Consider the following 113,744-nt stretch of genomic DNA (forward strand, 5'->3'; position numbering starts at 1 on the left):
CTGTAACTCCGGCGCGGAAGCGAACGAAGCGGCGCTGAAGCTGGCGCGCAAATATGCGCACGATAAATTCGGCCCGCACAAGAGCGGCATCGTAGCCTTTAAAAATGCCTTCCATGGCCGCACGCTGTTTACCGTCAGTGCGGGTGGTCAGCCCTCATATTCTCAGGATTTTGCGCCGCTGCCGCCGGATATCCGTCATGCGGCGTATAACGATTTACACTCTGCCAGCGAGCTGATTGACGACACCACCTGTGCGGTGATTGTCGAGCCCATGCAGGGGGAAGGCGGCGTCATGCCCGCCCAGAAAGCGTTCCTGCAAGGGCTGCGCGAGCTGTGCGATCGGCATAACGCGGTCCTGATTTTTGACGAAGTCCAGACCGGCGTGGGCCGTACGGGTGAGCTGTACGCCTACATGCACTATGGCGTGACCCCGGATGTGCTCTCAACAGCTAAAGCGCTCGGCGGCGGCTTCCCGGTGGGGGCGATGCTGACCACCGATACATTCGCCAGCGTGATGACCGTGGGCACCCATGGCACCACTTACGGCGGTAACCCGCTGGCAACCGCTGTCGCCGGACAGGTGCTGGATATCATCAACACTCCTGAGGTGCTTAGCGGCGTGAAGCAGCGTCACCAGTGGTTTGTTGAGCGTCTTACCGCCATCAATAACCAGACCGGCATGTTCAAAGAGATCCGCGGTCTGGGGCTGTTGATAGGTTGTGAGCTTGCCCCTGAGTTTGCTGGCAAAGCGAAGCTGATTTCACAGGAAGCGGCAAAGCAGGGCGTGATGGTGTTGATTGCCGGCGCTAACGTGGTGCGGTTTGCCCCTGCGCTGATCGTCAGTGAGGAAGAGGTCAGAACCGGGTTAGATCGTTTTGCGCTGGCCTGCGAACAGGTGAAGTCCGGGGTGTCATCATGATGGTCATCCGTCCCGTTGCGCACGGCGATCTCGCCGGGCTTATGCAGCTTGCCGGTAAGACAGGGGGCGGGCTGACCTCGCTGCCTGCCGATGAAAAAACGCTGTCGGCGCGCATTGAGCGCGCCCTGCAAACCTGGCAGGGGACGTTGCCAAAAAGCGAACAGGGCTATGTGTTCGTGCTGGAAGAGACCGACACGGGAACCGTGGCGGGGATTTGCGCCATCGAGGTGGCCGTCGGGCTTAACGATCCGTGGTACAACTACCGCGTCGGCACGATGGTCCACGCCTCGAAAGAGCTGAACGTCTACAACGCGCTGCCGACGCTTTTTCTCTGTAATGACCATACCGGCGCCAGCGAACTCTGCACCCTGTTTCTCGATCCGGACTGGCGCAAAGAGGGTAACGGTTATCTGCTCTCCAAATCGCGCTTCATGTTTATGGCCGCCTTTCGCGACCGCTTCAACGAAAAAGTGGTCGCGGAGATGCGCGGCGTAATTGATGAGACGGGCTACTCGCCGTTCTGGGAGAGCCTGGGCGAACGCTTCTTCTCCATGGAATTTAGCCGGGCGGATTACCTGTGCGGTACCGGTCAGAAGGCGTTTATCGCCGAGTTAATGCCGAAGCATCCTATTTATACCCATTTCTTAACGCCGGAAGCGCAGGCGGTGATCGGCGAAGTTCACCCGCAAACCGCCCCGGCCCGTGCAGTGCTGGAGAAAGAGGGTTTTCGCTACCGCAATTACGTCGACATCTTTGACGGCGGTCCAACGCTGGAATGCGATATTGACCGCGTACGCGCCATCCGTAAAAGCCGCCTGGTTGAGGTTTCAGAAGGCCAGCCCGCGCCGGGCGAGTGGCCAGCCTGCCTGGTCTCGAACGAGAATTACGCCAACTTCCGCGCCATGCTGGTGCGAACCAACCCAACATGCGAGCGTCTGGTACTGACGGCTGCGCAACTGGATGCCCTGAAATGTAACGCTGGCGACACGGTTCGCCTGGTGCGGCTCTGCCCTGAGGAGAAAACAGCATGACTCTATGGATTAACGGTGACTGGGTAACGGGCGAAGGTGACGCGCGGACAAAAACTAACCCGGTCGGCCAGGAGGTACTCTGGTCGGGGAACGACGCCAGCGCCGGGCAGGTTGAGCAGGCCTGCCAGGCTGCACGCCGCGCGTTTCCGGCATGGGCGAAACGGCCATTCTCCGAGCGCCAGGCGCTGGTTGAGAAATTTGCTGCGCTGCTGGAGGCCAATAAAGTCGAGCTGACCCGCATCATTGCCTGCGAAACCAGCAAGCCGCGCTGGGAGGCAACAACCGAAGTGACGGCGATGATCAATAAAATCGGTATATCGGTGAAGGCGTACCACGCCCGCACCGGTGAACAGCATACCGGGATGCCGGACGGCGCCGCCACGCTGCGCCACCGTCCGCACGGGGTGTTGGCGGTGTTTGGCCCGTACAACTTCCCCGGGCATCTGCCGAACGGGCATATTGTGCCTGCGCTGCTGGCGGGAAATACCGTCATCTTCAAGCCGAGTGAGTTAACCCCCTTAACCGGAGAAGCAGTAGTAAAACTCTGGGAGCAGGCGGGGCTGCCGCCGGGCGTGCTGAATCTGGTGCAGGGCGGACGTGAAACCGGTCAGGCGCTGAGTGCGCTGAGCGACATTGACGGTCTGCTGTTTACCGGCAGTGCCGGAACGGGTTATCAGCTGCATCGTCAGCTGGCGGGGCAGCCGGAAAAAATTCTGGCGCTGGAGATGGGTGGCAACAACCCGCTGATTGTGGAAGATCCGGATGATATCGATGCTGCGGTCCACCTGACCATTCAGTCGGCATTCATTACCGCCGGACAGCGCTGCACCTGCGCCCGCCGCCTGCTGGTTAAACGCGGCGCGCAGGGGGATGCGTTTCTTAAGCGTCTGGTGGAGGTGAGCGGGCGTCTGGTTCCCGCGAAATGGGATACCGAGCCGCAGCCGTTTATCGGCGGGCTGATCTCCGGGCAGGCGGCGCTGAACGTGCTGAAAGCGTGGCAGGAGCACGTGGCGCGCGGGGCGAAAACCCTGCTGGAGCCGAAGCTGGTTCAGCCGGGCACATCGCTGCTGACGCCGGGGATTATTGAGATGAGTGCGACGAGCAACGTGCCGGATGAAGAGGTCTTTGGCCCGCTGCTGTGCGTCTGGCGCTATGACGATTTTGCATCGGCGATCGAGATGGCCAACAACACCCGCTACGGCCTGTCGAGCGGCCTGATATCCCCGCATCGCGAGAAATTCGACCAGCTGCTGCTGGAAGCGCGCGCCGGGATCGTGAACTGGAACAAACCGCTGACCGGCGCGGCGAGCACCGCGCCGTTTGGTGGCGTAGGGGCATCGGGCAACCATCGCGCCAGCGCCTGGTATGCCGCCGATTACTGCGCGTGGCCGATGGCAAGCCTGGAAACCCCGGCGCTGACGCTGCCGGAGACGTTGAATCCGGGGCTGGATTTTACAGAGGGTGACGCCCATGAAACCGCGTGAGGTTAACTTTGACGGACTGGTGGGGCTGACGCACCACTATGCCGGGCTGTCGTTCGGCAATGAAGCTTCGACGAAGCACCGTTTCCAGGTCTCGAACCCGAAGCTGGCGGCCAAGCAGGGGCTATTGAAAATGAAGGCGCTGTCCGATGCCGGTTTCCCGCAGGCGGTGATCCCGCCGCAGGAGCGGCCGAACGTGGCCGTGCTGCGCCAGCTGGGCTTCAGCGGTACGGATGAACAGGTGGTTGAAAAAGCCGGTACGCAGTCCCCACAGCTGCTTTCCGCGGCCAGTTCAGCCTCTTCAATGTGGGTAGCGAATGCCGCCACCGTCGCGCCGTCGGCGGATACGCTGGACGGCAAAGTGCATCTGACTGTCGCTAACCTGAACAACAAATTCCACCGCGCCAGCGAAGCGGAGACCACCGGGCGCGTGCTGCGCGCCATTTTTAATCATGATGCGCATTTTGAGGTGCATTCGGCGCTGCCGCAGGTCGCGATGTTTGGCGACGAAGGGGCGGCAAACCACAACCGTCTGGGTGGCGATTACGGCGATCCGGGTTTGCAGCTGTTTATCTATGGACGGGAAGAGGGCGGCCACGCCGCGCCGGTTCGTTATCCGGCGAGACAAACCTTAGCCGCAAGCCAGGCGGTTGCACGGCTGAACCAGGTTAATCCTACTCAGGTGATTTTTGCCCAGCAAAATCCGCAGGTGATCGACCAGGGCGTTTTTCATAACGACGTGATTGCCGTTTCCAACCGTCAGGTGCTGTTCTGCCACGAGCAGGCGTTTGCCCATCAGGAAAAGTTGCTGGCCACGCTGCGCGAACGCGTGCCGGGATTTATGCCGATTCAGGTGCCCACGCAGGCGGTAAGCGTGCAGGATGCGGTCGAAACGTATCTGTTCAACAGCCAGCTGCTGAGCCGGGATGACGGCAGCATGATGCTGGTGCTGCCGCAGGAGTCCCGCAACCATCAGGGCGTCTGGCGCTATCTCAGCGAACTGGTGCAGGCGGATAACCCGATTGATGAACTGCGCGTGTTTGATCTGCGGGAAAGTATGGCCAACGGCGGGGGACCGGCGTGCCTGCGACTGCGCGTGGTGTTAACGCCGGAGGAAATGCAGGCCGTGAATCCGGCGGTGATGATGAACGACACGCTGTTCAATACCCTCAATGACTGGGTGGACCGCTACTATCGTGACCGTCTGGTTCAGGCCGATCTGGTTGATCCGCAGCTGCTGCGCGAAGGCCGCGAGGCGCTGGATGCATTATCGACCATCCTGCAACTGGGAGCGGTTTATCCGTTCCAGCGCTAAGGAGACGATATGGAAAACTTTCTGGCGCTGACGCTGGCTGAAGAGACACCGGAGCGGCACGAGGGGGAAGGCCCCTCGTTCCACTGGCGATGGCTGGGGCCGGGCGTGCTTGAACTGACGCCGACGGGGCAATATAACCTGTCGCTGCTGCTTTCTACCGGCATTCACGGGAATGAAACCGCGCCCGTGGAGATTGTCGATCTGTTGCTGCGCGCGCTTTATCGCGCAGAGATCACGCTGCACTGCCGTCTGCTGGTGGCACTGGGAAATCCGCCTGCGCTGGCGCAAAACAAACGGTATCTCGTGAGCGACATCAACCGAATGTTTGGTGGCCGCTGGGCGCAATTTCCACAGAGTGATGAAACGACACGTGCGCAATGGCTGGAGAAGGTGGTCACGGCGTTTTTTGCCGGGGCGGGGGAGACGCGCTGGCACCTCGATCTGCATACCGCCATCCGCGCCTCGTACCACGTACGTTTTGGCGTGTTACCGCAGCGCCATCAGCCGTGGGATGAGGCGTTTCTGACCTGGCTTGGCGACGCGGGACTGGAAGCGCTGGTTTTCCACCAGACGCCGGGCGGCACGTTTACCCACTTCACCTGCGAGAATTTCGGCGCGCTGTCCTGCACGCTGGAGCTGGGAAAAGCGCTGCCGTTCGGGCAAAACGACCTGACGCGTTTTGCCCCTACGCATCAGGCGCTTCGGGCGTTGCTCGCAGGGGTTGCGCCGGAACCCACCCGGGAACCCGTCGTGCGCTATCGGGTCGTACAGCAGATCACGCGTCAAAGTGAAGCTTTCCAGCTTCATATGGCGCCCCATACGCTGAACTTCACGCCGTTTCGCCAGGGCGTCCTGCTGGCGGAAGATGGTGAGACGCGCTATGCGGTACAGAACCCCACGGAATATGTTTTATTTCCTAACCCGTCAGTCGCGTTTGGTTTACGAGCCGGGTTGATGCTGGAAAAAATGCCCTGATCGTCTCCCCTCGCGCAGACCGGAGGGGAAACGAAGAATTAATTTCTTAACGTTAAAAGCGCTCTGGAAGTGTTTGCGGAATATTCCTGGAGAATTGCTTTATTATTAAACGGCACTTCGCTATACTCCTCCACAATCTCTTTAAAATCATCCTGTTGAATATTTTTGTTTCATCCCTCCACGCTTTTTCCTTAATTTCTCCATAATTGGCGAAAACGTGTTTTTTATACTTTCATTGTTTTACCGTTGCTCTGACTAATTGACGATAAACCCCGTAAAGTTAATCTCGTCAACACGGCATAGCGCCGAAGAATAACTGAAAGTAAGGAAAGACATTATGCGTAAATTAACTGCACTGTTTGTTGCCTCTACCCTGGCTCTGGGCGCTACCAGCATGGCGTTCGCCGCCGATACCGCGACCACTACCGCCGCGCCGGCAGAAGGCAAAATGATGATGCATCATAAAGGCAAGCCGGGTATGCATCATGAGATGATGATGTTTAAAGATCTGAACCTGACCGATGCGCAGAAGCAGCAGATCCGCGACATCAGGAAAAGTCAGCGTGACCAGATGAAACGTCCTCCGCTGGAAGAGCGCCGCGCGATGCATGACATCATTGCCAGCGACAGCTTCGACAAAGCAAAAGCAGAAGCGCAGATCGACAAAATGGCCGAGCAGCATAAAGCGCGCATGCTGGCCCACATGGAAACCCAGAACAAGATTTACAACATTCTGACGCCGGAACAGAAAAAGCAATTTAATGCCAATTTTGAGAAGCGTCTGACAGAACGTGCAGCGCCGGAAGGTAAAATGCCTGCACCAGCCGAATAATCGGTTCACTCTCTTAAGACCGCCGGGCTCCTGTCTACACAAGCGAAAACGCTGTGGACAGGACCGGCGGTTTTTCTTTTGCCCCATGCCTAAGGTCTGGCCTTACCGTTGCCGATAATACGTCTGTGAAAATGCCCTGGCGCACGGTGCGTCCTTCAGGAGTGGTCATGGAATTCTTTGATATCCGTAAAATACCCGTCAGTCTCTGGCGTAACGGCGCGGGCGAGACGCGTGAGATTTGCTGTTTCCCTCCCGCGACGCGGGATTTTTCCTGGCGGGCCAGCATCGCCTCCATCGCCAGTAACGGCGAATTCTCCGCGTTTCCGGGCGTTGACCGGGTGATTACGCTGCTGGAAGGCGGCGAGGTGACGCTGGATGCGGGGAGGGCGTTTTGCCATACCCTGAAACACCATCAGCCTTACGGCTTTGCGGGCGATTTGTCGGTGAAAGCCGTGCTCACGGAGGGGCAGATGTCGATGGATTTCAATGTCATGACCCGACGGGAGCACTGCCAGGCAAAGGTGCGCGTTGCTACCCGGACGTTCACTACCTTCGCATCACGCGGTGGCGTGGCGTTCGTATTAAGCGGCGCCTGGCAACTGGGCGATAAATTACTGACCGCCGATCAGGGCGCCAGCTGGCAAGAGGGCAGCCATACCCTCCGTCTACTGGAAACGAAGGGGTCGCTGCTGTTCAGTGAAATTACCTAGCTGCCGGGTCATTGAGCATGACTATCTCATATTTACCGGTTAACAGCGGCTTACAGAGAATTTTGTAGCCATCCTGATCGAACCCGGCAGGTGTGCGCAGCAGGGCGGCAGCGTCATCCAGACTTTCAACCGCGCCAAGCCAGAGCCAGTTGCGGATGACGTGATAGTGCGTCATCGCATCGCGGGTCTCTTTCAACGCCACCGCGCCTTCCCACGGCCAGCAGTTGACGCTGATTGAGGCCAGGCCAGCCATAAACCGGGCATGATGTTCTTCAACGCTCTCTTTTCCACAGCACGCCCCGGCGCAGCGTTTCAACGCGGAGCGGAAACAGGCGCGACCGCGGGTAGTCGCTTCCAGCCCTAACAGGCCGTAACAAAGCTGTAATTCATCAGCAAGGGTTTGCAGAGTTTGCAGTGCGGCACGTTTGTTGGCAAACAGACCGTAAAGATTCGGTTCATGCGAAAAATCCACTTCCCGGGCATAAACGACCTGCGGTTTTCCCGCGTTAACCTGCAAGGAACACAGCTGGCGGTTGCGGCGCAGGCGTTTGTTAAACAGCGGCTGCTGTTCCTTGATGAGCCGGGCTTCGAGCAGAAGCGCGCCCAGTTCACCTGCCGTCTCGATCCAGGTGATCCGCCGGGACTGTCTGAGCATCGACGCTTCGTCCGGCGTACGCAGGTGCGACATCACCCGACTGCGGATATTTACGCTTTTGCCGATATAGAGCGGCATGGTGTCGCTGTCGCCGTGGAAGAAATAGACGCCAGGCTGTTTAGGCAGCGCCTCAAGCCAGGGGCGAAGATGCTCGGGATATTCGTAGATAGCCGCCGCTTCAAACTCAAGACGCGGGGCGGATTGACGCCTGCTCACATACTGCTCCATATACTGTTCAGGCATACAGTGTAGCAGGTGTTTGGTGGTTAAAAAAGAGCCGGGTGGCGGCTACGCCTTACCCGGCCTGCAAAACTGAGTTACCGTTTTGCTTTTACTTTTTCCAGAAATCATCAAACACCGTAATGGGTGGACGGCGTTTGTGCTCGGTTTTCAGATACCAGCCTTCAATAATTTTTGCGGTACCTTCGTCGAGCGTTTTGCCTTCCAGATAATCATCGATGTTGTCATAGGTCACACCCAGCGCGGCTTCATCCGGCAGGGAAGGGCGATCGTCTTCCAGGTCTGCCGTTGGCGCCTTCTTATACAGGTGCTCCGGGCAGCCCAACGCCGCCAGCAGTTGCTTACCCTGACGCTTGTTCAGGCGGAAGAGGGGGTTGATGTCCGTGCCGCCATCGCCGTATTTGGTGAAGAAACCGGTGATGGCTTCCGCGGCGTGATCGGTGCCGACGACGACCCCTTTGGTCATCCCTGCGATACTGTACTGCGCTTTCATGCGCTCACGGGCTTTCTCGTTGCCACGAACAAAATCGCTCAGTTCAATACCGGCTTCACGCAAGGCCTGCTCGCTTGCCAGTACCGAACCTTTGATGTTTACGGTAAGAACACGGTCCGGCTGAATAAAGGCGATCGCATCCTGACAGTCCTGCTCGTCGGCCTGCACGCCATACGGCAGACGTACGGCAATAAATTGCAGTGCGGTGTCACCGGTCTCGTCACGCAGCTCGGTGATGGCCATCTGGCTTAGTTTACCGGCCAGAGTGGAGTCCTGACCGCCGCTGATACCCAGTACCAGCGTCTTCAGGAAAGGGTGTGCGGACAGGTAAGCTTTCAAAAAATCAACGCTACGACGGATCTCTTCATTGGCATTAATCGCAGGTTTCGCGCCCAGCGCCTGAATAATTTCTTGTTGCAGAGCCATTACGCCCTCCCTATGCAGAACCAAACAGAAAGTGTGATCTGTTAAAACTAACCCTTTGTCGGGGAAACGACAAGGATCACAGTTTTGAGTGTACTGTTTTACAGCGATTTAGCAGCTTATCGTTGTTTTATTAGAATTTTCCGAAATTCGTCTGGCGTAACTCGCAAAGTTGAACAATAGTAATTTTTATCCCATGCTTAGTTAACACGCTGATAAACAAGAGGACGGAATATGAACAAGAACGTAGCAGGAATTTTAAGCGCAGCGGCGGTACTGACTATGCTGGCTGGGTGTACAGCTTACGATCGCACCACAGATCAGTTCACACAGCCAGTGGTAAAAGACGTCAAAAAAGGCATGACGCGTTCCCAGGTTGCAGCCATTGCCGGTAAACCTTCTTCAGAAGTCACTATGATCCACGCGCGTGGCACCTGCCAGACCTATATTCTGGGTCAACGTAATGGTAAGGCAGAAACCTACTTTGTCGCCCTGGATGATACCGGTCACGTGATCAATTCGGGCTACCAGACCTGCGCTGAATACGACACCGATCCACAGGCACCTAAGGCGCAGTAACCGCGCTTGCCTGAAAGTGTTAACAAACCGGCCTGATGGCCGGTTTTTTTATGCATACGTAAATCTTATTTCTTAGCGCGAAATATTTGCCTGAAATGTGAAGGTAGTCAACAAGCCAGGTCAATGAGAGACAATTTGAGTCTATCCAGAATTATCCCCTCCCTGTACCATTGCGTATACTCACTTCAACGACAAACAATGTTCAGCACACTGCCCGTCAGCCAGGATAGCGAGTCGAGTGATAGCGCGACGGCGGTCAGACCAATAAGAGGGAAATTATCATGGAAAAGAAACATATCTACTTGTTCTGCTCTGCGGGCATGTCCACTTCGCTGCTGGTTTCAAAAATGCGCGCGCAGGCCGAAAAATATGAAGTCCCTGTGGTGATTGAGGCGTTTCCGGAAACGCTGGCGGGCGAAAAGGGTCAGACAGCAGATGTAATTTTACTCGGGCCGCAAATCGCTTATATGCTGCCAGAAATTCAACGTTTGCTCCCTAATAAGCCGGTCGAAGTGATCGATTCCGTTTTATACGGCAAGATTGATGGTTTAGGTGTATTAAAAGCTGCTGTTGCGGCGATTAAAAAAGCTGCTAATTAATTTTTTATTTTTCCCGTCAAAGAGTTATTTCACACACAATACGCCGTAACGGTCGTTTCGGCATTTAAGGGTATTTTCCTATGAGTAAAGTCATCGCTTCACTTGAAAAGGTACTCCTTCCTTTTGCTGTTAAAATAGGAAAGCAGCCTCACGTTAATGCCATTAAGAACGGCTTTATTAAATTAATGCCGTTGACATTAGCCGGGGCAATGTTCGTTTTAATTAACAACGTTTTTCTCAGCTTTGGAGAAGGTTCCTTTTTTTATTCATTAGGAATTAGGTTAGATGCTTCTACTATTGAAACCCTTAATGGTTTAAAAGCCATTGGCGGCAACGTATACAACGGTACGTTGGGTATTATGTCGCTAATGGCGCCTTTCTTTATTGGAATGGCGCTGGCGGAAGAGCGTAAGGTGGATCCGCTGGCGGCAGGCTTACTGTCCATTGCCGCGTTTATGACCGTCACGCCGTACAGCGTGGGCGACGCTTACGCCGTGGGCGCCAACTGGCTGGGTGGGGCAAACATCATTTCCGGTATTATTATCGGACTGGTGGTGGCCGAAATGTTCACCTTTATTATTCGCCGCAACTGGGTTATCCGCTTGCCGGATAGCGTTCCGGCCTCCGTTTCTCGTTCATTTTCCGCGTTGATACCGGGCTTCATTATTCTCTCCATCATGGGGATTATTGCCTGGGCGCTCTCTCACTGGGGGACTAACTTCCACCAGATCATTATGGACTCTATCTCAACGCCGCTGGCGTCGATGGGTAGCGTGGTCGGTTGGGCGTATGTCATCTTTACCTCCCTGCTGTGGTTCTTCGGCGTGCATGGTTCACTGGCACTGGCGGCGCTGGACAGCGGTATTATGACCCCGTGGGCACTGGAAAACGTCGCGCTTTACCAGCAGTACGGCTCCGTCGATGCGGCGCTGGCGGCCGGTAAAACCTTCCATGTGTGGGCGAAGCCGATGCTTGACTCCTATATCTTCCTGGGCGGTACCGGGGCGACGCTGGGTCTGATCATCGCGGTCTTTATTGTCTCTCGCCGCGCCGACCATCGTCAGGTTGCGAAGCTGGCCCTGCCGTCAGGCATCTTCCAGATTAACGAGCCGATCCTGTTTGGTCTGCCAATTATCATGAACCCGGTGATGTTCATTCCATTCATCCTGGTTCAGCCGCTGCTGGCCGCGATTACGCTGACGGCGTATTACCTGGGCATTATCCCGCCGGTGACCAACATTGCGCCGTGGACGATGCCAGCTGGTCTGGGCGCGTTCTTCAACACCAACGGTAGCGTGGCCGCCTTCCTGCTGGCGATATTCAACCTCGGGATTGCAACCCTGCTCTACATGCCGTTCGTGGCGATTGCGAACAAGGCTGCAACGGTTATCGATGAAGAAGAGAGCGAAGAGGATATCGCCCTCGCACTGAAATTCTAAAATTGCACGGCGCGGGGCAGCCCGCGCCAGCGTAAAGGAGCTTAAAGATGTTAGATTTAGAGAGTATCGTTGCCGAAGAAACCGCAGTGAACGATCTGGAAGAGGTGGTGATGGGGCTCATCATCAATTCCGGGCAGGCGCGAAGCCTGGCGTATGCGGCGCTTAAGCAGGCTAAGCAGGGCGATTTTGTTGCCGCGAAAACCATGATGGAGCAGTCCCGTACGGCGTTAAACGAAGCGCATCTGGTGCAGACGAAACTCATCGAAAGCGACCAGGGCGAAGGAAAGATGAAAGTGAGTCTGGTGCTGGTACATGCGCAGGATCACCTGATGACCTCCATGCTGGCGCGCGAGATGGTAGCGGAGCTCATCGAGCTTCACGAGAAGATGCAGTAAGTCTGAACAGGCACCAGGAGGTCAGCACGATGGAAATCAAAACCGCACATGAGCAGCAGCTGTTTAATGGCAAGAATTTTCACGTGGTGATTTACAACAAAACGGAGAGCGCCAGCGGTCTGCACCAGCATGACTACTACGAGTTCACGATTGTTCTGACCGGCCGCTACTATCAGGAGATTAACGGTAAGCGCGTCCTGCTTGAGCGTGGCGATTTCGTCTTCCTGCCGATGGGGTCCTATCACCAGAGCTTTTATGAGTTTGGTGCGACGCGCATTCTTAACGTAGGGGTGAGCAGGCGTTTCTTCGAGAAGCACTATCTGCCGCTGGTTCCGTTCTGCTTTGTGGCGTCACAGGTGTATCGCGTTAAAAATGAGTTTATGACCTGGATTGAAACGGTTATCGCCTCGCTGAATTTCCGCGACAATGAATTTGATGAATTTATTGAAACCGTGACGTTCTACGTCATGAACCGTCTTCGCCATCACCGTGAAGAACAGCAGGTGGTGGATGATATTCCTCAGTGGCTGCGCAGTACCGTGGAGCTGATGCACGACAAAGGACAGTTCAGCGATAACGCCCTGGAAAACATGGTGGCGCTGTCGGGTAAATCGCAGGAATATTTAACGCGTGCCACGCAGCGCTATTACCGTAAAACGCCTGTTCAAATTATTAATGAAATCCGCATCAATTTTGCCAAAAAACAGCTGGAAATTACTAACTACTCTGTCACCGATATCGCTTACGAATCGGGTTACAGCAGCCCCAGCCTGTTTATTAAAACCTTTAAGAAAATGACTTCATTCACACCGAACAGTTACCGCAAAAATTTAACGGTAATTAATTAACTTTCGGCGGTTATCCGCCAGGAATATTGACGTAATGGCTTGCCCAAATAGCGGGAAGAGTACGCTATACCTTGCAGGCGATTACCCTGATAAGCTAAGGGAGAGTTTATGCAAAAGAAATTAAAAGTCGTAACCATTGGTGGCGGCAGCAGCTATACCCCGGAATTACTTGAAGGTTTCCTGAAACGTTATCATGAATTACCGGTCAGCGAATTATGGCTGGTAGATGTTGAAGAAGGTCAGGAGAAGCTAAATATTATTTTTGAACTGTGCAAACGCATGGTTGAAAAAGCAGGCGTGCCTTTAACCGTGCATAAAACGCTGGATCGCCGCCTGGCGCTGAAAGATGCTGACTTCGTGACCACCCAGCTGCGCGTCGGCCAGCTGAAGGCGCGTGAGCTGGACGAGCGTATTCCGCTGAGCCACGGTTATCTGGGCCAGGAAACCAACGGGGCAGGTGGCCTGTTTAAAGGTCTGCGTACGATTCCGGTCATTTTTGACATCATTAAAGACGTGGAGGAGATCTGCCCGAACGCGTGGGTGATTAACTTTACCAACCCGGCCGGGATGGTCACCGAGGCAGTCTATCGTCACACCGGTTTCAAACGCTTTATCGGCGTCTGCAATATTCCGATCGGCATGAAGATGTTCATCCGCGATGTGCTGGCGCTAACCGATAACGATGAATTGTCCATTGACCTGTTCGGCCTGAACCACATGGTCTTTATCAAAGATGTGATTGTGAACGGGCAATCGCGCTTTGCGGAACTGCTTGATGGCGTTGCCTCTGGTCGCCTGACCGCGGCCTCGGTGAAAAACATCTTCGATCTGCCGTTCAGCGAAGGGCTGATCCGCTCCCTGAATCTGCTGCCGTGCTCGTATCTGCTTTACTACTTCAAGCAGAAAGAGATGCTGGCGATTGAAATGGGCGAATACTACAAAGGTGGCGCACGCGCTCAGGTTGTACAGAAAGTAGAGAAGCAGCTTTTTGATTTGTATAAAGATCCGAACCTGAACGTCAAACCGAAAGAGCTTGAGCAGCGCGGTGGGGCATACTATTCAGATGCCGCGTGTGAAGTGATCAACGCCATTTACAATGACAAGCAGGCCGAGCACTATGTGAACGTTCCGCATCATGGGCACATCGACAATATCCCGGCAGACTGGGCCGTAGAGATGACCTGCATCCTTGGGCGCGAGGGTGCAAAACCGCATCCCCGCATTACCCACTTCGACGATAAGGTGATGGGCCTGATTCACACCATCAAAGGCTTTGAAGTGGCGGCGAGCAATGCGGCCCTGAGCGGCGAGCTGAATGACGTGCTGCTGGCGCTGAACCTGAGCCCGCTGGTGCATTCTGACCGTGACGCTGAAAAACTCGCGAGTGAGATGATCCTGGCGCATGAGAAATGGCTGCCAAACTTTGCTGCAACGGTTGAGAAACTGAAACTCACACACCGTTAAGAGGAGGCGCGATGGAAAACCTGCTGATCGTCAATGCCGATGATTTCGGCCTGTCAAAAGGGCAGAACTACGGCATTATCGAAGCCTGTCGCCGGGGCGTCGTGACCTCTACAACAGCGCTCATCAACGGTGAGGCGGTGGAACATGCGGCGCAGCTAAGCCGTGAGCTGCCCGAACTGGGCGTGGGCATGCACTTTGTGCTGACGCTTGGGTTGCCCCTTTCACCGATGCCGGGGCTGACGCGCGACGGACAACTGGGTAAATGGATTTGGGAAATGGCGGAGCAGGACGCTCTGCCGCTCGATGAGATTGCCCGCGAGCTGGATTGCCAGTTTAACCGCTTTGTGGATGTGTTTGGCCGCGAGCCCACCCATATCGACAGTCATCATCATGTGCATATGATCCCGGCGATTTTCCCGCTTGTGGCAGAATTTGCCAAACGTAAAGGCGTGGCGATGCGCGTGGATCGGGAGGTGCGCGGACTGCCGGACGTTGCGGTGACGTCAACGGAGGGGTTCAGCAGCGCATTTTATGGCGACGATATCGACGAAGCGCTGTTCCTGAAGGTGCTGGATGCCTCCGCCGCAAAAGGGGAGCGCTCGCTTGAGGTAATGGCGCATCCGGCGTTTGTCGATAACATCGTACGTAAGAGCGCCTACTGCTGGCCGCGTCTGGCGGAACTGGACGTGCTAACGTCGGCGTCGTTGACGTATGCGATTGCCGAGCGTGGGTTTCGTCTGGGGACGTTCAGGGATTTGTGAGCAAAATAAAGCCCGGGGACGGCTTCGCCTTACCGGGCCTACAACATCAGTCGAAATATAGGCCGGGTAAGCGTATCGCCACCCGGCTTTTTTTACGCCGGTATCTGGTCAATCTTGCTGCTGCGCGACCACACGCGGTGCGCGGCGAGCAGGTCAAACAGCCGGGTCATAAACGCATCGTCAATGTTATCACCTTCGACAATGCCTTCTTCCCCTTGATCCGGTACCTTCAGCAGCGATTTAAACTTCCGCGCATCGCCTGCGAGGGCGATTGGCTTCAGGTGCTTATAGGCTTCCAGCATATAATAGGCGGCATCACCGTTACCGAGCAGACTCTCAACGTCGCCGCACGGCATAATCACCGCATCAACCGTCAGGGACGGTGCCCCGGCAAAGGTCGCGGCAATCGGCAGGACGGAGCCATCATCGGCCGTCACTTCACCCATGCGTGAGTAAAGCAGTTTGGCATGTACGCCCTGAGTCTTGAGCGCCCTCATGATCCCCAGCACGTCGCTGGCGCGCGGTTTATCGTTCAGCAGGATAGCCACTACGCGGCCTTTGATCGTCCCGCCAGGTACCGCGTACAGGCTCAGGGACGGATCCTTCTTAAGCCCGTTCACGTCTTTAGGCGGTGCAGCATGGCATTGCTCGTCAGTCAGCGTAATGCCGAGATTATTCGCTACGCCCTGAGCAAGCTGGATATCAATATGCGCCAGATGGTCGACCACGCGCTCGCGAATGTAGGTACGCACCACTTTGCTCAGCTCGAAGCTGAAGCCGCCGATAATGTGCTGCTGTTCGATCGGGGTCTGGCTGTTCCAGAACAGGCGAGGCTGAGCGTAATATTCGCCGAATGACGGGCTGCGCTCGCGAATTTTTGTTCCGTCCACGCGCTCCTGATACGACTCGAATCCGCCACGTTTTGGCCCCGGCGGGGTTTCACGCGGCCAGTTATCGTTAATGGAGTTCGGCTCGTAGTTCGCCGGGTTGGTATCGATATCCTGGCGATGCATCCCGTCACGCTGGAAGTTATGGTACGGACAGGTCGGACGGTTGATTGGGAGCTCATGGAAGTTAGGTCCACCAAGACGGCTGATCTGCGTATCGGTGTAAGAGAACAGACGACCCTGCAGCAGCGGATCGTTGGTGAAGTCCAGCCCCGGCACAATATGGCCCGGGTGGAACGCTGCCTGCTCATTTTCCGCGAAGAAGTTATCCGGGTTGCGGTTAAGCACCATTTTACCCACCAGCTGAACCGGCACCAACTCTTCAGGAATAAGCTTGGTCGGGTCGAGCAGGTCGAAGTCGAATTTGAACTCGTCTTCTTCCGGGATCAGCTGTAACCCCAGCTCGTATTCCGGGAAATCACCGGCTTCAATGGATTCCCACAGTTCGCGACGGTGGAAGTCCGGATCGCGTCCGGTCAGCTTCTGCGCTTCATCCCACACCAGCGACGCTTTCCCTGCGACCGGTTTCCAGTGGAAACGCACAAACGTCGCTTTACCTTCAGCGTTAATCAGACGGAAGGTATGAATACCAAAGCCTTCCATGGTGCGATAGCTGCGCGGGATCCCCCGGTCAGACATCGCCCACATCACGTTGTGAAGGGTTTCCGGTTGCAAGGAGACGTAGTCCCAGAATGTGTCATGCGCACTTTGTCCCTGCGGTATGGCCCAGTGTGGTTCTGGTTTTACCGCATGGACAAAGTCAGGGAACTTATGCGCGTCCTGTATGAAGAAAACCGGGGTGTTATTCCCGACGAGGTCGAAAATGCCCTCTTCGGTATAGAATTTGGTGGCGAAGCCGCGGATATCACGCACCGTGTCGGCCGAACCCGCGCCGCCCTGTACGGTAGAGAAACGCACAAACACCGGTGTGATTTTGTTCGGATCGGAAAGGAAATCTGCTTTGGTGATCTCCTTCAGGCTCTTGTACGGCTGGAAATAGCCGTGCGCCGCGGAGCCGCGAGCGTGGACGATACGCTCAGGGATACGCTCATGGTCGAAATGGGTGATTTTTTCGCGCAGGATGAAATCTTCCAGCAGCGTCGGGCCGCGCGTTCCGGCGCGCAGGGAGTTCTGATCATCGGCAATGCGAACGCCCTGGTTCGTGGTCAGCGCATGGCCTTCACCGCCCTTGCGGTGAGGATCGAGCGATTTCAGCTTTTCGTTTTCCGTTTCCGGGGCTTTCATGCTGCCCGGGGCGGTAGGCTGTTCACCCGGTGCGGAAGGACCCGGTGATGGTTTGTGTGAGCCGTCGGCTGGGGCAAGTGAGTCCATTCCCGGTTGAGATTCTTCAGTCCCATGAATGGGTGACTGATGTGGTTTATCATTGTTCGACATTGCACGCTTCTCCTTTGTTCATTCCTAAAAACCCTATTAAGGATAGAACAATGTTAAGAATTAGCAGGCGAACTAAGCGTTTTCAGATATTGATTAGCGAAAGGAGCCATCTGCGATACGTCAGGCGCGACGGGCGGGGGGAGAATCGGCTATGATAGAAATTTCCTGCTTTAAGAATTTGCTTTAGTGAACCCGTCGCTTATGAAACCTCTTCGTCAACAAAACCGCCAGGTTATTAGCTATGTACCCCGCGTTGAGCCCGCGCCGCCAGACCATGCCCTGAAGGTGGATGGTTTTCGCGATGTCTGGATGCTGCGGGGTAAATACGTTGCCTTCGTGCTGATTGGCGAGCACTTCCGTCGCTCCCCTGCGTTTACGGTGCCGGAATCGGCGCAGCGATGGGCAATGCAGACCCGCCAGGATGAAGAGGTTGAAGAATAACAGCCATAAAAAAACCGCCCGATGGCGGTTTTTTTATTTCAGCAGTGATTAACGATGTGCCAGTTCGGCATCATCTTCACTGTCGAGAATCGTTTTGTCGGTCTGCTTCAGCCACTGGCTGGTCAGGGTACCGGCGGTCATTGAACCACTCACGTTCAACGCGGTACGACCCATATCGATCAGTGGTTCAACAGAGATCAGCAGGGCAACCAGCGTTACCGGCAGCCCCAGCGCAGGCAGAACGATCAGCGCAGCGAAGGTCGCGCCGCCGCCCACGCCCGCAACACCGGCGGAGCTAATGGTCACGATACCGACCAGCGTCGCAATCCAGACCGGATCCAGCGGGTTAATACCCACGGTTGGGGCAACCATCACGGCCAGCATCGCCGGGTAGAGACCCGCACAGCCGTTCTGCCCGATGGTGGCGCCAAAGGAGGCCGAGAAGCTGGCGATAGACTCGGGTACGCCCAGACGACGTGTCTGTGCTTCCACGTTCAGCGGAATCGATGCCGCGCTGGAACGGCTGGTGAAGGCGAAGGTCAGCACCGGCCAGACTTTGCGGAAATATTTCAGCGGGCCAACGCCGTTCACCGCCAGCAGGATGCCGTGCACAACAAACATGATGCCCAGACCGAGGTACGAGGCAATCACAAAGCTGCCAAGCTTGATGATGTCTTGCAGGTTAGAACCTGCCACGACTTTGGTCATCAGCGCCAGGACACCGTATGGCGTCAGCTGCATGACCAGACGCACCAGCTTCATTACCCAGCTTTGCAGGGTATCGATGGCAGTCAGAACCCGCTCGCCTTTCGGCGCATCGTCCTTCAGCAGCTTCAGCGCAGCCACGCCCAGGAACGCAGCGAAGATCACTACGCTGATAATGGAGGTTGGGCTTGCACCGGTCAGGTCAGCAAACGGGTTTTTCGGAATGAAGGAGAGCACCATCTGCGGAACGGTCAGATCGGCCACTTTACCCACGTAGTTGGTCTCAATCGCCGTCAGACGCGCGGTTTCAGCGCTACCCTGCACCAGACCTTCAGCAGTCAGGCCAAACAGATTGGTAACCAGCACACCCACCAGCGCCGCAATCAGCGTGGTGAAGAGCAGGGTGCCAATGGTCAGGAAACTGATTTTACCCAGTTGAGAAGCATTATGCAGCCGGGCTACGGCGCTCAGAATTGAGGCGAATACCAGCGGCATAACGATCATTTGCAGCAGCTGTACATAGCCGTTACCGACAATGTTGAACCACTGAATGGAATCTTTCAGTACCGGGCTGTCGGAGCCGTAAATAGCGTGTAAGGCCAGGCCAAACACCACGCCCATGACCAGACCAACCAGTACCTTTTTCGCCAGGCTCCACTGTTTGTGGCGAGCCTGGGCGAGAAGCAATAGCAATACGACGAACACAACAATGTTCGCGATGAGTGGAAAATTCATCCCCGTTCTCCTGATTTATTATACGGTCGGTTTTTACCGAACCTGTTGGCGCAAGGTTATCAGAAGTGTGATGTGGCGCTTATATCCATATGGAATGGTTTATGACAAAAGTGATTGTATTGCCGGTTTAATGCTCAATCTGGTGATTAATAAAACGATTGAACTGAAATTGCAGCGAGTTGATCATCTGCGATGACCAGCGCACTGCACCATTTTCGGGCAATGTCTGCGGCATCCAGACGGCATAGGCAAACAGCGCCATGCACAGAACGCGCTCCAGCTGGTTGCCTTTTTGCGGCACGAGGATTGGCAGGCGGAAACGCCAGCGGCAGGGCCAGAGCAGCGGAACGCCCGCTGGCGTCAGCATATCGGCGAGGATATGGCTTAAGTAGCCGAGCACCATGCCCTGAATGGCATCCGCCGGGACTATCCAACTCTCGGGAACCTTCAAATAGAAGAGTGTAAGCAGGCCAAATACGGCCAGCAGGCTGTGGGTAAACCCGCGATGACCAAAGGCTCTGGCGATGGGTTTTGAAATCCACTTCAGCCGCTGACCAAGGAATGATTTTGGATGGTCGATGTCCGGCAGCAGGCAGGTCAGCACGGCAGAAGGGACAATATGCCACCAGTCCCCCTGGGCCAGCACAGGGGTCAGTTCAGCGTTTTTAGCAAACACTGCACAGGCAAGTGAAAAAAGCAGGTGGCCTTCCGCCGTCATGATAAAACCCGGTAAACTGTCAATCCATACAGTATAGGGTTTTTATACAGTGTGTGAAAGAGGTGACGGTGTAACTCTTTGTCACAAACCGGCGGTTAGCGCGCCAGCCAGCCACCGTCTACGGCAAGGGTATGGCCGTTAACGTAATCCGACGCCGCCGAGGCCAGAAACACCACCGGACCCTGTAAATCCTCCGGAAGTCCCCAGCGGCCCGCCGGAATACGGTCGAGGATCGCCTGGCTGCGCTGCTCATCATCGCGAAGTTGTTGGGTGTTATTTGTCGCCATATAACCCGGCGCGATAGCGTTCACGTTAATACCTAGCGGCGCCCATTCGTTTGCCAGCAAGCGGGTGAGCCCGAGTACGCCGCTTTTCGAAGCCGTATAGGACGGCACCCGAATGCCGCCCTGGAAGGAGAGCATGGAGGCAATGTTAATAATCTTGCCGCCCTGACCCTGCACGATAAACTGTTTCGCTACTGCCTGAGAGAGGAAAAAGACCGATTTCAGATTGAGATCGATGACCTCGTCCCAGTCCTTCTCGCTAAATTCCAGCGCATCGCACCGACGAATGGTGCCGGCATTGTTAACCAGAATATCGATGCGGCCCATCTCTGTGATGGCGGTATCCACGACGCTCTGAATACTCTCATGCTTGCCGAGATCGGCGCGAATTGCGATAAAGCGCCGTCCCAGCGCCGTGACGCGCGCTGCCGTTTCGTCAGGAACCTTGCGGTTTACCCCCACGATATCGCATCCTGCCTGGGCGAGGGCAATGGCCATGCCTTGCCCCAGACCGGTATCGCACCCGGTCACCATCGCCACTTTTCCTGCCAGAGTAAAAACATCCAGTATCATACGCGCCTCAGAAGTCAGGTTATTGTCATTCTGCACGTAAGGATAGGAGTCTGGAATGAGAAAAGCAAATAAAGTAAAACGTTGTTTTAATTTTGTGATACAGGCAGCCGAAGCTGCCTGAAAGAGCGTTACTCTCCGCGCAGATGGCGGGCAGTCAATTCTTCAAGAGACGTCAGCCTGACATCCGCGAGGGCAAAGCGGGGATCGTGTCGGCCTTCTTCAGCCGGCACAACGATGGAGCGCATACGTGCGGCTTTGGACGCCACCATGCCGTTAACCGAATCTTCCAGCGCCACACAGGTAAGCGGATCCAGCCCCAGTTTCGCGGCGCAGTCCATATACACCTGCGGATGTGGCTTGCTGTAAGGAAGCTTTTCGGCCGAGGCCAGCGCGTCGAAGCTGTCGCGCAGCCCGAACATCGTCAGCACTTTTTCCAGCATATGCAGAGGTGAGGCAGAGGCAAGCCCCACTTTCAGCCCTTGCGCCTTGCACAGGGCGATAGCGTCGCGTACGCCCGGTAACAGAGGCTTATTCTCTTCTACAAGGGAGATAGCACGGTTGATAATGCGCGCCGTAACTTCGTCGCGATCCGGGCCAACCCATGGCTGGTGGGCATACCAAAGGTCAACCACCATATCGATGCGCAGCCCCAGGGTATCGGGAAGCTCATTACGACGACTGATATCGACGCCGAGGCTGGCCATCACGTCCAGTTCAGCCCGATCCCACAGGGGTTCGGAATCAATCAACAATCCATCCATGTCAAAAATAGCGGCAAGTATCTGGCGCGGTGTCGACATTACAACATCTCCTTATCTTGGGGGTAAGACGAACGGTGCTAAGCACAAGCAATTTAGCATATTGCATTCAAAGATCGGGCGAAAATGACCGACAGCAGGTAGACTTAGGCACAAATAACGCGTCTTTATGAAGAGGAACTAATGACGTATCAACAAGCTGGACGCATCGCAGTCTTAAAACGTATTGCTGGTTGGGTTATTTTCATTCCCGCCCTGATTTCAACGCTGATCTCCGTACTTAAATTTATGTACGATCACAGCGAAAAACAGCCGGGCATTAATGCCGTCATGCTTGATTTTGCCCACGTCATGATTGAGATGATGCGGTTTAACACCCCATTCCTGAACGTCTTCTGGTTCAACTCGCCCACCCCGGATTTTCACCACCAGCTGAATGTCGGGTTCTGGATAATCTATGCGTTGATCTTTATCGCGATGGCGTTGCAGGCCTCCGGCGCGCGCATGAGTCGCCAGACCCGCTTTTTACGCGAAGGGGTGGAAGATCAGCTGATACTTGAGAAGGCGAAAGGCCCTGACGGGATGAGCCGCGAGCAGATCGAATCGCGCATTGTCGTTCCGCGTCATACCATTTTTGTGCAGTTTTTCCCGCTCTACATCCTGCCGGTTATTATCATTGTGGCCGGGTATTTCTTCTTTACGCTGCTCGGCTTCCTGTAATGTCAAAGGGGGCGTATTGCCGCCCCCTCCCGCTATGCCGCCAGGATACGATCCAGCGCCCGCTGGGCATTCACCAGATGACTCCCGCCAAACAAAATCGCCCGGTTTAGCAAGGTGTACAGCTGATAAACCGGCTGACGTTCAAGGAAACCCGCAGGTAACGGCGAGACAGACTGATAGCCATCATAAATTTGCGGCGGCTGTTCAGGGTGCAACGGCAGCATCGCGAGGTCACATTCTCTGTCGCCCCAGTAGCAGGCCGGGTCAAATATATAGGGACCATCAGGCCCAAGCGCGCAGTTGTTCGACCATAAATCACCGTGCAGAAGGGAAGCCTGAGGCTGATGCGAAGCCAGACGCTGCTGAATGTGTTCAACAATCGCGTCGATGTTGCCGAACGCTAGTCCCTTTTCAGCGGCCAGCTCCAGCTGCCAGCCTATGCGCTGCTCGGCGAAAAAAGTCGACCAGCGGCGTTGCCACGCGTTTGGCTGTGGGGTGGTAGAGAGGTCGTTATCGAAATCGAGCCCAAACTGAGGTTGATCGCTCCACTGGTGCAAACGGGCGATCTGTTGGCCTAGAATAAAGGCGTTGTGCGCATCCAGAGGGCGCGCCGGAAGATAGTTCATCACCAGAAAGCTGTAGTCACGATCGCTGCCAACGGCTAAAACCTGTGGAACGTTGACTGTTTTACTGCGCGATAACAACTCAAGCTGATCGGCTTCGGCCGTAAAAATGGGGAGCAATTCGCGCTCATCACATTTTACGAAGAGATCGCGCCCGGCGTAACGTAAATGCCATGCGGCATGGATCTCTCCGCCTGGCAGTTCGTTACGCAGTTCAATTTCACCTTCACCCAGTTGCTCACTTAAAAGATGACTGATAGCCTGCCACATGATGTCTCTCCCATGTTGTCTGCCAGATCATAAAGTTAGCGCAAAACGGCTATAAAAAAACAGGAACTAACGCACAACTGAGCGGTTTAATTTTGTACAGGGCACTTATTGCTCTTTTTTATGCCAGTTTTCCCAGCTATCCACATCAATTTCCGTGGCTTTGTCAGTCACGCTTTCCACCAGGCTACTGGCCAGCGCCTTCACCTCCTCCTGACTCAGCGGGCTTATCAGGCCAAAGGCCAGCGAGCCGAGATCGTGAATATTGCCCTCATCGTCCGTCAGCGTGAGCAGAAAATTCGCCCGCGTGAAAGCGTTGTTGAGTTCATTCAGTTCGGTCAGCGATGCTTCATGAATATTGACGGTTACGACGTAGCGGGTGATATCACCACTGCTCATAATTCACCTCGTTGTTATCCTGAAAGTTTTCTTAGCATAGTCGATAAGCCATATTTGGCGACTTCCCCCTCCACGGGAAGGGGAAGCACGTTCAGCTTCTCGCCAGGTAATCGACAATTTTCTGAGTATCCGCAAGCGAACACAGACGGGTTCCCTGATTGATGGTGGCAGCGCTCCCTGCCGCGACGCCATAGCGTGCCATCTCCAGAAGCGAAGCGCCCTGCGCCAGCTTCAGCACCATCGCGCCAACCATACTGTCACCGGCACCCACGGTACTCTGACTTTTCATCGGCGGTGGAACAACCTGCACGCAGCCCGTCTTGTCGACGGCCAGCGCACCCTGAGGACCGAGAGAGACTACAACGCGATGCGCTTTGCCCGTGCGTACCAGCTCTTCTGCGGCAGTACGCACGTCATCAGGCTGGTTGAGCTCGCGATTGACAAGCGCACTGAGCTCTTTCTGGTTAGGTTTGACAAGTTCAAGTTGTCCGGGCTCTAACGCCGCCTTCAGGGCATCGCCTGAGCTATCGACAATGCAGCGGATGCCGCGCTGGAGCACCGCCTGAACCAGTGCCGTCAGCTTTTCTGTTTTGACGCCCGGCGGCAGGCTACCGCTGATCACCAGCAATGAGCCGCTTTCAATGGTCAGCACTTTCTCTTCCAGTTGACGAAACTCATCATCGCTCAACTTCGCCCCTGGCATCACAAAACGATATTGCTCGCCGCTGGATTCAACATGGACATGCAGGTTTTGCCGGGTCCAGTCTCTGGCGTCAACGGTATCTACGGCAACCTGTTCATCTGCCAGCAACGCAACCAGATGCTCACCCGTGGCGCCGCCAGCGGGGAAGATGGCGGTTGCTTTTCCGCCGAGATGGGTAATGGCACGCGCCACGTTAATGCCGCCGCCGCCCGGCTCAAACACCGGCGCGCTACAGCGCAGCTTACCTTCCGGATAGATTTGCGGCGTCATGGTCGCAGAGTCGAGGGAAGGGGAGAGCGTCAGCGTGTAAATCGAAGCCATCATGACCTCCTTTTATCATGGGTTATTTTAAGCCTGGCACCGTTTGGCAGGAAGGCAACGTAAATAACAGTATGATTTTAAAAATGAATGCTGACAAAAAACCTTGGCCGGGTATATACATTAAATCGCGTTTTGGGATGGTTCTTATTCAAAAAATGAAAGAAGAAATTATTGCTATGTTATTTGCGGCTTTTTATAATTTGTTACCTTTCTATGGTCGCCTTGTCATTGATCCGCAAGAAAGTTTCCGAGACCGTGACGGTCTCTTTTTATGTTGTACGGACTCCTAAAATAAATGAAGCTTTTGAAGACAGTACCCGCAGCACTGATGCTGGCGGGTGGCGTATTTGCGTCACTGAATGCAACCGCCGATGATACCGTTTTTACTGTCATGGACGATCCCTCCACTGCCAAAAAACCCTTTGAAGGTAACGTGAATGCCGGGTATCTGGCGCAATCCGGTAACACGAAAAGCTCCTCCATGACCGCAGACAGCACCCTGACCTGGTACGGCAACACCACGGCCTGGTCGCTGTGGGGCAATGCCAGCAACACGTCTGCTAACGATGAACGCTCCTCTGAGAAATACGCGGTAGGTGGGCGTAGCCGTTACAACATGACAGATTATGACTACCTGTTCGGGCAGGCGAGTTGGCTTACTGACCGCTACAACGGCTATCGCCAGCGCGATGTCATGACTGCGGGTTATGGTCGTCAGTTCCTGAATGGACCGGTGCACAGCCTCCGTTTTGAATTCGGTCCGGGTGTCCGTTACGACGAGTACACCAACGGCGAAGATGAAACCCAGCCGCTGGGTTATGCATCGGGCACCTACGCATGGCAAATGACTGACAACGCTAAATTCACCCAGGGTGTGTCGGTGTTTGGTGCTGAAGATACAACGCTGAACTCTGAAAGTGCGTTGAACGTGGCTATCAACGAACACTTTGGACTCAAGGTGGCGTACAACGTAACCTGGAACTCATCACCGCCTGATTCCGCGCCGGAACATACCGATCGCCGAACCACGATTTCTTTAGGTTATAAAATGTAATTTCTTCGGGCCGGGACTATTCTCGGCCTGTTTTTTATTTTTTGAAACTGTGCTTATTTATATTAAACGGCGTTTTGAAATAATAGGCATGCTTTCGTCTTCATAATTTCTCCATAATTAGGCGACCAGGCCTTATTCAGTTTATTTGACACGATTTGATAAATAATTTGACTAGGCAAAAGTGTGATCCAGATCTACACTTACGGCACAGGCAAAAAACTCGCCTCAGGCATTTCTGCATTAATTAAGTATGAGAACAGAATTATGAAAAAAATCAAAACCGCTACAGCAGCGATGGTGCTTTCCGCACTTTCATTTGGCGTATTTGCTGCTGATAATATGACGCAACCTGCCAGTGACGTTAACAGCCCAGTCGGGATCGCTAAAGCCTCTGATGTTGAAGCAGGCTCCAACATTGCCCCTGGCTCCCAGTCTACCGGCCAGTCAATGAATGATGCATTTGATGTACACAAGCTGGTGGCGGGTGAGTGGTCCTGATATTTCAATTGCCACATGTGATGGAATATATACGCTGTCCCAGCCTGGCGAAAACCGGATTATGACGTACCGGTTTTGGACCATAAATTATCGTAAAGATAGTTAAGATTTATTCAGTAAATTCACGGCACGTTTTCGCTGACATAATATTAGCCCCAGATCATCGCGGCCCAACGCAGCAGCAACATCGCGCCGCAAATAGCGATTAACACCACGACCATTTTCCAGTGCTTAACGGCAAATCTTTTTGTAGGCATAACCCAATCCTTGTCAGTTGATACCCTTAGTCTACCAAAGTCTGCGCCAGAAAGCGCTTTACCCGGGACAACAGGTTATGCCAGAACAGCGGTTCGGCTTAAAACCAGTGGAATCTGTCGGCCAGTATCAATACCAGACCAGCAGCGGAAAGTAGATTCAATATCACAACGGTTCTGCTCGATACATTCATGTGATACCCCTTCGATGTTTAAGGACCAGATCAAGAATAGCTCAGCACTTTCGGATTGCGAGCCCCCGTCAACAAAAGTTCATGACCGCAGACATAAGAATGAGCGGTTCAAATCGGTCGCGGGAAGGTGCATTCGCCCTGTTAATAGTGTTACCATTACGCTGCTTGCCGTAAATCCGCATTTATCTGAATCGGCAGGTGCATGATGACGAACCAATTTGACGATTGTTGGTCAGATGGTTTCGTAATCTACTGTTAAATCACGATTATTTTCTTTGTATATGCTCTTATGTGTGGGGCATCACTGCAAATAAGGATATAAAATGCCTGTAATTACTCTTCCTGATGGCAGCCAACGCCATTTCGACCACGCTGTAAGCCCAATGGATGTTGCACTGGATATCGGTCCTGGACTCGCAAAAGCAACCATTGCAGGCCGCGTAAACGGTGAACTGGTAGACGCGTCCGATCTGATTGAAAGCGATGCAACGCTTGCGATCATCACCGCGAAAGACGAAGAAGGTCTGGAGATCATTCGTCACTCCTGTGCGCACCTGTTAGGTCATGCTATTAAGCAGCTGTGGCCCAACACCAAAATGGCGATCGGCCCGGTTATCGACAACGGCTTCTACTACGACGTTGACCTTGACCACACCCTGACACAGGAAGATATCGACGCGCTCGAAAAACGTATGCATGAGCTCGCCGAAACGAACTATGACGTCATCAAGAAGAAAGTCAGCTGGCATGAAGCGCGTGAAACCTTCGTGAAGCGCGGCGAGAGCTATAAAGTCTCGATTCTTGATGAAAACATCGCTCATGATGACAAGCCTGGCTTGTACCATCACGAAGAATATGTCGACATGTGCCGTGGACCGCACGTGCCGAATATGCGCTTCTGTCATCACTTCAAACTGATGAAAATCGCAGGCGCCTACTGGCGTGGCGACAGCAACAATAAAATGTTGCAGCGTATCTATGGTACCGCATGGGCCGATAAGAAAGCCCTGAACGCGTACCTGCAACGCCTGGAAGAGGCGGCTAAGCGTGACCACCGTAAAATCGGTAAGCAGCTTGACCTGTATCATATGCAGGAAGAAGCGCCGGGGATGGTGTTCTGGCATAACGACGGCTGGACAATCTTCCGTGAACTGGAAACGTTCGTGCGCTCCAAGCTGAAAGAGTACCAGTATCAGGAAGTGAAAGGCCCGTTCATGATGGACCGTGTGCTGTGGGAAAAAACCGGCCACTGGGACAACTACAAAGATGCGATGTTCACCACTTCGTCTGAGAACCGTGAATACTGCATCAAGCCAATGAACTGTCCGGGCCACGTTCAGATCTTCAACCAGGGTCTGAAATCCTACCGCGATCTACCGCTGCGTATGGCGGAGTTCGGTAGCTGCCACCGTAACGAGCCATCAGGTGCGCTGCACGGTCTGATGCGTGTTCGTGGCTTTACTCAGGATGATGCGCATATCTTCTGTACTGAAGATCAGGTACGTGATGAAGTTAACGCCTGTATTCGTATGGTCTACGATATGTACAGCACCTTTGGCTTCGAGAAGATCGTGGTCAAACTCTCAACGCGTCCGGAAAAACGTATCGGTAGCGATGAGACATGGGATCGCGCAGAGGCGGATCTCGCCGTGGCGCTGGAAGAGAACGGTATTCCGTTCGAATACCAGCTGGGCGAGGGCGCATTCTACGGTCCAAAAATTGAATTTACCCTGTATGACTGCCTCGATCGCGCATGGCAGTGCGGAACGGTACAGCTGGACTTCTCCCTGCCGCAGCGTTTAAGCGCCTCTTATGTTGGTGAAGACAACGAGCGTCAGGTGCCGGTTATGATTCACCGTGCGATTCTCGGTTCACTGGAGCGCTTCATCGGCATCCTGACTGAAGAGTTCGCGGGCTTCTTCCCAACCTGGCTTGCGCCAGTGCAGGTAGTTGTGATGAACATTACCGATTCTCAGGCGGATTACGTTAAAGAATTGACGCAGAAACTACAAAATGCGGGCATTCGCGTAAAAGCAGACTTGAGAAATGAGAAGATTGGCTTTAAAATCCGCGAGCACACTTTACGTCGTGTCCCGTATATGTTGGTCTGTGGTGATAAAGAGGTGGAAGCAGGCAAAGTTGCCGTTCGCACCCGCCGTGGTAAAGACCTGGGGAGCCTGGACGTAAGTGAAGTGATTGAGAAGCTGCAACAAGAGATTCGCAGCCGCAGTCTTCAACAACTGGAGGAATAAGGTATTAAAGGCGGAAAACGAGTTCAAACGGCACGTCCGAATCGTATCAATGGCGAGATTCGCGCCCAGGAAGTTCGCTTAACAGATCTTGAAGGTGAACCACTGGGGATTGTGAGTCTGAGAGAAGCGATCGAAAAAGCTGAAGAAGCTGGAGTAGATTTAGTTGAAATCAGCCCTAACGCCGAACCGCCAGTTTGTCGTATTATGGACTACGGCAAGTTCCTTTATGAAAAGAGTAAATCTTCTAAGGAACAGAAGAAGAAGCAAAAAGTTATCCAGGTTAAGGAAATCAAATTCCGTCCTGGTACCGACGATGGCGATTATCAGGTAAAACTCCGCAGCCTGATTCGCTTTCTGGAAGATGGCGATAAGGCCAAGATCACGCTGCGTTTCCGCGGTCGTGAGATGGCCCACCAACAGATTGGTATGGAAGTGCTTAACCGCGTCCGTGAAGATCTGAGTGAACTGGCAGTAGTCGAATCCTTCCCAACGAAGATCGAAGGCCGCCAGATGATCATGGTGCTCGCTCCTAAGAAGAAACAGTAAGGCCTTCAAGCAGCAAAATCTGTGGAGCCTTCGGGCCCCATAGGTTTTGTTCGCCTATGTTTCGTTTATTTAACAATGCGAAGTGGAAGTTATTAAAATGCCAAAAATTAAGACCGTACGCGGTGCTGCTAAGCGCTTCAAAAAAACCGGTAAAGGTGGTTTTAAGCACAAGCACGCTAACCTGCGTCACATTCTGACTAAGAAAGCTACCAAGCGTAAACGTCACCTGCGTCCAAAAGCCATGGTTTCTAAAGGCGATCTGGGCCTGGTCATCGCGTGCCTGCCGTACGCATAAGTCGTTAACGTTTAACTTTTTTAACTTAGAATAGATACAGGAGAGCACACATGGCTCGCGTAAAACGTGGTGTAATTGCACGTGCACGTCACAAGAAAATTTTGAAACAAGCTAAAGGCTACTACGGTGCGCGTTCACGCGTATACCGCGTTGCCTTCCAGGCTGTTATCAAAGCAGGTCAGTACGCTTACCGTGACCGTCGTCAGCGTAAGCGTCAGTTCCGTCAACTGTGGATTGCGCGTATCAACGCAGCAGCACGTCAGAACGGTATTTCTTACAGCAAATTCATCAACGGCCTGAAAAAAGCCTCTGTTGAAATCGACCGTAAGATCCTGGCTGACATCGCAGTATTCGACAAAGTAGCGTTCACCGCTCTGGTCGAAAAAGCGAAAGCAGCACTGGCATAAGCCAGTTGAAAGAGGGGGCTTTGCTCCCTCTTTTCATATCGCCTTATCAGAAGATTGACATTTACCCGTCCAGGCTTTTCAATAAGGTCTTAACGGTTTTTACCCTACAAGGTAACGCAAGCATGAATGCTGCTATTTTCCGCTTCTTCTTTTACTTTAGCACCTGACTTCAGGAGGCTAGCGCGTGAAAGATGAAACGAAAAACAGCGCCAGATAAGCCTCCCGATGGAGGCTTTTTTTGTGCCTGAATTTGAGAGATTACGTCCAACAATTCGGTGTCTGCACCGACATAATGAGGAAAACCATGTCACATCTCGCAGAGCTGGTTGCCAGTGCAACGGCCGCCATTAACCAGGCCTCAGATGTTGCCGCGTTAGACAATGTCCGCGTCGAATATCTGGGCAAGAAAGGGCATCTGACCCTTCAGATGACTACCCTGCGTGAACTGCCAGCAGAGGAGCGCCCGGCAGCAGGTGCAGTGATTAACGAAGCCAAAGAGCAGGTACAACAGGCGCTGAACGCACGTAAAGCCGAGCTGGAAAGTGCAGTACTGAATGCGCGTCTGGCGGCAGAAACGATTGACGTTTCTCTGCCGGGTCGCCGTATCGAAAACGGCGGTCTGCATCCGGTTACCCGTACTATCGATCGTATTGAAAGTTTCTTCGGTGAGCTCGGCTTTACCGTGGCGACTGGCCCGGAAATTGAAGATGACTACCACAACTTCGATGCCCTTAACATTCCTGGCCATCATCCGGCACGCGCTGACCACGACACTTTCTGGTTTGACGCCACCCGTCTGCTGCGTACTCAGACATCTGGCGTTCAGATCCGTACCATGAAGGAGCAGGCTCCACCGATCCGCATCATCGCGCCGGGTCGCGTATACCGTAACGACTACGATCAGACCCACACCCCAATGTTCCACCAGATGGAAGGTCTGATTGTTGATAAAAACATCAGCTTCACCAACCTGAAAGGCACACTGCACGATTTCCTGAACAACTTCTTTGAGGAAGATTTGCAGGTTCGTTTCCGTCCGTCCTACTTCCCGTTCACAGAACCTTCTGCGGAAGTTGACGTGATGGGTAAAAACGGTAAATGGCTGGAAGTGCTGGGCTGCGGCATGGTGCATCCAAACGTACTGCGCAACGTAGGTATCGATCCGGAAGTTTACTCCGGCTTTGCGTTCGGTATGGGTATGGAGCGTCTTACCATGCTGCGCTACGGCGTAACCGACTTACGTGCGTTCTTCGAAAACGATCTGCGTTTCCTCAAACAGTTTAAATAAGGGCAGGAAAGAACAATGAAATTCAGTGAACTGTGGTTACGCGAATGGGTTAACACCACGCTGGACAGCGACGCGCTTTCTAACCAGATCACCATGGCGGGTCTGGAAGTTGATGGCGTGGATCCTGTTTCTGGCGCCTTTACCGGCGTCGTGGTAGGTGAAGTGGTTGAGTGTGGCCAGCACCCTAACGCCGACAAACTGCGCGTAACAAAAGTCAATGTGGGCGGTGACCGTCTGCTGGATATCGTCTGCGGTGCGCCAAACTGCCGACAGGGCCTGAAGGTAGCCGTGGCGACCGTCGGCGCGGTACTGCCGGGCGATTTCAAAATCAAAGCGGCTAAGCTGCGCGGTGAGCCGTCTGAAGGCATGCTGTGCTCCTTCTCCGAGCTGGGCATTTCCGACGATCACTCCGGGATTATCGAGCTGCCGCAGGATGCACCAGTGGGTACCGATATCCGCGAATACCTGAAGCTTGATGACAACACCATCGAAATCAGCGTGACGCCAAACCGTGCCGACTGCTTAGGCATCATCGGTGTGGCCCGCGACGTGGCCGTTCTGAACCAGACCGAACTGAACGAGCCGGAGATCGCTCCGGTTGAGGCAACCATCAGTGATGTGCTGCCGATTCAGGTTGACGCGCCTGAGGCCTGCCCGCGCTACCTCGGTCGCGTGGTGAAAGGCATCAACGTTAAAGCGCCAACCCCGCTGTGGATGAAAGAGAAACTGCGTCGCTGTGGTATCCGTTCTATCGACGCTGTGGTTGACGTGACCAACTATGTTCTGCTGGAGCTGGGCCAGCCAATGCACGCCTTCGATAAAGATCGTATCGAAGGGGGTATTATTGTGCGCATGGCGAAAGAGGGCGAAACCCTGGTTCTGCTGGACGGCAGCGAAGCGAAACTGAACGCCGACACTCTGGTAATTGCCGATCACAACAAAGCGCTGGCGATGGGCGGGATCTTCGGCGGCGAGCACTCTGGCGTCAACGACGAAACGCAAAACGTCCTGCTGGAATGCGCGTTCTTCAGCCCGCTCTCCATCACTGGCCGCGCACGCCGTCACGGTCTGCACACTGACGCTTCTCACCGCTATGAGCGTGGCGTGGATCCTGCGCTGCAATACAAAGCGATGGAGCGTGCGACTCGCCTGCTGATCGACATCTGCGGCGGCGAAGCGGGTCCGGTTATCGATGTGACCAACCAAGCGGCGCTGCCGAAGCGTGCGACCATTACTCTGCGCCGCAGCAAGCTGGATCGTCTGATTGGTCACCACGTTGCCGATGCGCAGGTGACCGACATTCTGACGCGTCTGGGCTGCGAAGTGACTGAAGGTCAGGATGAGTGGAAAGCCGTTGCGCCATCCTGGCGTTTCGACATGGAGATCGAAGAAGATCTGGTGGAAGAAGTGGCCCGCGTGTACGGCTACAACAATATCCCTGACGAGCCGGTGCAGGCGGGTCTGGTGATGGGCAGCCATCGCGAAGCCGATCTGTCACTGAAGCGTGTGAAAACCATGCTGAACGACAAAGGCTACCAGGAAGTGATCACCTACAGCTTCGTTGATCCTAAGCTGCAACAGCTGATCCACCCGGGTCAGGAAGCGCTGATCCTGCCAAGCCCGATCTCCAGCGAGATGTCAGCGATGCGTCTGTCCCTGTGGACGGGACTGCTGGGTACTATCGTTTATAACCAGAACCGTCAGCAGAACCGCGTGCGTATTTTCGAAAGCGGTTTGCGCTTTGTACCGGATACTCAGGCCAATTTAGGCATCCGTCAGGATCTCATGCTGGCCGGCGCCATCAGCGGTAACCGCTATGAAGAGCACTGGGACCTGGCAAAAGGGACGGTTGATTTCTACGATATGAAGGGCGATCTGGAAGCGATTCTCGATCTGACCGGTAAATTATCCGAAATTGAATTCCGCGCAGAAGCGATTCCAGCCCTGCATCCGGGCCAGAGTGCGGCGATCTATTTAGACGGCAAACGTGTTGGTTTTATTGGGGTTGTTCACCCGGAGCTGGAACGTAAGCTGGATCTGAATGGCCGTACCATCGTATTCGAGCTGGAGTGGAACCCGGTTGCAGACCGCGTCATTCCTCAGGCAAAGGACGTCTCACGCTTCCCGGCAAACCGCCGTGATATCGCGGTTGTGGTCGCTGAAAATGTGCCCGCAGCAGATATTTTGGCCGAATGTAAGAAAGTTGGCGTAAATCAGGTAGTTGGCGTAAACTTATTTGACGTGTACCGCGGCAAGGGCGTAGCAGAAGGTTTCAAGAGCCTCGCTATTAGCCTTATCCTTCAGGATACCAGCCGTACACTCGAAGAAGAGGAGATTGCCGCTACCGTCGCCAAATGTGTAGAGGCATTAAAAGAGCGATTCCAGGCATCATTGAGGGATTGAACCTATGGCGCTTACAAAAGCTGAAATGTCAGAATATCTGTTTGATAAGCTTGGGCTTAGCAAACGGGATGCCAAAGAGCTGGTAGAGCTGTTTTTCGAAGAGATCCGTCGTGCTCTGGAAAATGGTGAGCAGGTTAAACTCTCCGGCTTTGGCAATTTTGATTTGCGAGACAAAAACCAACGTCCGGGCCGTAACCCGAAGACGGGGGAAGATATTCCCATTACAGCCCGCCGCGTGGTGACCTTCAGACCCGGACAGAAGTTAAAAAGCCGTGTCGAAAACGCAACGCCCAAAGCAGAGTAATATGAACTAACTAAAAAGGCCGCTCACGCGGCCTTTTTTCTTTGCGCTATTTGCTAAACCCGCCGTAAAATCAATGATATCTCAACCGGATAACCTATCGTCTATGCTTGATCTTGCCCGTCTTCAGCACCGCTCCGATCTCCGCCGCCTGTGTCTGCTCGGGGTGCTGATGATTGTCGCCACCACCGTCAGCCTGTGTGCGGGCGATCGGTGGCTGGGACCGGAAAGCTGGTTTACGCCTGAGGGACAGCTCTTTGTCTGGCAGATCCGCCTGCCACGGACGCTGGCTGTGCTTTTAGTCGGCGCTGCGCTGGCGCTGTGCGGCACGATCATGCAGGCATTATTTGAAAACCCTCTGGCGGAACCCGGACTTCTCGGGGTGTCGAATGGCGCAGGCGTCGGGCTTATCGCCGCCGTGATGCTGGGGGGAGGCGAGCTCTCCGCCTGGGGGATTAGCCTCAGCGCTATCCTTGGCGCGCTGTTGATAACCCTTATCCTTCTGCGCTTTGCTCGTCGCCATTTATCCACCAGCCGGCTGCTGCTTGCCGGGGTAGCGTTGGGGATCATCTGTAGCGCGCTGATGACATGGGCCGTCTACTTCTCCACCTCTTTCGATCTGCGCCAGTTAATGTACTGGATGATGGGGGGATTTGGTGGCGTTGACTGGCGTCAGGGGTGGCTGATGGTGCTCCTGATCCCGGTCATCCTGTGGACGGCGTTCCAGGCGCAGCCGCTAAATATTCTCGCGCTGGGCGAAACGTCTGCTCGCCAGCTCGGGATGCCGATTGGCTTCTGGCGCAACGCGCTGGTTATCGCCATCGGCTGGATGGTGGGCGTAAGCGTGGCGCTGGCGGGGGCGATTGGCTTTATTGGGCTGGTGATCCCGCATATGCTGCGCCTGTGCGGTATTACGGACCACCGAACCCTGCTTCCTGCCTCGGCGGTTGCCGGGGCGGCAACGCTGCTGATTGCCGATATCATCGCCCGGCTTGCGCTGACGGCCGCTGAGTTGCCGATAGGCGTGGTGACCGCAACGCTGGGCGCACCGGTCTTTATCTGGCTACTATTAAAAGCTGGACGTTAAAACACAACCTGTAAGTCAACCTGAGGGAATGCTATGCAGTCTGATATTCTGAATACCGAAGTGACTACCATTGACGGCGAGAAAACCACGCTGGAAGGCTACAAGGGCAAGGTACTGCTCATCGTGAACGTGGCATCGAAATGTGGCCTTACACCGCAGTATGAACAGCTGGAAAACATTCATAAAGCCTGGGAAAAAGACGGCTTTACCGTACTCGGCTTCCCGTGCAACCAGTTCCTGGGCCAGGAGCCGGGCAGCGAAGAGGAGATTAAGACCTTTTGCAGCACAACCTATGGTGTGACGTTCCCGATGTTCAGCAAAATTGATGTGAACGGGGAAAATCGTCATCCGCTGTATGCCAAACTGGTGGCTGCGGCGCCGACCGCCGTTGCGCCTGAAGAGAGTGGTTTCTATGAGCGTATGGCGAGCAAAGGTCGCGCGCCGCTCTATCCGGACGATATTCTGTGGAACTTCGAAAAATTCCTGATTGGCCGTGACGGTCAGGTCGTGCAGCGTTTCTCGCCTGACATGACGCCTGAAGATCCTATCGTGATGGAATCAATCAAACTGGCGCTGGCGAAATAATGACGCTGCTTATGCAGCTCACAGGCGTTGCCGGGAAGGGACGTCTTGAGCCTGTTACCGCCGCAGTCAACGCAGGTGAAATCCTTCACCTGGTTGGGCCTAACGGCGCCGGAAAAAGCACGCTGCTGGCGCGCATGGCGGGGCTGACCCGCGGGGAAGGGGAGATTACCTTTCTCGGGCAATCGCTCGTCAACTGGCTACCCTCTACACTCGCCTCCCGTCGAAGCTATCTGGTTCAGCAGCAGGTTCCGCCCTTTGCAATGCCCGTCTGGCACTACCTGACGCTGCACCTGCCTGATAAAAATCAGGTAGCATTGCTCCATGACGTTGCTGCGGCGCTCGGGTTAGACGATAAGCTCACCCGACAGGCCAGCCAGCTTTCCGGTGGCGAATGGCAGCGCGTGCGTCTGGCCGCCGTCATCCTTCAGGTTCATCCGGTGGGAAATCCTCACGGGCGGTTGCTGCTGCTGGACGAGCCGATGAGCGGACTGGACGTTGCCCAGCAGGCAGCGCTGGATACTCTGCTCAGCGCGCTGTGTCGCAAGGGCATCGCCATTGTGATGAGCAGCCATGATTTAAACCATACGTTGCGCCACGCGCATCGGGTGTGGTTGCTGGCGCGTGGCAAACTGATTGCCAGCGGAACGCGCGACAGCGTGCTGACGGCCCCCAATCTTGCGAGTGCTTACCACATGTCGTTCCGGAGGCTGGATATTGAAGGCCACAAGATGCTCATTTCCACGACGCAGGAGTAACCTTTCTTGCACAGCCGCATAGATGCACGCTAAATTACCGAAAGAACAAAAAAAGCAGAGGATTCGTCTGAAATGCGATTCTGGTTTCTCCTTGTTGCGGCGCTATTTCTTGCAGGATGCAGCAGCCATCGTGCACCTCCGCCTAACCCACGGCTTTCTGACTCCATTACGGTCATTGCCAGCCTGAACGATCAGCTCAGCAACTGGCGCGGCACCCCTTATCGCTACGGCGGGATGAGCCGGGGCGGGGTGGATTGCTCGGGATTTGTGCTAATGACTTTCCGCGATAAATTTGACCTACAGCTTCCGCGTGAAACGCGTATGCAGGCGAAAATCGGCACTGAAATTGATAAAGACGAGCTCCTACCCGGCGATCTGGTCTTTTTTAAAACAGGTTCCGGTGAAAGCGGCCTTCATGTCGGCATTTATGACACCGATAATCAGTTCATTCATGCCTCGACCAGCCGCGGCGTGATGCGCTCCTCTCTCGATAATGTTTACTGGCGTAAAAATTTCTGGCAGGCCAGGCGTATTTAACCGCTGCATAAAGATGCAGTGCGGAGGGCCTGGCGGTGGAAATAGACGCCAGGCTTTTCTTGCGGGTGGATTAAAGTAAAATTTTTGCCCACTTATTTTTGTCAGCATGTGCCTGTTTTATCTAAAACTGGCTATTATTCATTAACCAGGATAAGATTATTTTAGATTCAGGGAAAAATCTGAAAATTAATACGGAAAGAATGAAATTAATCTTATTAAAATCAAGACAGTGGAATTGTGCCTGCAATTGCTCCAGGATGTTCTCTCTCATCTTTAATGCAGGACAAGGGCGATGATTATTACGCTAGATAATGCTTACCAGTCTGAACTTTTACTCCTTCCGGCGCGTGATAGTGCAGGTTTGCTTAAAGGTTTAGAGATTTTGGTTAACTTTACTGGCGTGGGTACGGACGTACGAATCCCGACTGAACTGGTTATCCCTCATCTTTCTCAGGAAGATGAATTAGTGCTGTTTCAGGAAAAACTGCAATTACTCGATACCTGTAAGCTATTTTTTATTCAGCATCAGTTAATTGCATGGATCAATATTACACCTGCAATTGTTGAGTTTTTATTAACTAATGAGAACGCTGTTTCAATCCTTGATCGTTATCCGTTTCTTGAGTTTACTGTTAATGAGAACTATCCAGGTTTAAATAACGGGAAAGACGATCTGACGCTTGCAAGAATGGCGATCCATTTCCCCTTAGTGCTGGCTAACTTTGGTGCAGGGGCTGCATCCCTTAAACCGGTTTATGATGGTCTGTTCAAACGGGTGATTCTGGATAAATACTTTATTCATCAGCGCGTCTCGGCGCTCTCTTTCGAGCCATTTATGCGCGCCATTCTCTGGCAGATCGCGCCGCATTGTCAGTCGGTCATGGTCTCGGGAATTGACGATCACGGCATCTTACAACGCGTGCTGCCCTTCAATTTTGGCGCAATGCAGGGAACCCTGTGGCCTGCCGTCCCGGCAGAACGCGTAACGACCCTCGTTCAGCAATAACCCCTTTCTTCGCCCGTGTTTACGTCAAGGGAAACCCTCTACACTTAAAGCAGGAGGACTTATGACCCTGTCTTTTACTGCTCACTGGCACGATGAATTACCCGGCTTTTACACCGCGCTTAAGCCCACGCCTTTACAGAACGCGCGTCTTATCTGGCATAACGATGCATTAGCGGATTCGCTTGGCATCCCTTCGACACTTTTTCAGCCAGAAAAGGGCGCCGGTGTCTGGGGCGGCGAAACGCTGCTTCCGGGCATGAAGCCTCTGGCTCAGGTCTACAGCGGACATCAGTTTGGCGTCTGGGCGGGACAGCTCGGCGATGGTCGCGGCATCCTGCTGGGTGAACAGGTTATGCCGAATGGCGAAACGCTCGACTGGCACCTGAAAGGGGCAGGGTTAACACCGTACTCACGCATGGGGGATGGCCGCGCGGTGCTGCGTTCAACCATTCGTGAGAGTCTGGCTTCCGAGGCGATGCATGCCCTGGGGATCCCCACCTCACGCGCGCTGTCCATTGTCACCAGCGACACGCCGGTGGCCCGCGAGACGATAGAGCAGGGGGCGATGCTTATCCGCGTGGCGGAAAGCCATCTGCGTTTCGGTCATTTTGAACACTTCTACTATCGCCGCGAGCCGGATAATGTCCGCCAGCTTGCCGATTACGCCCTTCGACGTCACTGGCCGCACCTGCAAAACGAACCGGACCGCTATGTTCTCTGGTTCCGTGATATTGTCGCGCGCACCGCCTCAATGATTGCCCGCTGGCAGGCCGTCGGCTTTGCCCACGGGGTGATGAATACCGACAACATGTCCCTGTTAGGGCTGACGTTTGACTACGGTCCGTACGGCTTCCTTGATGACTATCAACCGGGTTACATCTGTAACCATTCGGACTATCAGGGGCGTTACCGTTTCGACAACCAGCCTGCGGTGGGGCTGTGGAACCTTCAGCGGCTTGCGCAAAGCCTGTCGCCGTTTATCGACGTCGATGCCCTGAACGATGCGCTCGACACCTATCAGGAGGTCTTGCTGCGGGAATATGGTGTGTTAATGCGCAACAAGCTGGGGCTGATGACGCAGGAAAAAGGCGATAACGCGCTGCTGAATGGGCTGTTTGCCATCATGGCGCGTGAAGGCAGCGACTATACCCGAACCTTCCGTATGCTAAGCCAGACTGCGCAGCAGAGCGCCGCTTCACCGCTGCGTGACGAGTTCATCGATCGACAGGCGTTTGATGACTGGTTTGCCACTTACCGGGTGCGTTTACAGCAGGAACAGATTGATGACGATACCCGCCAGGTGCGGATGAAGGCGGTTAACCCGGCGATGGTGTTGCGCAACTGGCTGGCGCAGCGGGCTATTGAGCAGGCAGAGCAGGGGGATTATGCCGAGCTGCATCGGCTGCATATCGCCCTGCGCACGCCGTTTGCCGACCGGGAGGATGACTATGTCAGCCGCCCGCCGGACTGGGGCAAGCGACTGGAAGTGAGCTGCTCAAGCTAAGGGGCGAGAAAAACCTGCGGTGCGGCGTGCGCCGGATGTCTGCCGACGTGCACCTGCGCACCGTACCAGCGCGCCAGCGCGTCGGCCTGCAATACCGTCTCCGGTATGCCCTGAGAAACAATCCTGCCGTTGTGTAACAGCAGGATCCGGTCCGACCATAACGCGGCGAGATTAAGATCGTGCAGCACCACGCAGACGTGAAGATGACCCAGACGGGTCAGCGATTTCAACAGGCGCAGCAGATGCTGCTGGTGGTAGAGATCCAGCGCTGAAGTGGGTTCGTCGAGAAACAGCCAGCCGCGCGGCGTTCCCTCACGCCACAGCTGCGCCAGCGCGCGGGCGAGCTGAACGCGCTGCTGCTCGCCGCCCGAGAGGGAATGATAACGTCTGCCAGCCAGCGGCAGGCAACCGGTCAGCTGCATCACCTCACGCACAATCGACGGTTCAGGTTGACGCGACCAGGGCGCACGCCCCATTCCAACGATCTCCTCCCCCAGCCAGTCAAATCCAGGCTGAGTATGCTGACGCATCACTGCCCGATAGCGGGACAGCGTCTCCGGGTGCCATTCATCCAGCGCTTTCCCCGCCAGCGAACAGCCGCCGCTGTCGGGTTTCAGGTAGCCAGTCAGCAGTCGCAGCAGCGTGGATTTCCCCGCGCCGTTGGGACCGATCAATGTAACCAGCTCTCCCTGCGACAGTGACAGCGAAACGTTATCTGTCAGCGTGCGGCCAGACCGGGTAAAAGTCAGATTTTCAGCCGTATAACGTTCAGCCATGCTGTTCTCCACGACGAAAAATGAGCCATAAGAACCAGGGGGCGCCAAGGATGCTGGTGAGCAACCCGACCGGTATTTCTGCCGGGGCGACCAGAGTGCGGGCTACCGTATCCGCCACCAGCAGCAGAAAAGCGCCCGCGAGAACCGTGCCGGGGAGGGTTGCCCGGTGATCGGCGCCCAGCCACATGCGCATCAGGTGCGGCACCACGAGTCCGACAAAGCCAATCACGCCGCTGACGGCGACAGCCGCAGCGACCAGCAGAGCGCTGCATAACAGTAATATTCGCTGTACAAGGGCAACGTCCACGCCGAGATAATGCGCTTCCTCTTCACCCAGTTGCAGTAAATTTAACGCGCTGGCACAACGCCAGATCGCCAGAGCGGCAGGCACCATCAGCGAGATCACGGCGAGCAGCGTTGACCACTGCGCCTGACCGAGACTTCCCATTCCCCAGAGTGAAAGCTGACGCAACTGGGCGTCATTGCTGACCCACGAAAGCACACCCACTGCCGCACCGCACAGGGCATTGATGGCTATACCCACCAGCAACAGACGTGACAGAGAGGTGTCACGCTGCTTGCTGAGCAGGAAGATCACGCCTGTGGCTGCCAGCGCCCCAAAAAATGCCGCCAGCATCGGAGCATAAAGCATCACCAGCGCGGGCAGCGAGAGCGGGAGCACCACCCACAGGGCGACGGCCAGCGCCGCACCGCTGCTGATCCCGAGCAGACCCGGGTCGGCCAGCGGATTGCGGAACAGCCCCTGCATGACGCAGCCGGCGAGCGCCAGCGACCCGCCAATCACCAGCGCCAGCAGCACGCGGGGCAGACGGATGGTGAGCCAGATCTGGCGTAGCGTCTCATCGCTGCCGCTCCACAGCACGTTCACCGGCAGGCGTAACGCCCCAAAACCGGTAGCCATGAACGTCATGACGGTAAGCAACCCCGCCAGAAGCCATAATGATAACGTGATGCGCCGGGACATCAGGGCAGTTGCTCCGCTCTGGCACGCAGCTGTTGTATGGCTTTCGGCGTGCGGACGCTGAAGCCCAGCAGGGCCATGTCATCAATAGCCAGCACCTGCTTGCTTCGCCCCGCTGGCGTTTGCGCCAGGCCGGGCAGTTTCCACAGATTTTGTTCGCCGCCCAGCGCGTTAAGGCCGTCCTGCGAAATCACCACCAGATCCGGCTGGCTGGCCATTACCCCCTCCTGGGAGAGCGGCTGATAGCGGGTAAAGCCCTGCATGGCGTTCTGCAACCCGGCGGCGCGTATTGCCGCATCCGCGCCGGTCTGTTGCCCGGCCGCCATTGCGGTCATTCCGCCGTGGCTGAGGATAAACAGCACCCGCTTGTTGAGCGGTGTTGAGGGCAGAGCCGCCAGCGCCTGACGCAGCGAGTTGCGCAGGGTTTCCCCTTGCACCTCATGATGCGTCGCCTGAGCTATCACCCGCACTTTTTCGTCAATCGTGCGCAGGTCAGGCGTGCCGGGAACGGTAACTACCCGGACGTGGCTCTGTTCAACCTGTTTCAGCGCCAGAGAGGGTTGCGCCTGGTCGCTTGCCAGCACCAGCGTCGGGCGTACGGACAGAATTCCCTCCGCATTCAGCTGGCGGAGATACCCCACGTCAGGCAGCGCGTTTGTCGCCTGCGGCCACTGGCTGGTACTGTCGCGCGCAACCAGAGAAGACTCCGCGCCGAGGGCGTAGACGATCTCCGTCACGTCGCCGCCGAGGGCGACAATTCTCTCCGGCGCGGCGACGGCGACCAGCGGCAGGGCGCAGAGCAGGGCAAACCAGTTTTTCATGCGGCCAGCCCTTCTGGCGTCAGAGCGTCAATCTGGCGGCGCCACTGGCTCTGCTCCGGCTCGCCTTCGGTACGCTGCCCGTAGAGCTGGGCGATCTGAGTTCCATCCGCAGCAAACAGCTCCAGGCTGGTAACGTGTCCGTCTGCCGTGGGCTTACGCGTAACCCACGTCTCCGCGATAGTCTCCTCCAGCAGATGCAGGGTAAAGGTTGGGTTGAAGATGTTCAGCCAGCCCTTCATGGGCGTCAGTTTTTCCACCACACCGGTGAAGATCTGCACGCAACCGCGGTTGCCGACGAAGATCATGATTTCGTTTCCGTCCTGTTGCGCCCTCTCCAGCAGTTGTGCCAGCGCGCTGTTATCCACCTTACAGGCCAGATCGTCACTCACCAGACGAAACGCCTGCTGGCGGCTCAGGTTATGGCGCTTCAATAAGCTAAAGAATTGATGCACGTCGGTCATGGCGCGCCACTCTTTCTCCACCGAGCCTGCATCCGCACCGTCGGAATGCGCGGGGGCTTCGACAGCCTTCAGCGCCAGAGCGGGGTTATCGGCAATGATAAAACGGGTCAGCACGTCGCCCCAGGCGGCAACGTCGGTGTGATCCGTGGTGTAGACCTTCAGTAAAGCGTCGCCCTGATGATCGAAGAACTGAATGCTCTGACGTTCGCCGCGGGAGGTCGTTTCGCTAATGTGAAACGCGCTCGCCCACTGGTTGAGGAACAAACGCAGATCCAGCGCGCGCGGATTCAGCACCAGCCCGGCATGACCGCCGAGGTGCTGGTGAGTAAACGCTCCAACCTGTTCGTGAACGGCGTATTCGTTACGGCAGATGCATTTGGTTTCCCCCACGGACTCCAGCGCTGCCAGAATCTCGCGGATTTCACCGCGCAGCCGCCAGGCGTCGTGTCCAACGCGCGCAAATGCCAGCTCTGCTTCGCTGATGTGCATTAATCCGGCGATATCACGGGCGTACTTACCCGGATGTTCTTCTTTAAGCTCAAGCCAGCGTGTGTAGTGACCCATAATCTTATCCTTCTGAATCGTTGCCCCGAAGGGAATTACCATTGATAACTGACGAAGATCTTGCCGTTGCGGCCATCCTGCGGGATGCCCTGCGGTGACCAGTAGGCTTTGTCGAAGGCGTTCCCCAGCACGAGGGTGGTGGTGACGCCTTTGAACTGCTGCTGGCCTTTATAGCTGACGTAGAAATCATTTACTGCGTAGCCAGGCTGCTCGCTGTAGCTGCTGCTGATGTGCGTTGAACGTTCGACGAAGGTGCCGATCCAGCCCACGGAGAAGCCGCTTTGCGCCACCGGGATATCCAGCTTGCTGGTGACGGTGTCCGGGTTGATGCTGGAGATATATTCACCCGTGTCGGTATCTTTCCCGCGCGTGCGGTTGTAGGCCACGTCGAGGTTGAACAGGCTGGTCGAGTAGGTCGCCATCATGTCCCAGCCCCAGATTTTGGCATTTGGTACGTTATAGGACATGGTAGTGGCCGCCGCAAAATCGACGGTGGTAGAGATGTAATCTTTTGCTTTGGTGTCGAAGTAGCTGGCTTTGAACTCCAGCGCGTCGTTGGCGAGTAGCAGATCGTCAAAACGCAGCCCAAAACCGAACTCCTGGGTTTCGTTGGTCTCCGGACGCAGGTTCGGGTTCGGCACCCAGTAGTTAGTGTAGAAGCTGCCGATAGAGAAGTGCTTTGAGTCGTTATACATCTCGCCCATCGTTGGCGCGCGGAAGGCCTGGGCGTAAGAGCCGAACAGCATCAGCCAGTCGGTTGGACTCACAGTTAACCCGGCGCGTGATGACCATTTATCCGCATCCACGTCGTCGTAACCGTCGCTGCTGCCGCGGTAGTTGTCGTAACGCGTCCCGCCGAGAAGCGTTACCGGCAGGTCGCGCAGGGTGATCTCATCCTGCAACCAGCCGGAGCTGAAGTCGATTTTAGCGTCCGGGAAGCCGGTGGTCGCGCCGCCAGGGTGTTGCTCCTGACGGTAGTATTCCCCGCCGTAGGTCAGCAGGTGCGAGGCCAAGGAGTCGCTGAACAGGCGGGTGCGGTTTTCCACTTTGCCGCCTTTGGTGGTCTGCTTACGGAACTCGCCGCTGGCGTCGATGTTCTGGGCGTTGATCCGCGCTTCGGACCAGTAAATTTTCGCATCGGCGTTCAGCCAGTCGTTTCCGGCTGGCGCAATGCGGTAGCCAAGCTGGGCATCGCGCTGAATGGTGGAACGATCGGTCATCGGGTTACTGCTGCTGGCATCCGTGGTCTGCGGGTTTTTCGGCTCCTGCGCGTCGTTGTTGTAGTAGCGCAGGGAGCCGCTCAGCGTCTGAGCCGGATCAATTTTCCAGCTGCCTTTCGCCAGCATATTGTTGATGGATTCGTCGTTTGGCGCCCTCGCGCCGTCACTCTGGCGAATGTCGCCGCGATCGCGGCTGGACCAGGAGACCACACCGTCCAGGGTATCGGTGCGGCCATAGGCGCTGGCGCCCATCCCGATGCTGTGATCGCCCGTTGCACCGGTAGCAAATACGCGATAGCCGCTATTTTTACCTGCGTCCAGCAGATCGCTGGCGTCGACGGTGTCATATGAAATTACGCCGCCCAGCGCGCCGCTGCCGTACAGCAAGGCGGAAGGGCCACGTACCACTTCGATACGTTTGATCAGCGCCGGATCGAGGAACGTGCTGTTCAGGTGTCCGGTATCGGTGCCCTGGCGTACGCCATCCACCAGCACCAGCACGCCACGTCGGTCGTAACCGCGCAGGTTAACGTCCTGACCGTTGGTGCGCCCGGTGCCGTCCAGCGTCAGGCCGGGCACCTTGCGCAGCAGGTCGGCGGCGGAGCTGGCGGTCTGGTTTTCCGGCGCGGTGGTGTCAATCACGCTTACCATCATGGGGGCTTCGAAGGCGCTGCGGGCGTTGCCGGTGGCGGTAACGGTGATATCGTCTGTGGCGGCAAACGCAACGCCCGGCAGGGTGCTGACAATTGCCAGCGCCAGAAGAGACGGGCGTAAAGACGCGGATTGCAGGTGTGGCATAGCAACTCTCCATAAGAATTGAAAAGCGCTGGCTGCCTGGGGATCACCTGGGTGGCTGGCGAATGTGTTGTCTGGATTATTTAGTCAGGATCAGTTTTCCGGCATTGGTCTGGCGCAGCAGGTAGTGCTGGCCGTCATGCTCGATAATGACCCGTCCCTCCTCACCCAACAGGCTTTTGCTGTCGATTCGGCGATCGGTGGGAGCAGGGGACGGCGCTGTGTGTGTTTTTACTGGCGTTGCTGCGCTGTTATCGGTCGGTGACATAATGTTTATAAATAACAATCAATGTAACAATGATAATCATTATCAATAAACTGCAAATTCACGGCAAGCGTTTTTATGAAAATTGTGTGACGGGATCAAATTTGGGGGAGAGGTGCGGTCTGATGCCCTCACCCCGACCCTCTCCCATGGGGCTGAGGGATCCCCAGTAATTTTTTTATGCAGAAGCAATAAAGTTGCTTTCTAAATGACTGAGGGCTGTCAGCGATGCCCTGGTCCGGCTGTAAATCGCTGAGGCGTTTCCTGCAGGCCGGGGCGAGGCGCAGGGATGCGCCGAGAGGGCGGCTTTACAGGGACGTTGCCTCCGCCCGTACCCGATAAGCCGGAAGGAATAAGCCGAGGGCACCGCGAAGCGGCGATTTACCGCCGGGAGCCCGGGTCGCCAGGGTGGTGGCGACTGAGCCACCCTGGCACGTTCACCGGTCATGTCGTTACAGAGTAGCAAGGAACATAAAGTGAACGGAATGACCACCACCGCCGTATATTCCCCTCACCCTAACCCTCTCCCCGGAGGGGCGAGGGGATTGCTCAGTGCTCGCATTAATTTGTGGGGAACCCTCAGCCCACGGGGAGAGGGAGAAGGGCACGTACCGTAGGCCGGGTAAGCGCAGCGTCACCCGGCAGGATTTTAAAAGCGCGTGTCCACGGCTGAAGCCAGCTTCTCCAGCAGCAGCTCGCTGTCTTCCCAGCTCAGGCACGGGTCGGTGATCGACTGGCCGTACACCATTTGCTGTCCGGCGACGATCTTCTGCGTGCCTTCTTTGATAAAGCTCTCCGCCATAATTCCTGCAATGGCGGTCGAGCCGCTGCGGATCTGCTGGCAGACTTCATCGCAGACGTCCAGCTGGCGGCGGTGCTGTTTCTGGCAGTTGCCGTGGCTGAAATCCACCACCAGATGCTCCGGCAGGTCAAATTCCGCCAGCGTTTCGCAGGCGGCGGCAATATCTTCTGCATGGTAATTCGGTTTTTTACCGCCACGCATAATGATATGTCCGAACGGGTTGCCGCTGGTCTGGTAGATGGTCATCTGGCCGTTTTTATCCGGGGAGAGGAACATATGGCTGGCGCGTGACGCGCGGATGGCATCAACGGCGATGCGGGTATTGCCGTCCGTTCCGTTTTTGAAGCCCACCGCGCAGGAGAGCGCCGACGCCATTTCACGGTGGATCTGGCTTTCGGTGGTACGCGCGCCAATCGCGCCCCAGCTAATGAGGTCAGCAATAAACTGTCCGGTCACCATATCCAGAAATTCGGTAGCGGTCGGCACGCCCAGCTCGTTAACCTGTAACAGCAGCTTACGCGCCAGCGCAATGCCGTGATTCACCCGGTAACTACCGTTCAGATCGGGATCGGATATCAATCCTTTCCAGCCCACGACGGTACGCGGTTTTTCAAAGTAGGTACGCATCACGATCTCCAGGCGATCCTGATACGTGCCGCGCAGCGTCTGAAGGCGTTGTGCATAATCCATCGCCGCGTCCAGGTCGTGGATGGAGCAGGGGCCAATTACTACCAGAAGACGTTTGTCTTCACCATTGAGAATTTTTTCGATGCGGCGACGGGAGGCCGTCACATGGTCCGCTACCTCGGCGGAAACGGGGTGCAGCCGGGCCAGTTCAGCCGGGGTGACCAGGCTATCAATGCGCGCGGTGCGCAGTTCGTCGGTTTTGTTCATGGAATGTCTCAGAAATTTTTTGCTTCATCGGCAGACTACCGGGAAGTGATGGGCATCACCTTAAACCAATCCCTGCTGATTTCAAGTTCGGGGCACGTCGCCCCGAGGATGGCATGATAATAACTGAAACTGGATTAATGTACTAGCATATTAGTACATGCGGCGATTCAGTCCCATGATATCGAGGATCTTGGTGGCAATTTCTTCTACTGAATAGTTGGTACTGTTCAGCCAGGGGATCTGATTTTTCCGGTACAGCGCTTCGACTTCGGAGACTTCCATTCGGCACTGGCGCATTGAGGCGTAGCGGCTGTTCTCGCGACGTTCTTCGCGGATCGCCGCCAGTCGTTCCGGGTTGATGGTCAGCCCAAATAGCTTATGCTGAAGCGGCTTGAGCGCGGCAGGCAGCACCAGGTTGTCCATATCATCGGCAATAAAGGGGTAGTTGGCGGCGCGAATGCCAAACTGCATTGCCAGGTAAAGGCTGGTGGGGGTTTTACCGCAGCGCGACACGCCAAGCAAAATGACCTGCGCCTGGTCCAGATTGCGCAGCGAGATCCCGTCGTCGTGCGCCAGGGTGTAATCAATGGCGGCAATACGCGCATCGTATTTGGTCAGGTTGCCGGGGTTCAGCCCGTGGGTACGGTGAGCGATCGGCGTCGGGTCGAGCTTCAGCTCGCTTTGCAAGGGTGCAACCAGCGCCTGCACGATATCCTGACAGAAGCCCTCGCTTTGCAGAATGATGTTGCGGATCTCAGGGATCACAATGGAATAGAACACCAGCGGACGAACACCGGTCTGCTGGTAAATGGCGTCGATCTGGTCCTTGACCGCTTTGGCCCGGCTCTCGTTTTCCACGAACGGCAGCGTGATGCTGTTTATCGACACGGGAAACTGCGACATCACCGCGTGTCCCAGCACCTCGGCGGTAATCGCCGTCCCATCAGAAATATAAAAAACGTGACGATCGACAGCATTATCCATTTTATCCACCCAGAATAGCGTACGTAATTGCCTGAAAGCATAAATTAAAAAAGTTAATTGCACAGCAAAGAACTTATCTGAATTTAAAATGAAATGGTGTTTTTGATTTTCCTGAAAAGTGGATTTCATTTTCTGATTAGCGGCGTTATTTCTATGGTTTTTGCCGGAATCTATAGGAATCATCGGGTTAGGGAGTGCGGGGAAACTGTCCGAAAAGTTGAAAATTTAAATTGCTTACACGATTCACCGTTTTTTTAGCGGAAATAAATATGCCAGTATAAATACGTAGTCAGGTGTTTCTTACTCCGATCAAATATCACAAAAGGATTGTTTCGATGTCCAACAATGGCTCGTCACCGCTGGTGCTTTGGTATAACCAACTCGGCATGAATGATGTAGACAGAGTTGGGGGCAAAAATGCCTCCCTGGGTGAAATGATTACAAATCTGTCCGGTATGGGTGTCTCCGTACCAAACGGGTTTGCCACAACCGCCGATGCGTTTAACCTGTTTTTAGACCAGAGCGGTGTAAACCAGCGCATTTACGACCTGCTGGATAAAACGGATATTGATGATGTCACCGAGCTTGCCAAAGCCGGCGCGCAAATCCGCCAGTGGATCATCGACACACCTTTCCAGCCGGAACTGGAAAAAGCCATCCATGACGCCTACAACCAGCTCTCCGCTGACGACGCGCAGGCCTCCTTTGCCGTGCGCTCTTCCGCTACCGCGGAAGATATGCCGGATGCCTCTTTCGCCGGACAGCAGGAAACCTTCCTCAACGTTCAGGGTTACGAGGCGGTACTGGTGGCGGTGAAGCATGTGTTTGCTTCCCTGTTCAACGACCGCGCCATCTCCTATCGCGTGCATCAGGGCTATGACCACCGCGGCGTCGCGCTCTCCGCAGGCGTACAGCGCATGGTGCGCTCCGACGTAGGCTCTTCCGGCGTGATGTTCTCTATCGACACGGAATCCGGCTTCGACCAGGTGGTGTTTATCACCTCCGCATGGGGTCTGGGCGAGATGGTGGTGCAGGGGGCGGTGAACCCTGACGAATTCTACGTGCACAAGCCTACGCTGGCGGCTAACCGTCCGGCAGTGGTACGCCGCACCATGGGCTCGAAAAAAATCCGCATGATCTATGCCCCGACGCAAGAGCATGGCAAGCAGGTCACCATTGAAGATGTGCCGCAGGAGCAGCGGGATCGCTTCTCGCTCACCGACGCCGAAGTGGAAGAGCTGGCGAAGCAGGCGGTGCAGATTGAAAAACACTATGGCCGTCCGATGGACATCGAGTGGGCCAAAGACGGACACACCGGCAAGCTGTTTATCGTGCAGGCGCGTCCGGAAACCGTCCGTTCGCGCGGTCAGGTCATGGAGCGCTACACCCTGCACGCGCAGGGCAAAATTGTCGCGGAAGGCCGCGCAATCGGCCACCGCATCGGTGCCGGTCCGGTGAAAGTGATCCACGACATCAGCGAGATGAATCGCATTCAGCCTGGCGACGTGCTGGTGACCGACATGACCGACCCGGACTGGGAGCCGATCATGAAGAAAGCGGCTGCTATCGTCACCAACCGCGGTGGCCGTACCTGTCACGCGGCTATCATTGCCCGTGAGCTGGGGATCCCGGCGGTAGTCGGCTGTGGTGACGCGACCGAACGCATGAAGGACGACCAGAACGTGACGGTCTCCTGTGCCGAAGGCGATACCGGTTACGTGTATGCCGATATCCTCGACTTCAGCGTGAAGAGCTCCAGCGTGGATACCATGCCGGACCTGCCGCTGAAAATCATGATGAACGTCGGTAACCCGGATCGCGCGTTTGACTTCGCCTGCCTGCCGAACGAAGGCGTGGGCCTGGCGCGTCTGGAATTCATCATCAACCGCATGATCGGCGTTCACCCGCGCGCGCTGCTGGAGTTTGACGACCAGGACGCGAAGCTGCAAAACGAAATCCGCGAGATGATGAAGGGTTACGACTCGCCGAGAGAGTTCTATGTCGGCCGCCTGACGGAAGGCATCGCCACGCTCGGCGCGGCCTTCTACCCGAAACGCGTGATCGTGCGTCTGTCGGACTTTAAGTCCAACGAATATGCCAACCTGGTGGGCGGCGAACGCTACGAGCCGGAAGAAGAGAACCCGATGCTGGGCTTCCGCGGCGCCGGACGCTACGTGTCGGAAAGCTTCCGCGACTGCTTCGCGCTGGAGTGCGAGGCGGTAAAACGCGTGCGCAACGACATGGGGTTGACCAACGTGGAAATCATGATCCCGTTCGTCCGTACCGTGGATCAGGCGAAAGCGGTGGTGGATGAGCTGGCGCGTCAGGGGCTGAAGCGCGGCGAGAACGGGCTGAAGATCATCATGATGTGTGAAATTCCGTCCAACGCCCTGCTGGCCGAGCAGTTCCTGGAGCACTTCGACGGCTTCTCCATTGGTTCGAATGATATGACGCAGCTGGCGCTCGGCCTGGACCGCGACTCCGGCGTTGTCTCTGAGCTGTTTGATGAGCGTAACGAGGCGGTGAAAGCGCTGCTCTCCATGGCCATCCGTGCGGCGAAGAAACAGGGTAAATATGTTGGGATCTGCGGGCAGGGTCCTTCTGACCATGAAGACTTTGCGGCTTGGCTGATGGATGAGGGGATTGATAGCCTCTCCCTGAACCCGGACACCGTGGTGCAAACCTGGCTGAGCCTGGCAGAGCTAAACAAGTAAAACCTGCATAACCTGAAAAAGGCGAGGATATCTGTCCTCGCCTTTTTTATTTTCCTGCGAATATGCTCACCATCACAAATAAAGCAAAAAACCAAATATCATAATTTATCTGTTAATTTAGACAATTGTTAGTGGGCAGGGCGTTGCTAATACTTGAGCCTTACCGCGTACATCCGTCGGGATGATGCGCGACTGGTTGAAATACGTTTTAACCTGATAAAAAGGCAAATAACAATGACAATCTCCTCTGTATTACGTACCAAAGATAAAATAGGTTATGGCCTCGGTGATATGGCCAGCGCGCTGGTCTGGCAAACGGCAACGTTATTTCTCGCTTATTTCTATACGGACGTATTCGGTTTGCCGGCGGCCATTATGGGCACCATGTTTTTAGTGGTGCGCGTGATCGATGCGTTTGTCGATCCGTGCATTGGCGCGCTGGTGGACCGCACTCAGACCCGCCACGGTCGTTTTCGTCCCTGGCTACTCTGGTTTGCCATTCCGTTTGGCGTGAGCTGCCTGATTACCTTCTACGTACCGGATGCCGGGCAGACGGCGAAAATTGTCTATGCCTGCGTAACCTATGCCATCCTGAGCCTGATCTACTCCGCGATTAACGTTCCATACTGCGCCATGCCCGGCGCGCTGACGCTCGACCCGCGCGAGCGCCACTCGCTGCAATCCTGGCGCTTTGGCCTGTCGTTTATCGGCGGGTTGATTGTAACGGTCATCGCGCTGCCGCTGGTCTCATTATTAGGTCAGGGGAATGTGCAAAAAGGTTATTTCTATGCCATGAGCCTGATGGGGCTGCTGGGTATTGTTTTATTCTTCTGCTGCTTCTTTATGACCCGGGAGCGTTACTCGCCACGCAATGACACCTCCGGCTCGATGCTGACGGATTTAAAACTGCTGGCCGCCAACAGCCAGTGGCGAATTGTTTTTCTGTTTAATATTTTACTGTTAACCGCCGTCGTGACGCGTGGCTCTGCGACCATGTATTACGTTAACTATGTTCTGTTACGTCCTGAACTGGTCTTTGCCTTTATTGTTTCCGGCATGGTGGCATCCTTAAGCGGCGCATTATTATCTGAACGCCTGCTGGGGAAATTTGATCGCGTACGTGCCTATCAGTGGACCATTATTTCTTTCGTTATTTTTGGCGCGTTGATTTTCTTCATTCCTCCTTCGCAGGTGTGGCTGATATTCGGTCTGAATATTGTGTTTAGTTTTATTCAGAACCTGACCACGCCGCTGCAATGGACCATGTTCTCCGATGTGGTGGACTACGAAGAACACCGCAGCGGCCGCCGTCTGGACGGGCTGGTCTTTTCTACCGCCCTGTTTGCCATCAAGTTTGGGTTGGCGCTGGGTGGGGCGGTAGTCGGTTGGGTGCTGGGCATGGTGGATTACGCGCCCGGACAGGCAAACCAGGCGCCTCACGTCCTCGCAACCATCAATGCCCTGTTCACCCTGATCCCCTGCGCGCTGTTCCTCTGCATGGTGGCGCTCCTTGCTATCTACAAACTCAACAGCCGACTGGTGGATTCCATTGCCCGTGAGCTGGCCAGCAAGCGAGACATTCGAAACGATGCGGGGCAGCTCAGCCCGGTAACCCAATCCGCACTACAGGAGTAAACCATGACTGTGATCTACAAGGACGCGGGACGTCCCGTACACGAGCGTGTCGCTGATTTACTGGCGCGTATGACGCCGGAAGAGAAATTTGCCCAGATGCACGCGTACTGGCTGATCCTCGATGAACACGGCAGCCACCGCGAGCGCAGCGATTTGAGCGATGAGTTCGCCGGCGTGAGCGAACAGGCGTCCCTCAGCGAAAGGCTGAAGCTGGGCGTCGGGCAGATCACCCGTCCGCTCGGCACGCACATTGTTGATGCAAAAACCGGCGTGCGTGCCGCTAACCGCCTGCAACGTATGATGATGGAGGAGACCCGGCTCGGCATTCCGGCGCTGTTTCATGAGGAGTGTCTGGTGGGGCTGCTGTGCAAAGATGCAACCCTGTTCCCGTCGTCGCTGAACTACGGTTCCACCTGGGACCCGGCGCTGGTGCAGCGCGCGGCGGAGCAGATTGGCAACGAGGCCCGGTCTGTCGGGTGCCAGCAGGGGCTGGCCCCGGTGCTGGATGTCTCGCGCGATGTGCGCTGGGGACGGACGGAAGAGACCTTTGGGGAAGATCCGTGGCTGGTAGGGGTGATGGCGACGGCGTACGTGAAGGGGTTGCAGGGCGATAAGCGCGATCTGCTGGCGACCCTGAAACATTACGTGGGGCACTCCTTCAGCGAAGGGGCGCGCAACCATGCGCCGGTCCATCTGGGTTTCAGCGAGCTAAACGATACCTTCCTGCTACCGTTTGAGATGGCGGTGAAGCTGGCCAACGCCGGTTCGGTGATGCCGGCCTATCATGACATCGATAATCAGCCAGGGCACAGCGACCATTTCCTGCTCACCACCGTGCTGCGTGAACAGTGGGGCTTCGACGGCATTATTGTCGCGGATTACGGCGGCGTCAGCCTGCTGCACCAGCACCATGGGATTTCTCACGATCCCGCAGAATCGGCGGCGCTGGCGTTTAACGCCGGGCTGGACGTGGAATTGCCGAAGGATGACTGCGCGCGTCATCTGGCGGAAGCGGTAGAGCGTGGGCTTATCTCATTGGCGAAAGTGGATGAGATTGTGGCGCGCGTGCTAAGTGAAAAATTCCGTCTCGGGCTGTTTGAAAAACCGTACGCCGACGAAAAAGGTATCGATTTGCAGAATGAGGCGACCCGGCAGGTGGCGCGCGAGGTGGCAACAAAATCGATCACGCTGCTGGAAAATAACGGCATTTTGCCCCTCGGCGGAAAACCCCGTGTAGCGGTAGTGGGGCCGACGGCGGACGATCCGCTGGCGTTGCTGAGCGGCTACAGCTTCCCGGTTCACCTGATCATCAGTGATATGGTTGAAGAGACCTCGCAGGTGACAACCCCGCGCGCGGCGCTGGAACAGTACCTTGGCGCATCGCAGATACGTTACGCCAAAGGGTGCCACATTATCGAAAAACGGATGGCGGGTGCGCCGGTGTTCCCGGGCGACAGCGGCGGTAAACCGATGCAGCAATCGCCGGTTTCACAACGCACGGATTTGATCCCCGAAGCCGTGAGCGCGGCAAAAGAGAGTGACGTGGTGGTGGCCTGCGTGGGCGACCTCGCCGGGCTATTCCAGAGCGGCACCGTGGGGGAAGGATCGGATACCGATTCGCTGAATCTGCCGGGCGTGCAGCAACAGCTGCTTGAGGAGCTGGTGGCAACCGGCAAGCCGGTAATTGTCGTCATGACGGGCGGGCGTCCTTATAACCTTCAGGGGCTGGAAGAGAAGGTGGCCGCGCTGATGATGGCCTGGGCGCCGGGGCAGGAAGGGGGCTGGGCGATTGCCGATATCTTAACCGGCCGCGCGGAGCCGCAGGGCAGGCTGGTAGTCAGCGTGCCGAAAAACGCCGGGGCGATGCCGTACTACTATAACCACAAGCTGAAAAGCGGCGGCACGCCGTTTGCGTTCCATTTCGGCGCACTTTACCCGTTCGGTTACGGTCTTGGCTGGACGCAGTTTCGCTGGAGTGCGGCGCGTCTCGCTGAAAGCCACGTCCCGGTCGACGGAGAGGTGGTGTTAAGCGTCGATGTCAGTAACATCGGGGAGCGCAGCGGCAGCGAAGTAATACAGGTGTACGTGCGTGACAAAGTCGCGACGCAGGTTCGTCCGCTTCAGGAGCTGAAAGCGTTTCAACGCGTTACGCTTTCACCGGGAGAAACCGCCACCCTGACCTTTACCTTGCCGGTGGAGATGTTTAATTTCACCCGCCGGGACGGGAAGCGAATTGTCGAGCCAGGGGAATTTGAGCTACAGGTTGGCGCGTCCTCGGCGGATATTCGCGAGGTGGTGAACGTGCAGGTGAGCGGGGAGACGCGGGTGCTGGAGGGGGAATGGCAGATGTTGAGTAGGAGTGAAATTTGTAAAAATTAATATTCAGGACTCGCCTGGCCACAAAGGCGAGTCCTCTTTCAAGCAATTAAAAGAAGAAAATGAACTTACAAAGCACTAATAACTTAAAAAAATAGTTCGCATAAGAATAGTCTTAGCCGCCTTGCTCTGAGCCTGGAACTGATATAGCTACTCCTCACCGTCTGCTGGTTGCAGGACTGCGCCAGATAGCCTGATAGGTTTGATGAGCTATAAAAGATGAAATTTAAATGAAGATACGGACTCTGTCTGATTTAAGTTCCCTGTGCAACGGCTACATGACAACGCAATGCAGGGAAAACGAAGACCTACAGTGCATAGCGTCAGAACTCAGGATTCAATAAGTAACTGGAGAGGTTAAGTGGTTGTAGATATTTCGGTGTTATTCATTATTCTTTTAATGATTGTGTGCGCCCTGATTTATCGCCTTTCTGTCATGGAAGATAAGTTGTTAGCAATGGAGTTAAGACACGCTACGGAAGTCAACGCAGCGCGTAGAGAAGGGTATATAAACTGCATGAATCTTCATGCTCAGGTTGAAAAAAGTATAAAAGATAAAGCTAAATGATGGCGTTTTTAGGAACGCCAGTTTGGCTGTTATATCATTTACTGTGCTTGCCTTGATGTTTATCTTTTTTCTTATGGCGGGAAAATAACCCACATAACTATTATTGACAGAAGAAAAAGGTGCAGGCGCTGCTCCTGGAGTGGTCAGCCGCCTTAAACGTGGTGATGCTCATTACAACGTGAACGTGCTCGCGCTGATGAACGGGCAGAGGCTACTAATAATTCAGAGTAAAAGGAACACCTGGCGGTACGAGAAAGATATTCAGTAGATAGTGAAATGGCATATGCTTATGACGTATGGAACTAAACAGTAAAACTCTTTCATCACTATTCATCCGTCTGTAATGAACGGTTTTTTCGTTTAAAACACGCCTAAATCCTGTGCGTTCAGCATAAGGTAAATAAAAAAAAGCCCATCGTGGGAGATGGGCAAAGACTACACACAGCAATTCGTTGTTTCACTCAGGGGATTTCCATGCTTATAAATCAAGGTGTTGATTTATAACCGTGTCTTAATAGTAGGCATGCCAACTTTATGAGTCGATCGGATTCGTCTCAATAGTTAAAGGGAGGTAAAGATTTCTTGAAGAGAATGACGGTTTTAGGCATGAAAAGGCGGGTCTGACCAGTGTGCAGAGAATAAATAGTTTAGCAACGTTTAAGTATTCCTGCGAAGAGTGTAGGCCGGGTAAGCGTTAGCGCCACCCGGCAAAGGTTATTACTGCGCGTTCTTATCTTCCAGCTCTTCAAGTTCGCTTAAGATGAGGTCCGGATCGGTTCCGGGTGGCGGCACTTCATGCACCCAGGCAGAGAAGAGACGCCAGGTTACCGCAAGCAGCACCGGACCGATAAACAGGCCAATCATGCCGAAGGCAATCAACCCCCCGATCACCCCGGACAGGATCAGAATCAGCGGCAGATCAGCGCCCATGCGGATGAGGAGAGGACGAATCACGTTATCCATGGTGCCCACCACGCAACTCCAGACCAGCAGCACCGTGCCCCAGGTCGTGTCCCCCGTCCAGTAAAGCCAGATAATGCAGGGAACCAGCACCAGCAGCGGACCAAGCTGTGCCAGACAGGTCATCAGCATGACAACGGTGAAAATGGTGGCATAAGGTACGCCGGAAACCGCCAGCCCGATGCCGCCAAGCACAGCCTGCACCAGCGCTGTGACCACCACGCCGAGCGCTACCGCGCGAACGGCCTGGGCTGCCAGCAGCACGGCCGCATCGCCGCGTTTACCTGCCAGCCGGGTGGCGAAATGGCGTACCCCCAGCGCAACCTGCTCGCCGCGCCAGTACAGCAGGGCGCTGAAGACCAGCATCAACGTACAGTGCATCATGAAGCGACCAATATGCGCAGCCTGCCCGACAAACCAGGTGGTGGTTGTACCGATGTACGGGCGCACTTTGGCCATCAGGGCGCTACCGCCCATCTCCAGCAGGCTGTGCCAGCCGCTGTATAGTTTTGCGCCCACAACAGGAATGCTGTTCAGCCACGCGAGATCCGGCAGCGTCATGTCACCGCTGGTGACCGCGCGAATAACCGGGCCGCTGCTGTCAACCAGGCTGTTAACCAGCAGCGCAATGGGAATAATAAACAGCAGGAACAGCAGCAGCGTCATCACCAGCACGGCAAGGCCGCGGCGACCAAACAGCAGTTTCTGCAAACGTAAGAGTAAAGGCCAGGTTGCGACCACGACGGTCGCGGCCCAGGCAAATCCGAGCACGAAAGGACGAACAATCCACAGACACGCAATAATCATAATGGCTAAGAACAGCACCGACAGCAGTATCTGTGCGACATCCCTGGGCTGACGAAGATTGACCATAAACGAAACTTTCCTTAAATGAACACCAGCAAGGCTGATGGGAATATAAACCGCATCTCTCTAATCATTAGTGATTTCAGCGATTTTTGACAGGCGGATTTTGCCCGTAATTCTACGAAGCACATAAGAAAAAAATGTGATAAAACTTTCCAGACACAACGCAAACGATTTCACACTATTCTCATTAGGGTCGACAGCAATGATCCCACAGATTTCTCAGGCACCGGGCGTCGTTCAACTGGTGCTTAATTTTTTGCAGGCACTGGAGCAACAGGGTTTTACAGGTGATACCGCCACCGATTATGCCGACAGGCTGACGATGGCAACCGATAACAGTATTTACCAGCTTCTTCCCGATGCCGTCGTTTTCCCGCGCTCTACCGCCGATGTGGCCCTCATCGCCCGTCTGGCGTCGCAGGAGCGTTTCAGCTCCCTGGTCTTTACCCCGCGCGGCGGCGGGACGGGCACCAATGGGCAGGCGCTGAACCAGGGCATCATCGTTGATATGTCCCGCTATATGAATCGCATCATTGAGATCAACCCGGAAGAGGGGTGGGTGCGTGTGGAAGCGGGGGTAATCAAAGATCAGCTGAATCAGTTTTTAAAACCGTATGGCTATTTTTTTGCGCCCGAGCTTTCCACCAGTAACCGCGCAACCCTTGGCGGGATGATCAACACCGATGCCTCAGGGCAGGGCTCGCTGGTCTACGGCAAAACCTCCGATCACGTCATGGGTGTGCGGGCGGTGCTGCTGGGGGGCGATATTCTCGATACCCAGCCGTTGCCGGTCGAACTGGCTGAAACGCTGGCAAAAGAGAGCACCACCAGCGGACGGATTTATCGCACCGTGCTGGAGCGCTGCCGCGAAAATCGCGAACTGATCCTCGACAAATTCCCGAAGCTCAATCGCTTCCTGACGGGCTACGATCTGCGCCATGTCTTTAATGACGATCTGAGCCAGTTCGATCTTACCCGCATACTGACCGGGTCAGAAGGGACGCTGGCCTTTATCACCGAAGCGCGTCTGGATATCACCCCGCTGCCGAAGGTGCGCCGTCTGGTGAACGTCAAATACAACTCCTTTGACTCCGCGCTGCGTAATGCCCCGTTTATGGTGGAGGCGCGGGCGCTGTCGGTGGAAACCGTTGATTCAAAAGTACTGAACCTGGCCCGGGAAGATATTGTCTGGCATTCGGTGAGCGAACTGATTACCGACGTGCCGGATAAAGAGATGCTCGGTCTGAACATCGTCGAGTTCGCCGGCGATGACGCAGAGCTGATTGAGAGCCAGGTGAGCACGCTCTGCCAGCGTCTGGATGAGCTGATTGCACAGGGGGAAGGCGGCGTCATTGGCTGGCAGCTGTGTAACGACCTCTCCGGCATCGAGCGAATCTACGCGATGCGTAAAAAGGCGGTGGGGCTGCTCGGTAACGCGAAAGGGGCGGCGAAGCCGATTCCATTTGCGGAAGATACCTGCGTGCCGCCGGAGCATCTGGCGGATTATATTGTGGAGTTTCGTGCGTTGCTCGACAGCCATGGTCTGAGCTATGGCATGTTCGGGCACGTTGACGCGGGTGTGCTACACGTGCGCCCGGCGCTGGACATGTGTGATCCGCAGCAGGAGATCCTGATGAAGGAGATCTCCGACGAGGTCGTGGCCCTTACGGCCAAATATGGCGGTTTGTTATGGGGAGAGCATGGCAAAGGATTCCGCGCCGAGTACAGCCCGGCGTTTTTTGGCGAACAACTCTACGCCGAGCTGCGTAAGGTGAAAGCCGCTTTTGATCCTGATAACCGTCTTAACCCGGGTAAAATCTGCCCGCCAGAGGGCGTTGATGCGCCGATGTTGCAGGTAGACGCCGTCAAGCGCGGCACCTATGACCGACAAATTCCGATTGCGGTTCGCGCTTCCTGGCGCGGCGCGATGGAGTGCAACGGCAACGGGCTGTGCTTCAACTTCGATGTGAAAAGCCCGATGTGTCCGTCGATGAAAATCACCAGCAACCGCATCCACTCCCCAAAAGGACGTGCGACGCTGGTGCGCGAATGGCTGCGCCTGCTGGCCGACCGCGGCATTGACCCGCTCAAGCTGGAACAGGAGCTGTCGGAAAAACGCGCCAGCCTGCGCGGGCTCATCGAACGGACCCGCAACAGCTGGCATGCGAATAAAGGCGAATACGATTTCTCGCATGAGGTGAAAGAGGCGATGTCCGGCTGCCTGGCGTGCAAGGCGTGTTCAACCCAGTGCCCGATTAAAATTGACGTGCCGGAATTCCGTTCCCGCTTCCTCCAGCTGTACCACACGCGTTATCTGCGCCCGATGCGCGATCATCTGGTGGCAACGGTGGAGAGTTACGCGCCGCTAATGGCTCGTGCGCCAAAAACCTTTAACTTCTTTATCAATCAGCCGCTGGTGCGCAAACTGTCTGAAAAACATATCGGCATGGTGGATCTGCCGCTGCTGTCGGTGCCATCGCTCCAGCGTCGGCTGGTGGGGCACCGCTCGGCGAACATGACCCTGGAACAACTGGAAGCATTAAGCCCTGAGCAGAAAGCGAAGGTGGTGCTGGTGGTGCAGGATCCGTTTACCAGCTATTACGATGCGCAGGTGGTGGCTGATTTTGTCCGTCTGGCAGAGAAAATTGGCTACCAGCCGGTGGTACTGCCGTTCTCGCCGAACGGCAAGGCGCAGCACATTAAAGGTTTCCTGACCCGCTTCGCGAAAACCGCGCAGAAAACTTCAGATTTCCTGAATCGCGTGGCGCAGCTCGATATGCCAATGGTGGGCGTCGATCCGGCGCTGGTGCTCTGTTACCGGGATGAATATAAGCAGACGCTCGGCGATAAGCGCGGTGATTTTCAGGTCTTACTGGTGCATGAGTGGCTGCCTTCGGTGCTGAAGCAAACGGCCCCTCAGGAGGTCAGCGGAGAATCCTGGTACCTGTTTGGGCACTGCACTGAAGTGACCGCGCTGCCGACGGCGCCTGCCCAGTGGGCTTCTATCTTCGCCCGCTATGGCGCGAAGCTGGAAAGCGTCAACGTGGGTTGCTGCGGTATGGCCGGAACCTACGGTCATGAAGTCAAAAACCACGCTAACTCGCTCGGCATTTACGAGCTGTCGTGGCACCAGGCAATGCAGCGCCTGCCGCGTAACCGCTGTCTGGCGACGGGCTACTCCTGCCGCAGCCAGGTGAAACGGGTGGAAGGTAACGGCGTTCGCCATCCCTTGCAGGCTTTACTGGAGATTATCGGATGATCTGGAAACGTGCGGTCACTCTGCAGGCCTTAAATGCCATGGGTGCAGAAAACATGGTCGGTTTGCTGGATATCCAGTTTACGCGCATTGGCGATACCGAACTTGAAGCGACGATGCCTGTAGACAGCCGTACTCATCAACCGTTTGGCCTGCTGCACGGCGGCGCGTCCGTCGTGCTGGCCGAAACGCTGGGGTCGGTCGCAGGTTACCTGTGTACGGAAGGGGAGCAGAAGGTGGTCGGGCTGGAGGTCAATGCCAACCACATCCGCTCCGTTCGCAGCGGGCGCGTGCGCGGTGTTTGCCGCGCACTGCACGCCGGAAGTCGTCATCAGGTGTGGCAGATTGATATTCTGGACGAGCAGGATCGCCTGTGTTGTTCATCCAGACTGACGACGGCCGTTGTGTAAAGTTTCCGAATGTCTTGCTTTTGGTCAAAAATTAGCCGCCTGATTGTGATATGCTGGTCACGTTTTGAACATAAGCGAGGACATCATGGATACTGAAATAACCCCAACACAGCTGGCAATTGAATATTTACGTCGCGATAAAAGCAATCTGTCTCCGGCGCAGTACCTGAAAAAGCTGAAACAACTTGAGCTGGAATTTACGGATTTGCTGGCGCTCTCTTCAAACGAGCTGAAAGAAGAGATCTACTTTGCCTGGCGGTTGGGCGTTCACGTCCATTGAGCAGTGAAGAAAAGGCCGCCCGCGCGGCCTTTTTTGTGACTGAAACTCAGTATTTGGCAGGCAGTTTGTTAATTTTAATGAGCCGGCCTTCTTCCATTTCGATGAACCCGCCCGTTTTCAGGTCAGCCAGTATCCGCATTACGCCGCTGCGGGAAAGCCGGGTTTTATCCCGGATGTACCTTTCCGCCGTCACGCTGCGTCGGTAGTTGTCATCTTCCTGCATCAGCATCATGAGCTGCTGACGAATCATCTCGTAAGCCGTTGGCGCACCTTTCGGCATGACGTTGTGATAAAGGCGGTTATAGACAAACATCAGATGATTAGAAAGCAGCCCCCATAACGCCTTCTCTTTGATAACTTCTGCCACCCGATCGGTTGCTAGCACGCCGATCAGGCATGGCGTCACCGTTTTGAGATAATCGTTAAAATATATGTCCGTCAGGTTAGCGAGACCAAACAGGGCGGGACTGCGCGCGGTGGTAAGCATCATGTCGTCGCTTCTTCTGTATATCGCGATTGTGCCCTCGAGAATTAAATAACACATACTCTGCCCGTTAACCTGGAGATCAAGTTGCTCACCGGGATCGGTTTTATGCGTGGTGCAGTGCGGCTGTAAGTGGGAAATCAGTTCCTGGGCATAGGGAGAGCCGCGATGCGATGGTTTGTCAGAAGACATAGCGTTAACCTGGAAAGAGACTGTACTTTCTATAGTGTCGCTCTTATTTTCCACCTTCTCCAGAGATAAAAACAACCTCAGTACTTGCGGGGTAAGTGATGGATCTCGATTAGCACGCCGCGCTCCATAGTGATGTATTTCCCCGTCCGCAACTCCGCCAGGATCCGCATAATGCCGCTGCGTGAAAGATAGGTGCGGCTTTTGATATAGGCTGCGGCGGTAATGCTCTGTCTTATGGCTTCCGGCTCCTGCATCAGTTCTACCAGCTGAAAGCGGATAATGTCGTAAGCCGACATCTGCGATATCTGGGCACAATGTTCGTAAACGCGCGATGCGGTATAGATCAGCAGGTTCGAGAAGGACTCCCATAAATTCTGTTGCGCGACTACGTGATTAAAACGCTCCAGCGTAACGCTAGCCACCTCTGAAGTTTCCAGCGCTCTGACGTAGAGGTGCTCAGAAGAAAACTGGCTGCTCACGCCGAGTATAAAAGGTGCGGATTCGGAATTTAAGACGATACCGTCACCTCGGCGATGCAATGCCACGCTGCCATGTAACAGTAAAAAGCACTGGCGGATATCACCGGAATAATAATGGATGACTTCACCTTTAGCCATGATGCATCTTTCCGTATGCGGCAAAACATTATCGATTATTTTTTCAATGTGCTTAAGAGGCTTAGCGCCAAGCACTGTTGTTATTTCATTGCCTGAAACGGGCGCAATACGGGTGTTCATAAGAGGCCTCATACACTGATGCGATCATTTTTTGATCGACATAAAGAATTATCTTAAAAAACAGTTAGTCAGGGAATATTTTCGTCGAGTCTAATTATAGACTTGCGTATTAATGAGTGTTAATTAGTTGAATTTGAAACATTTTTGACTTAGGTCTAAAAGTAGACCGGGGACTTTATTGTTAAGATATTTCCAAAGTAATTTGTTTTGTTTTTGTTAAAAGAGAGTCTACAGCTAGACCCTAAAATCGATTGTGCGTAGAAAAAGAGTTGTATAAATTTTGATTCGTCGAAAGGGGTTTTATTTCTGCAACTGAATATCGGTAATAAATAAAGTAATACAGGAAAGATAATTATGAATAAAAAATTGATGATGGCAATGTTAGCGGCAGGTTCTGTACTCACCATGACCAATGCATTTGCAGCGGCAGGTACCGTTAATTTTAACGGAAATATTCTGGATTCTGCCTGCGACGTAGATGTGGCATCTCAGAACCAGGTGGTGGTATTGGGCGATTATTATAAAACGGAATTCCCGACGGCGGGAGCCAGAACGGCTGCGACGCAGTTTAATATTATTTTGAAAAACTGTCCTGTGACGGTCACTAATGCAAAAGTCCGTTTTGACGGTACGCCGGATTTAACCAACGCCAGCCTGCTGGCGATTGATACGTCCGTGGCGGGGGCGGCCACAGGGGTAGCGATTAACCTGATGACTGCAGATAAAGCCGATCTGCCGCTGTACGGCAGCAACAGCTATACCTACGCGCTCAGCAGTACGGCTGATAATACACTGAACTTCTACGCGCAGTATATCTCCACCGCAGCGTCCGTGACCGCGGGCCCGGCTAACTCGGTCGCGAACTTCTCAGTGGTTTACAACTAAGTCATTGGCAGTAATTAGCAGGGGGCTTCCCGGCCCCTTGTTTTATGAGGTATTGAAATGCGTTTTATAACGACAACTGGCCTGGCGATGGCGCTGTTATCGCTGACGTTAACATCCGCCAGTGCTGGAGTAGTTATTGGCGGCACCCGCATTATTTTCGATGGGGCAAAAAAAGAAGCGTCAATAAGTATCACCAATCCTGATGACGTTCCTTATTTAATCCAGTCGTGGATTGATGTTCAGGATGGGCAATCCGGTAAAGCGCCTTTTATTATTACGCCTCCGCTGTATCGGCTGGATGGCGGGCAAAAAAACCTTGAGCGTATTGTCATGACAGGCTCGCTGTCTCAGGGGCAGGAGAGTTTATTCTGGCTGAACATTAAAGCTATTCCATCAGCCTCAAAGCAGATGAACTCGCTGCAAATTGCCGTCAAAACGCGGATTAAACTTATTTATCGGCCAGAGAGCCTTCGTGCGTCTACCCCTGAGGAACAAACCAACAAATTAACCTGGCATCGTGCGGGAAATGCTCTGCAGGTAAATAACCCAACGCCGTACGTTATCAATTTCAATGAAATAACGGTCGGGGGTAAAAAACTTGATGATGTCACGTACGTAATGCCTTCAGGCTCAGTTCGTTTCCCGTTACCGAATGGGACCAATGGCAATACGCTGACGTTTAAAGTCATTAACGATTATGGCAATCCTGGCGAATTACACCGGGCCAGTTTGTGATCCCTTTGCATTAATCGGGTGCTCGTCATGACAACGGCATTTAATACAGTGCAGCCTGCGCGCCTGGCAATATTCATTGCCCTCGCGCTTGCGGGTTTCTCTCCCACACTGTGGGCCAGTGAGACGTTTAATACGGAACTGGTAGAACTGGATAATCCCGGAATGGGAAAAGCGGATTTATCTGCCTTTGAATCCGGCTCGCAGGCGCCCGGGACGTACCACGTGGATATTATTCTTGACGAGCGGCTGCTGGAAACGCGGGATATTCGTTTCATGGCAGTGAAGGATGCTAACGGCAGTGAAACGTTGCAGCCGTGCCTGAGTATCAGGCAGTTAAAAGCGTGGGGCGTGAAAACGGCGCTTTTCCCGCAGCTCGACGCCGGGCAAGGAGAATGCGCCGATCTCAAGGCGATTCCACAGGCCAGCGCGGACTTCCAGTTTGGCGCCCAGCGTCTGGCAATCAGCATCCCACAGGCGGCCATAGATCTGCCAGCGAGAGGTTACGTTCCGCCGGAGATGTGGGATGAAGGCATTACCGCGGCTATGCTCAACTACAGCCTGAGCGGCGCGAACAGCCGGGCAAGAAGCGGGGCAGGCACCCGCAGCGACAGTCAGTATGCAAACCTGCGACCGGGGATCAACGTCGGTCCCTGGCGGTTACGCAACTACACCACCTGGTCCCGCGATGCGTCCGGCCAGGATAAGTGGGACAATGTCTATACCTTGATGCAGCGCGCGATTATTCCCCTGCAAGCCCAGCTTACGCTCGGAGACAGTTCCGCCCCTGCCGATGTCTTTGACAGCATGCCTTTTCGCGGCGTCCAGCTGGCGTCCGACGACGATATGTTACCGGATTCCCTGAAAGGCTATGCGCCGGTGGTGCGCGGTATTGCGCGAACTAACGCGCAGGTCGTGGTGCGTCAGAATGGCTATCAAATCTACCAAAGCTATGTGGCGCCGGGCGCGTTTGAGATCGCGGATATGTATCCCACCGGCGGCGCGGGCGATCTTGATGTCACGATCGTCGAAGCTGATGGCAGTGAGCAACATTTCACCCTGCCGTACGCTTCGCTGCCGGTCCTGCAACGGGAGGGGCGCCTGAAATATGCCCTTACCGCCGGGCAGTATCGATCGTATAACCGTAGCGTGGAGAAAACCCCCTTCGGGCAACTGACCGGAATCTACGGCCTCCCTTACGGCCTCACGCTCTATGGAGGCGTTCAGGGGGCAGATAAGTACCAGTCGGCGGCTCTGGGGGTGGGCAAGAACATGGGCGATTTCGGGGCGATATCCGCAGACCTCACCCAGGGCTGGTCAACGCCGGAGCATGCCGCGAAAACAAGCGGTCAGTCGTGGCGGGCCCGATACAGCAAGAATTTTATTAATACCGGGACGAACTTTTCGATTGCCGGGTATCGCTACTCGACCCGCGGCTATTACGGGATGCAGGAGGTCCTCGATTCGTACGGCGACAGCAGCGCGCTTCAGGACAGGCGACGTAACCGTGCCGAGCTGACGATGAGCCAGACGCTGGGGGACAACCTGGGCGCGCTTACCCTCAGTGCGGCGCAGGAAGATTACTGGAATGACGGTAAGTCGATGGCTTCGTGGAGCGTCGGCTATAGCAACTACTGGCACAACATCAGCTATGGCCTGACATGGACCTACAGCAAAAATGTCCGCTCAGCGTCAGAAACCCACGACAACCAAAAAAACGCTGACCACGACCAGCTTCTGGCGTTCAACATCAGCATTCCGCTGGATAAATTTTTGCCGCAGACATGGGCGAACTATGGCATGAACGCCAGCAGGAATAACGGGATGACACACAGCATCGGTCTGAACGGGGTGGCTCTCGAAAACCGAGCCCTGAACTGGAACGTGCAGCAGGGATACGGCACAGAGGGCGTGGGCTATACCGGCAGCGTTAACGCGGACTACAGAGGCACCTATGGCGAAGCCACGGCGGGGTATGGTTATGACAAAAACAGTGAACGCCTGAATTACGGGCTACAAGGCGGCATTCTCGCCCATGCTGATGGCATCACGCTTTCTCAGCCGCTGGGGGAGACCAACGCCTTAATTAAAGCGCCTGGCGCCCACGGCGTGGATATCCGCAATCAGCCCGGTGTACGGACAGATGTTCGCGGTTATACGGTCGTGAGCAACCTTTCGGTCTACCGAAAAAACGATCTCACTCTCGATCCGGAAAATATGCCGGAGGATGTCGAACTGGAGATCAACACCCGCACGGTGACGCCGACGCGGGGAGCGGTGGTGAGAGCCGATTATTTGCCGAAGTCGGGTCGCCGGGTGCTGATGACCTTGACCGACAACGAACGCGCCGTTCCGTTTGGGGCGGTGGTCACCCTTGTCGGTGATGAGAGCAGCAGTTTTATTGTGGGCGATCGCGGCCAGGTTTATTTAACCGGTATGCGCGAGGAGGGGACGTTAGTCGCAACATGGGGGAGTCAGCCCAGCCAGCAATGCCGCGCTGATTTCAGCCTGCCGACACACTCAACATTCGGTGGGATCGCTGACATGCGCGCCTCCTGCCGTCAGGAACGTTAACATGAAATGGCTTATCGTGATTTTGCTTCTCTGTTTGCTCGCGGCGGGAAACCTCGCCCGTGCCGGTACGTGCACCACCATCACGCCGCAGCTGTCAACCCTGTCCGTGGGGACGATTAACGTGCAGCGTGATGCGCCTGTCGGCACGGTGGTCTTTTCCGGCGCGGCGACAGCCACCGGTTCCTATCTTACTGGATGTGCTAATCCGCTGATGCTGGGATTCAGCATGCGCTACAACAGCGCCACGTTGAGCAGCTACGGCAATCATGTTTACAACACTAACGTCAGCGGGATAGGCATACGCTTTTCCTCCAACGCCTATTTTGAAAACCCGAGCAATACGTTCTCGTACAATGCGCAGACCTCCTATGTCGACTGGTATGGCGGGAGGATTGAGCTGGTGGTGACTGGCCCGGTCTCATCGGGGGCGTTAACCCCGGGGGCGATCGGCGTCGTGACGCTTCAGGGGAGCGACGGCATCTATCGTGACGGCCTGACCACGCAGCTCACCGCCGGAACCATTAATGCCATGGCGTGCACGGTGAATACGTCACAGCTGACGTTTCCGATCGGGGATATCCCCGCCTCGGCGTTCGGCACTGTGGTGGGCACCACGCCAGCGGGAGCACAGAACACGCAAAACCTGGGCTTAACTTGCGCCGCCGGAACCAATATTACGGTCTCGCTCAGTGGAATACAGAATCCGGACAGCGCCAATACCAGCGTGATGGCCTTAACCGGGCAGGGAAATGCCGGCACCGCAAAAGGGGTTGGGGTGCAGCTTATCTATAACGGTGTGCCGCTGGTGATGAACAGCCGACTATTCTTGCGGCAGTCTGCCGGCGGGCAAGAGACATTGCCGTTAACGGCCCGATATTACCAGACGTTGAACCGCGTGGAGTCAGGTTCAGCAAATGCCTCCGCCACCCTTAATTTGACCTATCAGTAGCAGGTACGAAGATGAAAATAATATACGGGACACTGCTGTTACTGGCTTTACTCAGCGGGAAGGCTTTCACCGCTGATAGCGTCAACATCGGTGTGACGGGAAATATCGTTGCGTCGCCGTGCATATTTAATGGCGGGAGTAACAGCCTCGATGTCAATCTGGGCAATATTCAGGCAACCAATATGGCGACGCCGGGCTCAACATCGGATCCGGTGCCATTTAGTCTGCTGTTCACCCAGTGCCCAACGGGAACGCAAAGTGTGACCGTCTCTTTTACCGGCAGCCCCGATCCCGCGGCGGGCGCGGACTATTTTATGAACAGCGGTTCGGCCACGCACGTGGCGATAGCCATGCGCGATGCCCAAACGGGTACGCTTAAAGGAACAGGCTCTGGCATGACTCAAACTATTGGTGCCGACAGAACCGCGACAATGGCTATGCAGGCCTCGGTTAAATCCGTGACGGGTGGCGTCACGCCGGGAAGCATCAGTGCAGTTGTGGTGATGACGATGCAGTACAACTGAGCGCCGGTGATATGCCTTTTTTAAAGACGTTGGTATGAGCTATGTTAAATATTCTGATTCAGGAAACCGATCTATTTTTTCAGGCTGGGCTACATGAATTTTTCGAGGATTTTTTTAAACATAACTTTCATCGTGCCATCACATTTAACCTGGCGCTGACCCATGAAAACGTCAGTCAGGCCGATATTATTGTCCTGTCATTATGCCAGGGTGAAACACTGACCTGTTTTCCCGAGTTACTCGCCCGGCAAAAAGGGATTGTGCTAGGGTTTGTCGACGATGAACTGCGCTTTTCGGCGTTGCCCTCCTGCTTTCAGGACATTATTTTTCTCCCTCGCCGTGCATCGCTTGATCGTATCAGTGGCGTACTGTTTATCGCGTGGTTCAGGACGCAATTACCGGGTTACACATGGACTAAACATAACTGCTTCGACTGCCAGCATAAAGGGTTATCCCGGCAACAAATTCGTATTCTGGTCAATTTTTACCGAGGGCTGTCGGTAGTGCAGACCGCTCAGGCGCTGGAGATGAGTCAGAAAACGGTCTTAACCCATAAATATATGCTGATGCAAAAATTTAATCTGCGAAGCGATTACGAGCTGATCGTACTGTTGAGAAGGCTGATGGAGAAAAAGAACCGTCCGAACCTGCTTCGCGATTACCTGGAAAATAATTATGCAGAACAGATAGCGTAAAACGTCAGCGGATAGCTGGCCGGGCAGTGATAGCCACCACCCGGCAATGTATTTAAACGTTAACCGCAGCGATCAACCGCGTCTTCATGGTCTGGTATGCAGAAGCCGCAAAATCCTCCGCCCAGCGCTGGTCCTCGATCGCCTCCATCTGCACGGCGCAATATTTCGTTTCAGGCGTTCTGGAGATCGGGTCTAGATTATCCTGCGTCAGCTCATTACAGGCGCCAATCCACCACTGGTAGGTCATATAGATTGCTCCCGCATTGATGCGCTCGCTGATGCTGGCGCGCGTGATCTCTTTACCCCGGCGTGAACGTACCCAGACCAATTGGCCGTCGGCGATCCCACGCTCATCCGCGTCGGCCGGGTTCATTTGCACCCGGCCCGGCTCGTCGGCCAGGCTTTGCAGCGCCGCGCAGTTCCCGGTCATTGAGCGACAGGAGTAGTGACCGACTTCGCGCACCGTGCAAAGTACCAGCGGGTAATCCGTATCCGGTGTCTCGGCCGGAGCGCGCCAGGGGGCAGCAAACAGCTGGCCTTTGCCAGTGGGGGTGTCGAACTGATTATCCCTGTACAAATAGGGTGTGCCGGGATGATCAAGGGTTGGGCAGGGCCACTGGACATGGCCCATCTCGCCCATTTTTTCGTAGGTCACGCCGTAGAAGAGGGGGCACAGCTCGCGCATTTCGTCCCAGATCTGCTGGTTATTCTCGTAATGCATGGGATAGCCCATCTCCGTGGCCAGCAGGCTGATGATCTCCCAGTCGCGCTTGACGTTGCCGCTGGCCTCAATGGCCTTGCCAAAACGCTGGAAGCCGCGATCGGCACAGGTGAACACGCCAGCATGTTCTCCCCATGACGTGGCAGGGAGCAGTACGTCAGCCACCTCTGCCGTTTTGGTCATAAAGATGTCCTGAACCACCACAAAATCGAGGGACTCAAAGCCGCGGCGGACCAGGCCCAGATCGGCTTCTGTCTGAAGCGGATCTTCCCCCATGATGTAATAGGCTTTGATCTTACCTTCCAGCGCGAGATGCGGCACTTCGGTGATACGCGTCCCGACGCGATCGTCCATCCGGCTGACATTGATTTTCCACGCATCGGCAAATTTCAGTCTGACCGCCGGGTCAGTGACATCCTGGTAGCCGGGGAACATATTGGGCAAAACGCCCATATCGCAGGCACCCTGAACGTTATTTTGCCCGCGAACCGGACCTACGCCGACGGCAGGGCTGCCCAGGTTGCCGGTGAGCAGCGCCAGGCTGGAGAGACCTTTCACCACATCAACCGCCTGACCAAACTGCGTAACGCCCATTCCCCACATTACCGTTGCTGAAGGCGCCGCCGCGAACATGCGCATTGCCTGACGAACATCCCGCGCGGGAATGCCCGTCAGATGTTCAACCTGCTCGGGTGCGTAATCTTTTACCGTCAGTCGGTAAGCCTCAAGCCCTTCTGTGAAGCGGGCAACGTAGTTTTTGTCGTACAGTTCCTCTTCAAGCAGGACATAGCCAAAGGCATTGACCAGCGCCATGTTACTGCCGTTTTTCAACTGAAGATGAAGATCGGCAATGCGTGCCGTTTCAATATGACGCGGATCGCAGACGATGATTTTTGCGCCATTTTCACGTGCTTTAAGCACGCGTCGGGCGACGATGGGGTGAGAGTCGGCGCAGTTATAGCCGAACACCAGCAGGCATTTTGAGTTTTCAATATCGTTAATGGAATTGCTCATGGCACCGTTGCCGAGGGTCTCCTGTAAACCGGCAACGGACGGACCGTGACAGACGCGGGCGCAGCAGTCGACGTTGTTAGTGTTCAGCACCGCACGGGCAAATTTTTGCATCACATAGTTGGTCTCATTGCCCGTTCCCCGCGAGGACCCCGTGGTCATAATGGATCGAGGGCCGTACTGATCTTTGATGCTTTTAAGCCTGTGAGCAGTATAGCGAATGGCCTCTTCCCAGGTAACAGGGGTAAAGGACTCGCCTTTGCTGTAGCGGATCATGGGCTGCGTCAGACGGGGGGTAAGCAGCCGTGTGTCGTTAAGAAAGTCCCAGCCGTAGAATCCTTTCAGGCAAAGCGTGCCCTGATTGGTTACGCCATCAGCGGCTTCGGCACGGATAATCCGGTTATTTTTCACGACGAGGTTTAGTTTGCAGCCTGCACCGCAGTAAGGGCAGACGCTGGCGATTTTTTTCATCAATAACAGACCTGTTAAGAAATGAAGCAATGTTTACTGGAAAGCCCAGTCCCTTAGCGGACTAAGCAGGATCCATGCCACATTCAGCGTGCTTGATTAACAGGGCGTCAGGGAAGAGAGGGTGTGTCATCGTCAGTCTGTTCGTCAGAATTGACGATGACACGCTATCCGTAGGGATGGGAAGGGAGAGGCGTTAAAGATCGTCCATGGTATAACCGACAACAATTTCCAGCGTCTTGCGGATCACATCCGCCTTAACGACATCGTCGGTGGTTTCCAGCGTCTGGATCAGCCAGAGAATGATCGCTTTGTTGGTCAGATGACCTTCAGAAGCGAGAACACAACGAACCGCAGTCGAAAAAATGGCAGACTCTTCAGCAAATCGATCGCCTGCGTGACGGAAATACTCCGACAACGCGCTATCTAAAAAGGCGGAGTGGTATTCGGGTTGAAGCTGAATATTTTGTCTCATTTGTTCTCACCGTTGCTGTAAAGTTGTAGTCAATGCATCTTTTTGGGATCGGACGGTTTTCCATTTCCAAATAACGGCACTACATTGTCTCGATTATTTTTGAGAGATCCCTCTCTCTGTATTCGTCCTTGTGCGGTTCTGCGACCTTTAAAAGCGACCGTGCCTGAGCTGATTTCAGCTATCACCCTCGCTAATGTCTCCCGCCGCTGGGGATCCGTCTCACAGGCTTGCATGTTACGCAGACGCTGAACCAATCCCTCGGTCGTCACGGGACCGCGCTCCTTCAAAAGTGAAAGAGCGGCTTCTCCAATTAGCTGGTCGATCAGTCGGTCCGCATCACTGCTGTTCATAACATTAACGTTCGAAGAGCAGACCAAGAAGCATGTGATAATGATGTTCCTCTTCCGGGCCATTGGCCTTTTCAAGGCGACTCAACAGTTTTGTGCAGAGCGATTTGCGATTCAGATTTCGCCCGTCGCTAAGGATTTCAACAACAACCTGACCCAATGTTTCCTGTTGGGTTGGAAGCGCGGCTTTTTCGAAATACTGCGCAATCGCTGTTGCCGAGTCTGCGAGGTGTCCGTTCTGCTGCATGTTTCGCTCCTGTAAATTTTCGTAATCAGTAACGTTACATTTAAGGTATACATAATTTTCAAATCTGTACATTTAAAATGTACAATTTTTTAAATATTTTATAGTATATTTTATAAAATCATTATTTATCAGATGCTTATTCTTATACGATTTACTGCGGTATTCACAAGATATATTGTACAATCCGAAGCGGCGTCGCAGAGTTGTACAAGCTTGGGAAAGGCGCAAAGAAGCCGTGTAAATCGTTGAGATGTAAATTATTTGTTGGGAAATTAATGTGCTATAACAGAGTTCTCCCCACGTGTTTTCGTGGTCACCCCCTCAATCTTCAGGATTAGCATGCTCACAACCATCATTTACCGCAGTCATATCTGCGAGGACGTTCCAGTGAAAGCGCTGGAAGACATGGTCGCTGCTGCAAATTGTAGAAATCGCCAGTTCGATGTGACGGGGATTTTGCTGTTTAACGGCACACACTTTTTTCAGTTACTTGAAGGGCCCGCTGATAACGTTAAGGAGATCTATGAGCTCATTTGCCGTGACCCACGGCATCACAACGTGGTCGAATTGTTGAGCGATCACGGGCCTTCAAGACGTTTTGGCAATGCGGGTATGGAGCTCTTCGACCTTCGTCAGTACGACACCAACGAAGTGCTGCAACAGGTTCTTGATAAAGGCACAAGCCGCTATCAGCTAACCTATAACGATCGCGCCCTGCAATTTTTCCGCACCTTCGTTGAGGCCACTGAAAAAGCCAACTACTTTGAGCTGCCTCCTGCTGACGCCTGGGAGTTTGTCACCGAAAACACGCCGTTATCCTCCCAGCCGACGGTAGTGGCAAAGGGAGCGGACTGTAGTTTCGCGTTTCAACCTATCGTCGATCCGTTTATGCAGCAGGTTGTTTCCTGGGAAGCCCTGATCCGCACGCCGTCCGGTGAGTCCCCGGAAAGCTATTTTGCCAACCTGTCGCGTGAGGAGCTGTACGAATCGGATCTGAAGAGTAAACAGGTGGCTTTGTCGATGGCCAGCGCGCTGGGCCTACAGACTCAAACGTTGTCCATTAATCTGCTGCCGATGACGCTGGTCAATGTTCCTGGCGCCGTCGATTTTTTACTGACGGCAATTGAGGCGAACGGTTTTGTGTCGGAGCAAATTGTAGTCGAGTTCACCGAGAGCGAGGCCATCTCGCGCTTTGAAGAGTTCACCAGCGCGGTCAAACAGCTTAAAAGCGCCGGGATCAGCGTGGCCATCGATCACTTTGGCGCGGGATTCGCCGGTCTGCAACTGCTGGCCCAGTTCCAGCCGGACAGAATCAAGATCAACCGTGATTTGATTGCCAACGTGCACAAGAGCGGCCCGCGTCAGGCGATCATTCAGTCGATCATTAAATGCTGTGCGTCCCTGGAAATTCTGTTCTGTGCGGTTGGCGTAGAGCTGGCTGAAGAGTGGATGTGGCTGGAATCAGCCGGGATTTCTCAGTTCCAGGGACACCTTTTCGCCAGCCCGCGTCTGGGGGGCATTCCGGCGATTGCCTGGCCCGAGAAAAAGTACGATTTATAAAAACCTGTACGTACTCTTAATAGTGACCTGTACGTACGGCTAAATTTATACAACAATACATTAACGAGTGAGGGGTTCTTTGAGCCATTCACTTGTCTCAGAACGAGGAGTTAGTTATACAAATGATTTGTACAATCTGATAAGGTTGGTTTGGTTAGGTATGGAAGTATTGTGCGTGAGGGAGTTAATGGCCTATTACAGTATCGGCGAAGTGGCCGAACGATGCGGTATCAACCCCGTTACGCTGCGTGCCTGGCAGCGCCGTTATGGATTGTTGAAGCCGCAGCGAAGTGAAGGGGGTCATCGTCAGTTTGACGATGAAGATATCCTGCGTATCGAAGAGATCAAACGCCTGATGAAAACGGGTGTTTCGGTCGGTAAAGTAAAAGCGCTTCTTGAAAATACAGAAGTGATGACGCATGGGAACTGGGCATCGTTTCAGGAAGAGATGTTAACCGTTCTGCGCTATGCCAATCCGGCAAAACTGCGCGCCAAAATCAGTGAGTTCCGCCGCGACCATGCGATGGATGTTCTGATAGATAACATCATCACCCCTGTGCGTCAGCGAATGAATCAGGATCAGAATACGGTGCGTCATATGGCGAGCCTGCTCGACGGTGTCCTGATTGAGTTTGCCGTTACTAGCCTGGTTGAATCACGAAAAAAAGCAGGTAAAGATGCGCTACTGGTTGGATGGGAGTGCGATGACCGTACGCATTTGTGGCTGGAAGCGGCCCGTCTTGCCTACAAGGGCTGGCATATCGACGTGCTGGCTGAACCGATTGATTCTCCACGTCCGGAACTTTTCCCTGGACAAAAAATTTTCGTCTGGACCGGTAAAGCACCTACGCCTCGTCAACAGGAGCAGCTGGACCACTGGCGTGAACAGGGTTTCGCCGTCTCGTTCCATCACTGATGTTAAGGGGTCCGTCAGGGCCTTTTTGTCTTTTCGAGTCCGCTTTCTTATTGGAAGATAGCTATCTTAAAAATAGGTATTTTCAATACAATTTTTATTATTGCCCGCCACCTTACCGCCTTTCTTATGAAATGCATTATTTATCAATGGATTGAACAAAACTAACCCACCCATCCGCATCCCGTCACAGGGTCTATGCTTAATGAAAGTAGCCAAAAAGGGCGGTTTAGCCCAAAGCCCCTGCTCGCAGGGGGTTGAAGTGATAATCGTTATCACTAACATGGTGTTATGCCCTGGTGGCTTATCAGATGAGGTGGACCTATGGAACTGCATTCAGAAACCTTCAATCCGGCCGATTTTGCCTGGCGTGGCTTAACGCTGACGCCCGCGGCGGCGGCGCATATTCATGAGCTGGTGGCAAAAAATCCCGACATCCTCGGCGTACGCTTAGGCGTTAAGCAGACGGGCTGCGCAGGATTTGGCTACGTGCTGGATACCGTAACCGAACCCAAAAAGGACGATCTGGTCTTTGAAACCGACGGTGCAAAGTTATACGTCGCGCTACAGGCTATGCCGTTTATCGATGGAACCGAAGTCGACTACGTTCGAGAAGGTTTAAACCAGTTATTCAAATTTCATAACCCGAAAGCCCAGAACGAATGCGGCTGCGGCGAAAGCTTTGGGGTATAGGCGGTACTATGTCTCGTAATACTGAAGCAACGAGTGATGTAAACACCTGGAGCGGCGGACACCTCAACTATAAAGAGGGTTTCTTCACGCAGCTGCAAACCGATGAGCTGGCGAAAGGCATCAACGAAGAGGTCGTGCGCGCCATTTCGGCGAAACGTAACGAGCCGGAGTGGATGCTGGAGTTTCGCCTGAGCGCATTCCGCGCGTGGCTGGAGATGGAAGAACCCCATTGGCTGAAAGCGCATTACGATAAGCTGAACTATCAGGATTACAGCTACTACTCCGCGCCCTCATGCGGCAGCTGCGATGATACCTGTGCCTCGCAGCCCGGCGCGGTACAGCAAACCGGTGCCGAGAACAGCTTCCTGAGTAAAGAGGTGGAAGAGGCCTTCAATCAGCTCGGCGTGCCCGTGCGCGAAGGTAAAGAGGTGGCGGTGGACGCCATTTTTGACTCCGTCTCGGTGGCAACCACCTACCGTGAAAAGCTGGCGGAGCAGGGGATAATTTTCTGCTCCTTTGGGGAAGCCATTCACGATCACCCGGAGCTGGTGAAAAAATACATTGGCACCGTGGTACCCAGTAACGATAACTTCTTCGCGGCACTGAATGCGGCGGTGGCGTCAGACGGCACCTTTATCTACGTGCCTAAAGGTGTGCGCTGCCCGATGGAGCTCTCGACCTATTTCCGCATCAACGCGGAAAAAACCGGCCAGTTTGAACGCACCATCCTGGTGGCCGATGAAGGCAGCTACGTCAGCTATATCGAAGGCTGTTCGGCGCCGGTGCGCGACAGCTACCAGCTGCACGCGGCGGTGGTAGAGGTGATCATCCATAAAGACGCGGAAGTGAAATACTCTACGGTACAGAACTGGTTCCCGGGCGATGGCAACACCGGTGGTATTCTGAACTTCGTCACCAAGCGTGCGCTGTGCGAGGGTGAAAACAGTAAGATGTCCTGGACGCAGTCAGAAACCGGCTCCGCCATTACCTGGAAATACCCGAGCTGTATTCTGCGCGGCGACAACTCCATCGGTGAGTTTTACTCCGTGGCGCTGACCAGCGGTCATCAGCAGGCCGATACCGGTACCAAGATGATCCACATCGGCAAAAACACCAGATCGACCATCATCTCCAAAGGGATCTCTGCCGGTCACAGCCAGAACAGCTATCGCGGGCTGGTGAAAATCATGCCGACAGCCACCAACGCACGTAACTTTACCCAGTGCGACTCCATGCTGATTGGTGCGGACTGCGGGGCGCATACCTTCCCCTATGTCGAATGCCGCAATAACAGCGCCCAGCTCGAGCATGAGGCGACTACGTCACGTATTGGTGAAGATCAGCTGTTCTACTGCCTGCAACGCGGGATCAGTGAAGAAGATGCGATTTCAATGATTGTTAACGGCTTCTGTAAGGACGTGTTCTCTGAACTGCCGCTGGAATTTGCCGTTGAAGCCCAGAAACTCCTCGCCATTAGTCTTGAACACAGCGTCGGTTAAGGAAAGCACATGTTAAGCATTAAAGATTTACAGGTTAGCGTGGAAGAGAAAGAGATCCTGCGTGGGCTCAATTTTGACGTCAAACCGGGTGAAGTTCACGCCATCATGGGGCCAAACGGCTCTGGGAAAAGTACGCTTTCAGCGACGCTGGCAGGACGCGAAGATTATGAGGTCACCAGCGGCTCCGTTGAGTTTAACGGCAAGGATCTGCTGGAGATGTCGCCTGAAGAGCGTGCCGGTGAGGGCATCTTTATGGCCTTCCAGTATCCGGTGGAAATCCCGGGCGTCAGCAACCAGTTCTTCCTGCAAACCGCGCTGAACGCGGTGCGCAAGTATCGCGGGCTTGAGGCGCTGGATCGCTTTGACTTCCAGGATCTGATGGAAGAGAAAATCAAGCTGCTGAAAATGCCCGAAGATCTGCTCACCCGCTCGGTGAACGTGGGTTTTTCTGGCGGTGAGAAAAAACGTAACGATATTCTGCAAATGGCGGTTCTTGAGCCGGAGCTTTGCATTCTCGATGAAACCGATTCAGGGCTGGATATTGATGCCCTGAAGATCGTTGCCGACGGCGTAAACTCTCTGCGTGACGGTAACCGCTCATTTATTATCGTGACTCACTACCAGCGTATTCTGGACTACATCAAACCGGACTATGTCCACGTGCTTTATCAGGGGCGCATTGTGAAATCCGGTGACTTTACGCTGGTTAAACAACTGGAGGAGCAGGGTTATGGCTGGCTTACCGAACAGCAGTAATGCACTCCAGCAGTGGCACCGGCTGTTTGAAGCGCAGGGTGGAGCGCGCTCTGAACAGGCTCAGCACCATCTCCAGCAGATGCTGCGTCTCGGTTTACCGACGCGTAAGCATGAGAACTGGAAATATACCCCGCTGGACGGCCTGCTGAACGGCGAGTTTGTCACCCGTCTGGCGCAGGTTAGCCCCGGTCAGCGCGATGTGCTGGCGCTGAGCGTGGATGCCGTGCGTCTGGTGTTTGTAGACGGGCAGTTTCGTGAGGAACTCAGCGACAGCGTACAGGAGAGCGGGTTCGATATTGCCATTAATGATGAGCGTCAGTCGCTGAACGCGCCCGTTCAGCCTGACGTCTTTCTGCACCTCACAGAGAGCCTGTCTCAGTCTGTCACCCATATTCACGTTAAGCGTAACCAGCGCCCGGCGAAACCGCTGCTGCTGATGCATATCACCCAGGGTGTTGAGGGCGACGAGATCAACACCGCCCACTATCGCCACCATCTCGAGCTGGCAGAAGGGGCAGAAGCGACGGTAATTGAGCATTACGTTAGTCTGAACGACACCCGCCATTTTACCGGCTCGCGTCTGACGATGAACGTGGCGGCTAACGCCCAGCTGCACCATATCAAGCTGGCGTTTGAGAATCCGCTCAGCCACCACTTCGCCCACAACGATATTCTGCTGGGCCAGGATGCCGCGGCGTACAGCCACAGCTTCCTGCTTGGCGGCGCGGTGCTGCGCCACAATACCAGCACCCAGCTGAACGGTGAGAACACTACGCTGCGTATTAACAGCCTGGCGATGCCGGTGAAGTCAGAAGTATGCGACACGCGCACCTGGCTTGAGCATAACAAAGGCTACTGCAACAGCCGTCAGCTGCACAAAACCATCGTCAGCGACAAAGGACGTGCGGTGTTTAACGGCCTGATCAATGTGGCGCAGCACGCCATCAAAACTGACGGGCAGATGAACAACAACAACCTTTTGCTGGGACGTCTGGCAGAGGTGGACACCAAACCACAGCTGGAAATTTATGCGGACGACGTGAAATGCAGCCACGGCGCAACGGTCGGGCGTATTGACGATGAGCAGATGTTCTACCTGCGCTCTCGCGGGATAGACCAGCAGGCCGCGCAAAAGATGATTATTTACGCCTTTGCGGCTGAGCTGACGGAAGCGCTGCCCGATGGCGGACTTAAACAGCAGGTGCTGGCCCGTATCGGTCAGCGGCTGCCTGGAGGCGAAGCATGACATTTCCTGTAGAGAAAGTCCGGGCAGATTTTCCGGTACTGACCCGTGAAGTGAACGGTCTGCCGCTGGCCTATCTCGACAGTGCGGCCAGCGCGCAAAAACCGAATCAAGTGGTGGATGCGGAAGCCGAGTTTTACCGCCACGGTTATGCGGCGGTCCATCGCGGGATCCACACTCTGAGCGCCGAGGCGACCCAGCGCATGGAAAACGTGCGCACGCAGGTTGCGGCGTTTCTCAATGCGCGTTCGCCGGAAGAGCTGGTGTTCGTGCGTGGCACCACCGAAGGGATCAACCTGGTGGCTAACAGCTGGGGCAATGCGCAGGTGCACGCGGGGGATAACATCATCATCACCCAGATGGAGCACCACGCTAACATCGTGCCCTGGCAGATGCTCTGTGAGCGTATGGGGGCACAACTGCGGGTGATCCCGCTAAACGAAGACGGTACGCTTCAGCTTGAACAGCTGGACGCCCTGCTTGACGACAGAACGCGGCTGGTAGCGGTGACCCACGTTTCAAACGTGCTGGGGACGGAAAATCCGGTGGCGCTGATCGTCGACAAAGCCCATCAGGCCGGTGCGAAAGTGTTGATTGATGGTGCCCAGGCGGTGATGCACCATGCGGTTGACGTTCAGGCCCTGGACTGCGATTTCTACGTCTTCTCCGGGCACAAGCTGTATGGTCCGACGGGCATCGGCGTGTTGTATGTGAAGGAGGATATTCTCCAGGCCATGCCGCCGTGGGAAGGGGGCGGGTCAATGATTGCCACCGTCAGCCTGACGGAAGGCACAACCTACGCCCGGGCGCCCTGGCGCTTCGAGGCGGGCACGCCAAACACGGGCGGGATCATCGGGCTGGGCGCGGCCATTAGCTACGTATCTGAAACGGGGCTGGCGGCGATTCAGGAGTACGAACAGCTGCTGATGCAATATGCCTTGCAGGAGCTTGCCGGCGTCCCGGATCTGACCTTATATGGCCCTGCTGACCGTCTGGGTGTGATAGCCTTCAACCTCGGCAAGCATCACGCTTATGATGTGGGCAGTTTCCTGGATAATTACGGCGTCGCCGTACGTACCGGGCATCACTGCGCGATGCCACTGATGGCGTATTATCAGGTACCGGCCATGTGCCGCGCATCGCTGGTGATGTACAACACAACGGAAGAGGTCGACAGACTGGTGGCGGGACTGAAACGTATTCACCAGCTGCTTGGCTAACGGAGAGGCGAGAGATGGCAGATTTGCCGGACAGAGATAAATTGCTGCGTAACTTTGGGCGTTGCGCAAACTGGGAAGAGAAATACCTTTATATTATCGAGCTAGGTCAGCGCCTGCCGCCGCTCAGCGAAGCGGCGCATAACCGGGACAACATCATTCAGGGCTGCCAGAGCCAGGTCTGGATCCAGATGCAGCAGACGGAGGATGGCGTAATCGATTTACAGGGTGACAGCGATGCCGCCATTGTGAAGGGGCTTATTGCCGTCGTATTTATTCTTTATCACCAGATGTCGGCGCAGGATATTGTCGCCTTTGACGTTCGCTCGTGGTTTGAAAAAATGGCCTTAACCCAACACCTCACCCCGTCCCGCTCCCAGGGACTGGAAGCGATGATCCGCGCCATACGCGCCAAAGCCGCAATCCTTAGCTAAACTGACAGAACAGCATTCATTCTGTTTCGCGGGGTGGTTTCCACCTCGCTGGTTTTTCAGCTTTCTGACGTTTGGTCAGTGAATAAGGAATCTCAGCATGAAGCGCGCGTCTCTAATAACTCTATTACTCCTTGGTTCGCTCAGTGCTGTTAATTCAGCCAGGGCGGTTGATTATCCTTTACCGCCCGCAGGCAGCCGCCTGATTGGGCAAAATCAGACATACACCATTCAGGAAGGCGACAATAAGCTCCAGGCTATCGCTCGTCGGTTTAATACCGCCGCACAGCTTATCCTTGAAACCAATAATACCATTGCACCGGTAAACCCTGCGCCAGGAACGGTCATTACCATTCCTTCCCAGATGCTGCTCCCGGACACCGAGCGTGAGGGCATTGTGGTGAATCTGGCGGAGCTGCGTCTTTACTTCTATCCGCCTGGCGAAAATATCGTGCAGGTCTATCCGCTGGGTATTGGTCAGCTTGGGCTGGAAACACCGGTCAGCACCACCCGTGTGAGTCAGAAAATCCCTAACCCTACCTGGACCCCCACAGCGGGCATCAGAGCGCGCTCACTGGCGCAGGGCATTAAACTGCCGCCTGTGGTACCCGCAGGGCCAAATAACCCGCTGGGGCGCTTTGCGCTGCGTCTGGGCATCGGGAATGGGGAATATCTTATTCATGGCACCAGCGCGCCGGACAGCGTAGGGCTGCGGGTCAGCTCGGGCTGTATGCGAATGAACGCGCCGGATATCAAAGCGTTGTTTGAACAAGTGCGCGTCGGCACGCGGGTGCAGATTATCAATGAGCCGGTTAAGTTCTCCGTCGAGCCGGACGGCAAACGTTATATCGAGGTGCACAGGCCGCTGGCGCAGGCTGAGGGCGAAAACCCACAGACGGTGCCGTTCACGCACTCAGCGGCGTTTACCGCCTTCGCAGCGGAATCAGGTAGCGATAAAACGCTAATCGACAAAGCTCTGGCGCGCAGAGCCGGGATCCCGGTTGCCGTTTCAGCAGGCAATGGTTCGTCAGCCAGCAATTCTGTCCTGTCGGTTCAGAACAGTCGTGTCTCAGCGGCGGTGACGGAAGGCGAGGGAGAGAAAGCGCTTCAGTAGAGGTTTGACGAAGGCAAAAAAAATGGCGCACAATGTGCGCCATTTTATTAACAGGTACTATTACTTACGGTATTTAGTAGCCTGGTTGTCCAGACGCTGGTTAGCGCGAGCTGCGTCGTCTTTAGCAGCCTGAACGTCGGAACGCATTGCGTTCACGTCGTTGCTCAGCTGGTCAACTTTAGCGTTCAGAGTCTGAACGTCAGAAGACAGCTGATCGATTTTAGCGTTGCTGGAGCAACCTGCCAGCAGAGTAGAACCCAGGATTACCGCGCCCAGTACCAGTTTAGTACGATTCATTATTAATACCCTCTAGATTGAGTTAATCTCCATGTAGCGTTACAAGTATTACACAAAGTTTTTTGGGTTGAGAATATTTTTTTGATGGGATTACGCCTATTTTTGATCGTTCGCTCAAAGAAACAACGAAATCGGCAATTTTGACGAAAAAGCTATGTTAAAAAAGGCATTTTTCATCGGATTCATCTTAGATAAATCGCGATTAAATAGAAAAACCCGATTTGCTTTTTGAATAGTTCTGGTTAATGGCGGGAATAAAAAAAGCGCCCCGAAGGACGCTTTTTAACAAAACAATAATTTGTTCGTGAAATATTACAGTACGTGGACAGATGCAGTGTTGGTTGTACCGCTTGGTACCAGTGCACCAGAAACCATAACCACCACGTCGCCTTTCTGAGCCAGGCCACAATCAACCAGTTCCAGAGCCACTTCTTTACCCAGACGATAGAAATCATCGGTAGAGGCAATCTCTTTCACCAGGTGTGGGATCACGCCTTTGCTCAGCACCAGCTGACGCGCGGTGGTTTCGTTGGTGGTCAGCGCCAGAATGGTCGCATCCGGGAAGTATTTACGCACGGCACGCGCAGATTTACCGCCCTGGGTCGCCACGACAATCAGTGGGGCTTCCAGTTTCTCGGCGGTTTCTACCGCACCACGGCACACGGCTTCGGTGATGCGCAGTTTACGGCTGTCGTTGTTGTAATCCAGACGGCTTTTCATCACGCGGTCGGTACGCTCACAGATGGTCGCCATGATGCCGACCGCTTCCAGAGGGTATTTCCCTTTTGCAGATTCGCCAGACAGCATAACGGCATCGGTACCGTCGAGGATGGCGTTTGCCACGTCGCCGGCTTCAGCGCGGGTAGGGCGTGGGTTTTTGATCATGGAGTCCAGCATCTGCGTTGCGGTGATAACCACTTTACGCGCGCGAACGCATTTCTCGATCATCATCTTCTGCGCGAAGATCACTTCTTCAACCGGGATTTCTACGCCCAGGTCGCCACGCGCTACCATGATACCGTCAGACGCTTCAAGGATTTCGTCGAAGTTGTTCAGGCCTTCCTGGTTTTCGATCTTGGAGATGATCTGAATGTTCTCACCGCCGTGCGCTTTCAGGTGCTCGCGGATCTCAACCACGTCAGAACGTTTACGGATGAAGGACGCCGCAACGAAGTCCACACCTTGTTCGCAGCCGAAGATCAGGTCTTGTTTGTCTTTTTCAGCCAGCGCTGGCAGAGCAATGGACACACCCGGCAGGTTAACGCCTTTGTTTTCGCCCAGATCGCCGTTGTTCAGCACTTTACAGATAACCTTGTTACCTTCAATCGCGGTCACTTCCATGCCGATCAGGCCGTCATCTACCAGCACGGTGTTGCCAACGGACAGATCGCTGGTGAAGCCTTCGTAGGTCACGGCAACGATTTCGTTATTACCTACAACGGATTTGTCGGTGGTGAAGGTGAAGGTCTGGCCCGCTTTCAGGGAAACGTCGTTACCGCCTTCCAGTTTGATGGTGCGGATTTCAGGACCTTTGGTGTCGAGCAGGATTGCCGCTTTTTTCCCGGTCTTGCTCATCACGTTGCGCAAGTTCTGAATACGCTGACCGTGTTCAGCATAGTCGCCGTGGGAGAAGTTCAGACGCATCACGTTCATGCCGGCATCCAGCATTTTGCTCAGCATCTCTTCGGATTCGGTTTTCGGGCCGATAGTACAAACAATTTTCGTCTTTTTCATGACAGTCTTAGTCTTTAAGTTGGGAAGGATATGGAAATCTCGCTCCGGGGGCGCACCGCCGCGGAGTCAAACCTGTGTTGCGAAAGAGTATATGACACGCACTAAGAATAGGTGACATCAAATGAGCGTGCAGAAGAAAGTGTGCCTGAGTGCCAGCCCAACGAAGGAGAGGAGAAGTTGTACGTTGTTTTTTGTATTCCAAGCGCTGAAACCATTCACCAGGGATTTGGCGCGCATTATACGCTGATTCACAGTAAAAAGGAAAATGGAAACAGCGTTTTAAAAACATTCTGTGCAGATTCACATAAGTTTGTTATCAAGGCGTTAAGGCCTAATGTCATCTTATGACGGCAGGCGCAACGCCCGCCGTTTTTTGCTCACTTTTCCAGCGCCTGCTGAAGGTCGGCGATCAGATCCTTCGCATCCTCAATCCCCACCGACAGGCGTATCAGCTGCGGCACAATGCCGTTTGCAAGACGCTGCGCCAGTGGAATGGAGGCGTGGGTCATGCTGTAGGGCTGGCTCACCAGACTCTCCACCCCGCCCAGGCTTTCCGCCAGGGTAAAGAGCGTAAGATGACGAATCACCTCTGTCGCGCGTTGCGCATCGCCTTTAATCACAACGGAGATCATGCCGCCCGGCAGCGCCATTTGTCTGCGGGCAAGCGCATACTGGGGGTGTGACTCCAGCCCGGGATAGAGCACGTTCTCTATCTGCGGATGCTGCTCCAGCCATTGCGCAATCGCCAGCGCGTTGGCACTGTGCTTCTCAACGCGCAGGGAGAGGGTGCGAATCCCCCGTAGCGTCAGGAAGCTGCTGAACGGATCCAGAACGCCGCCAACCGCGTTTTGCAGATAGCCCAGACGCTCCGTGAGATCCTTATTTGCCCCGACAACAGCCAGCCCGGCAATCACGTCTGAATGACCGTTGAGATATTTGGTGGCGGAGTGAACCACAATGTCGAACCCCGCCTCCAGCGGCCGGTGAATGACCGGGGAGGCGAAGGTATTATCCGCCACGCTGATCGCATTATGGCGCCGGGCAATGTCTGCGATGGCCTCCAGGTCGGCCAGTTTCAGCAGCGGGTTCGTCGGCGTTTCCACCCAGATCATGCGGGTGTTCGGGCGAATGGCGGCCTCAAGTCCGGCTACATCGTCCGGCTTAACCCAGCTCACCTGTAACCCGGTGCTGCGCTTGCGCACGTTTTCGATCAGGCGATACGTACCGCCATACACGTCGTCAATGGCGACGATATGGCTGTCTTTATCCAGCAGTTCGAGCACGGTGGAAATGGCCGCCAGCCCTGACGCGAAGGCGTACCCGCGCGTGCCGCCTTCCAGTTCGGCGATGGCGGTCTCCAGCGCATGGCGGGTTGGGTTGCCGCTCCGGGAGTATTCGTAGCCGGTATGTTCACCCGGTGCCGGTTGCGCAAACGTCGACGTGGCGTAAATTGGCGGCATCACGGCGCCGTGCGGGTCGTGATACTCACCACTGTGAACGCTGAGGGTGGCCAGGTTTTTCATCTTTTGCTCCTTTTATTTTGTCAGGCGGTTACGCCAGGCGGTGAGTACGTCACTGCGTGTGATCAAACCCAGAAAGCGGTTTTCGTCATAAATAATCGCCACCAGGCCACGGTCAAAGATGGCGTACAGGGCGCTCTCCGGGGCCTGCTTATCCAGATATTCGACCTGACGCGTCATGGCCGCCGTCACGGGGAGAGAGAAGCGATCGGCATCTCCCTCAATGTGTCGCAGCAGGTCCCACTCGTCGATGATGCCGACGACCTTGTTGTTATCGAGCACCGGCAGCTGGGAGATGTCGTACAGGCGCATGCGGGCCAGCACGGTGGAAAGCGTGTCGTCCGGGGCGGCAGTCACCGTCGCGCCTTCATCGTGGCGCAGGGCAATATAGTCCGAGAGATCGCCTGCCTGCGGACGTGAAATCAGCCCCTGCTGGCGCATCCAGTCGTCGTTGAACATCTTTGAGAGGTATTTATTGCCGCTGTCGCAGGCGAAGGTGACCACACGTTTTGGCGTAGTCTGCGCCTGGCAATATTTCAGCGCCGCCGCCAGCAGCGTGCCGGTGGAGGAGCCTGCCAGGATCCCTTCCGTTTTTAGCAGATCGCGGGCGGTGGTGAACGCCTCGCGATCGGTAATGCGCCAGGCGCGGTTAACCCCTTCGATGTGCGCCAGCGGAGGGATAAAGTCTTCGCCAATCCCTTCAACCAGCCACGATCCGGCATCGTGATGGCGTCCGGTCTCAACCTGGTCCGCCAGCACCGACCCGGCCGGATCGGCAAGCACAAATTCCGTCTGCGGCGAATGTTCTGCAAACCACGCCTGTAAGCCACCCAGCGTACCGCCGGACCCCACGCCGACGACGATGGCATCGATCTGACCGTCAAGCTGTTCAAACAGTTCCGGTGCGGTAGTGGTGCGGTGCGCCAGCGGATTGGCCGCGTTATTGAACTGGTCGATATAAAACGCGCCTGGCAGTTCGTTCGCCAGCCGCCGGGCATAATCCTGGTAGTAGGCCGGATGCCCTTTATTCACATCTGAACGGGTCAGCACGACCTGCGCTCCTAACGCGCGCAGGTGGAAAATCTTCTCGCGGCTCATTTTGTCCGGCACCACCAGGATCAGCGAGTATCCCTTTTGCGCCGCAATCAACGCCAGCCCCAGGCCGGTGTTCCCCGCCGTGGCTTCAATAATGGTGCCGCCGGGCCGTAGCTGCCCCATACGCTCGGCCTCGTTAATCATCGACAGCGCGACGCGATCTTTAATCGAGCCGCCTGGATTCTGATTTTCCAGCTTCAGAAACAGCGAGCAGGGGCCGGTATCCAGCTTGTGCAGCTGGATGAGTGGCGTATGGCCAATTAGTTCGGTGACGGAGTGGTAAAGCGTCATGGTCATGTCCTGTGAAGAGGTGATGACCGGATGATAGGACCATGAAATTTTCTCAATAAAGAACGTTTCACTGGGTTTTAGAACAGAAAGGAATAATCCTTATGTTTTTGGGTGGAAAGACAGCAAGACGTAAAGTTGTCCGGATGTGAGGATGGCTATATCAGTACATAGTGCTGCAAAATTAACCAATTTCGTCGGATGAATGAGACCTGATATGCAAAGGGCAGATAATTATTGCAGATATTCATCTAAATGCTTTTCACCCGCCAGTTCGCTGCTTATTCCGCCGCATTATAAGAAATTCTTTTTTGGTCATTTAAAAGCTGATAACGGCTGTTTACTATCTTTTGGACATCCATACTGCTAAACCGCTATATGCGTAACGGATAACGAATAAGAATGATCGTACTCAGTAATATTTCGAAGGTTTTTGACAACGGGAAGCTGGCGCTGACAGCCGTTGATAACGTCAATTTGACGATAGAGCAGGGACAGATTTACGGGATCATTGGTTACAGCGGGGCCGGGAAAAGTACGCTTATCCGTCTGCTGAACGGTCTGGAAAAGCCCAGCGCCGGCAGCGTCACTATTAACGGTCAGGATATCTCCGCCGCGAAGGGAGAAGCGCTGCGTCAGGCACGCCTGAAAATCAGCATGGTGTTCCAGCACTTTAATCTGCTCTGGTCGCGCACGGTGAAGGAAAACATCGCCTTTTCAATGCAAATTGCCGGTGTGCCAAAAGCGCAAATTCAGGCTCGCGTTGCCGAGCTGGTGGAGCTGGTCGGCCTGAAGGGGCGCGAGAATGCCTACCCGTCGCAGCTGAGCGGCGGGCAAAAACAGCGTGTGGGCATTGCCCGCGCGCTGGCCAATCATCCGGACGTACTGCTGTGTGACGAAGCCACCTCGGCGCTAGATCCGCAGACCACCGATCAGATCCTCGATCTGCTCCTGGACATTAACCGTCGTTTTAACCTGACCATCGTACTCATTACGCATGAGATGCATGTGGTGCGCAAAATCTGCGACCGCGTGGCGGTAATGGAGAACGGCAAGGTGGTGGAAGAGGGGGAGGTGCTGAGCGTGTTTACGCATCCTCAGCAGCCGATCACCCGGCAGTTTGTCCGCCAGGTGAGCCAGTACGCGGAGGAAGAGACCTTCAATACCGAACTGGCAAATGAGCTGGAGGGCGCGGTCATCAAGCTCACCTTCACCGGGCACAGCACGCACAGGCCGATCGTCGGTGAACTGACCCTGCGCTACGGCCTGCCGTTTAACATCCTGCACGGCAAAATGACGCAAACCGCCCACGGTGTTTTCGGGCAGCTCTGGGTGCACGTGGTGGCATCGGATGAACAACTGAACAATATCCTCGCCGACCTGAAGCAAAGCGATATTGAAGGCGAGGTAATCAAGCATGGCTGAAGAACTCTTTCCGCACCTGAAGTGGGATCAGCTTTGGGCTGCAACCCAGGAGACGCTCTACATGACCGCGCTTTCCGGCGTGGCGACGTTTGTTCTGGGGATCGCGCTCGGTCTGGCGCTGTTTTTAACCGCCCGCGGCGGGTTATTCCACAACCGCACGGTCTACAGCGTGATGTCGATTGTGGTGAACGTGTTCCGCTCGATTCCGTTCATCATTCTCATTGTTCTGCTGATCCCGTTCACCAAGACCGTTGTGGGGACCATTCTCGGCGCTAACGCTGCGCTGCCCGCCCTGATTGTGGGCGCCGCGCCGTTCTACGCCCGTCTGGTCGAGATTGCCCTGCGGGAAGTGGATAAAGGGGTAATTGAAGCCACGCGTTCGATGGGCGCACGGCTGAGCACGTTAGTGTTTCGGGTTTTACTGCCGGAATCTTCACCCGCACTGGTTTCAGGTATGACGGTGACGCTGATTGCGCTGGTGAGCTACAGCGCAATGGCGGGGGTGATAGGTGCCGGCGGTTTGGGAAATCTGGCTTATCTGGAAGGATTCCAGCGCAACCATGGTGACGTCACGCTGGTGGCAACGGTGACCATTCTGATCATCGTGTTCATTATCCAGTTCTGCGGCGATGCCATTACTTCACTGTTAGATAAACGCTAATAAATACACACAGGAACCACATCATGAAAAAGACACTGACACTGATCGCCGCAGCCACCCTGAGCGCCCTGAGCTTTGCCTCCTGGGCGGACACGCTCACCGTGGGGGCGTCCAACACCCCGCACGCGGAAATTCTGGAGCAGGCTAAGCCGATTCTGGCGAAGCAGGGTATTGATCTGGAGATTAAACCGTTCCAGGACTACATTCTGCCAAACACGGCGCTGGCAGGGCATGACATTGATGCCAACTATTTCCAGCACATCCCTTACCTGAACAGCGTGCTTAAAGATCATGCGGGCGATAAGGATTATGATTTTGTCAGTGCAGGCGCAATCCACATTGAGCCGATCGGTATCTATTCAAAAAAATACAAATCGCTGAAGGATCTGCCGGAAGGCGGCAAAATCATCATGCGTGATGCGGTTTCCGAGGAAGGGCGTATTCTCTCCATCTTCGAAAAAGAGGGCGTGATCAAACTGAAGCCAGGCATCGATAAAGTGACCGCGCGCATCAGCGATATTGTGGAGAACCCGAAAAAGCTGCAATTCACCCCTAACGTCGAGGCATCTCTGCTGCCGCAGATGTACAACAACGACGAAGGTGCTGCGGTGGTGATCAACGCCAACTACGCAATTGATGCTGGTCTGGATCCGGTCCACGATCCAATTGCGGTTGAAAGCGGTGAGAATAACCCGTACGCCAACATCATTACCGTTCATCGCGGTGATGAGAAGAAGAAGGATATCGTCGCGCTGGTGAACGTGCTGCACTCCAAAGAGATTCAGGACTGGATCCGCACCAAATACAAAGGCGCGGTCATCCCGGTAAACAACTAATCGCCTGATTTTCCATACGAAGCCCGGCGAACAACACGCCGGGCTTCTTTTTTGTATCCAGCCGACGAATGATTTAAGCTGACGGTTTAGGGCAACGGAGTGATGGCAATGGGCAATGTGACCAAAGACGAAGCGCTGTACCAGGAGATGTGTCGGGTGGTAGGCAAGGTCGTTCTGGAGATGCGTGACTTAGGGCAGGAGCCCAAGCATATCGTGATTGCCGGGGTACTACGTACCGCGCTGGCGAACCAGCGCGTTAAGCGCAGTGAGTTGACCACCAAAGCGATGGAAACGGTGGTTAAAGCGCTGGCCGGTTAGGACGACAGCGTCTCGCGAGTTTTTCAGATCCCGCATATCAACAGTCATTATTGTTATTTCCTCTTCATGATGAAGGCGTGTTTAACTGAGTCCAGGTTAAGCGAGAAGGGTAATGACGATGAAAAAATGGATAAGCACGTTACGGCGGTTTTTTGCGCCCCGACCAGCGAATGCGGAGAACAGCGCGCAACGTGTTCTTGAGTCAATACTGCCTGTCGCCAGCCTCTATGGCGTGGACGTAGCCAACATCGACCCGGAGTGGTTCTATGTTAAAACGTCACGCTGAACTTCGCCGGACGCGCGAAATGTACTGGAATGAGCTGTGCGTGATGCGTGTAAAGTGAGAATGAAGGGAAAAATGCCCTGGCTAATCCTCGGTAAACGATAGCCGTTTTGTTACCACTATCTCCTTTCTCAGATGGAGATGATAATGAAACGGACAGTATTAACCCCCGCGCTTTCTGCCACCGTGCTATTGCTTGCCATGCAGGCGGCACACGCTGGTCCACAGGCGCATGTTGTATGCAGTTATTCCCATACCCTCGGCGATGATGCCATTATGATGTACGGCATGCCCAACGAGGCCATGCTGCACGATTTTTTTGGTAACGTGCAAACGGATGCTTACTCCAGCCGTGAATCGCTGCGTACCCAGGAAAAGACCACCTGCGATAACAAAGCAGACAGCTCGGCCTACTGGGCTCCGTCGCTAAAATTACCGGACGGAACGGTGGTCAAACCCGCCTATCAAAAAACCTATTATCAGGCATCGAACGTTGACGCCTGGCCGCTGCACCCGTTCCCGGCGGGGCTGTCGCTGCTGGCGGGCGATCATCACGGCACCGCGCCAAATCCACATATCACCTTTTTATGCGCCAACGGCAAGGGCTACACCACCAGAACGGGTGAAGTCTGCGGCTTACGCAAGGCGAAGGATGCCGTGCAGTTTAATATCGGCATTCAGTTCCCGAACTGCTGGGACGGGGTCAACCTGAAGCCCGCCCACGGCCTGGCTAACGCCACCTACGATACGAAAGGACAGTGTCCGTCCGCCTTCCCGGTGAAGATCCCGACGGTGAACATGAATATTGCGTACGTGCTTCCGACAATTAGCTCTCTGGATACCAGTAAAGTCCAGCTTTCCCTCGACCCCACCATGCATGGCAGTGAACGTGAAGAGCGATGGGGGAGCCTGTATACGGCGCATGCTGACTTCATGAACGGCTGGACGGAAGATGCCGCGCGCTTTATGACCGACCTGTGCATGAACCGCGGAATGGATTGCGGCACCACCGTGCCGTATGGTTATTCAAAAGCGAAGGCCAACGTCTGGCTCAGCAGCATGGAACCCGCACTTTCACAACCCGATCCCCAGGTCTTACTGGTGCAGGATAACTGGAAGAACGGTGGACGCACGAAAAACAGCGAAACATTGTCGCTGGTGAAGTTCAACATCCCTCCGCTGCCTGCCGGACAGGATCCTGCCCAGTTTAAATACCGCGTGAGAATTTATGGCGGGAAAGTGGAAACCAACGGCGCGGATCAAATCTTCTTCTATCCGGCGAGTAACGACTGGGATCCGGCCACCGTAAGCTGGCATTCACGGCCGCCCTGCAACTATCGCTCGGATGCGGTGCTTTACCTGAACCACTCCCGCGAATACCGGATGGTGGACGTGGATAAAGCGGTGCGCAAGGCGCTGGCACAAGGGAAAACCGAAATTTCGTGGTATATCGGCGGCGATCGTCAGGGAAACCACTATCAGTTTGAGACGGGGTCATCTCAACAAAGCCTGATCCTGATGCTGACCGGGTTTAGCAAAACGCCGGAGATCTGATAGCGCGTGAAAACCTCATGCATAAAAAAAGCACCGGGGCTTCCGGTGCTTTCTCGTCAGATCTTGCAGGCATCGCCGCAGTCGTCATCGGCGACAATCGCCTGGGCTTTTTTATCCGCATCGTCGAGACGTTCCGCGTTGCGCTCTTCTGCTTCATCCAGCCCGTTAAAGACTAAGTTATCGAGATCAATTTCCATGTGCCACCTGCGTTATTCAGTTTTTGATACTGGCACAGTATAAGTCAAAAAAAGCGGGCCAGGCACCCCTCAGCACATATGGATAATCCCTGCCATACTCAGTGCTTTATTGCTGAGGAAAGCCGATGATTACACTCTGTAAAACCTGCGGTACCGCTTACGATGAACAGCCCAAAAACTGCCCGATTTGCGACGATGAGCGCCAGTATGTCCCGGTGACGGGCCAGGCATGGACGGACTTCGACAGCCTTACGACCACGCACACCAACAAATGGCAACAGCTGGAGCCGCAGCTGTTCAGCATCAAAACCGTTCCCGCTTTTGCCATCAACCAGCGGGCGCTTCTGCTGAGTACGCCGCAGGGCAATGTTCTGTGGGACTGCATCGCCAACCTCGATCCGGCGACCAGAGCGTTAGTTGACGCGCTCGGGGGCATCAGCGCGATCGCGATTTCGCACCCACATTACTACACCACCATGCAGGAGTGGGCCGCCGCGTTTAACGCGCCGATCTATCTGCACGCCAGCGATCGGCAGTGGGTGATGCGTGACAGTCCGGCGATACGCTTCTGGGAGGAGGACGCCCTGGAGATTATGCCGTCGGTGACGCTGCTGCGTCTGGGCGGGCATTTTGCAGGCGGCACGGTGCTGCACTGTCAGTCAGGCGACGGCGTGCTGCTGGCCGGTGATATTTTGCAGGTTACGCCTGGTAAGGACGCCGTGTCGTTTATGTGGAGTTATCCGAATATGCTGCCGCTGCCTGCCCGCACCGTTGAGGCGGTGATCGGTCGACTGACCGGGAAAACGTACCAGCGACTGTACGGGGCCTTTGAAGGGCAAAACATCCCGGCGAACGCAGATGAGATTGTGCAGCGGTCGGGCCAGAAATATATTGCTTGTCTCCGCTAAGGCACGGTGGTTAAATTTTACGAGTGTGATCGCGATCATACCTAAACTAAAACAGATAAAAGAGAAATGGCTATGCAACATATCATTGAAGGTTTTCTCAGCTTTCAAAAAGAGATTTTCCCGCAACGTAAAGAGCTTTTTCGTAGTTTAGCGTCCAGTCAGAATCCCAAAGCGCTGTTTATCTCCTGCTCCGACAGCCGTCTGGTTCCGGAACTGGTCACGCAGCAGGAGCCAGGACAGCTCTTTGTCATTCGAAACGCGGGCAACATTGTGCCACCGTTCGGGCCGGAGCCTGGCGGTGTCTCTGCAACCATCGAATACGCGGTAGTGGCCCTTGGCGTGACCGATATTGTTATTTGCGGCCACTCCAACTGCGGCGCGATGAAGGCGATTGCTGACAACGCCGATCTGGAGCCGATGCCAGCCGTTTCCCACTGGCTGCGCTATTCTGATGCGGCAAAAGCGGTGGTTGAAAAGAAAACCTGGGATCAGCCAATCGATAAAGTGAATGCGATGGTGCAGGAGAACGTCTTTGCTCAGCTGAGCAACATCAAGACCCATCCGTCGGTGGCGGTAGGCCTGCGCAACAACGCCATTCGCCTGCACGGCTGGGTGTATGACATCGAAAGCGGCAAAATCCTTGCCCTGGACAAGAACACTAAATCGTTCGTGTCGTTGTCGGAAAACCCGGAAGTCTTCTTCGAGTAATCCGACACCGCAGGGCAGGGAAGCCCTGTTAAAACTCCGTGTAAGGTAACTTCCGTCGCACGCCCGACGCAGGATTCCCCGCCGCTTTCGCCATCGCTTTACCAATTTCAGCGCACTCAGACAAACCCTGAACAAACGGATGATCGTGCATCAGCCAGGGGATCGCCCCAAAAGCGATACGTCCGCGCAGAGACGCAGGTGACAGCAACGTGTAGTCTTCCCCCACGTCCGGTATTTCATCCCCCGTTTCCTCAAGCTGTTTGCGCAGCGTCGGGAAGGGAATATCCTTATTTCTGAGCGGTTTCTGCCCGCGGGCATCGATAAAGACGTCGAAGCGATAACGCTTTTCTTTCGTGGTGATGACGGTCTGATCGCTGCCGATATCCAGGTCGTAATCATCACCGAGTGCGACTACGCTAATGATCCCTGCCTCGCGCAGTGCCAGTAACCGGCGGATAGACTGCGGTGGAATGGCGGCATAGTTATCAATAAACACACGCTCCAGCCCGGATTTAAACCGTTCTCTGTCACGTTCATTGAGTGAAGGGACAATGGCCTGAACTACTTCATGCAGACGAAGCACGGTATAGCGCCAGGCAACGGTGCGTTTCTCGCACTTATTGCGCTCCACTTCTTTCAGATTCGCTTCGGCCCAGGTGAAAGGACCATGCTTTTTACGATCCTCAAACCAGACATCACGAAGCGTGTCAGCATTCAGCGTGCCGATCGCTATCGCCTGGCACCAGCGCGGATCGGCCAGCTCAAGCTCTTTCACCATCAGCGCAAAGATGCGGTCAAGCAGCCCGTCAGGGCCTTTGGCAATTTCGCTTTCTGCCACAGACTCCGTTAACACCGACAGCGGTTCATAAGGGATAGGGCAGTAAAAGTCGGCCTCCGGAAGAACGCCCGAGCGGGACATCAGCGTGATGTTTAGCCCCTCACTACCTTTATTGACAACGAACTGCTCCCCGCTAAACCGACCATGCTGCATTACTACAGCCATAGCAGCGTCCAGTCCGCTGAGGGAGGTACCCATAATCCCCACCTCACAGGCTCGGATATCCGCGTCCATCAGTCCCGACCATGGGCTTGGGAAATAGTCGCGGGTGGATTCATCTTCATCAGGCCAGACGTGACCGGTGGCGACCACTGCAAGATCAAACCGCCTTGAGAAAGGGGCATCGTTCACTGACAGGGCCACGCCGTCTGCATCAGCCTTAATATCAGTGACTTCTGCGTTGGGATGAACCTCGATATGAAACCCAGCCTTTTTCGCCTCGGCAACGACGGCGAGAAAGCGGTCGTGAAAATATTCACCCAGCAGAATACGCGGCAGAAACTGCCGGTCATTCAGTCTGTCTTTGTCGACGTTATAGCGGGCAAGATGGGCTTCACTCTGCTGTTTGAGCCAGTCGAGGTAGGTGATAAAAATGGGCGGGATTTCGATACTGGCGATATTCGCCAGCATCAGCCGGGAGTTATCCTCGTCGCTGTAGGGCATCCCTACGCCGGGTTGGTCTGCTTTTTCGAACACGGTGACCGACAGCGGTGCTGCGTTGTTAAGAAGTGAGTAAAAGGTGTAAATCCCTGTTGGGCCTGAGCCGATAATGGCGATTTTTTTCATCGAAAGCGTTCCTGCGTTTCTGAACCATACAACAAGCGTAGCAGGAGAAAGGTTAAGCCGTTTAATTAAGGGAGAAATTAAGACGTTTTGAAGAGGGCATGGCGTACCCCCTCCTGAACTTAGAGGAAAGTTATATGCTGTTATCGCCTGGTTGAGTAGATATAATTCTGCCTGATATGGTGAAAGGAAAGATTGTTTTGGTTCCAGGCTTATCGATAATATGTAGGCCGGGGATTTTAACAAGAGATGGATTTTTGAATATATGGCGAGCCAATATTATTCTTGTTTTTATAACAGCGAGTGATGGAATAGTCCAGAATTGTACTATTCCATGCCTTCTATAAAGTAACAAAATAATCTGATTTCCAGCTTTTAAAACAACTTTCTGTGAGACTCACAAAAGGGTCGTGAGGACGTTTAGGCAGGTGCTGAGTGGCGTTCTTTTTCACCCTTATCAGTAGAAAATTCTTAAGTAAAATCCATATGCAGATCTTTGATCTGAAAAGTTGATTATGAATGGGATTTTGCTCTAATATGGTTTTGTAAAGACCCGTCACTCACTTAACACGTATTTCTTGCAAAGAAAGGGACTGCTATGGCCGATTCATTTCAGAATGAGGTGCCCAAGGCACGCATAAATTTAAAGCTGGCGCTGCATACAGGCGGCGCGCAGAAGAAAGTCGAACTGCCGCTTAAACTTCTCACCGTCGGTGATTTCAGTAATGGAAAAGAGAATCGTCCATTGTCCGAAAGGAAGAAAATCAACGTCAACAAAAATAACTTTAATAGCGTACTTTCGGAATTTAACCCGGAGGTTAATCTGACGGTGCCTAACACCATGGCTGTCGATGGTTCGGAGGAAAGTATAAAACTGAATTTCTCCGATATTAAGGATTTCGAACCTGAACAGGTTGCCCGCCAGATCCCCCAGCTCCGCGCCATGCTGGCCATGCGTAATTTATTACGCGACCTCAAATCCAATCTTCTTGATAACGCCACTTTCAGAAAAGAACTCGAGAAAATTCTTAAAGACCCGGCGCTGTCTCAGGAATTACGTGACGAAATGAGTGCACTGGCCCCGAAATAAGCGGCATGTGTAATTTAATGGATTAACCGGGAATATGCTGATGTCTGTGAATAGTGAAACCGCCTCCGCGCAGGGGCAGACCATCGTACTGGAAAAAGAGGGCGTTTACGCCTCCCTGTTTGAAAAAATCAACCTGACTCCGGCCTCGAGCCTGGGTGATATCAATGCGTTTCTGGATGATGCCGCGCTTTCTGACGCGCCGGCGGGTGAACGCCTGACGGCGGCGATGCAGGTGTTTATGGACTGCATCCGCAAATCCGGTCAGCCCGTGGAGAAGCTCGACAAAACGCTGATTGACCACCATATCGCCGAACTGGATTTCCAGATCAGCCGTCAGCTGGATGCCGTAATGCATCACCAGGCGTTCCAGAAGGTGGAGTCCCTGTGGCGCGGCCTGAAGCAGCTGGTGGACAACACCGACTACCGCCAGAATGTGAAAACCGAGATTCTGGACGTCTCCAAGGACGACCTGCGCCAGGATTTTGAGGATGCACCGGAACTGATCCAGAGCGGCCTCTACTGGCACACCTATACCGCCGAATACGACCCCCCGGGCGGCGAGCCGATTGGCTCAGTGATTTCATCCTATGAATTTGACGCCAGTCCCCAGGATGTGGCGCTGCTGCGCAACATCTCTAAAGTGTCAGCTGCCGCACATATGCCGTTTATTGGCTCTGTCGGGCCGAAATTCTTCCTGAAAGACTCTATGGAAGAGGTTGCTGCGATTAAGGATATCGGCAACTACTTCGACCGCGCTGAATACATCAAGTGGAAATCCTTCCGCGATACTGACGACGCCCGCTACATCGGCCTCGTGATGCCGCGCGTGCTGGGGCGTCTGCCGTATGGCCCGGACACCGTACCTGTACGCAGCTTTAACTACGTTGAGCAGGTGAAAGGCCCGGATCACGAGAAATACCTGTGGACCAGCGCGTCGTTCTCCTTCGCGTCAAACATGGTGAAGAGCTTCATCAATAACGGCTGGTGCGTGCAGATCCGTGGCCCGCAGGCGGGCGGGGCGGTGAAAGATCTACCTATTCATCTGTACGATCTGGGCACCGGCAACCAGGTGAAAATCCCGTCTGAGGTGATGATCCCGGAGACCCGCGAGTTTGAGTTTGCCAACCTCGGCTTTATCCCGCTCTCGTATTACAAAAACCGCGACTATGCCTGCTTCTTCTCGGCGAACTCCGCGCAGAAACCGGCGTTGTACGACACCGCAGATGCCACGGCCAACAGCCGCATCAACGCCCGTCTGCCGTACATCTTCCTGCTGTCGCGTATTGCGCACTATCTGAAGCTCATCCAGCGCGAGAACATCGGCACCACCAAGGACCGCCGTCTGCTGGAGCTGGAGCTGAATACCTGGGTGCGTAGTCTGGTGACGGAAATGACCGATCCGGGCGATGAGTTGCAGGCTTCTCATCCGCTGCGTGACGCGAAGGTGGTGGTGGAAGATATCGAAGACAACCCGGGCTTCTTCCGCGTGAAGCTGTTTGCGGTGCCGCACTTCCAGGTGGAAGGCATGGATGTGAACCTTTCTCTGGTGAGCCAGATGCCGAAAGCGAAAGCGTAAGGCGGTAGCAGGGATGAAAATTTATCGTCCGTTATGGGAAGACGGGGCCTTCCTGGCCCCGCAGCAGTTCCAGCAGCAGGCCCGCTGGGATGCACATGTGGCCGACACCGTGGCCCGGATGGCGCTGGCGCACCCGTGGGGTGTGCTGTGCGCGGAGTTCGACGAAGGCGCGCTGGCCCTTTCACGTCTTAATGCCACCCGGCTTTGTGTGCGCTTCGCGGATGGTACCCTGGTGGACACAGATCTGGCGGATACCCTGCCGCCGGTCTGTGATTTATCAGCGGCGGGGAGTGATGCTGTTGAAGTGCTGCTGTGTCTGCCGCTCCTCAGCGCCAATGGCGGTAATCTGGATGACGGGCAGGACAGTGCCCGTCCGCGCCGCTGGCAGTCTGAACGGGTAACAGTGCAGGAACTGGCCGGGCATGAGCGCAGTGAACTGACGGTACTTCGTCATGCCCTGACGCTGCGGCTGTCGACTCAGGAAAACAGCGCCTGGCTTACCTGCCCGGTGGCGAGACTGATGCGAAACGCACAGGGGCAGTGGGTACAGGAGCGGAGCTTTATTCCGCCGCTGCTCTCTATGTCTGCCAGCCCGTTACTGCTCAGCGAACTGAGTGACCTGCTGCACCGCCTGGCGGCCCGGCGTAAGCGCCTGATGGCCATGCGCCGTGAAAGCAACGAGCGGATGGCGGACTTCGCGGTGGCCGATGTATCGCTGTTCTGGTTGCTGAACGCCCTCAACAGCGTTGAGCCGGTACTGACGGAGCTGCACCAGGCGCCGTCCCGCCATCCGGAACTGCTGTACCGCGAGCTGGCCCGCCTTGCCGGCAGCCTGCTGACCTTTTCGCTTGAACATGATGTGGACGCCATTCCCCCCTATCGGCATGACGCGCCGGAAACGGTGTTCCCGCCGCTGTTTACCTTGCTCGATAACCTGCTTGAAGCCAGTCTGCCGTCGCGCGTGATTGCCATTGAACTGAAGCAGGGCGAAGACCGTGAGATCTGGCGCGGGAAGCTGCACGACGCGCGGCTGCGTGAAGGGGCCGATTTCTATCTCTCCGTGCGCTCCGCCATGCCAAACCACGAACTCCAGACGCGCTTCCCGCAACTGTGTAAGGCGGGAAGTCACGATGATGTCTCTGAGGTGGTGAATATCGCCCTGAGCGGGATGGTGATTAAACCACTAAGCCACGTTCCGGCGGCCATCCCGCTGCGTCTGGAAAATCAGTATTTCGCGCTGGATCTGTCCACCGATGCTGCTCGTGCCATGCTGGAAGCCGGAAACTGTACCTTCTATACGCCGGGCTCCCTCGGTGAGGTGAAACTTGAACTGTTTGCGGTGCTGCGCTCATGAACGATGCCGACATTGACCTGATAAACAAAACGTTTTATCCGGGCTGGCTGATGGTCAGCCAGTTGCGCAGCGGCCAGGAGGTAAAGGACGGCGAAGCGCTGTACCGACGGGCCTGCCGATGGGTGAACGCCGCGCGAGAATCACTGAACGAAGCCGGGTTCAGCACCACATCCTGCGACCATATGCTGTATGCGTACTGCGCCCTGATGGATGAGAGCGTGCTGAACCGGGATAAACAGGATGACGGTTACCGCCAGTGGCGCAAGGACCCACTTCAGGCGCGGTTTTTCCGTACCCTGAATGCAGGGGAAGAGCTGTGGGAGCGTATCCGTACGGCCCTGCGCGAGCCTGCGCCGGATGTGGCGGTGCTGACCTGCCTGTACCGCACCCTGCAACTGGGCTTCACCGGCCAGTACCGCACGCAGGATGATGAGCGGCGTGAGGATGTGGTGCGCGCGCTCAGTGAGCGCGTACCGCCGTTTGCGCTGACCCAGGAAACTCCGGTGGTGGTCAGGGCATCCCGCCTGCGCAGCGGACGCCGGATGTACTGGCTGGGCTGGGTGGCGGGCGTGGTGGTGCTGGCGGCGCTGTGGTTCACCTTCTCCTCTGTGCTGTCGCAGATGGTGGCGCAGATTGCGGGGCAGGGATAACGGATGCGTCAACTCTCCCGAACGCTTCTCACGCTGTTTGCTGCTGTGCTTGCCCTGTGGCTGGTCGTGGATTTCTGGCCGCTTTCCACCGTCAGCCGTTCTGTGCTCAGCGTCTGTATTGTGCTGGTCTGCGGCGCGGCGCTATGGCATCGGTGGCGGCGTCGCCAGTTCGTCATACCGGTAACGGAGCATGTCCTGCCCCTGGAAGATTTTCAGGGTGCGGTGGTGCTGGTCTGCGGCGATACGACCAGCCTGTTCCCTCCCGATACCGTTTATCGTGAAACCCGTCAGGGCTGGTATATACACGCGCAAAACGCAGAACAGCTGCCGCTGCTGGCGCAGCATCTGGCGGCCGTCCGTCCGGCGCTGGTGTCGCAGGTCTCGGTATTGCTGGCGCTGATACCGGAACAGCAGACGTCGGAAGAGGCGCTGGCGCAGACGCTCCGTGGCTGGCGACGCAGTATTACGCAGTGCCGGAACTGGCTGAACGGTGTTCCGCCGGTATGGAGCGTGGCCTGGATATCGCCACCTGACCTTCACCCTAAAGAGGAGGCGCAGTGGTTTACCGTCACACCGGAGTTACCGGGCGTGCGGGTGCGGCAGAACGGACATGTCGCCCTGCCGGTGACGGACTGGCAGTGGGAGAGCGGCAGCCGCGCCTCACGCCTTTATGACACGCTGTGGCTGGACAGCATACTGGCGCTGATGGCGCACCACCTCACCCGGCCACTCAGCGCCCGACAGGGTGAGCTTCCGCAGCTGAATCTCTGCGCGGCAGGTATCTGTCTGGCACCGATCGCCGCAACAGAGGATAACCTCTGGCAGCAGCAGATAGCCGGTATCACCACGCTTTGCCCGAAACCTGTCTTTGCACCGGATTTATTGCCGCTGCCGGAGGTATTGCTGCCGTACCTGCCGCGCCGCCACGGCATCTGCCGCCGGATGCAGAATATGCGGCTGGCCGGGGGTATCTGCTTTGTCTTCCTTGCGCTGGCGATGCTGGCTTCCTTTATCAACAACCAGCGACTGGTGCGCAGCGTGGGCGACCACCTTGCCGTATACCACCGTCTCAGCGGCACGCCACCTGAGCCGAAGCAGCAGGCGCAGCAGCGTTTGCAGGCAGACAGCCGCCTGCTGGACGACTGGCTGCGGCGTGGTGAGCCACTGCGTTACGGGCTCGGCCTGTACCAGGGCATGCGTCTGATCCCGCTGGTAGAAGCCGCCATTAATAGCTGGACGCCACCGCCGCCCCCTCGTCCTGTGATTAAGAAAATCGTACAGGGGCCGCAGACTGTCCGCCTCGACAGCATGTCGCTGTTCGATACCGGCAAATGGGCGCTGAAACCCGCCTCAACAAAGCTGCTGGTGAACTCACTTGTGGGGATCAAGGCGAAACCCGGCTGGCTGATTGTGGTCGCAGGCCATACCGACAGCACCGGGGATGACCAGTCCAACCAGGTCCTGTCCCTGAAGCGTGCGGAGTCCGTGCGCGACTGGATGCGTGATACCGGCGACGTGCCGGAGAGCTGTTTTGCGGTGCAGGGCTACGGTGAAAGCCGACCTGTTGCCACCAACGACACGGCAGAAGGCCGGACGCTGAACCGCCGTGTCGAAATCAGTCTGGTGCCGCAGGCGAACGCCTGCCAGCTGCCGGGCAACACCCCCGCGTCATCGCAGGATGATGGCGCTGATAACAACTTAACGGAGTAATTAACATGGCAATACCAGTCTATCTGTGGCTGAAGGACGACGGCGGCGCGGACATCAAAGGGTCTGTGGACGTTCAGGATCGTGAAGGCAGCATCGAGGTGGTGGCCCAGGAGCATAACCTGTACATCCCGACCGACAATAACACCGGCAAGCTGACCGGTACCCGTATCCACACCCCGTTCCTGTTCACCAAGGAAATCGACTCCTCCAGCCCGTACCTGTACAAGGCGGTGACCACCGGCCAGACCCTGAAATCTGCGGAATTTAAGTGGTACAGAATCAACGACGCGGGCCAGGAAGTGGAGTACTTCAACACGAAGCTTGAGAACGTGAAGCTGGTGAAAGTGAATCCGAAGATGCACGACATCAAGGATCCGGCGTTCGAGAAGCACAACCACCTCGAGCAGATTGAACTGCGCTACGAAAAAATCACCTGGACCTACAAGGACGGCAACATCATTCATTCCGATTCCTGGAACGAACGCGCCACCGCGTAAGTCGCATGCGGACAGGGCCCTGTCCGCAGTTTTTTGCACAGCGTCTGTATGCACGGACGCTGTGCAAAGAAAAACACAATCTGCCTGCCCGACCTGATGCGCTTTGGGTTCCTGAATAACAGGGAACAGCGACGGGCGGTAGCGTGTCCGGAACTGATAAAGAGAGAGTCTCATGGAAAATCCAGCCATCCTGTTACGCCGTCTTAACCCTTACTGTGCCCGTGCGATGGAAGGGGCCGCGTCCCTGTGCCAGACCCGCGCCCATGCGGAAATCCTGCCCGAGCACTGGCTGCTGAACCAGCAGATTCTGCCGGTCCTGAGCCAGCAGTTGCTGAGCCATATGGCGGCGGGGCAGAAGCCGCATACCCTGACGCTGGGCTGGGATGAGGAAGAAGGGGTAATGATTGAGCTGCGGCAGGAGGATGAGTGATGACCATCCACGATAAAAAAAAGGCGGATCAAAAAGAAGAAAAGGAAGGTTCGCTGCGGTTACTGACTTCAGGAGAGATTGTTCTGGCGAAGTCGGTCTACAAATCGACGATCCCTTACCATAAGGTTTGGATCCATTATGACAGTTATCTGCCGTTTGGCCTCCAGAATAAAAATACGGCGATGTCCCCGAACGGTGAGATTTATTTTCGTCACTGGTACAGGGATGATTACGCGTCGACTTTACCTTTTCTGCAACATCTTTTTATTCACGAAATGGCACATGTCTGGCAGCGTGAAAAAGGAATGAACATCATCGGGCGGGGGCTGGTCAGTTGGGCGGTGAGTTACCGTTATGTCCTGGATGGACGTCTGTTAAGTGAATATCCCATGGAACAGCAGGCGCAAATTATTGCTGACCATTTTACGTTGCAGGTTGAAGGATACGAGACATGGTGTGATCTGAGAAAAGCAGGTGATGTCACGCTTGACGGCAACATTTCTGAGCCCGTTATCCACCACCTGTATACCAGCACGCTGCGGGGGTTCCCATGGTGAAAGCAATGACCTTTCGCCACAGGCATGCTTTTTTGCTCAGCCTGACGGTACTGACTGGTTGCCCCGGCCACGGGGATTACATTCGGCCTGATGAAATAACAACGGTCAGCACAAGAGGCGACAATGTGTGTTTCAGCGTTCCGGAGCCAGAGGACTACCAGCCAGTAAGTATTTCCATCGTTCCAAGAGGAACCCGGTTCAGGGAGCGGCAAATTACGTTTGATCCCACACTTCGTATTGTGAACGGCCAGCTATGTATCCCACCTTCATTCCATCATTTTCCTGATAAAGGCCAGTTCATTGTCAGATACGTTCTGCACTCTGAGCGCCATAAGGATACGCCGCGCAAAATGGTCGCCGGGGTAGAGATTGCCGGCGAGTGTATTTTCGACATTCCGCTTAATGACATGGAGGCAGTAAGACCGTACGGCGAGCTGGACAACAGTGATGTTCAGCCTGATCAAGGCGAACGTGAGGGTTCCTGCAGATCGCCTCTTAGATTCGTTCATGGAGTGAAAAATTATGAATCTCACTGACTCTTTGCAAAACGTTTTAACCGGGGCGGGAACCCTGAACCGCTACAGGCTGGATATTCCTTCCTGTCCTTCTCCACTTGATGTGGAAGACTTCAGCGGTATTGAAGGCCTGAGCAGAATTTACAGGTATGACATCATTTTTACGAGTACGGACAAGCATCTTGATGCTGCCTGGTTTTTGTGTAAACCCGCAACCCTTACGATGGGGGGCGGGTTACTGGAGAGCCCGACTGAACAGAAAAAAGTGCACGGTGTCATTACTCATTTCAGACGCATTTCCGGCTCTGCCGACCAGACACAGTACCTGATCACGCTTAAGCCATTCCTGTTTTTGCTGGATAAGCAGCACCGCAGCCACCGTTTCTTTGTCAATAAGTCAGTACCCGAAGTAGTCGAACAAGTGTTACAGGAGCATAACCTGCATGGCTGGGAATATGAATTTAACCTCAAGCAGAGCTACCCGAAGCGCGAGCAGATAAACCAGTATCAGGAAAGTGACCTGGCGTTTATTCAGCGCCTGCTGGCGGAGGTGGGGATATTTTACTGGTTTACCCTCCAGGAAGACGCGCAGACAGAAGTGGTGCATTTTACCGATGCGCAGCGGGCGCTGGTATTTGGTAAAACCCTGCCAGTCAACAGTCCGTCCGGGATGAGCGACAGCGGCGCTGACTCGGTGTGGGGCCTGAACATCACCCATAACGTGGTGGAAGCTAGCGTCACCACGAAAGATTACAACCACCGTGACGCACAGAGCATACTGCAGTCGGCACCGGCGGATATGACCCGGGGAGACGGTGAAGGGGTGACCTATGGTGATGTCTACCATTACCGGCTGCGCCATCTGGCGCGCGGCGACAAAATAGACCCCACGGCAGAAACGGCTAACTTTTACGCCCGCCTGGACCACGAGCGTTTTCTGGCAAACCAGACGCAAATCACAGGCTACAGCACTGCGGCGTGGCTGGCACCTGCTCAGGTGCTGAATATTACCGACGGCCTGCCACCCACCCTGCCTGCTGTCTTACAGGAACCGGTGCTGGTTATCAGCACACATTTTACTGCCAGTCGCAAGAGCGCCCTTCTGGTGGATATTTTGGGCGTGCCGTACAGCGAAACGGTGTGCTGGCGTCCGGCACCGCTGCCGCGCCCGAAGGTAACCGGGACGATGACGGCTCGCGTAACCAGCGCAAAAGCCAACGATATCTACGCCTGGCAGGATGCATCCGGGCTGTACCGGGTGAAATTTGACGCCGATCGTGACGAGAAAGGTCAGGGCCAGGAGAGCATGCCGGTACGCCTCGCAAAACCCTACGGTGGTGACGTGTACGGCTTTCACTTCCCGCTCATTCAGGGAACGGAAGTGGCGATAGCATTCCATGAAGGCGACCCCGACCGTCCCTATATCGCCCATGCGCTGCATGACTCGCGGCATGTTGACCATGTGACGGAGAAGAACAGCACCCGGAATGTGATCCGCACGCCGACGAATAACAAGCTGCGGATGGAAGATAAACGGGGTGAAGAGCATATCAAGCTCAGCACGGAGTACGGCGGCAAGACGCAGCTGAACCTGGGGCACAATGTGGATGCCAGCCGTGAATTGCGGGGGGAAGGATTTGAACTACGCACGGATAAATGGGGGGCGATACGTGGTGGCAAGGGAATTTTTATTAGTGGGGATGTTCAACCAAGTGCCCAGGGCAAAACTCTTGATATGAACGCGGCTATTGCGCAATTACAAAGTGCTTTAGAATTAGTCACTGCATTAGCGCAAAGTGTCGCTGTGTCTGGTGCTCTTGATGCCGATCGTTCGTCACAACAAAAACTTAGTCTGGCCCTGAATCAGTTAAAAGAAGCGGGAATACTGGCATCAGCGCCAGCAGGAATCGCATTAACAACACCCAGAAATATTCAACTGTCGTCCGGGCACACATTGACGGCTACGGCTGGTGAAAATATTGATATGAGCATTTTCAAAAAATTGACGGTCGCAGCAGGCGAAGCTATAAGTTTGTTTGCGCAAAAAATGGGCATTAAAATATTTGCAGCAAGAGGTATTGTAGATATACAAGCGCAAACAGATGCAATGCGCCTTCAGTCTGATAAAACGTTGAATCTCAATAGTGTTAATAGTGAAATAATATTGAACGCTGCACAGGGTATAACATTAACCAGTACTGGCGGGGCATATATAAAAATAAAAGATGGATCTGTAGAAATTGGTGCCCCAGGGAAAATCGATCTTAAAAGCGCCAATATTTTATGGGGAGGGATATCTTCACTCGAAAAGGCGTTAAAACCCATGACGGTAGAGGACCCGCAATTCAAATACCCCATGAATGAACGTTTTCAGGTATTAGATAAAAATACCAATCAACCTAAAGCTTTAATACCTTATCGCATAGAAACTGCGGATGGCATGACGCTTAGAGGTATTACTGACGAAAATGGTTACACACAATGCCATTACGGAGTAGATCCTAAATCCATTAAATTGTTTTTTGAGTAAACAAGGAGGTGATTTTTATGAGTGAACATGACACTCCGGTTGCTGAAGGGACACTGAATAAAAAAGAAGGAAGTTCAGTTGTAGCACATCACGAATCAATATTGATTTATTTTAGTACCGAAAATGAAGAGCTAATTCTTCTTAACGAAAAAATAGCATCCGCTCTGGATGATCACTCCAGAAATCTTATGATGCTGGTGGATGAAGTTCATAAAGCAAATGAAATATATTCGACGGCAATTGAAGCCTATGGAAAAGTTCTCTCGCATCCCGACAGAGCCGCTGAACTCACTTCGCTTGAAGCTAAGGTATCAGAAGCAGAACAAAAATTAGCAGAAAAGAAAAAGGATTTACAGAAAACGCTAGGAGATTTTGAATCTAAAGGGGCTGGCTATAAAGAGGTAACAGAACTGATACCGATAAAAACTAAAAAAAATCAGGGAGGGCATAGCGGGATTGGTAGTCGTTATGTATATGTAAAAAAATCGTATATTGATAATTTTGGAACTGGAGATATACATCGGGTAAGTTTACGAGGACGAGATCGTACTACTGGAAAAGAAAGTATATTTGAACGTGATGATAATGGCAATATTAAAAGTATAAATACGCAAAAGATTAAAGAACAGTTAAAAAAATTAGAATCTAAAAGCAAAGGAATAAATTTTTTTGAAGTCAAAGATATTGGTAAAATAGACAAGACATTGTGTGACTGGGCAGATTCCTGGAACAGCAGTGTGGTGTTGGAAAAGGAAATTGGTCAGAATGTTGATGTATCTGCTGGTGCACAATTTTTGCGTTTTACATCCAATACTGGTGCGTCAGGAGAGTGGGACCCTTATAAAGGAAAATTAACAATTAAAGGTGAACATAGCACCGTCCTTTCTGTAGCATCGGGTACAGCCAGTGCTAAATTTTACATACCCGATCGCATTGGCTGGTCTTTGAAAATGCTGCCACCTCCTGGAAAAACTAAAGTTCTCAATATGGGAATGTGGCGTATGTATCTTGAGACGTCACTTATCGGCTTTGCTGGAGCATCGGCCCAGGTTGAAGCTCAACTTCAGGTTACTACCATTGGGACAAAGCAGGTTATAATGGGAGATCGCGAAGGGCGCCTGCCTCGTTTCAGAGATCGACACTCTCCAACAGGTGCCGCGTTTCATCAGGCAAGAGAAAAAAATGAAGAAGGCGCGTCTGCAAGCGCAGAGATATTTGCCGGCGCGCGTGCTGAATTCAAGATGAAAGGGGGCGTTCAATGGTTACAACCTCTCGAGTTAACGGTGCACCAGGGAAAAAAAGGCGATGATGCGAAAGAAGCTGCAAAATTTGTCGACTTTTGCTCAATTTCAGAAGCATTTGTTGGAATGGTTGGGGCTGGTGCAGGGGGAAAATTTCAGTGCGATTTCATTAATGGACGCTTCTGTTTCAGTATCGCTGCCAGTCTGTGTTTAGGTGCAGGCGCCAAAGGTTCTTTTGAAGCAGAAGTTGACTACGACAAACTTTACGATTTTGGGTACTGGCTGGTTTATCAATTATATGGCCTTGATTATTCTTTTTTGGAAGTAATTTCCGAGCGTGCATTTATTTCTTTTACTAAGATCAGCATTTTGCTTCTCACTGAAATGAAAAGTGAAATTGAAAATCAATTAAAAAACATGAAAATTACTATTAGAGATATTAATGAAGCCTTCGAAGCGATAGTCAGTTTTTTTGAAGATGGAATGAAAGGTTCTCAAAAAAGGAATGATATTGCATCAAAAATTTTGGCTGATCCGAAAGTTTTATTTAAAATGACGCCGGAAGCAAAAGGTATTCTAATTTATTTGTTAACTCGCCATGGTTTTAATGACCACTTTGACCTGAATAATCGTGTTATGTTGGATATTTATCACGATCGCAAAGAAGCAATATTAACTATCTTAGATAGTATCCAAACACAACGTGAATGGTTCCAGGTATTTAGCCATTGTAACGCTGATGGGAGTGATTTGGCCGCTGGGAACTCAGCATTAAAATATATGGTTGCCCAAAGAAAAATGAATGAGCTGAAGGAGTTTTTGCAAGAAGGTCTCAATAAAGATAATGAGATGGATAAGATCTATCGGAGGTTAAAGGTTACGCCTTCCTGGGGATACGCGCTCGCTATGAACAATACGGAATTTTACAAACTATACAGAATGGATAATGAATTCTATCCCAAATCCAGAATATTTAGTCCTGTAAGTGACAACAATATTATTGAAGTTTAAGGAGGTCGAAGATGAAAAAATTAGTGAAAATAGGGTTAATGATGCTGACAGTTGCACCACTGATGTCATGCGACCAGCAGAATTCCTCGGTCATGCCAGCGAAAAAGAACAGTAATGACTTGTCAAAATTTGTTAATGAGATTAAGGCCGATCTAATCTTTGTACAGGGCGGGGAATTCCTTATGGGAGATTATGGTGAACAATACGGACCAGAAGGTTTAACCTACGATGGTAAACAAGACAGTAAGCCGTTACATAAAGTTGAACTCACCGCTTATTCAATCAGTAAGTTCAAAACCAGTAATAAACAGTATCAGTTATATTTGACCTACAACAATCAGTATAGGAGAACAGTCAATAAAGAAAACCCCGGTGCAAAAAAATGGGATGAATTGAATATGACGCCACAAACTCCGGCGCATGTAGACTGGAATGAGGCTCAACAATACTGTCAGTGGTTAGCGACAATAACAAATTTACCTTTTTCATTACCAACCGAAGCTCAATGGGAATATGCGGCACGTAGCAGGGGAAAGTTTGTTATAGCTCCAACTAATGATGGAACTATACAAATTGATAAAAGCGGGGGGAATGTAGCTTCGGAAAAAGATAGTAAGGAATATGCAAAAAAAATGGGAACATCATTGGGGGTATATTCTCCGTTGCCTGGCAATCTCTTTCCACCGAACCCTTTAGGTATTTATGATATGGCCGGTAACGGCTGGGAATGGATGAAAGATTGGTACGACCCGGATTATTACAAACACTCACCACTGAAAGACCCACAGGGGCCAGATAATCCTGTCTATAAAGATTACAAAGGAAATTATACAAAAGTTGTTCGCTCCCAGGATTTTTCCGGCCCCAGACGAGGCCTTACCATAACCCGGTATTTCTCAGACCCAAAAGACAGTGGCCACTTGCCGAGCGACAAAACGGTTCGTTGCGTAGTTAACAGCCCGAAACCGGTCAGATAATACCGGAACGACACACAAAAGTTAAATAAGGAAACAGTTATGAGGATTTTATACAGAACGGGGGGGATTCTTATTACCGTTTTGTCACTAATCTCCTGCGATCAGCAAAAGCAGTTGGTGCTACCCTCCCCAAAAAGCAGCGCTGAACTCTCTAAATTTGTGGGTGAGATTAAGGCCGAGCTTATCTTTGTACAGGGTGGTGAATTTCTGATGGGAGATTATGGCGAAAAATACGGCCCGGAACATTTACCCTATGATGCAAATCAGCATAGTAAACCATTACATAAAGTCGAGCTGACAAGTTATTCGATAAGTAAGTTTTAAAACCAGTAACAAACAGTACCAGTTTTATTTGGCTTATAATAATTTAGCTGGAAGGAGTATTGATTTGAAAACCAGAAATGGACAGCGCTGGCGGGAAAAAAATATGACACCCGATACACCTGCTTATGTCGACTGGTATGAGGCGGAAAAATATTGTCGCTGGCTGTCTACTATTACTGAGTTACCTTTCTCATTGCCAACAGAAGCGCAATGGGAATATGCAGCGCGTAGTCGTGGACAATTTGTAATTGTTCCAACCAATGACGGGACCATACGAATTGGAGAAGGAGATAAAAGCAATGTAGCTTCAGAAAAAGATAGCAAACTGTATGCAAAAAAAATGGGCACGTCTTTGGGACTCTACTCTCCGTTGCCCGGTGATCTTTATCCACCAAACCCCTTAGGTATATATGACATGGCCGGTAATGGATGGGAGTGGATAAAGGACTGGTATGATCCTGATTATTATAAATACTCACCAGTAAAAGACCCTCAAGGCCCTGAACAACCAGTGTTTAAAGATAGTAACGGTAATTACACAAAAGTTATCCGCTCACAGGATTTCTCCGGACCAAGACGCGGCGCAACAATATTCCGCTTCGACTCAGACCCTGCTAATGAGGGATATCTCCCAGGCGACAAAGCGGTTCGTTGCGTTGTCAACAGCCCGAAACCGGTCAGATAATGCAAGGCATAACTCTCTGATTACGATGAGTCACCGCTATAAGATTACTATGCAAAGATGTAGCTCATTGTTGTGTTAGTTTATATGGAGACGTATATGCAGTGTGTTATTCGTATCAATGACAAAACAACACACGGTGGTACTGTGCTTGAAGGTAGCTCTGGTGTGAAATTTATGGGTCTGGAAGTCTCTTGTCTTATGGATAAGGTATATTGCCCTCTACATGGTGAAACATATATTATCGAAGGCGATGAAACTTCAAAGATCAATGGTAAGCCAATAGCTCTGCATGGTCATCGTTGCGGTTGTGGTTGCTCACTAATATCATCATTACCAAATGCAGGAAAACGTTAATTTATGCCTGTTGATCTAAAAAAAATCCCAGCAGAAGAACCTTTGCCAGTTGCTCCGGATAAATTCCGTTGGCTGCTTACGATTGTTCTGTGTGTGATTGCTGGTGCGGTAGTAGTGCTGGCTCTATGGCCTAAGCACCTTTCTACGCGGTCTGAATGGTTTTGGTTTTGTACGTTGATGCTGCCTTTATCCGTTGGAATTATGGGGTATATCATCCGGCTGCGCCGCTATGAAAATGAACGAGATCGAGTGCTATGGTGGAACCACTTATATCAAAAACAATATGAAGAAAAAATTTTATTGGGACAGAAGGCCGTGGGTGTGCTTGGAATGAGTTACGTCACACCAGTTGCCAGAAATAAACTTGCTGTCGCGCTTTTACAAGGCGGGAGTGGACTTCAGACGCACTATTCACCAGCCATTCAGTCGACGTTAACAACGGCATCAGTAATTTTTCCATCAGTAACCTTATTCACTGAAGCAAATTACCAGACTCGACTGGAATCAATATTGGCAAGCGTCATCGGGCAATTGCACGCTGAACTGGTTCAGTTTACTGGTAACCTGTTCGTTCGTATTCATCATGATGGTGTGCTGAACAATGAGCACATCCTCACCATCTGGCGAAAGATTTTCCCAGCGTCATATGCTGTCAATGATATTACTGTCAGTACTGATAATAGTGGGCTGATGTGGCTTGATGGCTGGCTGGACAGGAGGGACGAGGCGCTTGTTCTTTCTGTTGAAATCAATTTATTTCTGCAAGCGCGTGACCAAGAGGCAGAGTCCGTATCAGCGCTGCTGCTGGCCTCTCCGGCATGGCTAACTTGTTATCGTGTAATGCCGCAAATGTGGATACATCGCCCGGTGGTGATCGCAAAAACGGAAGAGGCTGTAGCGGATGTTGCACTTTGGGGAAAAATAACATCAGCGGTGCCCTGGTTCTTTTGGCGAGCTCAGGTAAAAGGTAGCGCACTGACTGCGGCTCTTCTTGCAATGGATAAATTGGCATTCTTGTCTGAAAAAAAAGGAGAGATGGTACTGGAGGATACTTTTGGCAGACCGGGGGCGGCGGTAGGAAATATCACGTTAATTTGCGCCTGCGAACATGCGGTGATTTCAGAGCAAACCCAGTGGCTGATGGTTGGTGATGAAACCACACAAATGGTAATTGTCCGTCCGGATTAATCTTACGCAAAGGATAGTGATGTGAAAAAGAAAAAGCGCCTCAGTACATGGTTAATTATCCTGCTGATAGCGGTTGTGGGGGGATTTCTCATCTGGACTGAAAACCCTTTTGTTCATCAGTTTACCACTGAGAAGAAACTGACAGCATCGCTGACAGTGGCAGGGATTTGTATTTTAATTCTGCTCTGCGACGATTTATTTCACAGGTTGTGGAATTGGTTGATCTCAATAAGTTTTTTGCAGCGGCTGAGGGAATTGTCAGGTAAAAGTCTTCGGTACGAAGACAAACAATTAGTTGATAGGGAAAAATACAGAGAAACGTTAAAAAATATGCGTCTGTATTTGCGTCATAATTATGACCGCGTCTGGCCCCGCAAACTCCGCATCCTGCTAGTCACCGGCAGCGTTGCCGACGTCGAACAGCTCACCCCAAAACTCACCCAGGAACTCTGGCAGGAAGACCAGGGGACGCTGTTGTTGTGGGGCGGTGACCCGGCAGCACCGGCGGACGCCGCCTGGCTTACCGCGCTGCGTAAACTGCGCCACCGCCCGGTGGATGGCGTGGTGTGGGTGACCTCTGCGTTTGACCGCTTCGCGGGTTCAGATGCTGAGCCGCCAGCGCCGCTGACTCCAGAATCCATGGATGCCCTGTCCCACGCTCTGAAGGGGCGCTGTGATGCGTTAGGCTGGAAACTGCCGCTGTATGTCTGGTCGCTGCATCCGCGAGCCGAAGAGCAGCAGGGCCGGATTTCCCAGCCGGTGGGGTGCCAGCTGTCAGCGGCCTGTAAACCTGAAGCACTGGCCCGCCAGCTAAGCGACCTGATCCCGCCCCTCACCGCGCAGGGTATTCAGCAGATTTGCGACAAACCACAGCAGAATTTTTTACTCACCCTGGCTGACCAGCTAATCCGCGAGCCGCAATCGCTGACCGGACCCTTATCAGTATTACTTAACCCGTACCGCCCGCTGCCTCTGGCTGGCGTGGTGTTCAGCCCGCCTTCAGCAGGGGCAGGTCGCAGTGTTGCTCATCACTGGGGCAAAGACAACCGCTGGGATGCCATCCCGGCGTCTACACAGGCCTTACCGGCAGGTCTGCGCCCGCGTAAACCCGGAATCAGCTGGACGCAGATGGCGGGCGTGGGCGTGGCGGCGCTGATGGCGCTGTGGGGCATATCCATGGCCGTCTCCTTTGTCACCAACCGTGACCTGGTGACGACGGCGCAGGAGCAGGTTCAGCAGTCTGTGTCAGAGAAACAGCCGCTGAGCAAGCGTCTGCACGCCCTGTCTGAACTCCAGAAAACCCTTGCTCGTTTACAGTACCGTGCACAACACGGCGTGCCCTGGTACGTACGCGGCGGCTTAAGCCAGAACGATGCCCTGCTGGCGGCGCTCTTCCCGCGCTATAGTGAAAGCGCCTTGCCGCTGTTGCGCGATGCGGCGGCGGAACACCTCACTCAACAGCTCCAGGCCTTTGTACAGCTGCCACCGGACAGTCCGTTACGTGAGCGCATGGCAAAATCGGTTTACGACCGGCTCAGGCTCTACCTGATGCTCTCGCGGCCGGAGAAAATGGATGCGGCCTGGTTTTCCGCCACGCTGATGCGCGACTGGCCACGGCGTGCTGGTGTGGCAAACGGTCTCTGGCAGGGCAGCGGCCCGGCACTATACGCTTTTTATGCCGCGAGCCTGGTGTCACACCCGCAGTGGCGCTTACATGCTGACGATATGCTGGTCAGTCAGACGCGTACGCTGCTGGTTCGCCAGATGGGGGTGCGAAACAGTGAATCCACACTCTA

General features: G+C 54.2%; 112 protein-coding genes, 1 other RNA gene, 1 pseudogene and 1 other annotated feature (2 of these 115 running past the window's edge). Of the genes and pseudogenes, 80 read left to right on the forward strand and 34 right to left on the reverse strand.

All coding sequences use genetic code 11. The features are described from left to right. From HWQ15_RS17150 to ves, 7 genes are all read left to right on the forward strand, one after another. On the forward strand, positions 1 to 919 hold the 3' portion of the coding sequence (locus tag HWQ15_RS17150) for an aspartate aminotransferase family protein (protein WP_022647809.1). Its footprint begins 302 nt before the window's first position; only the last 919 of its 1,221 coding nucleotides appear in the window; its start codon lies off the left edge, out of view; the stop codon is at positions 917 to 919. Then, on the forward strand, positions 916 to 1,950 hold the full coding sequence (gene astA / locus HWQ15_RS17155; RefSeq protein WP_022647810.1) for an arginine N-succinyltransferase: 1,035 nt from the start codon (positions 916 to 918) through the stop codon (positions 1,948 to 1,950). The genes HWQ15_RS17150 and astA overlap by 4 nt, the downstream gene beginning before the upstream one ends. Then, positions 1,947 to 3,434 carry a succinylglutamate-semialdehyde dehydrogenase gene (gene astD, locus HWQ15_RS17160; RefSeq protein ID WP_063149529.1) on the forward strand — a complete coding sequence of 496 codons (1,488 nt, stop codon included), beginning with the start codon at positions 1,947 to 1,949 and terminating at the stop codon, positions 3,432 to 3,434. Before astA ends, astD begins: the two co-directional genes overlap by 4 nt. Next, on the forward strand, positions 3,421 to 4,746 hold the full coding sequence (astB, locus tag HWQ15_RS17165) for an N-succinylarginine dihydrolase (RefSeq protein ID WP_063149528.1): 1,326 nt from the start codon (positions 3,421 to 3,423) through the stop codon (positions 4,744 to 4,746). The genes astD and astB overlap by 14 nt, the downstream gene beginning before the upstream one ends. Before the next feature lie 9 nt (positions 4,747 to 4,755). Next, the gene (gene astE / locus HWQ15_RS17170; RefSeq protein WP_063149527.1) at positions 4,756 to 5,721 is read left to right on the forward strand and encodes a succinylglutamate desuccinylase; all 966 of its coding nucleotides are present in this window, start codon (positions 4,756 to 4,758) and stop codon (positions 5,719 to 5,721) included. Between the two features lie 337 nt (positions 5,722 to 6,058). Beyond that, positions 6,059 to 6,553 carry an ATP-independent periplasmic protein-refolding chaperone Spy gene (gene spy / locus HWQ15_RS17175; RefSeq protein ID WP_022647814.1) on the forward strand — a complete coding sequence of 165 codons (495 nt, stop codon included), beginning with the start codon at positions 6,059 to 6,061 and terminating at the stop codon, positions 6,551 to 6,553. A 167-nt stretch (positions 6,554 to 6,720) separates the two neighbouring features. After that, positions 6,721 to 7,263, forward strand: coding sequence for an environmental stress-induced protein Ves (gene ves / locus HWQ15_RS17180; protein ID WP_063149526.1), 543 nt, complete (start codon positions 6,721 to 6,723; stop codon positions 7,261 to 7,263). Here the strand turns inward: ves and cho are convergent. Continuing rightward, positions 7,256 to 8,134 (reverse strand): excinuclease Cho, encoded by an 879-nt coding sequence (cho, locus tag HWQ15_RS17185; protein ID WP_074129358.1) that lies wholly within the window; start codon positions 8,132 to 8,134, stop codon positions 7,256 to 7,258. The two genes, ves and cho, sit on opposite strands and share 8 nt — an antisense overlap. A gap of 115 nt (positions 8,135 to 8,249) precedes the next feature. Beyond that, the gene (nadE, locus tag HWQ15_RS17190; RefSeq protein WP_022647817.1) at positions 8,250 to 9,077 is read right to left on the reverse strand and encodes an ammonia-dependent NAD(+) synthetase; all 828 of its coding nucleotides are present in this window, start codon (positions 9,075 to 9,077) and stop codon (positions 8,250 to 8,252) included. 231 nt (positions 9,078 to 9,308) lie between these two features. Between nadE and osmE the strand changes: the two genes are divergently transcribed. From osmE to chbG, 7 genes are all read left to right on the forward strand, one after another. Then, complete coding sequence (gene osmE, locus HWQ15_RS17195; RefSeq protein ID WP_022647818.1) at positions 9,309 to 9,653, forward strand: osmotically-inducible lipoprotein OsmE; 345 nt, start codon at positions 9,309 to 9,311, stop codon at positions 9,651 to 9,653. Positions 9,654 to 9,934: 281 nt separating this feature from the next. Next, positions 9,935 to 10,252, forward strand: coding sequence for a PTS N,N'-diacetylchitobiose transporter subunit IIB (chbB, locus tag HWQ15_RS17200; protein ID WP_015570750.1), 318 nt, complete (start codon positions 9,935 to 9,937; stop codon positions 10,250 to 10,252). A gap of 80 nt (positions 10,253 to 10,332) precedes the next feature. Further along, positions 10,333 to 11,691: a PTS N,N'-diacetylchitobiose transporter subunit IIC gene (gene chbC, locus HWQ15_RS17205; RefSeq protein WP_017384664.1), complete on the forward strand. Its 1,359-nt coding sequence runs from the start codon at positions 10,333 to 10,335 to the stop codon at positions 11,689 to 11,691. A 47-nt stretch (positions 11,692 to 11,738) separates the two neighbouring features. Next, positions 11,739 to 12,086, forward strand: a complete 348-nt coding sequence (chbA, locus tag HWQ15_RS17210; protein ID WP_022647820.1) for a PTS N,N'-diacetylchitobiose transporter subunit IIA — start codon at positions 11,739 to 11,741, stop codon at positions 12,084 to 12,086. Positions 12,087 to 12,115: 29 nt separating this feature from the next. Beyond that, positions 12,116 to 12,934, forward strand: a complete 819-nt coding sequence (gene chbR / locus HWQ15_RS17215) for a transcriptional regulator ChbR (protein ID WP_022647821.1) — start codon at positions 12,116 to 12,118, stop codon at positions 12,932 to 12,934. A gap of 108 nt (positions 12,935 to 13,042) precedes the next feature. Beyond that, positions 13,043 to 14,398, forward strand: coding sequence for a 6-phospho-beta-glucosidase (locus HWQ15_RS17220; RefSeq protein WP_022647822.1), 1,356 nt, complete (start codon positions 13,043 to 13,045; stop codon positions 14,396 to 14,398). Positions 14,399 to 14,409: 11 nt separating this feature from the next. Beyond that, positions 14,410 to 15,159, forward strand: a complete 750-nt coding sequence (chbG, locus tag HWQ15_RS17225) for a chitin disaccharide deacetylase (RefSeq protein WP_063149524.1) — start codon at positions 14,410 to 14,412, stop codon at positions 15,157 to 15,159. A gap of 92 nt (positions 15,160 to 15,251) precedes the next feature. Here the strand turns inward: chbG and katE are convergent, their stop codons facing one another. Next, the gene (gene katE / locus HWQ15_RS17230) at positions 15,252 to 17,501 is read right to left on the reverse strand and encodes a catalase HPII (RefSeq protein ID WP_063149523.1); all 2,250 of its coding nucleotides are present in this window, start codon (positions 17,499 to 17,501) and stop codon (positions 15,252 to 15,254) included. A 201-nt stretch (positions 17,502 to 17,702) separates the two neighbouring features. Between katE and cedA the strand changes: the two genes are divergently transcribed. Then, complete coding sequence (cedA, locus tag HWQ15_RS17235) at positions 17,703 to 17,942, forward strand: cell division activator CedA (protein ID WP_022647825.1); 240 nt, start codon at positions 17,703 to 17,705, stop codon at positions 17,940 to 17,942. A 48-nt stretch (positions 17,943 to 17,990) separates the two neighbouring features. Here cedA and tcyP read toward each other — a convergent pair whose 3' ends face one another. From tcyP to hxpB, 4 genes are all read right to left on the reverse strand, one after another. After that, positions 17,991 to 19,382, reverse strand: coding sequence for a cystine/sulfocysteine:cation symporter (tcyP, locus tag HWQ15_RS17240; protein ID WP_022647826.1), 1,392 nt, complete (start codon positions 19,380 to 19,382; stop codon positions 17,991 to 17,993). Between the two features lie 127 nt (positions 19,383 to 19,509). Beyond that, the gene (locus tag HWQ15_RS17245) at positions 19,510 to 20,100 is read right to left on the reverse strand and encodes a metal-dependent hydrolase (protein WP_015570742.1); all 591 of its coding nucleotides are present in this window, start codon (positions 20,098 to 20,100) and stop codon (positions 19,510 to 19,512) included. Between the two features lie 95 nt (positions 20,101 to 20,195). Beyond that, on the reverse strand, positions 20,196 to 20,957 hold the full coding sequence (kduD, locus tag HWQ15_RS17250; RefSeq protein WP_063149522.1) for a 2-dehydro-3-deoxy-D-gluconate 5-dehydrogenase KduD: 762 nt from the start codon (positions 20,955 to 20,957) through the stop codon (positions 20,196 to 20,198). A gap of 128 nt (positions 20,958 to 21,085) precedes the next feature. Further along, complete coding sequence (gene hxpB / locus HWQ15_RS17255) at positions 21,086 to 21,757, reverse strand: hexitol phosphatase HxpB (protein ID WP_022647828.1); 672 nt, start codon at positions 21,755 to 21,757, stop codon at positions 21,086 to 21,088. 141 nt (positions 21,758 to 21,898) lie between these two features. On the opposite strand from hxpB, the gene HWQ15_RS17260 reads away from it, so the two are divergent. Further along, complete coding sequence (locus HWQ15_RS17260) at positions 21,899 to 22,435, forward strand: YniB family protein (protein ID WP_015570741.1); 537 nt, start codon at positions 21,899 to 21,901, stop codon at positions 22,433 to 22,435. 32 nt (positions 22,436 to 22,467) lie between these two features. Here the strand turns inward: HWQ15_RS17260 and HWQ15_RS17265 are convergent, their stop codons facing one another. The 3 genes from HWQ15_RS17265 to pfkB all read right to left on the reverse strand — a co-directional run bounded on the left by HWQ15_RS17265 (position 22,468) and on the right by pfkB (position 24,748). Continuing rightward, entirely contained in the window at positions 22,468 to 23,328 is an 861-nt protein-coding gene (locus tag HWQ15_RS17265) for a fructosamine kinase family protein (protein ID WP_022647830.1), read from the reverse strand. Positions 23,329 to 23,433: 105 nt separating this feature from the next. Further along, the gene (gene ghoS, locus HWQ15_RS17270) at positions 23,434 to 23,724 is read right to left on the reverse strand and encodes a type V toxin-antitoxin system endoribonuclease antitoxin GhoS (protein ID WP_003857822.1); all 291 of its coding nucleotides are present in this window, start codon (positions 23,722 to 23,724) and stop codon (positions 23,434 to 23,436) included. A 91-nt stretch (positions 23,725 to 23,815) separates the two neighbouring features. Then, entirely contained in the window at positions 23,816 to 24,748 is a 933-nt protein-coding gene (pfkB, locus tag HWQ15_RS17275; RefSeq protein WP_022647831.1) for a 6-phosphofructokinase II, read from the reverse strand. A gap of 17 nt (positions 24,749 to 24,765) precedes the next feature. Between pfkB and HWQ15_RS17280 the strand changes: the two genes are divergently transcribed. From HWQ15_RS17280 to HWQ15_RS17290, 3 genes are all read left to right on the forward strand, one after another. Continuing rightward, positions 24,766 to 25,038, forward strand: coding sequence for a hypothetical protein (locus HWQ15_RS17280; RefSeq protein ID WP_063149521.1), 273 nt, complete (start codon positions 24,766 to 24,768; stop codon positions 25,036 to 25,038). A 5-nt stretch (positions 25,039 to 25,043) separates the two neighbouring features. Further along, the gene (locus tag HWQ15_RS17285) at positions 25,044 to 25,802 is read left to right on the forward strand and encodes a YdiY family protein (protein ID WP_022647833.1); all 759 of its coding nucleotides are present in this window, start codon (positions 25,044 to 25,046) and stop codon (positions 25,800 to 25,802) included. Between the two features lie 264 nt (positions 25,803 to 26,066). After that, positions 26,067 to 26,300: a hypothetical protein gene (locus tag HWQ15_RS17290; RefSeq protein ID WP_032622263.1), complete on the forward strand. Its 234-nt coding sequence runs from the start codon at positions 26,067 to 26,069 to the stop codon at positions 26,298 to 26,300. Positions 26,301 to 26,449: 149 nt separating this feature from the next. Here the strand turns inward: HWQ15_RS17290 and yniD are convergent, their stop codons facing one another. Next, positions 26,450 to 26,557 carry a small membrane protein YniD gene (yniD, locus tag HWQ15_RS17295; RefSeq protein ID WP_003857815.1) on the reverse strand — a complete coding sequence of 36 codons (108 nt, stop codon included), beginning with the start codon at positions 26,555 to 26,557 and terminating at the stop codon, positions 26,450 to 26,452. 98 nt (positions 26,558 to 26,655) lie between these two features. Next, positions 26,656 to 26,748: a stress response membrane protein YncL gene (gene yncL / locus HWQ15_RS17300; protein WP_071785204.1), complete on the reverse strand. Its 93-nt coding sequence runs from the start codon at positions 26,746 to 26,748 to the stop codon at positions 26,656 to 26,658. A gap of 323 nt (positions 26,749 to 27,071) precedes the next feature. On the opposite strand from yncL, the gene thrS reads away from it, so the two are divergent. The 14 genes from thrS (at position 27,072) to selO (ending at position 39,714) form a co-directional block, all read left to right on the forward strand. Then, on the forward strand, positions 27,072 to 29,000 hold the full coding sequence (gene thrS, locus HWQ15_RS17305; RefSeq protein ID WP_006809077.1) for a threonine--tRNA ligase: 1,929 nt from the start codon (positions 27,072 to 27,074) through the stop codon (positions 28,998 to 29,000). Between the two features lie 3 nt (positions 29,001 to 29,003). Then, on the forward strand, positions 29,004 to 29,546 hold the full coding sequence (gene infC, locus HWQ15_RS17310; RefSeq protein ID WP_059443439.1) for a translation initiation factor IF-3: 543 nt from the start codon (positions 29,004 to 29,006) through the stop codon (positions 29,544 to 29,546). A gap of 97 nt (positions 29,547 to 29,643) precedes the next feature. After that, positions 29,644 to 29,841: a 50S ribosomal protein L35 gene (rpmI, locus tag HWQ15_RS17315; protein WP_001124225.1), complete on the forward strand. Its 198-nt coding sequence runs from the start codon at positions 29,644 to 29,646 to the stop codon at positions 29,839 to 29,841. A gap of 50 nt (positions 29,842 to 29,891) precedes the next feature. Beyond that, positions 29,892 to 30,248, forward strand: a complete 357-nt coding sequence (gene rplT, locus HWQ15_RS17320; protein ID WP_000124850.1) for a 50S ribosomal protein L20 — start codon at positions 29,892 to 29,894, stop codon at positions 30,246 to 30,248. 117 nt (positions 30,249 to 30,365) lie between these two features. Continuing rightward, positions 30,366 to 30,490, forward strand: a sequence feature (Phe leader region). After that, entirely contained in the window at positions 30,371 to 30,415 is a 45-nt protein-coding gene (gene pheM, locus HWQ15_RS23130) for a pheST operon leader peptide PheM (RefSeq protein WP_001386830.1), read from the forward strand. (Overlaps the previous feature by 45 nt.) Positions 30,491 to 30,552: 62 nt before the next feature. Continuing rightward, positions 30,553 to 31,536, forward strand: coding sequence for a phenylalanine--tRNA ligase subunit alpha (gene pheS / locus HWQ15_RS17330; RefSeq protein ID WP_022647837.1), 984 nt, complete (start codon positions 30,553 to 30,555; stop codon positions 31,534 to 31,536). A gap of 15 nt (positions 31,537 to 31,551) precedes the next feature. Beyond that, a complete protein-coding gene (gene pheT / locus HWQ15_RS17335; RefSeq protein WP_046618268.1) occupies positions 31,552 to 33,939 on the forward strand; it encodes a phenylalanine--tRNA ligase subunit beta in 2,388 nt (795 codons plus the stop codon). A 4-nt stretch (positions 33,940 to 33,943) separates the two neighbouring features. After that, on the forward strand, positions 33,944 to 34,243 hold the full coding sequence (gene ihfA / locus HWQ15_RS17340) for an integration host factor subunit alpha (RefSeq protein ID WP_003857805.1): 300 nt from the start codon (positions 33,944 to 33,946) through the stop codon (positions 34,241 to 34,243). A 103-nt stretch (positions 34,244 to 34,346) separates the two neighbouring features. Beyond that, entirely contained in the window at positions 34,347 to 35,327 is a 981-nt protein-coding gene (gene btuC / locus HWQ15_RS17345; RefSeq protein ID WP_023299909.1) for a vitamin B12 ABC transporter permease BtuC, read from the forward strand. 33 nt (positions 35,328 to 35,360) lie between these two features. Further along, positions 35,361 to 35,912 (forward strand): glutathione peroxidase, encoded by a 552-nt coding sequence (locus tag HWQ15_RS17350; RefSeq protein ID WP_022650905.1) that lies wholly within the window; start codon positions 35,361 to 35,363, stop codon positions 35,910 to 35,912. Beyond that, complete coding sequence (btuD, locus tag HWQ15_RS17355) at positions 35,912 to 36,667, forward strand: vitamin B12 ABC transporter ATP-binding protein BtuD (protein ID WP_046618262.1); 756 nt, start codon at positions 35,912 to 35,914, stop codon at positions 36,665 to 36,667. Before HWQ15_RS17350 ends, btuD begins: the two co-directional genes overlap by 1 nt. A gap of 72 nt (positions 36,668 to 36,739) precedes the next feature. After that, positions 36,740 to 37,204, forward strand: coding sequence for an NlpC/P60 family protein (locus tag HWQ15_RS17360; RefSeq protein WP_015570730.1), 465 nt, complete (start codon positions 36,740 to 36,742; stop codon positions 37,202 to 37,204). Between the two features lie 292 nt (positions 37,205 to 37,496). Next, positions 37,497 to 38,210, forward strand: a complete 714-nt coding sequence (locus HWQ15_RS17365; protein WP_063149520.1) for a cyclic di-GMP regulator CdgR — start codon at positions 37,497 to 37,499, stop codon at positions 38,208 to 38,210. A gap of 61 nt (positions 38,211 to 38,271) precedes the next feature. Beyond that, positions 38,272 to 39,714: a protein adenylyltransferase SelO gene (selO, locus tag HWQ15_RS17370; protein ID WP_176587400.1), complete on the forward strand. Its 1,443-nt coding sequence runs from the start codon at positions 38,272 to 38,274 to the stop codon at positions 39,712 to 39,714. Here selO and HWQ15_RS17375 read toward each other — a convergent pair. From HWQ15_RS17375 to ppsR, 8 genes are all read right to left on the reverse strand, one after another. After that, positions 39,711 to 40,490, reverse strand: a complete 780-nt coding sequence (locus HWQ15_RS17375) for a heme ABC transporter ATP-binding protein (protein ID WP_063201618.1) — start codon at positions 40,488 to 40,490, stop codon at positions 39,711 to 39,713. The two genes, selO and HWQ15_RS17375, sit on opposite strands and share 4 nt — an antisense overlap. Continuing rightward, positions 40,483 to 41,475, reverse strand: coding sequence for an iron ABC transporter permease (locus tag HWQ15_RS17380; protein WP_063149517.1), 993 nt, complete (start codon positions 41,473 to 41,475; stop codon positions 40,483 to 40,485). Before HWQ15_RS17380 ends, HWQ15_RS17375 begins: the two co-directional genes overlap by 8 nt. Next, positions 41,475 to 42,293 (reverse strand): hemin ABC transporter substrate-binding protein, encoded by an 819-nt coding sequence (locus tag HWQ15_RS17385; RefSeq protein WP_032624390.1) that lies wholly within the window; start codon positions 42,291 to 42,293, stop codon positions 41,475 to 41,477. Before HWQ15_RS17385 ends, HWQ15_RS17380 begins: the two co-directional genes overlap by 1 nt. Next, positions 42,290 to 43,318, reverse strand: coding sequence for a hematinate-forming heme oxygenase ChuS (gene chuS, locus HWQ15_RS17390; protein ID WP_038417025.1), 1,029 nt, complete (start codon positions 43,316 to 43,318; stop codon positions 42,290 to 42,292). Before chuS ends, HWQ15_RS17385 begins: the two co-directional genes overlap by 4 nt. Positions 43,319 to 43,353: 35 nt before the next feature. Then, positions 43,354 to 45,336, reverse strand: a complete 1,983-nt coding sequence (locus HWQ15_RS17395; RefSeq protein ID WP_063149516.1) for a TonB-dependent hemoglobin/transferrin/lactoferrin family receptor — start codon at positions 45,334 to 45,336, stop codon at positions 43,354 to 43,356. A 76-nt stretch (positions 45,337 to 45,412) separates the two neighbouring features. Further along, entirely contained in the window at positions 45,413 to 45,601 is a 189-nt protein-coding gene (gene hemP / locus HWQ15_RS17400; protein WP_022647850.1) for a hemin uptake protein HemP, read from the reverse strand. A 646-nt stretch (positions 45,602 to 46,247) separates the two neighbouring features. Next, positions 46,248 to 47,294: a 3-deoxy-7-phosphoheptulonate synthase AroH gene (aroH, locus tag HWQ15_RS17405; protein WP_063149634.1), complete on the reverse strand. Its 1,047-nt coding sequence runs from the start codon at positions 47,292 to 47,294 to the stop codon at positions 46,248 to 46,250. Between the two features lie 150 nt (positions 47,295 to 47,444). Next, positions 47,445 to 48,278, reverse strand: coding sequence for a posphoenolpyruvate synthetase regulatory kinase/phosphorylase PpsR (gene ppsR, locus HWQ15_RS17410; RefSeq protein WP_017384644.1), 834 nt, complete (start codon positions 48,276 to 48,278; stop codon positions 47,445 to 47,447). A 335-nt stretch (positions 48,279 to 48,613) separates the two neighbouring features. On the opposite strand from ppsR, the gene ppsA reads away from it, so the two are divergent. The 4 genes from ppsA (at position 48,614) to HWQ15_RS17430 (ending at position 55,571) form a co-directional block, all read left to right on the forward strand. Continuing rightward, a complete protein-coding gene (ppsA, locus tag HWQ15_RS17415; RefSeq protein ID WP_023305974.1) occupies positions 48,614 to 50,992 on the forward strand; it encodes a phosphoenolpyruvate synthase in 2,379 nt (792 codons plus the stop codon). Positions 50,993 to 51,226: 234 nt separating this feature from the next. After that, positions 51,227 to 52,627, forward strand: coding sequence for an MFS transporter (locus HWQ15_RS17420; protein ID WP_032624388.1), 1,401 nt, complete (start codon positions 51,227 to 51,229; stop codon positions 52,625 to 52,627). 3 nt (positions 52,628 to 52,630) lie between these two features. After that, positions 52,631 to 55,006, forward strand: coding sequence for a glycoside hydrolase family 3 N-terminal domain-containing protein (locus tag HWQ15_RS17425; RefSeq protein ID WP_063149635.1), 2,376 nt, complete (start codon positions 52,631 to 52,633; stop codon positions 55,004 to 55,006). Between the two features lie 358 nt (positions 55,007 to 55,364). After that, a complete protein-coding gene (locus tag HWQ15_RS17430) occupies positions 55,365 to 55,571 on the forward strand; it encodes a hypothetical protein (RefSeq protein ID WP_022647855.1) in 207 nt (68 codons plus the stop codon). A gap of 400 nt (positions 55,572 to 55,971) precedes the next feature. On the opposite strand, the gene rprA is transcribed toward HWQ15_RS17430, so the two are convergent. Further along, positions 55,972 to 56,079: antisense sRNA RprA (gene rprA / locus HWQ15_RS17435), an RNA gene on the reverse strand. A 209-nt stretch (positions 56,080 to 56,288) separates the two neighbouring features. Next, positions 56,289 to 57,404 carry an AI-2E family transporter YdiK gene (ydiK, locus tag HWQ15_RS17440; RefSeq protein WP_022647856.1) on the reverse strand — a complete coding sequence of 372 codons (1,116 nt, stop codon included), beginning with the start codon at positions 57,402 to 57,404 and terminating at the stop codon, positions 56,289 to 56,291. Positions 57,405 to 57,603: 199 nt separating this feature from the next. Between ydiK and HWQ15_RS17445 the strand changes: the two genes are divergently transcribed. From HWQ15_RS17445 to HWQ15_RS17455, 3 genes are all read left to right on the forward strand, one after another. Continuing rightward, positions 57,604 to 60,660, forward strand: a complete 3,057-nt coding sequence (locus tag HWQ15_RS17445; RefSeq protein ID WP_063149636.1) for an FAD-binding and (Fe-S)-binding domain-containing protein — start codon at positions 57,604 to 57,606, stop codon at positions 60,658 to 60,660. After that, positions 60,657 to 61,067 (forward strand): 1,4-dihydroxy-2-naphthoyl-CoA hydrolase, encoded by a 411-nt coding sequence (gene menI, locus HWQ15_RS17450; RefSeq protein WP_022647858.1) that lies wholly within the window; start codon positions 60,657 to 60,659, stop codon positions 61,065 to 61,067. Before HWQ15_RS17445 ends, menI begins: the two co-directional genes overlap by 4 nt. 85 nt (positions 61,068 to 61,152) lie before the next feature. After that, complete coding sequence (locus tag HWQ15_RS17455) at positions 61,153 to 61,347, forward strand: YdiH family protein (protein ID WP_003857766.1); 195 nt, start codon at positions 61,153 to 61,155, stop codon at positions 61,345 to 61,347. Between the two features lie 46 nt (positions 61,348 to 61,393). Here HWQ15_RS17455 and HWQ15_RS17460 read toward each other — a convergent pair whose 3' ends face one another. Both HWQ15_RS17460 and HWQ15_RS17465 read right to left on the reverse strand, forming a co-directional pair. Continuing rightward, on the reverse strand, positions 61,394 to 62,023 hold the full coding sequence (locus HWQ15_RS17460; RefSeq protein WP_038415908.1) for a helix-turn-helix domain-containing protein: 630 nt from the start codon (positions 62,021 to 62,023) through the stop codon (positions 61,394 to 61,396). 77 nt (positions 62,024 to 62,100) lie between these two features. Next, entirely contained in the window at positions 62,101 to 62,760 is a 660-nt protein-coding gene (locus HWQ15_RS17465) for a winged helix-turn-helix transcriptional regulator (RefSeq protein ID WP_022647860.1), read from the reverse strand. A gap of 354 nt (positions 62,761 to 63,114) precedes the next feature. Here HWQ15_RS17465 and HWQ15_RS17470 point away from each other — a divergent pair, with 354 nt between their 5' ends. Genes HWQ15_RS17470 through HWQ15_RS17495 form a run of 6 tightly spaced genes read left to right on the forward strand, consistent with a single transcriptional unit; the run spans position 63,115 to position 69,119 of the window. After that, positions 63,115 to 63,645, forward strand: a complete 531-nt coding sequence (locus HWQ15_RS17470; protein WP_022647861.1) for a fimbrial protein — start codon at positions 63,115 to 63,117, stop codon at positions 63,643 to 63,645. A 57-nt stretch (positions 63,646 to 63,702) separates the two neighbouring features. Further along, complete coding sequence (locus HWQ15_RS17475) at positions 63,703 to 64,380, forward strand: molecular chaperone (RefSeq protein WP_063149637.1); 678 nt, start codon at positions 63,703 to 63,705, stop codon at positions 64,378 to 64,380. Between the two features lie 27 nt (positions 64,381 to 64,407). Then, positions 64,408 to 66,951, forward strand: a complete 2,544-nt coding sequence (locus HWQ15_RS17480; RefSeq protein ID WP_063149638.1) for a fimbria/pilus outer membrane usher protein — start codon at positions 64,408 to 64,410, stop codon at positions 66,949 to 66,951. A gap of 1 nt (position 66,952) precedes the next feature. Next, positions 66,953 to 67,900, forward strand: a complete 948-nt coding sequence (locus HWQ15_RS17485; RefSeq protein WP_032676314.1) for a fimbrial protein — start codon at positions 66,953 to 66,955, stop codon at positions 67,898 to 67,900. Positions 67,901 to 67,911: 11 nt separating this feature from the next. Beyond that, positions 67,912 to 68,424, forward strand: a complete 513-nt coding sequence (locus HWQ15_RS17490) for a fimbrial protein (RefSeq protein ID WP_022647865.1) — start codon at positions 67,912 to 67,914, stop codon at positions 68,422 to 68,424. 41 nt (positions 68,425 to 68,465) lie between these two features. Continuing rightward, the gene (locus HWQ15_RS17495) at positions 68,466 to 69,119 is read left to right on the forward strand and encodes a LuxR C-terminal-related transcriptional regulator (RefSeq protein ID WP_063149639.1); all 654 of its coding nucleotides are present in this window, start codon (positions 68,466 to 68,468) and stop codon (positions 69,117 to 69,119) included. A 52-nt stretch (positions 69,120 to 69,171) separates the two neighbouring features. Here HWQ15_RS17495 and fdhF read toward each other — a convergent pair whose 3' ends face one another. The 4 genes from fdhF to ycgZ form a co-directional block, all read right to left on the reverse strand. Beyond that, positions 69,172 to 71,322, reverse strand: a complete 2,151-nt coding sequence (gene fdhF, locus HWQ15_RS17500; protein ID WP_063149640.1) for a formate dehydrogenase subunit alpha — start codon at positions 71,320 to 71,322, stop codon at positions 69,172 to 69,174. 193 nt (positions 71,323 to 71,515) lie between these two features. After that, entirely contained in the window at positions 71,516 to 71,794 is a 279-nt protein-coding gene (locus HWQ15_RS17505) for a biofilm/acid-resistance regulator YmgB/AriR (protein ID WP_022647868.1), read from the reverse strand. A 29-nt stretch (positions 71,795 to 71,823) separates the two neighbouring features. Continuing rightward, entirely contained in the window at positions 71,824 to 72,144 is a 321-nt protein-coding gene (locus HWQ15_RS23245; RefSeq protein WP_045309075.1) for a hypothetical protein, read from the reverse strand. A gap of 4 nt (positions 72,145 to 72,148) precedes the next feature. Continuing rightward, complete coding sequence (ycgZ, locus tag HWQ15_RS17510; RefSeq protein WP_017384632.1) at positions 72,149 to 72,388, reverse strand: regulatory protein YcgZ; 240 nt, start codon at positions 72,386 to 72,388, stop codon at positions 72,149 to 72,151. A 339-nt stretch (positions 72,389 to 72,727) separates the two neighbouring features. On the opposite strand from ycgZ, the gene HWQ15_RS17515 reads away from it, so the two are divergent. The 9 genes from HWQ15_RS17515 (at position 72,728) to HWQ15_RS17555 (ending at position 81,814) form a co-directional block, all read left to right on the forward strand. Beyond that, entirely contained in the window at positions 72,728 to 73,948 is a 1,221-nt protein-coding gene (locus HWQ15_RS17515; protein ID WP_063149641.1) for a diguanylate phosphodiesterase, read from the forward strand. Positions 73,949 to 74,135: 187 nt separating this feature from the next. Beyond that, complete coding sequence (locus HWQ15_RS17520; RefSeq protein WP_023299929.1) at positions 74,136 to 74,864, forward strand: MerR family transcriptional regulator; 729 nt, start codon at positions 74,136 to 74,138, stop codon at positions 74,862 to 74,864. A 321-nt stretch (positions 74,865 to 75,185) separates the two neighbouring features. Continuing rightward, complete coding sequence (sufA, locus tag HWQ15_RS17525) at positions 75,186 to 75,554, forward strand: Fe-S cluster assembly scaffold SufA (RefSeq protein ID WP_022647873.1); 369 nt, start codon at positions 75,186 to 75,188, stop codon at positions 75,552 to 75,554. An 8-nt stretch (positions 75,555 to 75,562) separates the two neighbouring features. Continuing rightward, on the forward strand, positions 75,563 to 77,053 hold the full coding sequence (sufB, locus tag HWQ15_RS17530; RefSeq protein ID WP_023299931.1) for a Fe-S cluster assembly protein SufB: 1,491 nt from the start codon (positions 75,563 to 75,565) through the stop codon (positions 77,051 to 77,053). A gap of 9 nt (positions 77,054 to 77,062) precedes the next feature. Then, the gene (gene sufC / locus HWQ15_RS17535; RefSeq protein ID WP_022647874.1) at positions 77,063 to 77,809 is read left to right on the forward strand and encodes a Fe-S cluster assembly ATPase SufC; all 747 of its coding nucleotides are present in this window, start codon (positions 77,063 to 77,065) and stop codon (positions 77,807 to 77,809) included. Then, positions 77,784 to 79,055, forward strand: coding sequence for a Fe-S cluster assembly protein SufD (gene sufD / locus HWQ15_RS17540; protein ID WP_063865972.1), 1,272 nt, complete (start codon positions 77,784 to 77,786; stop codon positions 79,053 to 79,055). The genes sufC and sufD overlap by 26 nt, the downstream gene beginning before the upstream one ends. Further along, positions 79,052 to 80,272 (forward strand): cysteine desulfurase SufS, encoded by a 1,221-nt coding sequence (gene sufS / locus HWQ15_RS17545; RefSeq protein ID WP_023299934.1) that lies wholly within the window; start codon positions 79,052 to 79,054, stop codon positions 80,270 to 80,272. The genes sufD and sufS overlap by 4 nt, the downstream gene beginning before the upstream one ends. Before the next feature lie 14 nt (positions 80,273 to 80,286). After that, on the forward strand, positions 80,287 to 80,703 hold the full coding sequence (sufE, locus tag HWQ15_RS17550) for a cysteine desulfuration protein SufE (RefSeq protein WP_023299935.1): 417 nt from the start codon (positions 80,287 to 80,289) through the stop codon (positions 80,701 to 80,703). A 97-nt stretch (positions 80,704 to 80,800) separates the two neighbouring features. Beyond that, positions 80,801 to 81,814 (forward strand): L,D-transpeptidase family protein, encoded by a 1,014-nt coding sequence (locus HWQ15_RS17555; RefSeq protein ID WP_038415919.1) that lies wholly within the window; start codon positions 80,801 to 80,803, stop codon positions 81,812 to 81,814. A 60-nt stretch (positions 81,815 to 81,874) separates the two neighbouring features. Here the strand turns inward: HWQ15_RS17555 and lpp are convergent, their stop codons facing one another. The 4 genes from lpp to HWQ15_RS17575 form a co-directional block, all read right to left on the reverse strand. Further along, complete coding sequence (gene lpp, locus HWQ15_RS17560) at positions 81,875 to 82,111, reverse strand: murein lipoprotein Lpp (RefSeq protein ID WP_001082307.1); 237 nt, start codon at positions 82,109 to 82,111, stop codon at positions 81,875 to 81,877. A gap of 312 nt (positions 82,112 to 82,423) precedes the next feature. Then, positions 82,424 to 83,845 (reverse strand): pyruvate kinase PykF, encoded by a 1,422-nt coding sequence (pykF, locus tag HWQ15_RS17565; RefSeq protein WP_015570703.1) that lies wholly within the window; start codon positions 83,843 to 83,845, stop codon positions 82,424 to 82,426. Positions 83,846 to 84,222: 377 nt separating this feature from the next. Further along, entirely contained in the window at positions 84,223 to 85,368 is a 1,146-nt protein-coding gene (locus HWQ15_RS17570; protein ID WP_063149642.1) for a PLP-dependent aspartate aminotransferase family protein, read from the reverse strand. 12 nt (positions 85,369 to 85,380) lie between these two features. Next, positions 85,381 to 86,751, reverse strand: a complete 1,371-nt coding sequence (locus HWQ15_RS17575; protein ID WP_063149643.1) for a cystathionine beta-synthase — start codon at positions 86,749 to 86,751, stop codon at positions 85,381 to 85,383. Positions 86,752 to 87,150: 399 nt separating this feature from the next. Here HWQ15_RS17575 and HWQ15_RS17580 point away from each other — a divergent pair, with 399 nt between their 5' ends. From HWQ15_RS17580 to HWQ15_RS17605, 6 genes are all read left to right on the forward strand, one after another. After that, entirely contained in the window at positions 87,151 to 88,173 is a 1,023-nt protein-coding gene (locus HWQ15_RS17580) for a methionine ABC transporter ATP-binding protein (protein ID WP_023299939.1), read from the forward strand. Next, complete coding sequence (locus HWQ15_RS17585) at positions 88,166 to 88,834, forward strand: methionine ABC transporter permease (protein WP_017384621.1); 669 nt, start codon at positions 88,166 to 88,168, stop codon at positions 88,832 to 88,834. Before HWQ15_RS17580 ends, HWQ15_RS17585 begins: the two co-directional genes overlap by 8 nt. A gap of 23 nt (positions 88,835 to 88,857) precedes the next feature. Further along, a complete protein-coding gene (locus HWQ15_RS17590) occupies positions 88,858 to 89,670 on the forward strand; it encodes a MetQ/NlpA family ABC transporter substrate-binding protein (protein ID WP_003857677.1) in 813 nt (270 codons plus the stop codon). A gap of 108 nt (positions 89,671 to 89,778) precedes the next feature. Continuing rightward, positions 89,779 to 89,988, forward strand: coding sequence for a fumarate hydratase FumD (gene fumD, locus HWQ15_RS17595; protein WP_003857676.1), 210 nt, complete (start codon positions 89,779 to 89,781; stop codon positions 89,986 to 89,988). A gap of 118 nt (positions 89,989 to 90,106) precedes the next feature. Beyond that, positions 90,107 to 90,274 carry a hypothetical protein gene (locus tag HWQ15_RS17600; RefSeq protein ID WP_022647883.1) on the forward strand — a complete coding sequence of 56 codons (168 nt, stop codon included), beginning with the start codon at positions 90,107 to 90,109 and terminating at the stop codon, positions 90,272 to 90,274. Between the two features lie 144 nt (positions 90,275 to 90,418). Then, entirely contained in the window at positions 90,419 to 91,825 is a 1,407-nt protein-coding gene (locus HWQ15_RS17605; protein ID WP_063149644.1) for a DUF1996 domain-containing protein, read from the forward strand. A 56-nt stretch (positions 91,826 to 91,881) separates the two neighbouring features. On the opposite strand, the gene HWQ15_RS17610 is transcribed toward HWQ15_RS17605, so the two are convergent. After that, a complete protein-coding gene (locus HWQ15_RS17610) occupies positions 91,882 to 92,022 on the reverse strand; it encodes a hypothetical protein (RefSeq protein ID WP_003857665.1) in 141 nt (46 codons plus the stop codon). Between the two features lie 125 nt (positions 92,023 to 92,147). On the opposite strand from HWQ15_RS17610, the gene HWQ15_RS17615 reads away from it, so the two are divergent. Both HWQ15_RS17615 and HWQ15_RS17620 read left to right on the forward strand, forming a co-directional pair. After that, positions 92,148 to 92,930, forward strand: coding sequence for an MBL fold metallo-hydrolase (locus HWQ15_RS17615; RefSeq protein ID WP_046620247.1), 783 nt, complete (start codon positions 92,148 to 92,150; stop codon positions 92,928 to 92,930). A 72-nt stretch (positions 92,931 to 93,002) separates the two neighbouring features. Further along, the gene (locus HWQ15_RS17620; RefSeq protein ID WP_022647889.1) at positions 93,003 to 93,638 is read left to right on the forward strand and encodes a carbonic anhydrase; all 636 of its coding nucleotides are present in this window, start codon (positions 93,003 to 93,005) and stop codon (positions 93,636 to 93,638) included. A 28-nt stretch (positions 93,639 to 93,666) separates the two neighbouring features. On the opposite strand, the gene HWQ15_RS17625 is transcribed toward HWQ15_RS17620, so the two are convergent. Next, on the reverse strand, positions 93,667 to 95,262 hold the full coding sequence (locus tag HWQ15_RS17625) for an FAD-NAD(P)-binding protein (protein WP_045309088.1): 1,596 nt from the start codon (positions 95,260 to 95,262) through the stop codon (positions 93,667 to 93,669). A 595-nt stretch (positions 95,263 to 95,857) separates the two neighbouring features. On the opposite strand from HWQ15_RS17625, the gene tssB reads away from it, so the two are divergent. The 17 genes and pseudogenes from tssB to HWQ15_RS17705 form a co-directional block, all read left to right on the forward strand. Next, entirely contained in the window at positions 95,858 to 96,349 is a 492-nt protein-coding gene (tssB, locus tag HWQ15_RS17630; RefSeq protein WP_023300236.1) for a type VI secretion system contractile sheath small subunit, read from the forward strand. 34 nt (positions 96,350 to 96,383) lie between these two features. Continuing rightward, positions 96,384 to 97,925, forward strand: coding sequence for a type VI secretion system contractile sheath large subunit (gene tssC / locus HWQ15_RS17635; protein ID WP_074184509.1), 1,542 nt, complete (start codon positions 96,384 to 96,386; stop codon positions 97,923 to 97,925). A 13-nt stretch (positions 97,926 to 97,938) separates the two neighbouring features. After that, on the forward strand, positions 97,939 to 99,279 hold the full coding sequence (tssK, locus tag HWQ15_RS17640; RefSeq protein WP_063149701.1) for a type VI secretion system baseplate subunit TssK: 1,341 nt from the start codon (positions 97,939 to 97,941) through the stop codon (positions 99,277 to 99,279). After that, a complete protein-coding gene (gene tssL, locus HWQ15_RS17645; protein ID WP_063149702.1) occupies positions 99,276 to 99,929 on the forward strand; it encodes a type VI secretion system protein TssL, short form in 654 nt (217 codons plus the stop codon). Before tssK ends, tssL begins: the two co-directional genes overlap by 4 nt. Before the next feature lie 3 nt (positions 99,930 to 99,932). Further along, a complete protein-coding gene (locus HWQ15_RS17650) occupies positions 99,933 to 101,639 on the forward strand; it encodes an OmpA family protein (RefSeq protein WP_063149703.1) in 1,707 nt (568 codons plus the stop codon). A 5-nt stretch (positions 101,640 to 101,644) separates the two neighbouring features. Next, positions 101,645 to 102,136, forward strand: coding sequence for a type VI secretion system effector Hcp (hcp, locus tag HWQ15_RS17655; RefSeq protein ID WP_009653685.1), 492 nt, complete (start codon positions 101,645 to 101,647; stop codon positions 102,134 to 102,136). Between the two features lie 172 nt (positions 102,137 to 102,308). Beyond that, positions 102,309 to 102,566 carry a hypothetical protein gene (locus HWQ15_RS17660; protein ID WP_038415927.1) on the forward strand — a complete coding sequence of 86 codons (258 nt, stop codon included), beginning with the start codon at positions 102,309 to 102,311 and terminating at the stop codon, positions 102,564 to 102,566. Further along, positions 102,566 to 103,123, forward strand: coding sequence for a hypothetical protein (locus HWQ15_RS17665; RefSeq protein WP_063216535.1), 558 nt, complete (start codon positions 102,566 to 102,568; stop codon positions 103,121 to 103,123). Before HWQ15_RS17660 ends, HWQ15_RS17665 begins: the two co-directional genes overlap by 1 nt. Further along, on the forward strand, positions 103,117 to 103,659 hold the full coding sequence (locus HWQ15_RS17670; RefSeq protein ID WP_063149309.1) for a putative T6SS immunity periplasmic lipoprotein: 543 nt from the start codon (positions 103,117 to 103,119) through the stop codon (positions 103,657 to 103,659). The genes HWQ15_RS17665 and HWQ15_RS17670 overlap by 7 nt, the downstream gene beginning before the upstream one ends. Beyond that, a complete protein-coding gene (locus HWQ15_RS17675; protein WP_063149310.1) occupies positions 103,646 to 106,168 on the forward strand; it encodes a type VI secretion system Vgr family protein in 2,523 nt (840 codons plus the stop codon). Before HWQ15_RS17670 ends, HWQ15_RS17675 begins: the two co-directional genes overlap by 14 nt. Positions 106,169 to 106,185: 17 nt before the next feature. Continuing rightward, positions 106,186 to 108,420, forward strand: coding sequence for a hypothetical protein (locus tag HWQ15_RS17680; protein ID WP_063149311.1), 2,235 nt, complete (start codon positions 106,186 to 106,188; stop codon positions 108,418 to 108,420). A gap of 11 nt (positions 108,421 to 108,431) precedes the next feature. Further along, positions 108,432 to 109,397, forward strand: coding sequence for an SUMF1/EgtB/PvdO family nonheme iron enzyme (locus tag HWQ15_RS17685; RefSeq protein ID WP_063149312.1), 966 nt, complete (start codon positions 108,432 to 108,434; stop codon positions 109,395 to 109,397). A gap of 39 nt (positions 109,398 to 109,436) precedes the next feature. Continuing rightward, entirely contained in the window at positions 109,437 to 109,721 is a 285-nt protein-coding gene (locus HWQ15_RS23250; RefSeq protein WP_237764779.1) for a formylglycine-generating enzyme family protein, read from the forward strand. 64 nt (positions 109,722 to 109,785) lie between these two features. Beyond that, positions 109,786 to 110,406, forward strand: coding sequence for an SUMF1/EgtB/PvdO family nonheme iron enzyme (locus HWQ15_RS23255; RefSeq protein WP_237764780.1), 621 nt, complete (start codon positions 109,786 to 109,788; stop codon positions 110,404 to 110,406). A gap of 96 nt (positions 110,407 to 110,502) precedes the next feature. Then, positions 110,503 to 110,760 (forward strand): PAAR domain-containing protein, encoded by a 258-nt coding sequence (locus HWQ15_RS17695; protein ID WP_074143628.1) that lies wholly within the window; start codon positions 110,503 to 110,505, stop codon positions 110,758 to 110,760. A 3-nt stretch (positions 110,761 to 110,763) separates the two neighbouring features. After that, positions 110,764 to 111,948 (forward strand): hypothetical protein, encoded by a 1,185-nt coding sequence (locus HWQ15_RS17700; RefSeq protein ID WP_063149314.1) that lies wholly within the window; start codon positions 110,764 to 110,766, stop codon positions 111,946 to 111,948. Positions 111,949 to 111,969: 21 nt separating this feature from the next. Further along, positions 111,970 to 113,744, forward strand: a pseudogene (locus HWQ15_RS17705) (ImcF-related family protein) (it continues 1,458 nt past the right edge of the window).

The organism is Enterobacter sp. DSM 30060 (assembly GCF_013375955.1).
Lineage (GTDB): Bacteria > Pseudomonadota > Gammaproteobacteria > Enterobacterales > Enterobacteriaceae > Enterobacter > Enterobacter intestinihominis.

Bases quoted from the DNA above. Each gene is read 5' to 3' on its own strand.
- HWQ15_RS17575 (WP_063149643.1), bottom strand. From the start codon at position 86,751: ATGACGCTTTACCACTCCGTCACCGAACTAATTGGCCATACGCCACTC.
- HWQ15_RS17700 (WP_063149314.1), top strand. From the start codon at position 110,764: ATGCCTGTTGATCTAAAAAAAATCCCAGCAGAAGAACCTTTGCCAGTT.
- HWQ15_RS17695 (WP_074143628.1), top strand. From the start codon at position 110,503: ATGCAGTGTGTTATTCGTATCAATGACAAAACAACACACGGTGGTACT.
- HWQ15_RS17395 (WP_063149516.1), bottom strand. From the start codon at position 45,336: ATGCCACACCTGCAATCCGCGTCTTTACGCCCGTCTCTTCTGGCGCTG.
- HWQ15_RS17470 (WP_022647861.1), top strand. From the start codon at position 63,115: ATGAATAAAAAATTGATGATGGCAATGTTAGCGGCAGGTTCTGTACTC.
- HWQ15_RS17680 (WP_063149311.1), top strand. From the start codon at position 106,186: ATGAGTGAACATGACACTCCGGTTGCTGAAGGGACACTGAATAAAAAA.
- HWQ15_RS17425 (WP_063149635.1), top strand. From the start codon at position 52,631: ATGACTGTGATCTACAAGGACGCGGGACGTCCCGTACACGAGCGTGTC.
- HWQ15_RS17605 (WP_063149644.1), top strand. From the start codon at position 90,419: ATGAAACGGACAGTATTAACCCCCGCGCTTTCTGCCACCGTGCTATTG.
- HWQ15_RS17650 (WP_063149703.1), top strand. From the start codon at position 99,933: ATGCGTCAACTCTCCCGAACGCTTCTCACGCTGTTTGCTGCTGTGCTT.
- ydiK (WP_022647856.1), bottom strand. From the start codon at position 57,404: ATGGTCAATCTTCGTCAGCCCAGGGATGTCGCACAGATACTGCTGTCG.
- thrS (WP_006809077.1), top strand. From the start codon at position 27,072: ATGCCTGTAATTACTCTTCCTGATGGCAGCCAACGCCATTTCGACCAC.
- HWQ15_RS17685 (WP_063149312.1), top strand. From the start codon at position 108,432: ATGAAAAAATTAGTGAAAATAGGGTTAATGATGCTGACAGTTGCACCA.
- osmE (WP_022647818.1), top strand. From the start codon at position 9,309: ATGAACAAGAACGTAGCAGGAATTTTAAGCGCAGCGGCGGTACTGACT.
- HWQ15_RS17475 (WP_063149637.1), top strand. From the start codon at position 63,703: ATGCGTTTTATAACGACAACTGGCCTGGCGATGGCGCTGTTATCGCTG.
- selO (WP_176587400.1), top strand. From the start codon at position 38,272: ATGACCCTGTCTTTTACTGCTCACTGGCACGATGAATTACCCGGCTTT.
- pheT (WP_046618268.1), top strand. From the start codon at position 31,552: ATGAAATTCAGTGAACTGTGGTTACGCGAATGGGTTAACACCACGCTG.
- ihfA (WP_003857805.1), top strand. From the start codon at position 33,944: ATGGCGCTTACAAAAGCTGAAATGTCAGAATATCTGTTTGATAAGCTT.
- HWQ15_RS17455 (WP_003857766.1), top strand. From the start codon at position 61,153: ATGGATACTGAAATAACCCCAACACAGCTGGCAATTGAATATTTACGT.
- HWQ15_RS17490 (WP_022647865.1), top strand. From the start codon at position 67,912: ATGAAAATAATATACGGGACACTGCTGTTACTGGCTTTACTCAGCGGG.
- HWQ15_RS17495 (WP_063149639.1), top strand. From the start codon at position 68,466: ATGTTAAATATTCTGATTCAGGAAACCGATCTATTTTTTCAGGCTGGG.
- sufS (WP_023299934.1), top strand. From the start codon at position 79,052: ATGACATTTCCTGTAGAGAAAGTCCGGGCAGATTTTCCGGTACTGACC.
- HWQ15_RS17600 (WP_022647883.1), top strand. From the start codon at position 90,107: ATGAAAAAATGGATAAGCACGTTACGGCGGTTTTTTGCGCCCCGACCA.
- HWQ15_RS23245 (WP_045309075.1), bottom strand. From the start codon at position 72,144: ATGAACAGCAGTGATGCGGACCGACTGATCGACCAGCTAATTGGAGAA.
- HWQ15_RS17670 (WP_063149309.1), top strand. From the start codon at position 103,117: ATGGTGAAAGCAATGACCTTTCGCCACAGGCATGCTTTTTTGCTCAGC.
- HWQ15_RS17350 (WP_022650905.1), top strand. From the start codon at position 35,361: ATGCAGTCTGATATTCTGAATACCGAAGTGACTACCATTGACGGCGAG.
- fumD (WP_003857676.1), top strand. From the start codon at position 89,779: ATGGGCAATGTGACCAAAGACGAAGCGCTGTACCAGGAGATGTGTCGG.
- chuS (WP_038417025.1), bottom strand. From the start codon at position 43,318: ATGGGTCACTACACACGCTGGCTTGAGCTTAAAGAAGAACATCCGGGT.
- astB (WP_063149528.1), top strand. From the start codon at position 3,421: ATGAAACCGCGTGAGGTTAACTTTGACGGACTGGTGGGGCTGACGCAC.
- pfkB (WP_022647831.1), bottom strand. From the start codon at position 24,748: ATGGCTTCGATTTACACGCTGACGCTCTCCCCTTCCCTCGACTCTGCG.
- HWQ15_RS17555 (WP_038415919.1), top strand. From the start codon at position 80,801: ATGAAGCGCGCGTCTCTAATAACTCTATTACTCCTTGGTTCGCTCAGT.
- sufA (WP_022647873.1), top strand. From the start codon at position 75,186: ATGGAACTGCATTCAGAAACCTTCAATCCGGCCGATTTTGCCTGGCGT.
- HWQ15_RS17520 (WP_023299929.1), top strand. From the start codon at position 74,136: ATGGCCTATTACAGTATCGGCGAAGTGGCCGAACGATGCGGTATCAAC.
- lpp (WP_001082307.1), bottom strand. From the start codon at position 82,111: ATGAATCGTACTAAACTGGTACTGGGCGCGGTAATCCTGGGTTCTACT.
- HWQ15_RS17485 (WP_032676314.1), top strand. From the start codon at position 66,953: ATGAAATGGCTTATCGTGATTTTGCTTCTCTGTTTGCTCGCGGCGGGA.
- HWQ15_RS17280 (WP_063149521.1), top strand. From the start codon at position 24,766: ATGGGTTATTTTAAGCCTGGCACCGTTTGGCAGGAAGGCAACGTAAAT.
- menI (WP_022647858.1), top strand. From the start codon at position 60,657: ATGATCTGGAAACGTGCGGTCACTCTGCAGGCCTTAAATGCCATGGGT.
- ves (WP_063149526.1), top strand. From the start codon at position 6,721: ATGGAATTCTTTGATATCCGTAAAATACCCGTCAGTCTCTGGCGTAAC.
- tssC (WP_074184509.1), top strand. From the start codon at position 96,384: ATGCTGATGTCTGTGAATAGTGAAACCGCCTCCGCGCAGGGGCAGACC.
- hemP (WP_022647850.1), bottom strand. From the start codon at position 45,601: ATGTCACCGACCGATAACAGCGCAGCAACGCCAGTAAAAACACACACA.
- tssK (WP_063149701.1), top strand. From the start codon at position 97,939: ATGAAAATTTATCGTCCGTTATGGGAAGACGGGGCCTTCCTGGCCCCG.
- HWQ15_RS17570 (WP_063149642.1), bottom strand. From the start codon at position 85,368: ATGAAAAACCTGGCCACCCTCAGCGTTCACAGTGGTGAGTATCACGAC.
- astA (WP_022647810.1), top strand. From the start codon at position 916: ATGATGGTCATCCGTCCCGTTGCGCACGGCGATCTCGCCGGGCTTATG.
- HWQ15_RS17260 (WP_015570741.1), top strand. From the start codon at position 21,899: ATGACGTATCAACAAGCTGGACGCATCGCAGTCTTAAAACGTATTGCT.
- HWQ15_RS17660 (WP_038415927.1), top strand. From the start codon at position 102,309: ATGGAAAATCCAGCCATCCTGTTACGCCGTCTTAACCCTTACTGTGCC.
- HWQ15_RS17380 (WP_063149517.1), bottom strand. From the start codon at position 41,475: ATGTCCCGGCGCATCACGTTATCATTATGGCTTCTGGCGGGGTTGCTT.
- HWQ15_RS17285 (WP_022647833.1), top strand. From the start codon at position 25,044: ATGAAGCTTTTGAAGACAGTACCCGCAGCACTGATGCTGGCGGGTGGC.
- spy (WP_022647814.1), top strand. From the start codon at position 6,059: ATGCGTAAATTAACTGCACTGTTTGTTGCCTCTACCCTGGCTCTGGGC.
- pheS (WP_022647837.1), top strand. From the start codon at position 30,553: ATGTCACATCTCGCAGAGCTGGTTGCCAGTGCAACGGCCGCCATTAAC.
- yncL (WP_071785204.1), bottom strand. From the start codon at position 26,748: ATGAATGTATCGAGCAGAACCGTTGTGATATTGAATCTACTTTCCGCT.
- chbB (WP_015570750.1), top strand. From the start codon at position 9,935: ATGGAAAAGAAACATATCTACTTGTTCTGCTCTGCGGGCATGTCCACT.
- sufE (WP_023299935.1), top strand. From the start codon at position 80,287: ATGGCAGATTTGCCGGACAGAGATAAATTGCTGCGTAACTTTGGGCGT.
- sufB (WP_023299931.1), top strand. From the start codon at position 75,563: ATGTCTCGTAATACTGAAGCAACGAGTGATGTAAACACCTGGAGCGGC.
- rplT (WP_000124850.1), top strand. From the start codon at position 29,892: ATGGCTCGCGTAAAACGTGGTGTAATTGCACGTGCACGTCACAAGAAA.
- HWQ15_RS17505 (WP_022647868.1), bottom strand. From the start codon at position 71,794: ATGAGACAAAATATTCAGCTTCAACCCGAATACCACTCCGCCTTTTTA.
- yniD (WP_003857815.1), bottom strand. From the start codon at position 26,557: ATGCCTACAAAAAGATTTGCCGTTAAGCACTGGAAAATGGTCGTGGTG.
- ycgZ (WP_017384632.1), bottom strand. From the start codon at position 72,388: ATGCAGCAGAACGGACACCTCGCAGACTCGGCAACAGCGATTGCGCAG.
- tcyP (WP_022647826.1), bottom strand. From the start codon at position 19,382: ATGAATTTTCCACTCATCGCGAACATTGTTGTGTTCGTCGTATTGCTA.
- ppsA (WP_023305974.1), top strand. From the start codon at position 48,614: ATGTCCAACAATGGCTCGTCACCGCTGGTGCTTTGGTATAACCAACTC.
- katE (WP_063149523.1), bottom strand. From the start codon at position 17,501: ATGTCGAACAATGATAAACCACATCAGTCACCCATTCATGGGACTGAA.
- aroH (WP_063149634.1), bottom strand. From the start codon at position 47,294: ATGAACAAAACCGACGAACTGCGCACCGCGCGCATTGATAGCCTGGTC.
- HWQ15_RS17290 (WP_032622263.1), top strand. From the start codon at position 26,067: ATGAAAAAAATCAAAACCGCTACAGCAGCGATGGTGCTTTCCGCACTT.
- chbR (WP_022647821.1), top strand. From the start codon at position 12,116: ATGGAAATCAAAACCGCACATGAGCAGCAGCTGTTTAATGGCAAGAAT.
- HWQ15_RS17580 (WP_023299939.1), top strand. From the start codon at position 87,151: ATGATCGTACTCAGTAATATTTCGAAGGTTTTTGACAACGGGAAGCTG.
- HWQ15_RS17220 (WP_022647822.1), top strand. From the start codon at position 13,043: ATGCAAAAGAAATTAAAAGTCGTAACCATTGGTGGCGGCAGCAGCTAT.
- tssB (WP_023300236.1), top strand. From the start codon at position 95,858: ATGGCCGATTCATTTCAGAATGAGGTGCCCAAGGCACGCATAAATTTA.
- astD (WP_063149529.1), top strand. From the start codon at position 1,947: ATGACTCTATGGATTAACGGTGACTGGGTAACGGGCGAAGGTGACGCG.
- HWQ15_RS17265 (WP_022647830.1), bottom strand. From the start codon at position 23,328: ATGTGGCAGGCTATCAGTCATCTTTTAAGTGAGCAACTGGGTGAAGGT.
- hcp (WP_009653685.1), top strand. From the start codon at position 101,645: ATGGCAATACCAGTCTATCTGTGGCTGAAGGACGACGGCGGCGCGGAC.
- HWQ15_RS17375 (WP_063201618.1), bottom strand. From the start codon at position 40,490: ATGGCTGAACGTTATACGGCTGAAAATCTGACTTTTACCCGGTCTGGC.
- astE (WP_063149527.1), top strand. From the start codon at position 4,756: ATGGAAAACTTTCTGGCGCTGACGCTGGCTGAAGAGACACCGGAGCGG.
- HWQ15_RS17465 (WP_022647860.1), bottom strand. From the start codon at position 62,760: ATGAACACCCGTATTGCGCCCGTTTCAGGCAATGAAATAACAACAGTG.
- rpmI (WP_001124225.1), top strand. From the start codon at position 29,644: ATGCCAAAAATTAAGACCGTACGCGGTGCTGCTAAGCGCTTCAAAAAA.
- HWQ15_RS17625 (WP_045309088.1), bottom strand. From the start codon at position 95,262: ATGAAAAAAATCGCCATTATCGGCTCAGGCCCAACAGGGATTTACACC.
- chbG (WP_063149524.1), top strand. From the start codon at position 14,410: ATGGAAAACCTGCTGATCGTCAATGCCGATGATTTCGGCCTGTCAAAA.
- HWQ15_RS17585 (WP_017384621.1), top strand. From the start codon at position 88,166: ATGGCTGAAGAACTCTTTCCGCACCTGAAGTGGGATCAGCTTTGGGCT.
- HWQ15_RS17665 (WP_063216535.1), top strand. From the start codon at position 102,566: ATGACCATCCACGATAAAAAAAAGGCGGATCAAAAAGAAGAAAAGGAA.
- sufD (WP_063865972.1), top strand. From the start codon at position 77,784: ATGGCTGGCTTACCGAACAGCAGTAATGCACTCCAGCAGTGGCACCGG.
- HWQ15_RS17365 (WP_063149520.1), top strand. From the start codon at position 37,497: ATGATTATTACGCTAGATAATGCTTACCAGTCTGAACTTTTACTCCTT.
- HWQ15_RS17420 (WP_032624388.1), top strand. From the start codon at position 51,227: ATGACAATCTCCTCTGTATTACGTACCAAAGATAAAATAGGTTATGGC.
- cedA (WP_022647825.1), top strand. From the start codon at position 17,703: ATGAAACCTCTTCGTCAACAAAACCGCCAGGTTATTAGCTATGTACCC.
- chbC (WP_017384664.1), top strand. From the start codon at position 10,333: ATGAGTAAAGTCATCGCTTCACTTGAAAAGGTACTCCTTCCTTTTGCT.
- HWQ15_RS17675 (WP_063149310.1), top strand. From the start codon at position 103,646: ATGAATCTCACTGACTCTTTGCAAAACGTTTTAACCGGGGCGGGAACC.
- pykF (WP_015570703.1), bottom strand. From the start codon at position 83,845: ATGAAAAAGACGAAAATTGTTTGTACTATCGGCCCGAAAACCGAATCC.
- HWQ15_RS17460 (WP_038415908.1), bottom strand. From the start codon at position 62,023: ATGTCTTCTGACAAACCATCGCATCGCGGCTCTCCCTATGCCCAGGAA.
- HWQ15_RS17515 (WP_063149641.1), top strand. From the start codon at position 72,728: ATGCTCACAACCATCATTTACCGCAGTCATATCTGCGAGGACGTTCCA.
- HWQ15_RS23250 (WP_237764779.1), top strand. From the start codon at position 109,437: ATGAGGATTTTATACAGAACGGGGGGGATTCTTATTACCGTTTTGTCA.
- ghoS (WP_003857822.1), bottom strand. From the start codon at position 23,724: ATGAGCAGTGGTGATATCACCCGCTACGTCGTAACCGTCAATATTCAT.
- hxpB (WP_022647828.1), bottom strand. From the start codon at position 21,757: ATGTCGACACCGCGCCAGATACTTGCCGCTATTTTTGACATGGATGGA.
- btuD (WP_046618262.1), top strand. From the start codon at position 35,912: ATGACGCTGCTTATGCAGCTCACAGGCGTTGCCGGGAAGGGACGTCTT.
- fdhF (WP_063149640.1), bottom strand. From the start codon at position 71,322: ATGAAAAAAATCGCCAGCGTCTGCCCTTACTGCGGTGCAGGCTGCAAA.
- tssL (WP_063149702.1), top strand. From the start codon at position 99,276: ATGAACGATGCCGACATTGACCTGATAAACAAAACGTTTTATCCGGGC.
- HWQ15_RS17480 (WP_063149638.1), top strand. From the start codon at position 64,408: ATGACAACGGCATTTAATACAGTGCAGCCTGCGCGCCTGGCAATATTC.
- nadE (WP_022647817.1), bottom strand. From the start codon at position 9,077: ATGGCTCTGCAACAAGAAATTATTCAGGCGCTGGGCGCGAAACCTGCG.
- HWQ15_RS17610 (WP_003857665.1), bottom strand. From the start codon at position 92,022: ATGGAAATTGATCTCGATAACTTAGTCTTTAACGGGCTGGATGAAGCA.
- btuC (WP_023299909.1), top strand. From the start codon at position 34,347: ATGCTTGATCTTGCCCGTCTTCAGCACCGCTCCGATCTCCGCCGCCTG.
- HWQ15_RS17245 (WP_015570742.1), bottom strand. From the start codon at position 20,100: ATGACGGCGGAAGGCCACCTGCTTTTTTCACTTGCCTGTGCAGTGTTT.
- HWQ15_RS17590 (WP_003857677.1), top strand. From the start codon at position 88,858: ATGAAAAAGACACTGACACTGATCGCCGCAGCCACCCTGAGCGCCCTG.
- chbA (WP_022647820.1), top strand. From the start codon at position 11,739: ATGTTAGATTTAGAGAGTATCGTTGCCGAAGAAACCGCAGTGAACGAT.
- kduD (WP_063149522.1), bottom strand. From the start codon at position 20,957: ATGATACTGGATGTTTTTACTCTGGCAGGAAAAGTGGCGATGGTGACC.
- HWQ15_RS17360 (WP_015570730.1), top strand. From the start codon at position 36,740: ATGCGATTCTGGTTTCTCCTTGTTGCGGCGCTATTTCTTGCAGGATGC.
- HWQ15_RS17615 (WP_046620247.1), top strand. From the start codon at position 92,148: ATGATTACACTCTGTAAAACCTGCGGTACCGCTTACGATGAACAGCCC.
- sufC (WP_022647874.1), top strand. From the start codon at position 77,063: ATGTTAAGCATTAAAGATTTACAGGTTAGCGTGGAAGAGAAAGAGATC.
- HWQ15_RS17620 (WP_022647889.1), top strand. From the start codon at position 93,003: ATGCAACATATCATTGAAGGTTTTCTCAGCTTTCAAAAAGAGATTTTC.
- ppsR (WP_017384644.1), bottom strand. From the start codon at position 48,278: ATGGATAATGCTGTCGATCGTCACGTTTTTTATATTTCTGATGGGACG.
- HWQ15_RS17385 (WP_032624390.1), bottom strand. From the start codon at position 42,293: ATGAAAAACTGGTTTGCCCTGCTCTGCGCCCTGCCGCTGGTCGCCGTC.
- HWQ15_RS17445 (WP_063149636.1), top strand. From the start codon at position 57,604: ATGATCCCACAGATTTCTCAGGCACCGGGCGTCGTTCAACTGGTGCTT.